Raw genomic sequence first — 115,343 nt, forward strand, 5'->3', positions numbered from 1 at the left:
AGGTGCTCTCCCAGCTGAGCTAATCACCCGATACTACGCTGGATACTACTTACTAACTGAGTTAGTGGTGGGTCGTGCAGGATTCGAACCTGCGACCAATTGATTAAAAGTCAACTGCTCTACCAACTGAGCTAACGACCCACTTTTTTCGCTGCTTTCAGGCTGTTTGATATCCCTTGGCAACGGCGGCATATATTACTGATTTCAGATTTTAGCGCAACAAAAATTTCGAGGTAAATAACTCAACTGCTTAGGAATCACACGACGCGACCAGAAATAACACGATTTCTGGTCGCATGGTGGTCATTACATCGCGTTAAGGCGTTTTTGCGCTTGTTTCGCGCCATCAGTGCCAGGATATTTAGTGATAACCTGCTGATAAACCGCTTTAGCTTTTGCTGTGTCGCCTTTGTCCTGCATGATGACGCCGACTTTATACATCGCGTCTGCAGCCTTAGGTGATTTCGGGAAGTTTTTAACTACCGAAGCGAAATAGAACGCGGCATCATCTTTTTTACCCTTGTTGTAATTCAACTGACCCAGCCAATAATTGGCATTTGGCAGGTAAGTAGAATCCGGGTACTTTTTGATGAAGTTCTGAAATGCGTCAATCGCGTCATCCTGACGGGATTTATCCTGTACCAGGGCGATTGCTGCATTGTAATCGGTATTCGCATCGCCAGTTTGTGCCGGAGCCCCTGACGTTGCCGCAGCTCCCGCATCAGGCGCAGGGGTCGCCGCCCCGCTCTGATCCCCACCCGCAGACTGCGCCGCAGGTGCGCCACCGCTGCCAAGATTATTCATCTGCAGCAATATCTGTTTCTGACGTTCAACAACCTGATTCAGTTGATACTGATTTTCCTGAATTTGACCACGCAGGGAATCAATATCGGACTGATTATCGGAGAGTTGTTGCTGGAGTTGGGTTAAAAGCTGACTGTGAGCGTTAGAAATACGCTCGAGTTGAGTGACACGGTCTTCGACCGAGCCTGAGCCGACACTACTGATTGGCGCCTGTGCAAAAGCGGCCCAGGGGGCCGCTATGCCAACCAGTAACGACAGACTCAACAGATGATGTCTGAAGTTACTGCTCATGCAATTCTCTTAGTAAACCAGTACGGCACGACGGTTTTTGGAGTAAGCCGCTTCGTCATGACCCAGTACTGCAGGTTTTTCTTTACCGTAAGAAACGATAGAGATCTGGTCAGCAGAAACGCCTTTACCCTGCAGGTACATCTTAACGGCGTTTGCACGACGTTCACCCAGGGAAATGTTGTACTCAGGAGTACCACGTTCGTCCGCATGACCTTCTACGGTGACTTTGTAAGACGGGTTGCTACGCAGGAAGTTAGCGTGCGCATCCAGCATTGCAGCGAAGTCAGAACGGATATCGTACTTGTCCAGATCGAAGTAAACGATGTTGTTCTGCTGCAGCTGCTGCATCTGAAGACGCGCTTGCTCTTCAGAAGACATGTTGCCGCTGCCGTTTGCATCCATACCAGTGCCGGCACCCAGCATGCCTTCGCTGCCGTCATTGCTGGCGTTCTTGTTAGAAGAACACGCCGCAATAGCCATAACAGGCAGAGCAATCATCAGCCCTTTCAGCACTTTGTTCAGTTGCATTTCAATGATTCCTTTATTAATCAATTATTTATTATCACAGATACGGCGACCAGGCAGGGAATTTAACCTGACCATCAGTTGCCGGAAGACGCGCTTTGAAACGCCCATCTGTAGAAACCAAATTCAGCACGGATCCCATCCCCTGAGAAGAGCTGTAGATTACCATAGTGCCGTTAGGTGCCAGACTTGGCGTTTCGTCCAGGAACGTTGACGACAGAACTTGTACGCCACCCGCTACCAGATCTTGTTTGGCAATGTGTTGCTGACCGTTAGCCGAGCTTACCATTACCATAAATTTACCGTCGCTGCTCACATCCGCATCCTGGTTTTGCGAACCTTCCCAGGTAATACGCTGCGGAGCACCGCCGTTGACATTAACTTTGTATACCTGCGGACGACCGGCCTGGTCAGACGTAAAGGCCAGATTCTGGCTGTCCGGGAACCAGGTTGGTTCCGTGTTGTTGCTGCGACCATCCGTCACCTGACGGATCTGACCGGAACCAATGTCCATGACGTACAGGTTCAGGCTACCGGTTTTAGACAGGGCAAACGCCAGTTTGCTGCCATCCGGAGAAAACGCCGGTGCCCCGTTGTGACGCGGGAAAGAAGCGACCTGACGAACAGCGCCGTTAGACAACGTCTGAATAACCAGCGCAGAACGGCCGCTTTCGAAGGTCACGTAAGCCAGTTTAGAACCGTCCGGTGACCACGCCGGAGACATCAGCGGCTGCGGAGAACGGTGAACCACGAACTGGTTGTAACCATCGTAGTCGGACACGCGTAATTCGTACGGGAACTGACCACCGTTGGTCTGAACAACATACGCGATACGGGTACGGAATGCGCCCTTAATACCGGTCAGTTTTTCAAATACTTCGTCACTGGCAGTATGGCCCGCGTAACGCAGCCATTGCTTGTTCACTTTATAGGTGTTCTGCGCCAGTACGGTACCCGGCGCGCCGCCGGTATCAACCAGCTGATAAGCCACGCTGTAGGAGCCATCCGGATTCGGCGTTACCTGCCCGACCACGACGGCATCAATACCCAGCGCAGACCATGCAGCAGGTTGAACTTCCGCCGCGGTACCCGGCTGCTGCGGCAGACGAGAACGATCTAATGGGTTAAATTTACCGCTGTTACGCAGGTCAGCACCTACGATACCACCGATATCTTCAGGTGCAGCACCCGGCCCTGCCCACTGGAATGGGACAACGCCAATCGGGCGTGCCGAGTCCACCCCCTGGGTGATCTCGATACGTACTTCTGCATGCAGCACTGCTGCCCACAGCATCAGAAAACCAAATGCTACTCGTAATGCCTGCTTCATCATATCTCCCTTATCTGGACGGAACGCCCACGATAATTTAGCAGAATGTTAACAAACTCAAATACACAAAACTACCAGAACTCTGTCTCAACCTTAGACTGTTTCCCCCGATTTCTCAGGGGTTGTTATTACAGTTTAAAGTCCAGTTTGGCATCTTTTACTTTTTCATAAACAGCCTGGCTAGGCGGTTTAGGAATTCTGGCTGTTTTCGCAGCCGTCAACGCGGCCTGGCACAATGCCGGATCGCCGCCCTCTTCGGTCACATCCAGTAACAGACCATCGGGTGCTAACTTAATATGTAGTACGCAAGATTTACCCGCGTACAAATCAGCACCATACAGACGGCTCTGGATCGCATTACGAATTTGAGAGGCGTAAGCACTGATATCAGCGCCAGATGCGCCGCCATTTGCACCACTTGTACCACTATCTTTCGCCGGTTGACCGCTTCCTTTCGCTCCACCACCTGATTTCGGCGCATTCTTACCGGAGCTTAAGTCACCCAACAAGTCGTCAACGCCAGAGGCCGCAGCGGCCTTCTCAGCAGCCGCTTTTTTCGCAGCAGCGGCTTTATCTGCCGCAGCTTTCTTGTCAGCAGCAGCTTTATCAGCGGCAGCTTTCTTGTCTGCAGCGGCTTTTTCCGCAGCGGCTTTCTTTTCAGCCGCCGCTTTTTCAGCGGCAGCAGCTTTTGCGGCAGCGGCTTTTTCTGCTTTTTCGGCGGCAGCTTTTTCTGCTGCAGCTTGCTTAGCAGCTTCAGCCTGGGCTTTCTTCGCGGCGTCTGCGGCAGCCTTAGCGGCTTGTGCTTCGGCAACTTTCTTCGCATCAGCGGCGGCTTTAGCGGCTTCAGCCTCAGCTTTTTTCTGTGCGTCCGCAGCGGCTTTCTTCGCGGCATCTGCCGCTTGTTTCGCCTGTGCATCCGCCTTGGCCTTCGCGTCTGCAGCAGCCTTCGCCGCAGCTTCTTCAGCCTGTTTCTGTTGCTCTTGCGCTTTCGCGGCGGCAGCTTCAGCCTGTTTCTGCTGTTCCGCCTGTTCGCGCACTTTTTCCTGCGCGGCTAAACGTTCTTTTTCCAGCTGCTTCAGTCGCTCTTGCTCAGCCGCCTGCTTCTCGCGAAGTTCCTCAGCTTGCTGCTGCGCCTGTTTTTCACGCTGCTCTTCTGCACGTTTCGCACTTGCCTGCTGTTGCTGCTGCCTGTCGTACTGTTGCACAACGGCACCAGGATCAACCATAACGGCGTCGATGGACGAACCGCCACCGCCGCCGGCTGAAGCATCAATATGCTCATCGAACGAACTCCAGATCAGCGCTGCAAATAAAATGACATGCAGCACCGCTGAAATAATTATCGCCCTTTTGAGCTTGTCGTTTTGTTCGGTTGCCTTTGACACTCTCGGTTCCCAAAAAACTGTTCGCCTGTTACGCGCTATCTTTCAAGCCAGCAATACGCAGACATCAGATTGGCTGCGTCATCAAGCCAACCGATTTTACGCCTGCACTGTGTAACAAGTTCAGCGCTTTAATTATTTCATCATAAGGCACGTCTTTCGCACCACCGATTAAAAAGACCGTTTTCGGATTGGTCTGCAGGCGGCTTTTCGCTTCCGCGATAACCTGCTCCGGCGGCAGTTGATCCATACGATCTTTTTCAACCACCACGCTGTATTGCCCAATGCCGGAAACTTCAATAATGACCGGAGGTTCGTCGTTACTGCTGACGGCTTGCGATTCGGTCGCATCCGGCAGATCGACTTCCACGCTCTGGGTGATGATCGGCGCGGTTGCCATAAAGATCAGCAGCAGCACCAGCAGTACGTCGAGCAGCGGTACAATATTGATTTCGGACTTAAGTTCGCGACGACCTCGTCCACGCGTTCTGGCCATGGCTTACCCCTTGTTGCTCTCGCTAACGGTAAACGCCTGGCGGTGCAGAATCGCGGTGAACTCTTCCATAAAGTTGTCGTAATTCAGTTCCAGCTTGTTCACGCGCTGATTCAGTCGGTTGTAAGCCATAACCGCAGGGATTGCCGCAAACAGACCGATAGCCGTTGCAATCAGCGCTTCCGCGATACCCGGTGCGACCATTTGCAGCGTTGCCTGTTTTACCGCGCCCAGCGCGATAAACGCGTGCATGATCCCCCAAACGGTTCCGAACAGACCGATATACGGACTGATGGAGCCGACGGTGCCGAGGAATGGAATATGCGTTTCCAGCGTTTCCAGTTCACGGTTCATCGAAATTCGCATCGCACGGGATGCCCCCTCAACGACCGCTTCCGGCGCGTGGCTATTTGCCCTGTGCAAACGCGCAAATTCTTTGAATCCGCTATAGAAAATTTGTTCCGATCCCGCCAAATTATCACGACGCCCCTGGCTTTCCTGATACAGGCGTGACAATTCAATACCAGACCAGAACTTGTCTTCAAATGCTTCTGCTTCACGTGAAGCGGCATTCAGAATACGGGTCCGCTGGATAATAATGGCCCAGGATGCGATTGAGAAACCAATCAAAATCAACATGATAAGTTTAACCAGAAGGCTTGCCTTCAGGAACAAATCAAGGATATTCATGTCAGTCACTGCTTAAACTCCGCGACAATAGACTTGGGAAGCGCACGAGGCTTCATTTTGAGTGGATCAACGCAAACAATCAGAACTTCGGCTTCATTCAGCACGGTGTTCTCTGCGTTGACAATGCGTTGCGTGAAAACCAATGAGGTGCCACGCATTGACGTAATTTCGGTTTGGACTTCGAGCATATCGTCGAGCCGCGCAGGCGCAAAATACTCAAGAGTCATCTTGCGTACCACAAAGGCTACGCGTTCTGCCAGCAGCACCTGCTGACTGAAGTGATGATGACGCAGCATCTCTGTGCGTGCCCTTTCATAAAAAGCGACGTAGCTGGCGTGGTAAACCACCCCACCGGCATCGGTGTCTTCATAGTAGACACGAACCGGCCATCGAAACATATACTTATTCATTCTTACTGCCTCTTTGTTGGCTTCGTCCACTCACACCCGTTGCTTACCCTGGTAAGCGCCTGGTGACTCGCGTTTTTGCCGCCGCGATGCATCAAGAATGTCGTTGTATATCGCGCTGTCTTCACTGTACATCCCGGTAATGCAACAAAAGGTTAGTGCTTTCAAACTTCGCTACTATACGCGCGGGAATGGTGCTTTGGAATGGGGGAAAGTAAACGGAGAGTAAAAAATTATGGGCTTATGCAAGCCCATAAATATTTAAGGATGTTTCTTATTCAAAAAAAGAAGAAAATCAGACCAACAATGAGGACGATATCCGCGATCAGCGGGCAGAAGATGCCCTGCCAGTGCACCGCGCGAGGACGAAAGCCAACGCCGTGAATGATGCCAGTACAGACAGCCCACATCAGCAGAAAACCATGCCAGATTTCAAGCTCACTGGTTTTGGCCGCGAAACGTGACGGGTCCCAGAATATGCAGCCAGCCAACACGATTGCCAGCACAAAGGAAAGCGCCCGCAAGGGGCGCTTGTCCATTACCGCATAAACCATCGCGATAAGGTTGATCATCAGCTTTCTTCTTGTCCGGCTTTGCCTGATTCAACGTGCTCAAGCGCCAGGGCTGTGATTATCCCAAATGCACAGGCAAGAAGCGTTCCCAGAATCCATGCGAAATACCACATATTTAGCTCCTTACTTAGTACAGAGAATGGGTGTTACGTTCAATATCTTCTTTGGTGATGCGACCAAACATTTTCCAGTAACACCAGGTGGTGTAGATGAGAATGATCGGTACAAACACCAGTGCCACATAGGTCATCACGTTCAGCGTCAGCTGACTGGAAGTCGCATCCCACATGGTCAGACTCGCGTTCATCATGGTGCTGGATGGCATCACAAACGGGAACATTGCGATACCGGCAGTCAGGATGATGCAGGCTAACGTCAGTGAGGAGAAGACGAACGCCCATGCCCCTTTCTCCATACGAGAAGTCAGGATGGTCAACAGCGGCAGAACCACGCCCAGTGCAGGAACCAGCCACAGGATAGGTGCATTATTAAAGTTCACCATCCATGCGCCAGCAACGCGCGCCACTTCTTTGGTCAGCGGGTTAGAGGCGGCATGATGATCCACTGCAGAGGTCACAACATAACCGTCAATACCGTAAATCACCCACACGCCGGCCAGCGCGAAGCAGACCAGAGTCACCAGCGCCGCTACCTGCGCGGTGGTACGCGTTCGCAGGTGCAGTTCACCAACCGTACGCATCTGCAGGTAGGTTGCGCCCTGGGTGATGATCATCCCAACGCTCACGATACCTGCCAGCAGACCAAACGGATTCAGCAACTGGAAGAAGTTACCGGTGTAGTACAGACGCAGGTACTCATCGATATGGAACGGTACGCCCTGCAACAGGTTACCGAACGCCACGCCAATTACCAGCGGCGGAACAAAGCTACCAATGAAAATGCCCCAGTCCCACATGTTACGCCAACGAGTGTCTTCAATCTTGGAACGGTAATCAAAACCGACCGGACGGAAGAATAATGACGCCAGTACCAGAACCATCGCCACATAGAAACCAGAGAACGCAGCGGCATACACCATCGGCCAGGCAGCGAACAGAGCGCCACCCGCGGTGATGAGCCAAACCTGGTTACCGTCCCAGTGCGGAGCGATGGAGTTAATCATAATTCGACGCTCGGTATCATTACGACCGAGGAAACGGGTGAGCATGCCCACCCCCATGTCGAAGCCATCAGTGACCGCAAAACCAATCAGCAGAATGCCGACCAACAGCCACCAGACAAAACGCAATACTTCATAATCGATCATTTGACGACTCCTGTCTTAGCGTGCCGGCTGAGAAGTCACATTGGACTGCTCAAAGTGATAGCGACCGGTTTTCAGGCTGCTCGGGCCGAGGCGCGCAAACTTGAACATTAAGAACAATTCTGCCACCAGGAACAGGGTATACAGGCCACAAATCAGGATCATGGAGAACAGCAGATCGCCTACTGTCAACGATGAGTTTGCCACCGCCGTTGGTAATACTTCGCCGATTGCCCATGGTTGTCGGCCATATTCGGCGACAAACCAACCTGCTTCTACAGCAATCCACGGCAGTGGAATACCGTACAGCGCGGCACGCAGCAGCCATTTTTTCTCACCGATGCGGTTACGAATGACGCTCCAGAAGGAAAGCGCAATAATGGCCAGCAGCAAGAAGCCACACGCCACCATGATACGGAAAGCGAAATACAGCGGCGCAACGCGAGGAATAGAATCTTTCGTTGCCTGTTGAATTTGCGCTTCGGTTGCGTCGGTGACGTTGTCCGTATAGCGTTTCAGCAGCAGACCATAACCCAGATCTTTCTTCATGCTGTTGAACTGGTCACGAACAGCCTGATCGGTTGACCCCGCACGCAATTCTTCCAGCAGCTGATACGCCTTCATCCCGTTACGGATACGCTCTTCATGCTGCGCCATCAGGTCTTTCAGCCCAATGACCGGTGTATCAACAGAGCGGGTGGCAATGATGCCCAGCGCATAAGGAATTTGAATCGCAAATTTGTTTTCTTGTTTATCCTGGTCGGGAATACCGAACAAGGTAAACGCAGCAGGAGCAGGTTGAGTTTCCCACTCAGCTTCAATAGCGGCGAGTTTAGTTTTCTGTACGTCGCCCATTTCGTAACCGGATTCATCACCCAGCACGATAACAGACAGCACAGCCGCCATACCAAAGCTGGCAGCAATCGCGAAGGAGCGTTTTGCGAACGCAAAGTCACGGCCTTTCAGCATGTAATAAGCACTGATGCCAAGAATGAACATCGCGCCAGTGACATACCCCGATGCCACCGTGTGAACAAATTTCACCTGGGCAACCGGGTTGAGCACCAGTTCGGAGAAGCTCAGCATCTCCATACGCATGGTTTCGAAGTTGAAATCCGCGGCGATTGGGTTTTGCATCCAGCCGTTCGCAACCAGAATCCACAGTGCGGACAGGTTAGAACCCAGTGCCACCAGCCAGGTGACGCACATATGCTGGACTTTACCCAAACGATCCCAACCGAAGAAGAACAGACCTACAAAGGTGGATTCGAGGAAGAAGGCCATCAAACCTTCGATAGCCAGCGGCGCACCGAAAATATCCCCTACATAGTGGGAATAGTAAGACCAGTTAGTCCCGAACTGGAACTCCATGGTCAGACCGGTAGCCACACCCAGAGCGAAGTTGATACCAAACAACTTGCCCCAGAACTTGGTCATATCTTTATAAATCTGTTTGCCGGAAAGGACGTAGACCGTTTCCATAATGGCCAGCAAGAACGCCATACCGAGCGTCAGTGGCACAAACAGGAAGTGGTACATCGCGGTCAAGGCAAACTGTAAGCGCGACAGTTCGACTATATCTAACATCATGACTCCTTGCTCATCGCATGAAGACTCCGAGAGTGAACCCCGTTAGAAAGGGTCACACGCATGCCCCAATACAAATTTATCTGCTTCCTTCCGCCGCTGTTCATTCTTCTCATTTGAAGAAACGACAATGATGAAAAGTTACAAACATGTTAATAAAACACTCAAATTGATCCCGCAATTATATTACGCCGTAAAATCCTTACAATAAACAGGTTTTTATCGAGGCAAATTTGCATTTTTCGATAGTGATCAATTTATAGCTAATTTATCACTCTCAGACCAATTTGATCTGCGGCAATTTAACCTCTTTTTGTGTTGTTTTCCAAGTTTTAAACTTTGATTTAAATCAATTTTCAAATTTATTGTTAATGGTGTTTAACACTACAGTGACTAGTGAACATCATGTTAACGACATGTTTTTCAATGAGTATTTGTCGTTACTACAAATGATAGAATATTTATTTAAATCTACACGGTCTTTTAACCGCTCAGGCAGACAAAATTGATAGCAGATAAAGAGTCACTATTGCTGGGTAGCTCACAGTTTTTTGTTTGGCAAGGCGTGGAATAGTTATTTCATACAATTTATTCATTTTATTTTTACTTATAATTAACACCAAGATGTAACTATCTCAACTGGAAGCGAAAACGCACCCCATTGACCAACGCATTGCATTAAACGTTCTGGCGCAGAAAGTCCGCCTGTCACTTTTATCATCACCGTAAGTTATCGTTCACGCTACTTCTTCGTTTCTGTGGCAAAGATTAAATATGACAAAAACAATTCATTATCATTTTTATCCTAAATTTAACAAAGAAATAGTTGTGACATATAAGATTAATAAATAAAAAACCGTTAGATGGTTCACAAGTTATTTAGTGAAGAGATTTTTTGAAATTATTAAAAGCGCGACCTGAATGGCATGCACAACAAAATAAGATTTTGATCACAAACATGGCAAGTCATTTATTACGCGACTTTCTAAAAAAATAAAAACCAACACAGAAAACACAATATAAGCACATGATTAAAAACACATTTTTCCAATAAAAAATATAACAATCATTTTTATCAGGATATTTTGAAAATAGATCAATTGCTTCCTTTTTCGCTTCCACAGAAACTCCAACCCTATTAAAAGGTTGTCACAATACAAGCTCTGAATATTAGAAAAGTATTTTCACTTATTGACCATCAGCCCTACAGAGGATTACCCATGAAAAAATCTACACTTGTTATTGGCGTCATCGGTGCTGACTGCCATGCAGTAGGCAATAAAGTTCTGGATCGCGTTTTTACTGCGCATGATTTTCACGTAATCAACCTCGGGGTGATGGTGAGCCAGGATGAATATATTGATGCCGCGATTGAAACAGGCGCCGATGCCATCGTGGTGTCCTCCATCTACGGTCATGGTGACATTGACTGCCTTGGGTTACGTGAACGCTGCATCGAACGCGGACTCGGTGACATTCTGCTGTACGTCGGCGGCAACCTGGTTGTAGGCAAACATGACTTCGCCGATGTGGAAGTGAAGTTTAAAGAGATGGGATTTAACCGCGTCTTCGCCCCCAGCCACGATCTGGAGGATGTCTGCGCGCTTATCGCCAATGATATTCACCAACACAATGGCCTCGAACAGCGTTGCCTGGAAGAGGCTATCTGATGCAAACAGTTTCTGTCGATATCGGCTCGACCTGGACCAAGGCAGCCCTCTTCGCCCATGAAGGCGAGGAGTTAACCCTGGTAAACCATGTCCTGACCCCAACCACCACACATCATCTGGCAGACGGTTTTTTTGCCAGCCTGAATCAGGTGCTGAATGTTGCCGATGCTCGCCCGTTACTGAAAAGTGGTGAAGTGCAGTTGAAGTACTCCTCCTCGGCCAAAGGTGGACTCGCCGTTGCAGCGATGGGGCTGGTGCCTTCCATTACGCTGGAATCAGCAAAAGTTACCGCCCATTCGGCAGGAGCGAAAATCGCGCAATATTATTCGTACAAGCTGAACCGTCATGACATACAGGAACTGGAATCATCACCACCGGACATCCTGTTATTTACCGGCGGTACAGACGGTGGAGAAGAAAGCTACGGTCTGGCGAATGCGCGTGCATTGGCAGACTCGAAGCTGGATTGCGCCATTATCTACGCAGGAAACCGGGACATTCAGGACGAAATACAAACGATTCTCGGGCACAAGGATCTGACCACGGTAGACAACATTCTGCCTGACCTCGATCACCCGAATCCGTTTGCCGCGCGCCAGGCGATTTGCGATGTGTTTTTGTCGCGCATTGTGAAAGGCAAAGGTCTGGACGTCATTGTCGGTGAAACAGGCGAAGAGCCAATGCCGACGCCATGGACGGTATATGAGTTAGTCAAAGCCATTAGCGATTACGACAGCGCATGGAAGGAATTCATGCTGATTGATATGGGCGGAGCCACCACGGATGTCTATTCGGCCAGCGCGAATACCCTCTCCCCCGATACCGTCCTGCATGGCGTTCCAGAGCCTTTCGTCAAACGTACCGTTGAAGGCGACCTGGGAATGCGCGTTTCCGCCGTCGTGGTGGGAGAAAGCACGCAGGATATGGTGAAAGTCATCTTCGCCCAACAGCCGCAGCGCGAGGAAGCATTTTACCGCTACCTGCGTCATTTGGTTGGGCAGCCGGATTACCTGCCACTCAGCGAGGAGGAGAAATATTTCGACACTCTGCTGGCAGGTTTATGCGTGGGCTATGCCGCTGAGCGCCACGCGGGCACTAAAAAGCAGGTTTGCACCTGCGTGGGTAACGTGGATTTACAGATGGGTCGCGATCTCACCACCGTACGCAAAGTCGTCGGTTCAGGTGGATGGCTCTCTCGCGCCAGCCAGTTCGATATCCATAACTGGCTCAAATACCGAGAGCTGGACGACCAGGGTAAAAGAATTCTGTTACCGAATCAGTTTGAGTATTACCGCGATTCAAATGGCCTGCTCCCTCTACTGGCAAACGTCGCCAGGCTGTACCCGCAAGCCGCTGCTCGCACCAGCATTCAGTGTTTAACCCTACAAAACTAAAGGCAGCTACGAATGGAACTTCGAAATAAAAAATTGACCCATGACGAATTCATGACCGAAAGGCATCAGGTGTTGCAAACCTGGGAAACCGGCAAAGACGTTGAGAACTTCGAAGATGGCGTGAAATACCAGCAATCAATTCCAGACAAGAAGCGCTTTTCCCTCGCTCTGCTGAAGGCCGATCAGGAAGGTAAAACCCTGAGTCAGCCGCGCGCAGGCGTGGCATTAATGGACGAGCATATTGCACTGCTCAAAACGTTGCAGGAAGAGTGCGATCTTCTGCCAAGTACTATTGATGCCTATACCCGTCTGAACCGCTATGAAGAAGCCGCTATCGGGATCCAGAAATCCATCGAAGCGGGAACTTCCAAGCTGAATGGTTTACCGGTCGTCAATCACGGGGTTGCTGCCTGCCGCCGTATGACTGAGTCGCTGGAAAAACCGATCCAGGTTCGCCACGGGACGCCGGATGCGCGTCTGCTGGCAGAAATCGCCATGGCCAGTGGCTTTACCAGCTACGAAGGCGGCGGTATCTCTTACAACATCCCTTACGCCAAACGCGTCACCCTGGAAAAATCCATCCGCGACTGGCAGTACTGCGATCGTCTGATGGGTCTGTACGAAGAGAACGGCATTCGCATCAACCGCGAACCGTTTGGTCCGCTGACCGGCACCCTGATCCCGCCGTTTATGTCCCACTCGGTGGCGATTATTGAAGGTCTGCTGGCGCTGGAACAGGGCGTGAAGTCAATCACCGTCGGCTACGGTCAGGTCGGTAGCCTGACGCAGGATATTGCCGCTATTCAGGCGCTGCGTGAGCTGTCCCACGAATATTTCCATAACCACGGCTTCGACGATTATGAACTGAGCACCGTTTTCCACCAGTGGATGGGCGGATTCCCGGAAGATGAAGCGAAAGCCTTCTCCGTTATCGCCTGGGGCGCAGCGGTTGCCGGTATGTCGGGCGCAACGAAAGTGATCACCAAAAGCCCTCACGAAGCGTTCGGTATCCCAACTGCGGCAGCGAACGCCCAAGGACTTAAAGCCTCACGCCAGATGCTCAACATGGTCAGTGACCAGAAATTCCCGCAGTGTGCTGCCGTGGAACAGGAAGTCGAACTGATCAAGAGCGAAGTCCGCGCGGTGCTGAAAAAAGTCTTTGAACTCGGCAATGGCGACATTGCGCGCGGTACGGTGCTGGCCTTTGAAGCAGGCGTGCTGGATGTGCCTTTCGCCCCTGCCGCCTGTAACGCCGGGAAGATCCTGCCGGTGCGCGATAACACAGGTGCCATCCGTATTCTCGAAGCCGGTGCCGTTCCGCTGCCGAAAGACGTTCTCGCCCTGCACCACGACTACGTCGCAGAGCGCGCGCATTTCGAAGGCCGTAAACCTTCTTTCCAGATGGTCATTGATGACATCAACGCCGTATCCCACAGTAAATTAATAGGAAGACCATAATGAAAATTAAACAGGCCCTTTTCACCGCTGGCTACTCCTCATTTTATTTTGACGATCAGCAGGCCATCAAAAACGGCGCCGGTCATGACGGGTTTATCTATACCGGCTCCCCGGTAACACCTGGCTTTACCTCTGTTCGCCAGGCGGGTGAATGCGTTTCTGTGCAGTTGGTTCTGGAAAACGGCGCAGTGGCGGTAGGTGATTGCGCAGCAGTGCAATATTCAGGCGCAGGCGGTCGCGACCCGCTGTTCCTGGCTGAAAACTTTATCCCTTTCCTCAACGATCACATCAAGCCGCTGCTGGAAGGCCGTGACGTGGATGCCTTCTTGCCAAATGCCCGCTTCTTTGATCAGTTGCGTATCGACGGTCATCTGCTGCATACCGCGGTCCGTTATGGTCTGTCTCAGGCACTGCTCGACGCGGCCGCACTGGCGACCGGCCGCCTGAAAACTGAAGTGGTGTGCGACGAGTGGCAACTGCCATGCGTCCCGGAAGCCATTCCGTTATTTGGTCAGAGCGGTGATGACCGTTATATCGCCGTCGACAAGATGATCCTCAAAGGCGTGGACGTTCTGCCGCACGCGTTGATCAACAACGTGGAAGAGAAGCTGGGCTTTAAAGGTGAAAAACTGCGTGAGTATGTGCGCTGGTTGTCTAATCGCATCTTAAGCCTGCGCACCAGCGAGCGTTATCACCCGACGCTGCATATTGATGTCTATGGCACTATCGGTCTGATCTTCGATATGGATCCGGTGCGCTGCGCTGAATATATCGCCAGCCTGGAAGCGGAAGCCCAGGGCCTGCCGCTGTACATTGAAGGTCCGGTGGATGCCGGTAACAAACCGGATCAGATCCGCATGTTAACCGCTATTACCAAAGAGCTGACCCGTCTGGGTTCCGGCGTGAAAATCGTTGCGGATGAGTGGTGTAACACCTATCAGGACATCGTGGACTTCACCGATGCGGGCAGTTGCCACATGGTGCAGATCAAAACCCCGGATCTGGGCGGTATTCATAACATCGTTGATGCGGTGCTGTATTGCAACAAACACGCAATGGAAGCCTATCAGGGCGGTACCTGTAACGAAACGGAAATCAGTGCTCGCACCTGCGTACACGTCGCGCTAGCCGCGCGTCCTATGCGCATGCTGGTCAAACCAGGTATGGGTTTCGATGAAGGTCTCAACATCGTGTTTAACGAAATGAACCGCACCATCGCGTTGTTGCAAACTAAGGATTAAGAGATGGCACGCACATTTAAGATCTTATCGCCTACGGCTATCCTGGGTTATGGCTTCCCGGAAGAAAGTTTTCGTAAAGCCATGGAAGAGTCACCGGATCTTATTGCTGTTGACGCAGGTTCCTCCGATCCAGGCCCCCACTACCTGGGGGCGGGTAAACCGTTTACCGACAGGGCCGGTGTGAAACGCGATCTGCGCTATATGATCGTGGCAGGCGTTAAGAACAACATCCCGGTAGTGATTGGCACGGCCGGTGGTTCAGGCGCCGCTCCGCATCTGGAGTGGTGTCGCCAGATAATCCATGAGATTGCTCAGGAAGAAAACCTGTCCTTCTCCATGGCGCTGATCCCGTCTGATGTCGACAAAGAGATCGTTCATCAGGCGCTGGATAACGGCAAAATCACCGCGCTCGATTTTGTGCCTGAACTGACTCACGAGGCAATTGAAGACAGCACCTACATTGTCGCGCAGATGGGCGTCGAGCCTTTCCAGCGTGCGCTGAAAGCCGGTGCGCAGGTGGTACTGGGCGGACGTGCTTACGATCCGGCCTGCTTCGCCGCGCTGCCGATTATGCAGGGCTTTGATGAAGGTCTGGCGCTTCATTGCGGTAAGATCCTTGAGTGTGCCGCCATTGCCGCCACCCCTGGCTCTGGCTCAGATTGTGCGATGGGGATCATTGACGACAACGGCTTTACGCTGAAAGCGTTCAATCCCAAGCGTAAGTTCACTGAAACTTCCGCGGCGGCGCACACCCTGTATGAGAAGTCCGATCCGTACTTCCTGCCGGGGCCAGGCGGCGTACTGAACCTGAAAGCGTGCACCTTCACTCAGGTTAACGAGGGCGAAGTGTATGTCAGCGGTTCACGTCATGAAGAAACGCCGTATGCGTTGAAACTGGAAGGCGCACGTCAGGTTGGCTTCCGCTGCCTGACTATCGCCGGAACGCGTGACCCGATCATGATTGCCGGAATTGACACCATTCTCGAAGAGGTACAGGCCAGCGTTAAGCGTAACCTCTCGCTGACTGACGACAGTATCCGTATGACCTTCCACCTGTACGGTAAGAACGGTGTGATGGGCAACCATGAACCGATGAAAACCGCCGGTCATGAGCTAGGGATTTTACTGGACGTCGTCGCACCGACGCAGGATATCGCCAACAGCGTTTGCTCGCTGGTGCGCTCTACCCTGCTGCACTACGGCTATGAAAATCGCATTGCGACCGCAGGTAACCTCGCCTTCCCGTTCTCGCCATCCGATATTCAGAGTGGTCCAGTGTATGAGTTCTCGATCTATCACCTGATTGAAGCGAGCGATGCGCTGCGTTTTGATTTCCACATTGAACAGGTGACGCCAGAAGGAGTTCAGGCATGAAACACTCAATTTGTTCACTGGCGCAAGTCATTCGTTCCAAAAACGCCGGACCGTACGAACTGGTTTTAGATATTTTATTTAAAACCCGTGAAGATTATCAGCGAGTGAAGCGTTCAGAACAATTAACGCCACAGCTTATTGCCGGTTTATATAACGTTGAGCCTGACTTTATTCATAATATTGTCTGGTTTGACCCGGCGAATGCCGTAAAAATTGTCATGCCGCGCGATATTATCTCCGGCAATGTTGGTGACAATGATGTTTATGGTGCGCAGCAACACGCGCCATTATTAAGTATTGAGTTCGACCTGTAGTAAAAAAACACAATAACAACCATTGGAGCACAGAATTCAGCTGTATCACAGTGCTTCGAATTATTCATGCGGTTGGTCACAACAGGCGTGCGTCTGAACTGCTGTCCGGGTTCAGGCGCGCGCCGCCCTACACAATTCCAATTACCAACCTTTATCCGATGGAGTACACATGAAGAAAATAAGTTTAACGAAGATGATCATATTAGGCCTGATACTCGGCATGATTGCCGGGGTGGCCATAAATAATATGGTCGCGGCTGAAACGGCAAAATCTTATGCAGCAGATATTTCCATTTTCACCACCATATTCTTACGCATGGTGAAAATGATTATCGCCCCATTGGTTATTTCAACTTTGGTTGTGGGTATTGCCAAAATGGGCGATGCCAAAACGCTGGGACGTATATTTTCGAAAACCTTCTTCCTGTTTATTTGCGCCTCACTGCTGTCAATCGCGCTGGGACTGGTTATCGTTAATATTTTCCAGCCAGGCGCTGGCATCAACTTTGTTCCACATGACGCCGGAGCCGTTGCCGCCGTTAAGTCTGAGCCGTTCACGCTGAAAGTATTCATCTCGCACGCAGTGCCAACCAGTATTGTTGATGCGATGGCACGTAACGAAATTCTGCAGATCGTCGTCTTCTCAATATTCCTCGGTTGCAGCCTTGCCGCAATTGGTGAGAAAGCCGAGCCTATCGTGAAGGTTCTGGATTCACTGGTACACGTGATGCTGAAGCTGACGGGTTACGTCATGCTGTTTGCGCCACTGACCGTTTTTGCCGCTATTTCGGGTCTGATTGCCGAACGTGGTCTGGGTGTGATGGTCAGCGCCGGGATCTTTATGGGTGAGTTCTACCTGACGCTGGGTATGCTGTGGGCGATCCTGATCGGCCTGTCCACCGTGATCGTCGGGCCGTGCATCGCGCGTTTAGCAAAATCCATCTTCGAACCTGCACTGTTGGCCTTCACCACCTCCAGCTCTGAAGCCGCTTTCCCAGGCACGCTGGATAAGCTGGAAAAATTCGGCGTTTCCTCAAAAATCGCCAGCTTTGTTCTGCCTATCGGTTACTCCTTTAACCTGGTCGGCTCGATGGCGTACTGCTCCTTTGCCACCGTATTTATTGCCCAGGCGTGCAACATTGAACTGAGCATGGGTGAGCAAATCACCATGCTACTGATCCTGATGCTGACCTCGAAAGGGATGGCAGGCGTACCGCGTGCGTCAATGGTGGTTATCGCCGCCACCCTAAACCAGTTCAACATTCCAGAAGCCGGTCTGATCCTGCTGATGGGTGTGGATCCATTCCTCGATATGGGGCGTTCTGCTACCAACGTCATGAGTAACGCCATGGGCGCTGCCATTGTGGGTCGTTGGGAAGGCGAACACTTCGGCCAGGGCTGTCGCGGAACTGCGCCAGTGAAAACTCCGGAACAGGAACGCCCGGTTACCGAAACAGAAGTCGCTTTGTCCTGATACTACGTTATTGCCGGATGGCGCTTGCGCTTATCCGGCCTACATAACGTTTAACTATCCGTAGGCCGGATAAGGCGGTACGCCGCCATCCGGCACCAAGATAAGCACACCAACAGGAATGCATAATGAATAAAACAATTCTCGGCGTGAGTCTCTTTTCTTTCAGCGTCTTGTTTAGCGCAACCACATTCGCGCAAACCACGCCCGACTACGCCAAGCTGATAGAACAGGCTCATCAGAAGTACAAAAGTAACAACGATGGAAAAGTCGCCGACTACATCCCTGCTCTGGCGACCTATAGCCCGAAAAATTTTGCCATCACCATTGCGACGGTGGACGGCAAGATCTATCAGGTTGGCGATGTTAACAAACCTTTCCCAATGGAATCCCTGAGTAAAGTGTTCACCATGGCGCTCGCCATGGAGCAGCACGGTCCTCAGGTAGTACTGGATAAACTTGGCGCCAATGCCACCGGTATGCCATTCAACTCAGGCTTAGCCGTTGAACTGACCAAAGGCGCGCCTGAAAACCCTCTGGTAAACGCCGGGGCCATGAGCACCGTTAGCCTGATCGAAGCCAAAGATAAAACCGATCGCTGGAACAAAATCCTCGACAACCTGAACGTCTGGGCCGATGCCACACTCACCGTGAACGAGCCTGTTTTCAAATCTGAGATGGAAACCAACCAGCACAACCAGGCATTGGCGAAGCTGATGGAATCCTATAACAGCTTCTATGGCAACACAGACGACGCTGTCGAAATTTATACCCGTCAGTGCTCAGTCGATATCACCGTTGAGCAACTGGCCAAAATGGGCGCGGTACTCGCCAACAAAGGCAAATCACCGTTTAACGGCAAGCAATTGCTGAATGAAAAGTATGTCCCGCAGGTACTGGCAGAAATGGCCATTGCCGGATTGTACGACGGTAGTGGTAAGTGGCTGTACACCGTAGGCATCCCGGCGAAAAGCGGCGTCGGCGGCGGGATGGTTGCCGTTGTGCCTGGCGAATATGCGATAGCCGTCTATTCCCCACCGCTGGATGAAGCCGGTAACAGCGTTCGTGCCCAGAAAACGATCGAATATGTCGCCGAAGCGACCGAAGCGAATGTCTTTTTAGCAAAATAACTCTATGCCGGATGGCGCTTCGCTTATCCGGCAAACAACACGAAGAGGTGAGAAGTAAACATGTCTAAACCATTTGTCTGGCAGGAACTCTTTGTTCAGGGTAAAGATAGTACCGAATATGAATTACTGAGTAATCAGCACGTTACAGTTTCGGAGTTAGACGGAGAGGAAGTGATTAAGGTTGCGCCAGAAGCGTTAACTTTATTAGCACAGCAGGCATTTTATGAGGCTTCATTCTTCCTGCGCGCCGGACATTTGAAACAGATCGCCAGCATTCTGCACGATCCACAGGCCAGCGGTAACGATAAGTATGTTGCATTGCAGCTACTGCGCAACGCTGAAGTTTCGGCCAAAGGCGTGCTGCCTAACTGTCAGGATACCGGAACGGCAACGATTGTGGCCTGCAAAGGTCAGCATGTCTGGACCGGCGGCGATGACGCAGAAGCGTTAAGCAAAGGCGTGTATACCACTTTCACCGAAAACAACCTGCGTTATTCGCAAAATGCCCCGCTGGACATGTACACGGAGGTCAATACTCAGACTAACCTGCCGGCACAAATCGATATCAGCGCCACGCCGGGTAATGAATACCGCTTCCTGTTCGTCAACAAAGGCGGCGGCTCGGCCAACAAAGCGGCGCTGTTCCAGGAAACAAAATCTATTCTGCAGCCGGAAAAGCTCACCGCCTTTCTGATCGAAAAAATGAAATCACTGGGCACAGCCGCCTGCCCGCCTTATCACATCGCTTTCGTCGTTGGAGGCTTGTCTGCCGACCAGGCGCTGAAAGTCGCCAAGCTGGCGTCAACCAAGTATTACGACAACCTGCCCACCAGCGGGAACGAACTGGGTCAGGCATTCCGTGATACGGCCCTGGAAGCCGAGTTACTCAGTGCCAGCCGCGAGTTTGGTATCGGCGCGCAGTTTGGCGGCAAGTACTTTGCCCACGATATCCGCGTGATTCGCCTGCCGCGTCACGGGGGGTCTTGTCCTATCGCCATGGCCCTCTCCTGCTCAGCCGACCGCAACATTAAGGCTAAAATTAACAAACACGGTATCTGGCTGGAGAAACTGGAGCATAACCCGGGCAAATTCATACCTGATTCTCAGCGGGTAGAAAATGGCGCCCAAACCGTACAGCTGGATCTCAACCGCCCGCTACGCGAGATTCTGCACGACCTGTCCGCTCTGCCTATCGGTACTCGTTTGTCGTTAAGTGGCCCAATTGTTGTCGCCCGTGATATTGCCCACGCTAACATCAAAGCGCGCCTGGATAACGGCGAACCGATGCCGGAATACATGAAAAAACATATCGTTTATTACGCGGGTCCCGCCAAAACGCCGGACAATCAGGCCTGTGGTTCAATGGGTCCCACCACCGGCGGGCGCATGGATGGGTATGTCGATGCTTTCCAGGCACAAGGCGGCAGTCTCATTATGCTCACCAAGGGTAACCGCAGCCAACAGGTCACTGATGCCTGCCATAAACACGGTGGATTTAGCCTCGGCAGCATCGGCGGCGCCGCGGCCCTGCTTGCACAACAGTACGTGAAAAGCCTGCACTGCCTGGAATATCCCGAACTGGGAATGGAAGCGGTCTGGATGATGGAAGTTAAAAATATGCCGGCCTTCGTGTTAGTCGACGACAAAGGTAATAACTTCTTTAGTCAGTTTGAGCAGCAGCATCGCTGCGCAACCTGTCCGGCAGGACATTAAGGAGCATCAATGGAAGCGCGAGCCAATAATGACAGACACCGCCAGCGTCAGCAGAAACTGAAAGAACAGGTTGATACCCGCGTGGCGGCGGCAACGGAGAAGAAAGGGATCCTGATTGTCTTCACCGGCAACGGTAAAGGGAAATCCACCGCAGCCTTTGGCACGGCAACGCGCGCGGTTGGTCACGGAAAAACCGTTGGCATCGCGCAGTTTATCAAAGGTCAGTGGGATAATGGCGAGTACAACACCCTGCAACCGCTCGGCGTTGAATTCCATATTATGGGCACCGGGTTTACCTGGGAAACCCAAAACCGGCAAGCGGATATCGAGGCGGCAACGGTTGTCTGGCAAGAAAGTAAGCGCATGCTGGCTGATGCGCATTACGATCTGGTGGTATTGGATGAACTGACTTACATGCTGGCTTACCACTATCTGGATACCCAGGAGGTTCTCAGCGCCATCGAAAATCGCCCTGTCGAACAAAGTGTTATCGTCACCGGACGCGGATGCCACGCACTGTTGCTGGAACTGGCCGATACGGTCAGCGAAATTCGCCCGGTCAAGCACGCGTTTGACAGCGGTATTCAGGCGCAGGTGGGAATCGACTGGTAACTATTCTTTTGCCGGATAACGACGCGCTGGCGTCTTATCCGGCCTACCGTTCTTTGCAGGCCTGACAAGGCACACGGTACTATCAGGCAGGCGATACCACAGATTTATTCAACAGCCAGTCCCGGAAGATCTGTAAATGCACAGATTCCGCTTTCTCTTCACGCCACGTCATGATGAAACGGTTCCCGGTGCGCATCGGGACATCGCAAGGAATGACCATATCACCGCTGTCCAGATCGTGCTGAATGGCAAAACGAGGAAGCAACGCCACGCCAAGATTAGAGCGAACCGCCGCAATCAGCATCGACAACAGATCAAATCTTGGACCTTTATTGACCAGTGGACTACTGATATCGGACAGCGCAAACCATTCCTGCCAACCCTTGATACGCGTGCTTTGGTGCAAAAGCGGGAATTCGTTCAGTAACTCCTCGACTGCCAGTTTCCGATCCGGTTCGGCCAGCAAGCAGCGGCTACATACCGGCAGGATTTCCTCTTCAAACAGGTACTCAACGCCCGACCATGGCGAGTAGAAATCTTCACGCATGATTGCCGCGTCATACTCCCGATTGAGAAAATCACCAATATTCGCCAGCGAATGGATATTGACGATAATATCAGGATTGAGTTTATTGAACTCGCGCAGGTTCGGAATCAGCCAATGCGTGCTGAAGGTCGGATTCACTGCCAGCTCAATAACCTGCACCGTCGGCTGCCAGGTCATTATCGTCGTCGTATCTCGCTCGAGTTTATTTAACGTTTCTTTAACGATACTTAAATAATGTTTGCCCGCCGCATTTAAAAAAATGCGTTTCTTGGCATGATTAAATAGCGAGGTATTCAGAAAATCCTCCAGTGCATTCACCTGGCGGAAAACAGCACTTTGTGTTAAAGCCAGCTCTTCAGCAGCCCGGGTATAACTTTCGTGACGCGCAACAACTTCAAAAGTTACCAGCAACTCCGTCTTCGGTATTTTTCCTCTCATAACCTCTTCCATATGCAGCGTACAAAAATAGTTTAATTTATAAAAAATAATTCAAGACACCAGATAAGCATCGAGAGTTATATTTTATTTCATCCATTGATGTCATTGATCCAATCCATGATTTACTCATACTGATGGCGGATAAATATTAACCAATAATACTCAAGCACAACAATAAACACAATTTAAATAAGGTTAAACCCATGCAAATAGTGCCAATAAGTTCTTAATAATTTTTCAAGTTAACTTGTTTATTGCAGAAAAAACTTTGCGAGATTAATCAATATTATCCATGCAATAATTTTAGATAATTTCACGTTATAACTTACGGGCAAACGACTGCTTTTAATCATTCCTTGATGTAGTTTCTGCCTTTTTTGTTAGACGTGATAAAGGACACAATGTGAAAACTTTCGGAAAGGTCTGGCTCGTTGGAGCAGGTCCCGGTGATATTTCATTGCTCACCCTCAAAGCGATGATGTGCATTAAACAGGCTGATGTCATTATTTACGATCGGCTGGTCAATCCTAAAATTTTGGAATGGGCATTACCTGATTGCCTGCTTATCAATGTCGGCAAAAATCCAGGCTATCATTGTGTTCCTCAGGATGAAATTAACGCATTACTGGTCCAGTATGCCCAAACACATAGCAACATCGTACGCCTGAAAGGGGGCGATCCTTATGTGTTTGGTCGTGGGGCCGAAGAAGTTGAGGATCTTGTTGAAACGGGTATCCCATTTGAAGTTGTGCCGGGTATCAGTTCTACCATCGGCGGCCTGACCTATGCCGGAATTCCGGTGACGCATCGCGATTTCGCCTCCGGTTTTCACGTGGTGACAGGCCATACGCGGGAAGGCAACCAGCAGCAGGACTGGCGTCAACTGGCGAAGCTAAATGGCACGCTGGTTATCGTCATGGGTATCGCCAATCTGGCGTTTATTTGCGAAGAGCTGTTGATGGGCGGTAAATCAGCAGATACACCCGCTGCGCTAATTATGTCCGCCACCCGGGAGAATCAACGCCGACTAACCTGTACGCTCGGTTCATTACTGAGCAAAGCGCAGGAGGCTAACATTGCTCCACCTGCGCTGATTGTTATTGGTGAGGTGGTGACCCTGAGCGATCGGCTCTCTTTTATACCCGACGCCATCACCTTGCCAGAAGATCTTTACTGCGAAAGCCTGGCATGACGAAAAGACTGGGGCGACGTTTGATGCGCCGCCCTGAAAACGCGGCAAAAGTAGCTGGTTTGCGCGTATTGAAGTTTCCTGGCAATACTGTCTATTGAATGCTCAGGGTCGTGCAACAACTCCCCCGCTTTCTGCATTTTTTTCTGACTCACCCAGGTTTTAAAATTAACGCCCAGCCGTTTCTTAAAAAATCGGCTGAAATAGTTCGCGCTTAAGCACACATGCGCCGCGACGGATTCCAGGGATAATTCACCATATAAATTCTCATCAATATAACGCAGCGCCGCCAGAAGTTTTTTCTCATGACGGGAAGGTTCAGTAACATAATGACGAATGTAACGGATCGGTGAAACTGAAACTTGAGCGGATTGTTGTTCTTCCGCATAATTATCAACAATAAAACTTAACAAATTAGCCGACGCTACCAGCGTATTATTATCCACTACCGCAACCTGACCCCATTCAGCTTTTATTTTTGGATCATCCATCCATGAGAATTTATTACCAATAACAATAGTTTTATATTCCTGATACTTTGGCCGGACCTGTCCGCAGACAATAAAACCACAAAGATGCCCTTCATCAATTAATGGCATCGAGAACAGACTTAACCCGGCATGACAGGTGAGTATTCTGGGCTTAAGCTGTTTCAACCCCTCAAAAGCACACTGCTTATCGCATTTTTGGCAGTCCACACGATAGCGCTCATCCGCCCGCATTAATCTGCAGAAAGAATTAAAATTATGACAATCTGAGAGTGGCTTACCATTAATATCAATAACAACCGTGGCTAACCCGGTCGCACGGGAGAATATTTCGGCTATCGAGAAAAAACCGTGTAAATAATCATTCTGAATTTTCAGCAGCACGTTCTCCTCCAGCACTCATAATATTAAAACCGATAATATGCAGAATTTAACCAAGAGAAAGAATGATGTTGACCGCAAAAAATAATCTCATTTGTGCAGATGATTATGATCAATTGGCAAGAAAAATATTTAAGGACAAAAAAAAGGCCATCATCAGATGGCCAACCATGTCGAAACGGGACCAGCCCTTGACCATGCAGAGAGTCAGGGCTGTTTTTTTACTTCTTACTTAATAACGGTTTTCAGCGCTTCACCGATATCGGCCAGGCTGCGCACGGTTTTAACGCCAGCAGCTTCCAGAGCCGCGAATTTCTCGTCTGCGGTACCTTTACCACCAGCGATGATCGCACCGGCGTGGCCCATACGTTTGCCTTTCGGCGCGGTGACGCCCGCGATGTAGCCAACTACCGGCTTGGTGACGTGATCTTTAATGTACGCCGCCGCTTCTTCTTCCGCGCTACCGCCGATCTCGCCGATCATCACGATCGCTTCGGTCTGCGGATCTTCCTGGAACAGCTTCAGAATGTCGATGAAGTTAGAGCCAGGAATCGGGTCGCCGCCAATACCTACACAGGTGGACTGGCCGAAACCGTAGTCGGTGGTCTGCTTAACCGCTTCATAGGTCAGCGTACCGGAACGGGAAACGATCCCCACTTTGCCCGGCTTGTGAATGTGACCCGGCATGATGCCGATTTTGCATTCGCCCGGGGTGATCACGCCTGGGCAGTTCGGGCCGATCATGCGTACGCCAGCTTCGTCCAGCTTCACCTTCACGGTCAGCATATCCAGCGTCGGGATACCTTCGGTGATGGTGATAATCAGTTTGATGCCTGCGTCGATCGCTTCCAGAATGGAGTCTTTGCAGAACGGCGCCGGAACGTAGATCACGGTGGCGGTAGCGCCGGTCGCTTCTACGGCTTCACGAACGGTGTTGAACACCGGCAGACCGAGGTGGGTGGTGCCGCCTTTGCCTGGCGTTACGCCGCCAACCATCTGCGTACCGTATGCAATCGCCTGTTCGGAGTGGAAAGTCCCCTGGCTACCGGTGAAGCCCTGACAGATAACCTTGGTATCTTTATTAATTAAAACTGACATTATTTCCCCTCCACTGCGGCAACAACCTGCTGAGCTGCATCCGTCAGACTTTTCGCTGCAATAATATTCAGGCCGCTATCAGCCAGTTTTTTCGCGCCGAGCTCGGCGTTGTTGCCTTCCAGACGAACGACAACCGGGACGTTAACGCCCACTTCGGCTACCGCGCCGATGATACCGTCAGCGATCAGGTCGCAACGTACGATACCGCCGAAGATGTTAACCAGAACGGCTTTTACATTGTCGTCGGAGAGGATGATTTTGAACGCTTCGGTTACGCGCTCTTTGGTTGCGCCGCCGCCCACGTCGAGGAAGTTAGCCGGTTCGCCGCCGTGCAGTTTAACGATGTCCATGGTGCCCATTGCCAGGCCCGCACCGTTAACCATACAACCGATGTTACCGTCCAGTGCGACGTAGTTCAGTTCCCACTGTGCAGCCTGCGCTTCACGAGGATCTTCCTGAGACTGGTCGCGCATTTCGCGCAGGTCAGCCTGGCGGAACAGTGCGTTACCGTCAGCGCCCAGTTTGCCATCGAGGCAGATCAGATCGCCCTGTTTGGTTACTACCAGCGGGTTGATTTCGATCAGCGCCAGGTCGCGCTCCAGGAAAATGGTCGCCAGCCCCATGAAGATTTTGGTGAATTGCTGAACCTGTTTACCTTCCAGACCCAGTTTGAACGCCAGCTCACGCCCCTGGTAAGGCATCGGTCCTGCCAGCGGATCCAGCGCCACTTTGTGGATCAGGTGCGGGGTTTCTTCCGCTACTTTTTCGATTTCCACGCCGCCTTCAGTCGAAGCCATAAAGACCACGCGACGGGAACTACGGTCAACCACTGCGCCGAGGTAAAGTTCTTTACCGATATCGGTCGCCGCTTCAACCAGAATCTGATTTACCGGTTGGCCATTAGCGTCTGTCTGGTAAGTCACCAGACGTTTCCCCAGCCAGTGCTCAGCAAAAGCGCGAATGTCTTCTTTGCTGTTAACAACCTTCACACCGCCCGCTTTACCACGGCCACCAGCGTGAACCTGACATTTCACTACCCACGGGCCTGCGCCGATTTTAGATGCGGCTTCTTCAGCTTCACGCGGAGTATTACAGGCATAACCCACCGGTGCCGGTAAGCCATAGCGGGCAAAAAGTTGTTTTGCCTGATATTCATGTAAGTTCATGTGTTCTGTCCATCCTTCAGGTAATCGTTATCTTTTACCCGTAGGTCTGATAAGGCGTCCAGACCTACGGGGCAGGTGATACTCTTTTTCGTTACACGTCCAGCAGCAGACGCGTTGGATCTTCCAGCAACTCTTTAATGGTTACCAGGAAGCCTACTGACTCACGACCATCGATCAGACGGTGGTCATAAGACAGCGCCAGATACATCATCGGCAGAATTTCAACCTTGCCGTCTACCGCCATCGGACGATCTTTGATGGCATGCATACCCAGGATGGCGCTCTGCGGTGGGTTGATGATCGGCGTAGACATCAGGGAACCGAACACACCGCCGTTAGTGATGGTGAAATTACCGCCCGTCAGATCTTCAACCGTCAACTTGCCGTCGCGACCTTTTACTGCCAGTTCTTTAATGTTCTTCTCAATGTCAGCCATACCCAGCAGATCCACATCACGCAGGACCGGCGTTACCAGGCCGCGCGGCGTGGAGACCGCCATGCTGACATCAAAGTAGTTGTGGTACACCACGTCATCGCCATCGATAGAGGCGTTGACTTCTGGATAGCGTTTCAGCGCTTCAACCACCGCTTTCACGTAGAAAGACATAAAGCCCAGACGGATACCGTGACGTTTTTCGAACGCATCACCGTATTGCTTACGCAGGTCCATAATCGGCTTCATGTTGACTTCGTTGAACGTCGTCAGCATGGCGGTGGAGTTTTTCGCTTCCAGCAGACGCTCGGCTACGCGTTTGCGCAGACGGGTCATTGGCACACGTTTTTCGCCACGCGCACCCAGTTGAGGCTGAGGCGCAGGCGCGGCTGCTGGCGCTTTGGCTTCGTCTTTTGCTGCCGGCGCTTTGGCCAGATGCTTTTCCACATCTTCGCGGGTGATGCGGCCACCAACGCCAGTGCCTTTGATGGCGCTGGCTTCGAGGTTATGTTCACCGAGCAGGCGACGGATCGCCGGGCTCAGGGCATCGTTGTTCTGCTCTGCAAGCGACGCCTGCTGGCGCTGTGCCGGAGTAGAATCTTTCTCTTCAGACTTGGCGCTGGTTTCTTTACCAGTGCTGTTGCCTTCACGCAAGCGACCGAGGATCTGGCGGGAGGTGACGGTTGTCCCTTCATCTTCCAGAACCGCATCAAGGATACCGTCCGCTGATGCCGGTACTTCCAGTACCACTTTGTCAGTTTCGATTTCTACCAGTACTTCATCACGACGTACTGCATCGCCCGGTTTTTTGTGCCAGGTTGCAACCGTTGCATCCGCTACGGATTCAGGCAGGTCGGGAACAAGAATATCTACGCTACTCATTATTTATCCTTTATTTAATCGACGTTCAGCGCGTCATTAACCAGATCTTGTTGCTGTTTCTGGTGAACGGACATATACCCTACTGCCGGAGAGGCAGAGGCCGGGCGACCTGCATAACGCAGAGCGGACCCAAATGGAATCACTTCACGGAAATGATGCTGACTGCAATACCATGCGCCCTGGTTGAGCGGCTCTTCCTGGCACCAGACAAAATCATGTACGTGAGCAAACGGTTTCAGCGCTTCCTGCACCGCTTTATGCGGGAACGGATAGAGCTGTTCGATGCGCACAATGGCAACATCTTTTTGGTCATTCTTGCGGCGTTGCTCCAGCAGGTCGTAATAAACCTTACCAGAACACATCACAACACGCTTCACGCCTTTCGGATCAAGTTCATCGACTTCGCCAATAGCCGGCAGGAAGGTGCCATTTGCCAGTTCGTCCAGCGTAGACACCGCCAGCGGGTGACGCAGCAGCGACTTCGGTGACATCACCACCAGCGGACGACGCATACCGCGCAGCGCCTGACGACGCAGCATGTGGTACACCTGTGCCGGGGTGGACGGGACGCAAACCTGCATGTTTTGCTCAGCGCAAAGTTGCAGATAACGTTCCAGACGCGCGGAGGAGTGCTCCGGGCCCTGACCTTCGTAGCCGTGCGGCAGCAGCATAACCAGACCGCACATACGACCCCATTTCTGTTCGCCGGAAGAGATGAACTGGTCGATAACGACCTGAGCACCGTTGGCGAAGTCACCGAACTGGGCTTCCCAGATAGTCAGAGTGCGCGGTTCTGCCGTGGCGTAACCGTATTCAAACGCCAGCACCGCTTCTTCAGACAGTACGGAGTCCCATACGCGGAACGTGCCCTGGCCGTTATGCACATGCTGCAGCGGGGTGTAGGTTGAACCGTTCGCCTGGTTATGAATGACCGCGTGACGGTGGAAGAAGGTTCCGCGACCGGAGTCCTCGCCCGACAGACGAACCGGGATGCCTTCGTCAACCAGCGTGGCGTAAGCCAGATTCTCTGCGCCACCCCAGTCGAACAGCTTCTCGCCTGCGGCCATGGCCTGACGATCGCCGTAAATTTTGGCAACGCGCGACTGCATTTCAACCGCTTCAGGTACAGTGCTGATGCGTTTAGCCAGCTCCTGCAGACGCTTCATCTCAACTTTGTTCGGGTAGCTTTCGTCCCATTCGTGGTTGAGATATGGCGACCAGGTGAAGGAGTGCATGTTCATTGGACGCCACTCTTTCACTACACACTCGCCAGCATCCAGCGCATCGCGATACAGGTTGACCATTTCGGTCGCATCTTCCAGCGTGGCGACTTTATCCGCTTCCAGCTTGTCAGCGTAGATTTTGCGCGGGGTCGGATGCTTTTTGATTTTCTGATACATCAGCGGCTGGGTTGCGCTCGGCTCGTCGGCTTCGTTGTGACCGTGACGGCGGTAGCACACCAGATCGATGAAGACATCGCGTTTGAAGGTATTACGGAAGTCCAGCGCCAGACGCGTCACGAAAGCGACCGCTTCCGGGTCATCCGCATTGACGTGGAAAATCGGCGCCTGAACCATCTTACCGATGTCGGTGCAATATGGGGTAGAACGCGCATCCAACGGGTTAGAGGTAGTGAAACCCACCTGGTTGTTAATAACGATGCGAACGGTACCGCCCACTTCGTAACCACGCGCTTTCGACATGTTCAGGGTTTCCTGCACCACGCCCTGCCCGGTCACCGCCGCATCACCATGAATGGTGATAGGCAGGACTTTATTGCTGCTCGGCTCATCCAGACGATCCAGACGCGCACGGACGGAACCGATTACCACCGGGCTAACAATTTCCAGGTGTGACGGGTTAAACGCCAGCGCCAGGTGTACCAGACCGCCTTCGGTTTCGATATCTGACGAGAAGCCCATGTGGTACTTCACGTCGCCAGTGCCGAGATGTTCTTTATGTTTGCCCGCGAATTCGTCGAACAGATCCTGCGGCTTTTTACCCAGCACGTTGACCAGTACGTTCAGACGACCACGGTGCGCCATGCCCAGCACCACTTCACGCGTACCACTGTTACCCGCGTGGCGGATCATCTCTTTCAGCATCGGAATTAACGCATCACCGCCTTCCAGCGAGAAGCGTTTCGCGCCCGGGAACTTCGCGCCCAGGTAACGTTCCAGACCTTCCGCTGCGGTCAGTTCGCTGAGGAAGCGTTTTTTCTCTTCACTACTAAACGCGGCGCGGCCAGACTCGATGCGCTGCTGAAGCCAGCGTTTTTCTTCGGTGCTGGTGATGTGCATATACTCGGCGCCAATCGGGCCGCAGTAGGTTTGTTTCAGCGCAACAACCAGGTCGCTCAGCTTCATGGTGTCTTTACCGCCGGCAAAAGAGCCTACGTTAAAGCTTTCCTGGAAATCCGCATCGGTCAGATCGTGGAAAGACGGATCCAGATCGGCCACTTTCTCTTGCTGCCACAGTCCCAGCGGATCAAGATTCGCATGTTGATGACCGCGGAAACGGTAGGCGTTAATGAGCTGCAGGACTTTAACCTGCTTCACATTGGCATCAGGGTCGGAAATAGAAGAAGAGTAACGTGGGGTAATCAACGCCTGCCGACGGAAATAATCACGTGTTTTTGAGTGGAGTTGATCCGGTTTGACTCCGGTGCCAGGTAACTGCTGGAACGTCGAACGCCAGTTAGCATCTACCGAGTCAGGGTCGGTTAAGAAGTCTTCATAGAGCTGTTCTATCCAGCTCTGGTTCGAGCCAGAGAGGTAAGAAGAGTCCAACCAGGCTTTCAAAGCGCTGTTCTGCATCGTGATCCCTTAAGCATTTGTATGCTTACTTCGCCGTGGATACTACCACGCACACCGATGTGCGTGCCGGGGTTCACTTGCGAGCTCTTTTTGTTTGGCTCGCGAAGGAACCTTTAAAAACTGTCTAATCATGTGGCAGTTTTTAGAGGTTTCCTACATTAACAATTTGCCTGATGGCGCTTCACTTATCAGGCCTACGGGATTGTACCTGTAGGCCGGATAAGACGTTTACGTCGCCATCCGGCAACCACTACAACAACTTATGCACTACGCTTGAGCAGCATCGACTTAATATGGCCGATGGCGCGCGTCGGGTTCAGCCCCTTAGGACATACGCTGACGCAGTTCATGATGCTGTGACAGCGGAATACGCTGAAAGCGTCACTTAAACCTTCCAGGCGGCTGTCGGTCTCGGTATCGCGGCTGTCAATCAGGAAGCGATACGCAGCCAGCAGACCAGCCGGACCGATGAATTTGTCCGGATTCCACCAGAATGATGGGCAGGACGTTGAGCAGCATGCACACAAAATACATTCATACAGCCCATCGAGCTTCTCACGCTGCTCTGGCATTTGTAAATGCTCGCGAGCCGGTGGATTTTTCCCATTATTCAACAAGTAAGGCTTAATCTTCTCATACTGTGCGTAGAATTGTCCCATGTCTACCACCAAATCGCGCACAACCGGTAAACCCGGCAGCGGGCGAATGACAATTTTCTTGCCCGGCTGATTCAGCGCAGAAACAGGTGTGATACAGGCCAATCCATTTTTGCCGTTCATGTTCAGACCGTCAGAGCCGCAGACCCCTTCACGGCAGGAGCGACGAAACGATAGCGACGGATCTTTTTCTTTCAGCTGCATCAATGCATCCAGCAGCATCATGTCGCGCCCTTCTTCCGCTTCCAGGGTGTAATCCTGCATGCGCGGAGCATCGTCAACGTCCGGGTTATAGCGATAAACTGAAAACTCGAGTTTCATTGTCCTGTCTCCGCATTAATAAGTACGAATCTTCGGCGGGAATGCCGGGCGCAGCTTCGGTTCCATATTGACTTGACGTCGCGTCATGGTTTCCGACTCTGGCAGGTACAGGGAATGGCACAGCCAGTTTTCATCATCACGTTCCGGGAAGTCGAAGCGGCTATGCGCGCCACGGCTTTCGGTACGGAAGTTTGCAGAGACTGCGGTGGCGTAAGCGGTTTCCATCAGGTTATCCAGCTCCAGACACTCAACGCGCTGGGTGTTAAATTCACTGGAGGTATCATCCAGACGGGCGTTTTTCAGACGCTCGCGAATCGCTTTCAGCTCTTCCAGTCCTTTCGCCATCGCATCGCCTTCGCGGAATACCGAGAAGTTATGCTGCATACATTCCTGCAGCGCTTTGCGAATGGCGACCGGATCTTCGCCGTTACGGTTGCTGTTCCAGCGATTCAGACGAGCCAGAGAAGCATCGATCTCGTCTTCCGTCGCATCCAGCAGGTCGCCCTGTTCCGCGATAGATTCCTGCAGATGCAGACCCACCGCACGACCAAAGACCACCAGATCCAGCAGCGAGTTGCCGCCCAGACGGTTGGCGCCGTGAACCGATACGCAGGCGATTTCGCCTACCGCAAACAGCCCCGGAATCACCACATCTTCGCCCTGCTCGTTCACGGTCAACGCCTGGCCGGTTACTTTGGTCGGGATACCGCCCATCATATAGTGACAGGTAGGAATTACCGGGATCGGCTCTTTCACCGGGTCAACGTGGGCAAAGGTACGAGACAGTTCGAGAATACCCGGCAGCCGGGACTCCAGCACTTCTTTACCCAGATGATCGAGTTTCAGCTTGGCGTGCGGACCCCATGGGCCGTCGCAGCCGCGGCCTTCACGGATTTCGATCATGATGGAACGCGCCACCACGTCACGACCCGCCAGGTCTTTCGCGTTCGGGGCATAACGCTCCATAAAGCGCTCGCCGTGTTTGTTCAGCAGGTAGCCGCCTTCACCACGACAACCTTCTGTGACCAGCACGCCCGCGCCAGCGATACCGGTCGGGTGGAACTGCCACATTTCCATATCCTGCACCGGCACGCCAGCGCGGATAGCCATACCTACACCGTCACCGGTGTTGATGTGGGCGTTAGTGGTTGATTGATAAATACGACCTGCGCCACCCGTCGCCAGTACGGTGGCACGAGCTTTAAAGTAAACGACTTCACCGGTTTCAATACACAGTGCGGTACAACCGACAATCGCGCCATCAGCATTCTTCACCAGGTCCAGTGCATACCACTCAGAGAAGATGGTGGTGTGGTTTTTCAGGTTCTGCTGATACAGGGTGTGCAGGAGCGCGTGGCCGGTACGGTCTGCCGCTGCTGCGGTACGTGCCGCCTGCTCGCCGCCGAAGTTCTTCGACTGACCGCCAAACGGACGTTGATAAATGGTGCCATTATCGAGACGAGAGAACGGCAGGCCCATATGGTCCAGCTCCAGAATCGCTTCCGGGCCAGTTTTACACATATATTCAATTGCGTCCTGGTCACCAATGTAGTCCGACCCTTTGACGGTGTCGTACATGTGCCATTCCCAGTTATCTTCATGAGTATTACCGAGCGCCACGGTGATGCCACCCTGCGCAGATACGGTATGGGAACGGGTTGGAAAAACTTTGGAGAGCAGCGCACAGGTCTGTCCGCTCTGGGAAATTTGCAGCGCCGCGCGCATACCTGCGCCACCGGCACCAATCACAACAGCATCAAATTCTCTGACTGGCAGTTTCATTACACACCCCACACCACAACAAATCCATAAATGACGTAAACCACCAGCGCAACGACGATAGCCAGTTGCAGAATCAGGCGTACAGCCAGAGGTTTAACGTAGTCGGTCAACACCTGCCACATGCCAATCCAGGCATGAATCAAGATGGAAAAAAGTGCCAGCAGAGTGAAGACTTTGGTGAATGCCGATGAGAAAAAACCGGTCCAGACTTCAAAGGTCAACTCACCGCTGGTGGCGAAGAAGCCGACCATATAGATGATGTATAACGTCAGAACGATAGCGGTAGCACGGACCAGAATGAAGTCATGTACGCCGTTGCGTCCTAATGCGGAGGCGTTGCTTACCATACGAGGACTCCTGCGAGAAGTGAAAGCACGACAATGATAACGAAACAAATTTTGGCGGAGCGTGTCCCTGCTTCGAGGGTTTCTTCGATATAGCCAAAATCCATCAACAGATGGCGAATGCCCATTACGGCGTGATAGGCCAGCGCAATCAGGATCCCCCACATGATTAACTCCACGAAGAAGTTATTCATAATGGATGACGCCGTGAGGAAACCTTCAGGGGAGGAAAGGCTGGTACCCAATAACCACAACAGAATCCCGACCGCCACGAAGGTGATCACTCCGGATACGCGATGGAGAATGGACGCTATCGCCGTGATTGGGAACCGGATCGTTTGCAGATCCAGATTGACAGGTCTTTGTTTTTTCACATTTCTTATCATGAATAACGCCCACATGCTGTTCTTATTATTCCCTTTGGACTTCGGGCACAGAAGATGAAGACTTCTGTAGTCTGAAAGACGCCGGGATTTCCTTCCTCCGGTCTGCTTGCGGGTCAGACAGCGTCCTTACTATAACTACGCGTCATATAAAACACTGCTTCCAGTTGCTAAAACGACACGTTACAACGCTGGTTGGCTCGGGATTGCAGGGTATTCCGGAGACCTGGCGGCAGTATAGGACGTTCACAAAATCATTACAATTAACCTACATATAGTTTGTCGGGTTTTATCCCGAACAGTGACATAGGTCACGATAACAACATTATTTTAATTTTTAATCATCTGATTTGACAATCATTAAACAAAGTTGTTACAAACGACACCAGAAAAAGCATATAATGCGTAAAAGTTATGGGGTCACTCTTTCACCGGAGATTTAGTTATGTAACAGTGTGGAAGTATTGACCAATACCTTCAGGACAGTTATTAGTGATAGACAGGTTAAATAATTCGGATTGCTAAGTTGTTGATTTGTTACTATTTCACCATGAGTTAACTGATTTACCTGCAAGCGCCCATTGCTCTGTACCCTGGTTTTCGCCTCTATCGCAGAGCGGCGAGCCGAATAAAAAACTGGTAACGGTTGATTGATGTATCGAAAACAAGTCTGACTTCCGCAGTCTTAAGTAATAAGGCGCTAAGGAGACCGTAAATGGCTGATACTAAAGCAAAAATCACTCTAAATGGTGACGCTGCTATTGAACTGGATGTGCTGAAAGGTACGCTCGGTCAAGATGTTATTGATATTCGTAGCCTTGGCTCAAAGGGGATGTTTACTTTTGACCCAGGTTTCACCTCTACCGCATCCTGCGAATCCAAAATTACGTTCATCGATGGTGATGAAGGCATTTTGCTGCATCGCGGCTTCCCGATTGACCAGTTGGCGACCGAGTCCAACTATCTGGAAGTGTGTTATATCCTGCTGTACGGCGAAAAACCGACGCAGGAGGAGTACGACGAGTTCAAAACCACGGTCACTCGCCATACCATGATTCACGAGCAGATCACGCGTCTGTTCCACGGTTTCCGCCGCGACTCCCACCCGATGGCCGTTATGTGCGGTGTCACCGGGGCGCTGGCTGCGTTCTATCACGATTCTCTGGACGTAAATAATGCGCGTCACCGTGAAATCGCCGCCTTCCGTCTGCTGTCCAAAATGCCGACCATGGCAGCGATGTGCTACAAATACTCCATCGGACAACCGTTCGTGTACCCGCGTAATGACCTCTCCTACGCCGGTAACTTCCTGAACATGATGTTCTCCACGCCGTGCGAAAAATACGAAGTCAATCCAATCCTGGAACGCGCCATGGACCGTATCCTGATCCTGCACGCTGACCACGAACAGAACGCCTCAACCTCTACCGTGCGTACCGCAGGCTCTTCAGGGGCTAACCCGTTTGCCTGCATCGCGGCTGGTATTGCTTCCCTGTGGGGACCGGCACATGGCGGCGCCAACGAAGCTGCGCTGAAAATGCTGGAAGAAATCAGCTCGGTTAAACACATTCCGGAATTTGTTCGCCGCGCGAAAGACAAGAATGATTCTTTCCGCCTGATGGGCTTTGGTCACCGTGTTTACAAAAACTATGACCCGCGCGCCACCGTGATGCGTGAAACCTGCCATGAAGTGCTGAAAGAGCTGGGCACCAAAGATGATTTGCTGGAAGTGGCAATGGAGCTTGAGCACATTGCGCTCAACGACCCGTACTTCATCGAGAAGAAACTCTACCCGAACGTAGACTTCTACTCTGGTATCATTCTGAAAGCGATGGGCATTCCGTCCTCCATGTTCACCGTGATCTTCGCCATGGCGCGTACCGTTGGCTGGATTGCACACTGGAATGAAATGCACACTGACGGCATGAAAATCGCCCGTCCTCGTCAGCTGTATACCGGCTACGACAAGCGCGATTTTAAGTCTGATATTAAGCGTTAATTGTCTGCCGGATAGCGCTCTCGCCTGTCCGGCCTACTACCTTGAATCTTCCAGGCCGGACATGGGGTTAATACCTCTGTCCGGCCTGTTTTTTCTTGACCCACATTATTTTATTCTCATCACGTTTTCTCTATGATTTACTGAGATCTTCCTCATTTCACTCAGGAGCATGGGATGCCTGTATTGCAGTGGAGCCTGCTATTTCTGCTATCACTCCTTCTTTCCCTGTTCTTTCTGTTGATACATCTTCCAGGCGCATTGCTGCTCGGCTCGATGATCGTCGGTATCATTTTCAGTATGCGCGGGATCTCCCTGCACCCTCCCCGCTGCACATTTCTTGCCGCTCAGGCCATTCTCGGCTGCATGATTGCGCAAAACCTCACCGGTTCCATTTTAACGACACTTGCGGCACACTGGCCGATGGTGATTGTCATCCTGCTGGCAACACTTATTAGCAGCGCGGTAATCGGCTGGCTGCTGGTTCGCTACAGCAATCTACCGGGGAACACCGGCGCGTGGGGGTCATCACCTGGCGGGGCAGCCGCGATGGTTGCGATGGCGCAGGATTATGGCGCTGACATCCGCCTGGTGGCGTTTATGCAGTATTTGCGCGTACTGTTGGTGGTCGGCGCTGCCGCGCTGGTCACCCGATTTGTCATGGGCGAACAGGCACAAACGGTCGGCCAGCAAATCGTCTGGTTTCCACCGCTGAGTCTTAATCTGTTAAGTACCATACTGCTGGCCGCAGTTGCCGGTGTAACCGGGCGCTTACTGCGTATCCCCTCTGGCGTGATGTTATTGCCCATGCTGGCGGGCGCATTGCTGAACGCAGGCGGTGTGATGGTCATTGAACTGCCGGAATGGCTACTGGCGATAGCCTATATGGCGATTGGCTGGCAAATCGGCCTCGGCTTTGACAAACAGATCTTTTTTATGGCGCTGCGCCCCCTGCCGCAAATATTGTTGTCCATTTTTTCACTGATGGCGATTTGTGCCGCTATGGCCTGGGGTCTGGCGCATTACATGCAAATCGACTTTCTCACCGCCTATCTGGCGACCAGCCCTGGCGGAGTGGATTCCGTCGCGGTAATTGCCGCAGGCAGCCACGCCGATATGGCGCTGATCATGGCGATGCAAACCCTGCGGCTGTTCAGTATTTTATTGACCGGTCCGGCGGTGGCGCGTTTTATTTCAGCGCATGCGCCAAAAAACTCATCATCGTAAGCCGGGATTAGTTTAAATTATATTTAAACCCTACCCTTATTTGATATTCATTTTTTGTATCATCACCATCTTGATATTTATCAAGATAACCTAATTCAAAAAATGGATAAAACCGCGGCGTAGTATGAAAGTTAAAGACAAAGTTATGCTGAAGGGTATGATTCTTGCCATTGGCATATTCAAACTTGTCGCCATGCGTTTTGCTATAATACGTTGGATTATATTGAACCCAGAAGTTTGGCGTAAAATACTTGGTTAAATAAATATCGACGCGGTGTTCTGAAGAGTCATCCCAGTCACCTTGCAGTGTTTCGCTGTCATGATTTTGATGGTTATAACGGTAGCGTAATACGGCGCCCAGCGTTGGGTCAAAATGATAGCCAATGCCTATATAAGGATCGACGCGTGAGCCCGCGGACTCCCAGTGAAAGACTACGCCGGGTTCAAGCCAGAAGTCACTATCACCCAATACAAAAGGCTTGTTAAATTCAGCTTCCTGATAGCTACTTTTCCACTGATCCATATTTTTACCAAGATCGGCATCAGTTTCAAAACTCCAGTACATACTTTTAAAAATACTGTCTGAATCCTGTACTACACCGGTTAACATCAATCGCTGTAAAAAGCCTTTGCTGGCAGTTCGATACTGCGTACGTGGCGCAAAATATATAGTAGTAAATGGCGTTGATTTTACCAGAGAGACAGGAGTTGCATTATTTTCCGCGGCCATAACGCCAGTTGCAGGCATGACCAGTGTAGCCATTAATATGGCTGTATTAATATTATTACTTTTCATTATATTTTCCTCGCCGTACAGAGATAAAATCTCCCCCTGCTAAATCAATAGCCTGATTATTTAACTGGGGGAGCAGAATATTACCAGTAACTATTCCAGCAGGATATTGCACGGGTCATCGCTTCCATCAGGAAATAATCCCCCCACGTGCAGCACTCATCCACACCGACGTTACCTTTAAAATAATAAACAGAGTGTTTTAATAATCCTTCGCCGGCTTTATGCGACGTATTCAGATAATCATCAAGCATTCGCGCAATCATCCGTAATGCCAGCGCTTCATAGCTTTCACGATCCGGGTGGGTTGCCGGTAACTGTTTTACCAGCTCCAGCAACGCGCAGGCGAGAATCGCGCTAGCGGAACTATCCCTTTTACTATTCGGATCGGTAAGCGCAAGATCCCAATAGCAGACAAGATCTTCTGGCAGACGATTAATAAAGTAATTTGCCAGCGTCTGGCTCAGTTCCAGAAGCCGCTCATCTCCGGTATAGAGATAATTCAGCAGAAAGCCATAAACACCCCATGCCTGCCCGCGCGACCAGCAGGAGTCATCGGAAAAACCCTGATGCGTATTGCCAAACCTCGGTTCACCGGTGTGAACATCCATATAATATGTATGGAACGTCGAACCGTCCTCGCGCACAATATAACGTCGCGCCTGCTCAATATGATTTTTCGCCGCCTCTGCATAACGAGGATCGCCAGTGCCGGCGCTTGCCTGATACAACAATGGCAGATTCATATTGCAGTCTATAATCATCCTGCCCTGCTGCTCCGGATTATCCAGTTCGCCCCACGCCTGAATAATGCCGCATTTCTCGTGATAGCGTTCCATCAGCACTTCTGCCGCCTGCTGCGCGATATAAATCGCCTCGCGATTGCCGGTCAGTTTATTAGCCGCTATACAGGATAGGCTGTACAGAAAACCCAGATCGTGGTGATTGGTATGGTCCCGTCGGGCAATACGTTCACCAAAAGAACGGACATGTTGTTCGGCCAACGTGCGATACGCGTCATTACGCGTCCATTCCCATGCCAGCCACAGCTGACCAGTCCAGAAACTGGTAGTCCATTCCTGATTATCAATAATTGGGTAGCGACCGTTTTCACATGCCGCATCGGGATAACGCAGGCCAAAATAATCACGGTTACGATCGACAGCAGATAAAATTACCGGTAAAGCGCGGCGAATCTTCTGCGCAATAGCAGCGCGTTCGCCGCTTCGCAGTACAACAGGAACGATCGGTTCTTTACGGATAGTTACAGACATAATTCTCTCGTTTTCTTCATTTTAATGGGTGGCTTCTTGCCCATGGACAGGGGCTGTAATGGTTTTTTTGTGTTGATAGCAAGTAGAAAGCGTGATGGCGGAGATCCCGGTAAATACCAGAGCTATCACGCCCATAATCAGATAGGTATGCTCAAAACCAATTTTTTGGTAGGCGTAGCCGGCAGGTGGTGCCACGACAATAGAACCGACATAAATCATGGCCTGATAGCCCAGTAGGTACATCGTGGCGTTAACGCGTTTGTCGAAATGCTCGGCAATGTATTTGAAGACCGACACCAGAATCAGGGCGATTTCAATCCCATACAACGGCTTCACCAGACAGATAATCAACGGATCGTTAGTTAATCCGGAGATAATCAAACGCAGGCTAATCACAAGACCGGTCAGGATCATCCCCTGCTTAGCGCCAATGCGGTTAATAATGGTGGGTACCAGCATCATGCCGAAAAACTCTGCGGCTGACTGCGCGGTACTCATGTAGCCAAACATGGCGTTGCCTTCTTCTTTCGTGCTAAAGAAGGTGACGAAATAGCGAGAGAACTGCTGTTCGGCAATAAACATCATCCATGCCACTCCGGCGATATACAGCGCAAAGGTCCAGAATTTTTTATTGCGCAGCAGCTCGAAAACATCGCCAATGACAATCTTCTCTTTCGACAGGACGTCATTCTCTTCCTGGCCAAAGTGATCAACTTTCAGCGTCAGCAGAACCGCAAACATGCACAGCGCGGAAACGCTACTGATAACAAAGTTGATTTTGGGCGAGATATTGTAGAGATACCCAGAGAATGAAGACGCCGTTGCCCACCCCAGCGCCGCCCACATGCGGATCCGGCCAAATTCCATCGCGTACAGACGACTGAAACGGTCAACATAGGACTCTTCCGCCGCCACGCCCGCATACCAGCCAAGGCTGAAAAATAGCGCACCGACGATCATCCCGCTGATAAAATGCGTTTGTAATAGCGGCAAATAGCACCAGATAAAAAATGGCGCCATCAGGGCCGAAACAAGACAGACAAAATAGAGCAGATGTTTTTTCATGCCCATTTTATCCATGATGTAACCGTAAACAGGTTTGATAACTACCGCAAAAACACCGTTTACGGCAAACACCGTGCCGATCTCCACACCATCCAACCCGGCTTTATCTCCCAGCCAGATAGCGTACAGGCCAAAACTGGCCGCCCAGGTAAAGGTAAACAGGAATACGAACAGGCTCAGTTTGATGTAAGCCGAGCGCGTCGACTGAACAGGGTTAGTCATTATTTTTCTCCGCACATGCGTCAGTTATATGATTTCCAGCGTTTTCACACCCAGCGTCAGCACCTGATTTTCACGGTCGAACGCCATTGCCGCCGCAAACGGCAGCGATAAAAGCGATGTGGCGTTGACAGCGCAGGCCAGCCAGTGTGTACCCGGCGTAAGCGTGCTACGAAGACAGGGGATCTCCCCCGGTGAGGCATACAGAATGTTGCTGTTGGGTGGCGTTGTGACGACCTCCGGTTGACGCTCTGCCAACAGATCGGTTATCTGGCATATGCCGGAGCTGGCACGAAGCGTGACCCCATGCGATGCAGTTTGGGTATCGATGAGTTGATGGCGGTTAAGCGCGAATCCCCCCTCGACACAGTCAAGCAGGCGCGTGGTTTCAACGCGATGGATGCGAATATGTCCCTGTTGAAACGGGACGAGCCAGGTCGTGACGACGACGTTTGACCACGGGAGCCATCGGCTTCGGATCAACGCATCCGTCATTTCAACAGAATCGCACTCACGGCGTCCACGCCAGTAGTTATCCTGTTCGCTGAACATCAGCATCGAATCACAGGCAGCATGGTTCAGACCATAATGACCGCGCTCCAGGGTAAAACCAAAGTGGCTGGAGTAAGCAAATTTGCCGTATTTGGCATCGAAATTGACAAAGTTATTGCGGTCATACTGGCCCGACATCAGCATCCAGGCGTGTCGGTTTTCATCATCATGAACGATAAATTGTCCCGCTTCCTTTATCGGATGAATCGGCTCAAGTTCAGGCAACGGGGCCGACTCGGCCTGCCAGAACGCGCTCTGTTCCGGCAGTGCTAAAATCAGCAACGCCTTACATGCCCACCAGGGCGAACATGGACTGTTGTAATCTTCGGTCATCACCAGGTTCGGGTAGGTATATCCCAGCGTAAATAAACCATCCGGGCCAATGAAAGGCTGCGCGAACCACCAGTCGAGGTGGCGCAAAATCACGCCTTTGACGATAGGGATCGTAAAAACATCCAGTTCCGTCCAGACGACGGCGCTCCAGAACGCAACCTGAACAAAGCGATAGGTCAGACTGCGGCCAAACGGAATCGCATCGCCCTCACAGGTAAAGTAGTAGATGTAATCTTTGGCAAACTGACGCGCCCGCTGACGGTAGCGCAGGCACCGTTCAGGGTCGGCGTCCTGCATAAGATGGCTATACAGCAAACTATAAAAATGAAACCCGCTGGAGATATAGTAATCGCGCGGTTTGCCTGCACCATCTGAGTACCAGCCATTACCCAACCAGAAAGGTTCAATCGCATTCAGATGCTTATCAATAACCATCATGTCGTAGTGGCGTCCGACACATTTAAGACCGACCTGCACCAATACCGGGAAGAAGTGCCAGTTATTATCCGGGATTTGGATATCAGCACTTTGCCGTAACCAGCGCTCCAGATTGTCCTGCTCATCGGTTGTTAAGGCGTCCCATAACCCGGTATTCGGCAGAGCCAATGCAACGCCGAAGGCGGCCATTTCCACGCAGCGCTGATCGTTATCAACCAGATTGCCCCAATAATTTGGATGTTCGGGGTCACAGCCATGACGAATACCGCAAATAAAAGCCTCACGATACTCACTCGCATCTCCCCCACTTAACAACGGTGAAAGGATCCACAATAGACGCGCAAACCCCTCCATGCCGGCAATATCCATTGGATATTGTGCAGACGTTTCGCCCACGTCCAAACGCGTGTTATCACGGTAGAGATGAGGAATGGCTGATGCCAACCATTGCCGCGCCTTTTCTGCATACTCTTGCCTTGCTCGCATAATGAAACCTCGTTTCATTTGATGAAGTATTGGGCGCATAATAAGGATTTGGGCTGACATACAAATGTGATAATTGTCGTATTTCCACACAACGCTAGTGATGAAGAACAACATTCACCTGCATTTTGCGGAGAAAATTCGATTACAGTGATAAAAACTTAAGTTTATTCACATTACCAGGCGAGACATAAATGCAGCGGACTGAAGACAGTAGCTATCTTGAGCACATAAGCCTCAACGACAAGTCGATTTACTTTAATCGGATGAAGGATATGCCAGCCAACTACTATCACTGGCACCAGTGCGTGGAGATATTATCGGTTTCTCAGGGAGTAGGCATCGCGCTTATGGAGCACCAACAATACACCGTCAAACCCGGGCGTATTTTTATTTTCCCGCCGGGTAAGCTGCATAAAGTGTTTGTCGAACAGGATGATCGTAATATTTATCATCGTACTACGCTGCACTTTAACGGCCCACAGATTGAGCAGTACCTGCGGGATTTTCCTCGCCAGCAGATGCTGCTGCGCCAACTGTGCGGCAGGGGAGAGAAAGCGCGAGTATTTGACGTAGGCGATGTTCAGCCAGTCATTGAAACCTTGCTGAGCCGTTTTGAAGAGCAAATCAAAGACCAGACTTTTAGCATCAGTGACAGCGCATTTCTGGTGATGCAGCTCATTAGCCTGCTGCCACATCAGGCGCAGGCCACGGGACAAAATACATTTTCGGTCAGCATTATCCGCTGGATTGAAACTCACTTTCACCAGCGCTGCTCGCTGGAAGATATCGCCAGCGAGATGGGTTGCTCGCGGGGTCACGCCTCCCGCCGTTTTCACGAAGAGACCGGCGGTACCATTCAGGAATACCTGATGATGCGCCGTATCCGTCAGGCCTGCGAACTGCTGTTACATACCAACGGCTCGGTACGCGATATTGCCGCACAGGTTGGTTTCTCCGAATATGCCTGGTTTATTACCTGCTTTCGCAAAAACATGGGCAAAACGCCGCTGCAATATCGTAAAACATATGCTTCGGTATAGATCTACGTCTGACATCCGGGACACCAGTAAAAGGGTCTCGAGGAAAGTGTCGTTTTCTCGATGATGCCGCCACAGCGCTCACAGGCTTCGCCGTCCCGGTGAAAGACCTTAAAGCGAAACAGCGCGCCGTGGTGCTTATTGTCATCGACCTGGCCGCGAGTGTTATACGACAGACGTGGAATATCAAGCAGCGCTTGCGCCAGCGCATCCAACTGCTCATCGCTAAGCTGTGACGCTTTATGCTGCCCGGTCAACCCCACCTGCCAGAGAATTTCTACCCGCAGATAGTTACCTAATCCCGCCAAAAACGCTTGATCTAACAACAGACCGGAAAACTGGCGATTGCGAAAACGGGGTGACAGCAGACGCGTTTTTACCTCTGCGGGCGTTAAACGCAAATCCAGCACGTCCGGTCCAACCCGTTGCAGAAATGGATGGGTGGTGAGCTGCTCTGGTGTCAGCATTTCGATGTCAGACGCGCTATACAGCAGGATAGTTTTATCCTCGGTTTGCAGCCTGACGCGCAGCACCCGCGTGGTTTGCGGCATGTTGCCGGTATCGACCACTCGCCATACGCCGTAAAGCTGATTGTGACTATACAGCGTCAGACCATTGGTAAAATGGGTCAGCAAGGCTTTACCCCGCGTTTCAAGCTGGGTAACACTCTGCCCGATGAGTTGGGATTGATACGGTTTTAACTGCTCAAAGGCAAACCAGACATCCGTCAGAGGTTTGCCTTTGACTGCCGTCTCCAGGGTATCCGCCGCACGGCGGATCTCCGGGCCTTCAGGCATAATACTGTCCTTTGTTAATGTGTTGCACCGCCCGTCATGGCGATATCGCTATCCACCTGCAATGCGGTGGCAATCGCGACCTCCAGCGCCCGACGTACTGTCTCCGCCGCCATACTTGGCGCTCCGGGGTGCTGCGCGGCCTGTTGTGGCAGATAAGGAATATGAATAAAACCGCCCTTCACTGCCGGCACGTCGCGTAATTTATGCAGCAGGCCATACATCACGTGGTTACACACGAAGGTGCCCGCCGTCTGAGAAACCGAGGCCGGAATTCCCGCGTTGCGCATGGAGACAACCATCGCCTTGATCGGCAATGTGCTAAACCACGCCGCAGGGCCATCGGCCACAATCGGTACATCAATCGGTTGTTGCCCCTGATTATCTGCAATACGCGCATCGTCAACGTTGATCGCCACGCGTTCCACGGTGATATCCGATCGACCACCCGCTTGTCCTACTGACAGCACCAGCGATGGCGACAATGCGTCAATCGCGGCATTGAGTACGGCGAGAGACTCGCCAAAGACGCACGGCAACTGGCGGGCAACGACGCGGCATCCGCCGATGATAGCATTATCGAGACCCGAGACCACTTCCCAGGAAGGGTTAACTGACTCGCCGCCAAAGGGTTCAAATCCCGTGATGAGTACTGTTTTCATCCTTCCTCCTTACAGGAACATCAGGAAATACATCAGAAAAACGTTAACCAACAGCAGCAGTATGCCGGTTGGCACCTGTGCTTTAATCACCGCGTTTTTGTCTGGTAGCTCCAGCAGCGCCGCAGGCACAATATTGAAGTTCGCCGCCATTGGCGTCATCAACGTTCCGCAATACCCCGAGAACATACCAATCGCCGCCATCACCGCTGGGTTACCACCGTGTTGCAATACGAGGATCGGAATACCAATCCCAGCGGTCACAATCGGGAAAGCGGCAAACGCATTGCCCATCACCATCGTCAACAAGGCCATACCAATGGTGTACACCGCCACCGCGATAAAGCGGCTATCCACCGCCAGGTATTCTTGCGTCAGCCAGGATATACCGCTGCCGACACCCGCCGCAGTGAACAACAGTCCAAGAGTAGCCAGAATCTGCGGCAGGATGAATGCCCACCCGATGGAGTCCAGCAGTCGGCGTGCTTCCTGAATCGGCTGATGCACCCGCTCATGGGTCATTTTTATCGCCATCGCCAGACCAATCAACGAGCCTGCGGTCATAGAGAAAAGCGTCACCAATGTGGCGTGATTACCCGGTCCAAACAGCGCATCCTGTAAGCCCGGAATATGGTTGAACATGAGTACACCGATAACGGTCACCACCGGGATCGCCAGCGCCGGGAAAAACAAGCGGTTACCCAACCTACTGGCGCTTTCTTCACGCTGTTGCGGCGTTCGCTGATGGTAGCTTCCCAGCTTTACGCCGCCGAAACCGGCGATCAGGGCCAGTATGACCACCGCGACGCCGACGGCAATATGCACCGCGCGTTTATCGCCAAACAGCGAGTATGTCCAGTCGCCAAGCAGAAAGAGAACGCCGTACAGGCCCCAAAACAGACCGGTGGTTAAGCGACGCGGGTTAGCTTTATCCCGCCAGGACATCAGCGCCACAATCAGTAAAACCGCACCTGCCAGCCAGTAGAGATAGCTTTGCTGAAAATTCATTTTGCTTCTCCCTGTGCTGCGGCATTCGCTTTCGCCACTTCACGCTGCAAATAGCTGTCCAGCCGCCACAGACGCGTGCCGTGGATCAGGAAGGCGCATATTGCCGTCGGGATCCCCCACAGGGCGATATGCAGCGGTTCGGTCTGGATCCCGCCAGACTCCAGCATAAAGTTGTGCATGAATATGATCGCACCGAAGGCAACAAAGATATCTTCACCGAAAAACAGCCCAACGTTATCGGTCGCGGCAGACATGGCGCGCAGACGATAACGAACCGCCCCCGGTATCTCACCGTGGTTTTTCTCGGCGGCCCCTTCTGCCATTGGCGCCAGCAGCGGACGCACCATCTGCGGATGTCCCCCCAGGCTGGTCAGCCCTAAGGCCGCGGTAGCCTCACGAATAAACAGATAGACAATAAGCAGACGGCCGCTGGTGGCACTGCGGATTTTGGCAATCCACGCCTGAGCGCGCTCTTTGAGTCCGTGACGCTCCAGCAGGCCAATAACCGCCAGTGGGATCAGCAGGATAAACGGCAGATTGCGGGTGTTGAGAAATCCCTCACCCAGCTTTTCCAGAATGGTAGCGATTGGCATATGCGCCGCCAGTCCGGTGACGATCCCGGCAATAATGACCACCAATACCGGGTTAAAACGTAAAAGAAATCCGACCACAATGACGGCGATCCCCGTCAATGGCCAGAGAGAAACAGCCTCTCCCATAATTCAGTCCCTTATGTTGTTGTGTGATATATTATTGTTTTGTATGAAAAAATTTATGCGCCAATTTGAATATTGCATGCATCGAATGCGCTGCGCAAGCGACGGGCAAAAGCGAGTGCGTGCTCGCCATCCCCATGAATGCATACCGTCTGGGCCGTCACGTTCGCCCATGTTCCGCTCTGACTTTTTACTCTACCGGATTGCACCATTTCTAGCGTTTGCGCCAGCGCCTGCTCTTCATCCTCTATCAATGCGCCAGGCTGGCTACGCGGAACCAGACTGCCGTCAGCCTGATAACCCCGATCGGCAAAAACCTCCTGACGCGTCACCAGGCCATAATGTTCCCCGGCGCGAATCAGTTCGCTTCCCGCCAGCCCCACCAGAACCAGCGAGGGATCGCAGGCATGCACCGCTTTCGCAATCGCATCCGCCAACTGTGGATCTTTTGCCGCCTGGTTATAAAGCATGCCGTGGGGTTTCACATGGCGCATCACGCCACCCTGCGCATGCGTAATGGCTGCCAGCGCGCCAATTTGATACAGCGTTTGCGCATACACCGTTTCCACTGGCAGAGTCATGGCGCTACGGCCAAAATTCTCCCGATCCGGAAAGCTCGGATGTGCACCTACCGCCACACCATTTTTTAGCGCTTCACGCACGCTTGAAAGCATGGTTTGCGCATCACCAGCATGAAACCCACAGGCGATATTCGCTGACGAAACCAGTTGCAGCAGCGCTGCATCGTTAGCACAGCCCTCGCCGAGGTCTGCGTTGAGATCAATTTTCATTGTTAAGTCGCCATGTTAACTGTTGCAGATAACGCTGCTGATCGTGGCGCGCCTTAAGCGCTTCCTCCAGCGAACACTGCACAAAATGAATCGGCTGACCGAGCGGGATCTGCGCCAGATGATACATATCCGCCTCGATGATGCAGGCGATGCGCGGATAGCCGCCCGTCGTCTGGGCATCATTCATCAGCACGATCGGTTGACCATTATGCGGAACCTGCACCACGCCGGGGAGTAAGCCATGCGACAGCAACTCGCGATCGGTCATACGCGTCAACGGCTGCCCCTGCAGGCGATACCCCATCCGGTTACTTTGCGGACTAAGTTGCCACGGAGAACGCCAGAAAGACGCCTGCGAGACCTCGTCAAATTCCTGATACTCAGGCCCGGGTAGCGCACGAATGTGGTTTCCCCACATCAGCTGTTTTACCCCCTGCGGCCCACTAAATTGCCGGGTAGATGCTCCAATCGCCAGCCGATCGCCATCGCGCAGCAGACGCCCTTCCAGCCCGCCAATGCCAACTTTAAGATCGGTGCTACGCGACCCCATCACTTCAGGTACATCAAATCCGCCCGCTACAGCCAGATAACTCCGCATACCATGATGTGGACGTTTTAGCGTCAAGCGCTGTCCCGCTTTCACCGGCAGCCGCCACCCGCTCCACACGGGAGCACGATCCAGATGCGCTTCGCATCCAGCGCCGGTCAGCGCAAACCAACCATCGGCTTCAAATTCCACGACCAGTTGCCCCAGCGTGATTTCCAGCGCAGCGGCATTCGCATCATTTCCCACCAGCAGGTTAGCAACGTTCAGCGCTGGTTTATCCAGCGCACCGCAGTGGCTGATGCCGGATTGACGAAAATTGTGGCGTCCGCCGTCCTGGACCGAGGTGTACATGCCCGCGCGAATGATGTTTAACATACCCCCTCCTTCTGCGGAACAAAACGCACGGTATCCCCAGCGCGTAACAGGATCGGCTCTTCTCGTTTTGGATCAAATAGCGACACAGAGGTACGCCCAATCAATTGCCATCCGCCGGGCGTGGCAAGCGGATAGACCCCCGTTTGCGATCCACCAATACCTACAGAACCTGCCGGAACAAGCAGACGCGGCTCTGCCCGTCTTGGGGTATGCAGTTGTTCAGGTAAGCTCCCGAGATAGGGGAACCCTGGCTGAAAACCAATAAACCACACCACATAGTCGACTGACGCATGAAGTTCGACGACCTGCTTGTCGCTTAATCCACTGTGCCGGGCGACCGCTGCCAGATCCGGACCAAACTCACCGCCATAAGCGACGGGGATTTCAATAAAACGCGAATCCGGTTCCAGCGCTTCGCTCTCTTCCCACCAGCGCTGCAGGCGTTCAATCGCATCCAGCGCCAGCGTTTGCGGGTCGCGCAAGGTCACCGTGATATTGTTCATTCCCGGAATAGCTTCACGCACATTCGGGGCATCAGCCAGACGCTGGGCCAGACGCCAGATACGTTTCTGAGACGCCAGCGTAATGGGCGGCTCCAGTTCAAGCACTACCGCAGTCTCACCTAACAGATAACAACGCGCTCGCTGCACTTTCGTCCCTCTTTATTAATTACGCTGGGTTAGGAATATCGATAAACGTGACATCCAGATCGGTGTTTTCATTCAGCCATTCACTTAATGCGCGAATCCCACCGCGTTCGGTTGCATGGTGACCAGCAGCATAAAAATGCAGCCCCTGTTCGCGGGCTGAGTGAATGGTTTGCTCTGAGACTTCCCCGGTGATAAAGGCATCGACGCCAAACCGGGCTGCGCTATCAATGAAGCTTTGACCGCCCCCCGTACACCACGCGACGCGTTGCACCTTTTCCGGCCCGGTATCACCGCACCATAACGGTTTACGGCCCAGACGCGCTTCAATCCACGACGCCAGCTCCAGCCCCGGAACCGGCATAGAGAGTTCACCCCACGGCACCAGCGGCTCAATTTCCCCCATCACGGTAATACCCAACAGCGCGGCAAGCTGCGCGTTATTACCTAGTTCCGGGTGGGCATCCAGCGGCAGATGCCAGCCATACAGGTTGATATCATTTTCCAACAGCGTTTTCAGACGATGGCGCTTCATGCCGCGAATCACCGGAGATTCGCCTTTCCAGAAATAACCGTGATGAACGATGACCGCATCCGCCTGCAGGCGCACCGCCTCGTCCAGCAGCGCCTGGCTTGCGGTCACGCCTGTCACGATTTTATGCACCGTCTCTTTGCCCTCAACCTGCAAACCGTTCGGCGCATAGTCGCTAATGGCGGCGCTGTTCAGTTTGTCATTGATCAGTTGTTCCAGTTCGGTGTTTTTCATCATCGTCCTCGTTGTCATAAATTCTGCCTGCCCAATCAGCAACACAGCTTAGGTTAAAATAGCGTCCTCGCCTGCGTTCGTCGATAGTCATTTCACTGACACATTAAGAAACAATCACACCGCTGTAGAACGCAATTTGCATACCACCACGCGATCTAATTCATGTATATTTATGCAATCAGACAGCATATTGCAAAAATAATCAGATCTGTATCAAAGTTACAACTTTAAGGAAACACGCTCGCACAGCACATCCAGCCTGTTGTGAGACATTTACTTCGAGAAAACAATGAATAAACAAGCATCTCAACCGCGGGCGATTTATTACGTTGTCGCGCTACAAATTTGGGAATATTTCAGTTTTTACGGTATGCGTGCGCTGCTGATTCTGTATCTCACTAACCAGCTTAAGTACGACGATAATCACGCCTATGAACTGTTCAGCGCCTACTGCTCGCTAGTCTATGTCACCCCCATTCTCGGTGGGTATCTGGCGGATAAAGTGCTCGGCAACCGGATGGCGGTGATGATCGGCGCATTTTTGATGGCGGTGGGGCATCTGGTGTTGGGCGCCAGCGAAATGGCCCCCGCATTCCTTTATTTATCGCTGGCGATTATCGTCTGTGGCTACGGTCTGTTTAAATCCAACGTCAGTTGTCTGCTGGGTGAGCTGTACCAGCCTGAAGATCCGCGTCGCGACGGTGGGTTCTCTCTGCTCTACGCTGCCGGAAATATTGGTTCAATCATTGCCCCGATAGCCTGCGGCTACGTGCAAGAAGAGTACAGCTGGGCTATGGGCTTTGCGCTGGCCGCTATCGGCATGCTGGCGGGGCTGGTGATTTTCTTATGTGGCAATCGCCATTTCGCCCATACCACCGGCGTCAACAAGGCCGTCCTGTGTGCGAAAAAATATATGCTGCCAAACTGGGCCTGGCTGTTAGTCCTGCTGGTTGCCGCCCCACTGCTGATTACTGTCTTGTTCTGGAAAGAGTGGTCCGTGTACGCCCTGATCGTTGCCACTGTCATTGGTCTGGCGGTTCTGGCGAAGATTTATCGCCAGGCGCAAACGCAGAAACAGCGCAAAGAACTGGGGCTTATCGTCACGCTGACCTTCTTTAGCATGCTGTTCTGGGCCTTTGCTCAACAGGGCGGCAGCTCAATCAGCCTGTATATCGACCGCTTTGTTAATCGCGACATTCTGGGGTATTCCGTACCCACCGCGATGTTCCAGTCGGTTAACGCCTTTGCGGTTATGCTGTGCGGTATCGTGCTGGCCTGGGTGGTCAAAGAGAGCGTAAGCGGTAATCGCACCGTACGCATCTGGGGTAAATTCGCCCTTGGTCTCGGTTTAATGAGCGCCGGTTTTTGTATTCTGACCTTAAGCGCCCGCTGGTCCGCCGCTTACGGCCACTCTTCCATGCCGCTGATGGTATTGGGGCTGGCAGTCATGGGCTTTGCCGAACTGTTTATCGACCCGGTGGCAATGTCACAAATTACGCGCATCGAGATCCCCGGTGTAACCGGTGTATTAACCGGCATTTATATGCTGCTTTCCGGCGCAATCGCCAACTACCTGGCTGGGGTGATCGCCGACCAGACGTCGCAAGGGTCGTTTGACGCTGCCGGAGCCATCAACTATTCCATCAATGCCTACATCGACGTCTTTAGCGAAATTACCTGGGGCGCACTGGCCTGTGTGGTACTGGTGCTGCTGATTTGGCTGTACCAGTCGCTGAAATTCAGAAACCGTGCGTTAGCGGTAGAGTCCTGAGTGTACAGGCCCGATGATGTAATATGATTCGGGCCTGTTTTTTCAGGTAATTATGCATGAATTGCTGCGAGTTCCTCTTCAGTAAGACCTGTAACCAGTAGCACCATTGTGCGATCTATACCTTGTTCCAGCATGGTTTGCGCTATACGTAATGCGGCTTCTTGTTTACCCTGCTGTAATCCCTGCTGTAACCCTTCCTGTAATCCATCTAACCGTAACCGCTCTGCAATAGTCATCAGCCTCTCCTTATGTTGGGGGATCCGTTGCGCTATCTCCTGCATAAATTCATTAAAACGAGATTCGTCGCCAGATTGTAGGATGTAATTAAACATCGCCTGTAATTGCGTGTCATTAGCACATCCAGTAAGTAGCAGCGTGGCCAGTTGCTCTACCAGCCCCAGCAAATCCCGCTGACGGATATGTTTGTGCATTAATTCCAGCAGCGCCATTCGTCTGTGAGCCATGATCTCATCATCGGGTACCACCGTTATGTCTACCAACGGAAATGCGCTGGAATAAAGCTGTCTTGCCGCCACGGGGTCGGCAAAGGCATCCAGCCAGCACAATGAGTACGGATAGGGGCTTCGGCAGCCATGATAAAAGAGCATCGGTATCACTAGTGGCAGTTCCTTATGCCCTGCGTCCAGATGGCGCTGCATCGCCGCCATCGCATAACGCAACAGACGAAAAGCCATATGCGGCTCGGCTGAACTTTGATGCTCTATCACCACATAGACATAACCGTCACCGTTGCGTGTGTGCAAAGACCAGAGCACGTCGGAGTAGCGCGAACGTAAATCCGCTTCAATAAAGCTTTCTGACTCCAGCTTCAGCGAATTCAAATCGCAAAGCGTCCGCAGTTCAGCTGGCAGGTGAATGTCGAGAAAATCCCGCGCGGTTTCGGGATGATGTAAAAACGTTTTAAACACCGCATCGTGCGGTGTGGAGGTTGTTGGCATTGTCATCAAGTTCCATCACCTGAATGAAGATGACGGAACTTTACTGCCAGATAAAAGCATCTGCATCAGGGCATTAACAACCTTGCGCGCACGCTTCAGCGCTAAAAGCCCCAGACCGCAACACTTTCATTCTGCTGGAAGGCATTACGCAAAATCCACCATGCCTTTACTCTTTACGCGCCGCCTCATATGCCGCCAGCGTCGCCAGTCTTGCCTGCTTATGATCGACAATCGGGCGAGGATAGTTGAGCGTCACCTGCGCTTTTTCCGCCCACGACCACGGGTCATGAATCGCTTTACCCGGCACATCGCGCAGTTCCGGCAGCCACTGGCGGATAAACTCACCGTCACGGTCAAATTTTTCGCCCTGCGTCGTGGGGTTAAATATGCGGAAATACGGTGCGGCATCGGTTCCGGTAGACGCGGCCCACTGCCAGCCGCCGTTATTGGCCGCCAGGTCGCCATCGATCAGTTGCGACATGAAATACTGCTCGCCTTTGCGCCAGTCGATCAGCAGGTCTTTCACTAAAAAACTGGCCGTAATCATGCGTAAACGATTATGCATCCAGCCCGTGGCGTTGAGCTGACACATCGCCGCGTCTACAATCGGGTAACCCGTTTGCCCCATTTGCCAGGCCTGCAAATGCGCCGGGTTATTCTGCCATTGCACGCGATCGGTCCAGCGGATAAAGGGGTGATACCGACACAGCGCCGGATGATACGTCATCAGGTGGCGATAAAACTCACGCCAGATAAGCTCGTTCAGCCAGACGCTACCTGATCCGCCCTCAAGCGCCTGCGGATGCTCCGCGAGCAGTCGATTCAGGCATTGGCGCGGCGATAACCCGCCTGTCGCCAGACTTGCGGATAATCGACTGGTCCCGTCAATCGCTGGAAAATCACGCTGCTGTTCGTATTCTCCCGCAGCCTGCTGGCAAAACTGGCGTAATTGCGCGATGGCCAATTTTTCATCTACCACAAACCTCTGCGCATCAAAATCTTGCTGTGGATAGCTCAGCGTAATTGGTGTTAACGGTGCGTCAAGAGCGCCACTTTCTCTCACTTTCGGCGCGCTCACACATTCTGGAATACCGTCTTTAATCCGCTTCAGCCAGGCATTTTTAAACGGCGTGAACACTTTATACATCTCATGATTGCCGGTCATCACCGCCCCCGGAGGCAGGATCACGCTGTCATCAAACCCTTCGCACACCACCTGGGGTAATGATTTTTCTACGTTTGCATCACGCTGCCGTTCGTTTATTTCATATTGATAGTTATAAAATAATCGACTGACGTCATGCTGCAGACAAACACTTATGACGATGTCCACGCTGGCCGCAAAATCAGCCACTTCGTGAAACAATAGAGGAATACCTTTTTCTGCCAGCGCCGTTTGTAACGCATTCAACTGTGCGCAGGTAAATGCCGCCTGGCGCGGGGCCATATCGTGGGCCTTCCACTGCTCGGGGGTAGCGATATATAACGCCAGTACCTGCGCGGAACGATCCCGACAAGCCGCCGCCAGTGCGAGGTTGTCGTGCAAGCGTAAATCACGCCGAAACCAGACCAAATGGGTGGTCATAACACTCCTGAAGAAAAAACTTAACGCCCGTAGCGCAAACGCAGAGCCTCTGGCCAGGGATTGAAATAGCGCTGCCCGGAGAGATAAGCATCCGGGTATTCCGCCATATAGTGTTTGAGTAATGTTATTGGCGCAAGCAGCGGTTGAGTCGCACGTCGATAACCGTCAATGAGAGAGGCCAGCTCCTGCCGCTGACGAGAATTTAATTGCGTACGGAAATAGCCCTGGACATGCATCAGCACGTTGGTATGGTTGCGCCGGGAGGGAAGATGAGCCAGCAAACTCATCAGCCTTAAGCGATACTCGACAAAATAAGCCTGCAGATCTTGCCATTCGCCAATCGCCGCGACAAAACGCCCGAGGTCGCGATAGTCCGGCTGGGAATGGGCCAACAGTAATAGCTTGTAACGACTATGATAATCGATTAATGCGCCGCGCGTTAACCCTTGCTGTCGGATAGTATTGAGCTCGTGCAAAGCATAAATGCGCTCAACAAAATTTTCCCGAATCTGCGGGTCGTGTAAACGCCCATCCTCTTCCACGGGAAGCCAGGGTAACGTCGACATCAGCACAGACGTAAAGATCCCTCGTCCGGCTTTACGGTTGTTTTTGCCTTCCGCGTCGTAGACTCGCACCCGTTCCATACCGCAACTGGGTGATTTCGCACAGACAATATAGCCGCACAAATGCGCCAGACGATCGCTTTGTCGCTGACTAAAAGCCGTCATTGCGTCTGTCAAATCCCCCTCGCGCTTATCACTAAAACGCAGGGAGACAGCCTCGCCCTCTTTGACCAGATGCAGCGCAGGTCGCGGGACCGGTAACCCGATCCCCATTTCAGGGCAAACAGGTTCGAACGCGACCCACGGCGACAGTTCTTCCACAGCAAAGGCCAGGCGCTTATGCCCACCATCATAGCGAACCGCCTCCCCCAACAGACAGGCACTGATACCAACAGGGATTTTCTCGCTCATGATCGCTCCTTTTTCATTCCTGAAATAAGTGTAGCTATCATGAGCAAAAAAGCCGCTGATATCAGCGGCTTTTGGGGATTTATTAGCTATCAGTAGAAATCGCAGGTGGCTTTTTCCGCCTGCTCCATCCACACCGGCTTATCACTGGTTTTAGACCAGACGCGATGCAGATAGCTATAAAAACGGGCGCGGTCTTTCCAGAACAGCATGACCGGCAGAGCCAGTACGCCCGCCACTACGGCAAAGGTACGGCGTAAGAAAACAATGTGTGCTGGATATTCTTTATAAAAGTCCATAATCCTCTCCCATATAACTGTTCGGTGAATCGCACCGGAAAAATAAAGTTGGTTAACTGATGAAAATAATACCGCCTTGTGTGTAATTTTACTACTCATCCGACCACTTATTTTTATCTATTTATGCCCCGTTTAGCTTAAAAACGTAATTAAGTTACATAAAAGTTAAATTAATACTAATCATTAGTTAAATAATGGTCTTTGCCATTTTTATACTTTTTTTACACCTCGCCCGCCGATTTTTGCGAAATCTTTGCAAGCAAAAACCTACGCTCTGGTTATCACATTTATGCCACTGGAGGTGCACTGTGAGTGCAGGCGTGATAACCGGCATTGGGCTGGTCTTTTTATTATTAGGTTACCTTGTGTATGCCCTGATTAATGCGGAGGCGTTCTGATGGCGGCTCAAGGATTTTTACTCATTGCCAGTTTCTTGCTGGTGCTGTTTGTCATCGCCAGACCGCTGGGGTTTGGGCTGGCCCGACTCATCAATAATATGTCTCTGCCGGGCCTTGCTGGCGTGGAAAGTGTGCTCTGGCGTGGTCTGGGTATTTCGCAGCAGGAGATGAACTGGCGGCAGTATCTGCTGGCAATCCTCGCGCTCAATGTGCTGGGCCTGCTGGTCCTGTTTTCGATGCTGATGGCGCAAAATCTGCTGCCGCTGAATCCTCAGCAGCTACCAGGACTTTCATGGCATCTGGCGCTCAACACGGCGGTGAGTTTTGTCACCAATACCAACTGGCAATCCTATGCGGGTGAAACCACTTTAAGCTACTTCAGCCAGATGGCTGGGTTGACCGTGCAGAACTTCCTGTCCGCGGCGACCGGAATTGCGGTGATTTTTGCCCTGACGCGTGCCTTTACGCGCCAGAGTATGGATACGCTGGGTAATGCCTGGGTCGATCTGATTCGTATTACGCTGTGGATCCTCGTGCCGATCGCGCTGCTCATCGCCCTGTTTTTTATTCAACAAGGCGTGCTGCAAAACGTCTTGCCCTATCAGCCCATCACGACGCTTGAAGGGGTGAAACAGTTGCTGCCGATGGGACCTGTCGCTTCGCAGGAAGCGATTAAGATGCTCGGCACCAACGGAGGCGGTTTCTTTAACGCTAACTCAGCACATCCGTTTGAAAACCCAACCGCGCTGACCAACCTGGTCCAGATGCTGGCGATCTTTTTGATCCCTACCGCGCTGTGTTTTGCCTTTGGCGATGTGGTGGGCGATCGTCGTCAGGGACGGACCTTGTTATGGGCCATGTCGCTCATTTTTGTCATCTGCGTAGCCGTCGTGATGTGGGCCGAAGTTCAGGGCAACCCGCATCTGATGCAGTTAGGTGCAAACAGCAATATCAACATGGAGGGCAAAGAGAGCCGCTTTGGTGTACTGGTCAGCAGTCTGTTTGCGGTCGTCACAACGGCGGCATCCTGTGGCGCAGTGATTGCGATGCATGACTCTTTTACCGCACTCGGCGGAATGGTGCCGATGTGGCTGATGCAAATTGGCGAAGTGGTCTTCGGCGGTGTGGGTTCAGGCCTGTACGGTATGCTGCTGTTCGTACTGCTGGCTGTGTTCATCGCCGGGCTGATGATTGGCCGAACACCGGAATACCTGGGTAAGAAAATCGACGTGCGCGAAATGAAAATGACCGCGCTGGCGATTCTGGTCACCCCTGCGCTGGTCCTGCTCGGCACAGCAATAGCAATGATGACCGATGCCGGGCGTAGCGCCATGCTCAACCCGGGTCCACATGGGTTTAGTGAAGTGCTGTATGCCGTGTCATCTGCCGCGAATAACAACGGTAGCGCCTTTGCCGGATTAAGCGCCAATAGCCCGTTCTGGAACTGCCTGCTGGCGTTGTGCATGTTCTTTGGTCGCTTCGGCGTGATCGTTCCCGTGATGGCTATTGCCGGGTCGCTGGTCAGTAAAAAGATCCAGCCAGCAAGCCCGGGCACGCTACCCACCCACGGCGCGCTGTTTGTCGGGTTGTTAATCGGTACGGTGTTACTGGTTGGCGCTCTTACCTTTGTTCCTGCCCTGGCCCTTGGCCCGGTCGCAGAATACCTGTCATTACACTGAGTGATGCGGAGCACATTACTATGAGTCGCAAGCAACTGGCGCTGTTCGAACCTTCTCTGGTCGCACAGGCGCTGATGGATGCCGTGAAAAAATTAAGCCCACATACCCAATGGCGTAATCCGGTGATGTTTCTCGTCTGGCTGGGTAGTCTGCTGACCACGTTGTTAACGCTGGCGATGGCAACAGGTTATATGCCAGGCAATCCGTGGTTTACCGGCGCGATAAGTCTATGGCTGTGGATCACCGTCCTGTTCGCCAACTTTGCAGAAGCGCTGGCTGAGGGGCGCAGTAAAGCACAGGCGAACAGCCTGAAAGGGGTGAAAAAAACCGCTTTTGCCCGCAAACTTCGCGAACCCAAATACGGCTCGGCCATGGATCACGTCCCTGCCGATGATTTACGTAAAGGCGATATTGTGCTGGTGGAAGCTGGCGATATTATCCCGTGTGACGGTGAGGTGATCGAAGGTGGCGCATCGGTGGACGAAAGCGCGATTACCGGTGAGTCTGCGCCGGTCATTCGTGAATCCGGTGGCGATTTTGCATCGGTCACCGGCGGGACTCGCATTCTCTCCGACTGGCTGGTGATCGAATGCAGCGTAAATCCCGGTGAAACGTTCCTCGACCGGATGATCGCCATGGTCGAAGGCGCGCAGCGGCGTAAAACCCCCAACGAAATCGCCCTGACGATCCTGCTGATTGCCCTGACCATCGTTTTTCTGTTGACGACCGCCACGCTGTGGCCATTTTCCGCCTGGGGCGTCAGCGCGGTCAGCGTCACGGTACTGGTTGCCCTGCTCGTTTGTCTGATCCCCACCACCATCGGCGGTCTGCTTTCTGCCATTGGCGTGGCCGGGATGAGCCGTATGCTGGGCGCGAACGTCATTGCCACCAGCGGACGCGCGGTCGAAGCCGCGGGTGACGTGGACGTCCTGCTGCTGGATAAAACCGGCACCATTACGCTGGGTAACCGCCAGGCTTCAGATTTTCTGCCCGCCCAGGGGGTGGACGAAAAAACGCTGGCCGACGCCGCACAGCTTTCATCGCTGGCCGATGAAACGCCGGAAGGCCGCAGCATCGTAATTCTGGCAAAACAGCGCTTTAATCTGCGTATTCGCGACGTGCAATCGCTGCACGCTACCTTTGTGCCATTTACCGCGCAAAGTCGTATGAGCGGTATCAACATCGACAACCGTATGATCCGCAAAGGTTCGGTCGATGCCATTCGTCGTCACGTTGAAGCCAACGGCGGTCACTTCCCCGCCGATGTAGAGCAGAAGGTCGACAACGTCGCTCGCCTTGGCGCTACGCCGCTGGTGGTAGCCGAAGGCTCCCGCGTACTGGGCGTGATTGCCCTGAAAGATATTGTGAAAGGCGGGATCAAAGAACGTTTTGCCCAACTGCGCAAAATGGGCATCAAAACGGTGATGATCACCGGCGATAACCGTCTGACCGCAGCCGCGATCGCCGCTGAAGCCGGGGTGGATGATTTCTTAGCGGAGGCCACGCCGGAAGCCAAGCTGGCGCTGATTCGTCAGTATCAGGCGGAAGGCCGTCTGGTGGCGATGACCGGCGACGGAACCAACGACGCCCCGGCACTGGCGCAGGCGGATGTCGCGGTCGCCATGAACTCCGGGACCCAGGCGGCGAAGGAAGCTGGCAACATGGTGGATCTTGATTCCAACCCCACCAAACTGATTGAAGTGGTGCACATTGGTAAACAGATGCTGATGACGCGCGGCTCGCTGACCACCTTCAGTATCGCCAATGACGTGGCAAAGTATTTCGCCATTATCCCGGCCGCGTTCGCCGCCACCTATCCGCAGCTCAATGCACTTAACGTAATGGGACTGCATTCGCCGGACTCAGCGATCCTCAGCGCGGTTATCTTTAATGCGCTGATAATCATTTTTCTGATCCCACTGGCGCTTAAAGGCGTGAGCTACAAGCCGTTATCCGCATCTGCAATGTTGCGCCGTAATTTGTGGATCTACGGCCTGGGCGGTCTGGTGGTGCCATTTATTGGCATTAAAGCGATTGATGTACTGCTGACCCTGCTGGGTCTGGTGTGAGGTTTCAGATGAGTGGATTACGTCCTGCATTATCAACATTGATTTTCCTGATGCTTATAACCGGCGGGGCTTACCCGCTGCTGACCACCGCGCTGGGGCAGTGGTGGTTTCCCCACCAGGCTAACGGCTCCTTGATCCGCGAAGATCAGGTTGTTCGCGGCTCTGAACTTATTGGGCAACATTTTACCGCCGCCGGTTATTTTCAGGGGCGTCCGTCTGCGACGGCGGAAATGCCCTATAATCCCATGGCTTCTGGCGGCAGTAACCTGGCCGTCAGCAACCCGGAACTGGATAAACAGTTGCAAAGCCGGATTGCCGCGCTGCGTGCTGCCAATCCACAGGCTAATCCTGCCGTTCCGCTAGAGCTGGTAACCGCGTCGGCCAGCGGGCTGGATAACAACCTGACGCCCGACGCGGTGGCCTGGCAAATTCCCCGCGTGGCGCAGGCCCGCAACCTCAGCGTTGAAGAGGTGTCGCGCCTGGTTGCACAATACACGCAAAAGCCGTTGGTCAGTTTTATCGGTCAGCCGGTGGTGAACCTGGTGGAACTTAATTTAGCGCTGGATAAGCACTGAGAAAAAGGACATGCATAGCGAACCCTTACGTCCCGACCCCGATCGTCTGCTGGAGCAGACCACTGCCCCGCACCGCGGAAAACTAAAAATATTCTTCGGTGCCTGCGCGGGCGTCGGCAAAACCTGGGCCATGCTAACGGAAGCCCAGCGGCTGCGGGCGCAGGGGTTAGATGTGCTGATTGGCGTGGTGGAAACCCACGGACGCAAAGAGACCGCCGCGCTGCTGGACGGTCTCAGCATCCTGCCGCTAAAGCGACACGCGCGTCATGGTCGTCACATCAGCGAGTTCGATCTCGATGCCGCCCTGGCCCGCCGTCCGGCGCTCATTTTAATGGATGAACTGGCGCACAGTAATGCGCCAGGTTCACGCCATCCTAAGCGCTGGCAAGATATTGAAGAGCTGCTGGAAGCCGGTATCAACGTCTTTACCACCGTTAACGTACAGCATCTGGAAAGTCTCAATGATGTGGTCAGCGGCGTCACCGGTATTCAGGTTCGCGAAACCGTCCCCGATCCTTTTTTCGATGCCGCTGACGATGTGGTGCTGGTCGATCTTCCCCCCGATGATTTGCGGCAGCGCCTGAATGAAGGCAAGGTCTATATCGCCGGTCAGGCGGAAAGAGCCATCGAGCATTTCTTCCGCAAAGGTAATTTGATCGCGCTGCGCGAGCTGGCCCTGCGCCGCACGGCCGATCGGGTGGACGATCAAATGCGTGCCTGGCGCGGACGTCCAGGGGAAGAGAAAGTATGGCATACCCGCGACGCCGTTTTGCTGTGCATTGGGCACAACACTGGCAGCGAAAAACTGGTACGCGCCGCCGCGCGACTGGCGGCGCGTCTCGGCAGCGTCTGGCACGCAGTGTATGTCGAAACTCCAGCGCTGCACCGACTCCCCGAAAAACAGCGCCGCGCGATCTTAAGCGCCCTGCGATTAGCCCAGGAGCTGGGCGCGGAAACCGCCACACTTTCCGATCCCGCTGAAGATAAAGCGGTAATCCGCTATGCCCGCGAGCATAATCTGGGAAAAATTGTGCTCGGGCGTCCGACAACGCGTCGCTGGTGGCGCAGCGATTCCTTTGCCGACAAACTGGCCCATCGCGCACCGGATCTCGATCTGATGATTGTCGCGCTGGACGAACCGCCTTCACGCCCGACGCTACCCACTACGGATAGCCGCACCTTTAAAGATAAATGGCGGGTACAAATTCAGGGTTGTGTGGTTGCCGTCGCGCTGTGCGCCATCATTACGCTGATCGCGATGCAGTGGCTGATGGCCTTTGATGCCGCTAACCTGGTAATGCTCTATTTGCTGGGTGTGGTGGTTATCGCCCTGTTCTACGGACGCTGGCCATCCGTGCTGGCAACCTTTATTAACGTCGCCAGCTTCGATCTCTTCTTTATTGCCCCGCGTGGGACGCTGGCCGTTTCCGACGTCCAGTACCTACTCACTTTTACCGTGATGCTAACGGTAGGGCTGGTTATCGGTAATCTGACCGCCGGAGTCAGGTATCAGGCGCGGGTGGCACGCTATCGGGAACAACGTACGCGTCATCTGTATGAGATGTCGAAAGCGTTAGCCGTTGGACGGAGTCAGCAGGATATCGCCGCTACCAGCGAACAGTTTATCGCCTCAACGTTTCAGGCCCGTAGTCAGGTTTTATTACCTGATGAACACGGTAAGCTGGCGCCCCTCACCCATCAACAGGGCATGACGCCATGGGACGATGCCATTGCCCAATGGAGTTTTGACAAAGGGCAGCCAGCTGGCGCGGGCACGGATACCTTACCGGGCGTACCGTACCAAATCTTACCGCTAAAAAGCGCCGATAAAACGCATGGGCTACTGGTAGTGGAACCGGGAAATTTACGCCAGCTGATGATCCCCGAACAGCAACGCCTGCTGGAAACTTTCACTTTACTGGTCGCCAGTGCGCTGGAACGTCTGACGCTGACCGCCAGCGAAGAGCAGGCCAGATTTGCCAGTGAGCGTGAAAGTATTCGCAATGCGCTGCTTGCCGCCCTGTCCCACGATTTGCGCACGCCGCTGACGGTACTGTTCGGTCAGGCTGAAATTTTAACGCTGGATCTGGCCAGTGAAGGTTCGCCGCATGCGCGCCAGGCCAGTGAGATTCGCCAGCACGTGCTGAATACCACCCGACTGGTTAATAATCTGTTGGATATGGCGCGAATTCAGTCTGGCGGCTTTAATCTTAAGAAGGAGTGGTTAACGCTGGAAGAGGTGGTGGGCAGCGCCCTGCAGATGCTGGAGCCGGGACTCTCAGCCCCGATTAATCTGTCGTTACCCGAACCGTTGACGCTGATCCATGTCGATGGCCCGCTTTTTGAACGAGTGTTGATTAATCTGCTGGAGAACGCCGTTAAGTACGCGGGTCCGCAGGCACAAATCGGCATTGATGCCAGCGTCAACGGTGAGCACCTGCAACTGGACGTCTGGGATAATGGACCGGGTATTCCATCGGGTATGGAACAGCGTGTTTTTGACAAATTTTCCAGAGGAAACAAAGAGTCATCGGTACCCGGCGTGGGATTGGGGCTGGCCATTTGTCAGGCGATTGTGGACGTGCACGGCGGTACCATTTCCGCCCATAATCGTGCCCAGGGAGGAGCCTGTTTCCGTGTTACACTGCCCCAGGAAATCCCCCCTGAACTTGAAGATTTTCATGAGGATATGTGACAAACGTTCTGATTGTTGAAGATGAACAGGCCATTCGCCGCTTTCTGCGCACCGCGCTGGAAGCCGATGGCCTGCGTGTATATGAAGCGGAAACGCTGCAACGTGGTCTGCTGGAAGCCGCCACGCGAAAACCCGATCTCATCATTCTCGATCTCGGCCTGCCAGACGGCGACGGCATTGATTTTATTCGCGACCTGCGACAGTGGAGCGCAATTCCAGTAATCGTGCTTTCAGCCCGTAGCGAAGAGAGCGATAAAATCGCCGCGCTGGATGCCGGTGCCGATGACTATCTCAGTAAACCCTTTGGTATTGGCGAGCTACAGGCGCGATTGCGCGTGGCATTGCGGCGCCACGCCAGCGGCGCGTCCCCCGAACCGGTGGTGCATTTTTCCAACGTAAAAGTGGATCTCGCCGCCCGCCTCGTACACCATGGCGACGAGGAAATCCATCTGACGCCAATTGAGTTTCGCCTGTTAGCGGTACTGCTGAATAATGCCGGGAAGGTACTGACGCAACGCCAGCTGTTAAATCAGGTTTGGGGGCCAAACTCCGTTGAGCACAGTCACTATCTGCGAATCTATATGGGACACCTACGCCAGAAACTGGAGCTGGACCCGGCTCGTCCACGTCATTTTCTAACCGAAACTGGGATTGGCTATCGGTTTATGCCGTAAGTCTTCGTCAAAAAAAAGCCGGATCAGCATACATGCTATCCGGCTTTTTTATTCATGCCGGATAGTGACGCTAGCGTCTTATCCGGCCAGGGGTTTACGCGTTTTTCAACACTTCGCTGACAATTTCAACCGCTTCTTTTTCGATCTGTTTGCGGTGTTCTTCTCCGAGGAAGCTTTCGCAGTAGATCTTGTAAGCGTCTTCCGTGCCTGACGGACGCGCGGCAAACCAGCCGTTGTCAGTCATCACTTTCAGACCGCCAATGGAAGCCCCATTGCCAGGCGCCGCGGTCAGACGTGCGGTGATCGGATCGCCCGCCAGCGTGCTGGCGCTTACCATTTCCGGAGACAGCTTAGACAGCGCCGCTTTTTGCGCGGAGGTCGCGCTCGCCTGCAAACGGTTGTAGCTCGGCGCGCCGAAGCGAGCAGCCAGTTCGTTGTAGTGTTCTTGCGGGTTCTTACCGGTCACAGCGGTGATTTCTGCCGCCAGCAGACACATGATGATGCCGTCTTTGTCGGTCGACCACGGTGTACCGTCGAAACGCAGGAAAGATGCGCCCGCACTCTCTTCACCACCAAAGCCAAAGCTGCCGTCGAACAGACCGTCAACAAACCATTTAAAACCGACCGGCACTTCCACCAGCTTACGGCCCAGATCGTTGACCACGCGGTCAATCATCGCCGAGGAAACCAGCGTCTTACCGACGGCAACATCTTTGCCCCATTGCGGACGATGCTGGAACAGATAGTTGATCGCCACCGCCAGGTAGTGGTTCGGGTTCATCAGCCCCGCCGGAGTGACGATACCGTGACGGTCATAGTCCGGATCGTTGGCAAAGGCCAGATCGAACTTGTCACGCAGCGCCAGCAGACCCGCCATCGCGCATTCGGAGGAGCAGTCCATACGGATTGCGCCGTCTTTATCGAGATGCATAAAGCGGAAAGTCTGATCAACGTGATCGTTAACGATAGTCAGGTTCAGGTTGTAGTGTTTGGCAATACGCTTCCAGTATTCGATACCGGAACCGCCCAACGGATCGACACCCAGCGTCAGACCCGCTTTCTGGATCGCCGCCATGTCGACGATATCTGCCAGCCCTTCAACAAACGGCTGAACCAGGTCCTGCTCTTTCACATGACCCGATGCCAGCGCGGCGTCCAGCGACATACGCTTCACGCCTTGCAGACCGTCAGCCAGCAACGCGTTAGCCCTGTCTTCCACCACTTTGGTGACGTTGGTATCTGCCGGACCACCGTTTGGCGGGTTGTATTTAATGCCGCCGTCTTCCGGCGGGTTGTGGGACGGCGTGATCACAATGCCGTCAGCCAGCGGGCCGCCTTTTTTGTTGTGGACCAGGATGGCATTCGACACGGCAGGGGTTGGCGTAAAGCCGTTGTTTTCCTGCACGATGACGTCAACACCATTCGCCGCCAGCACTTCCAGCACAGAGATAAAAGCCGGTTCAGACAGCGCGTGGGTATCCTTGCCCACATAGCACGGGCCAGTAATCCCGTTTTTCGCACGTTCTTCAGCTATCGCCTGGGCTATAGCCAGAATATGCGGCTCGTTAAAACTATGACGACCTGCGCTGCCGCGATGCCCGGACGTACCGAACTTGACGGCGTGCTCAGCGTTCCCTGCCGTTGGTTTCAGTACATAGTACTGTGCCGTCAGTTGGGCGACGTTAATCAAATCACTCTGTTGCGCAGGTTGACCTGCACGGTTGTGGATTGCCATTGCCTGGTCCTTCTAATGCAAGGATTAAATTGTTCCGCAAACCTTTTCAATCAATTCCGCAGGGAATTGCATTGACTGCATGATGTGCTCCACCATGCTGCATTTACGGCCGGTGTTGGTATTGGTGATCACCCAGTACGGCGTGCCTGGCACGTGTTTCGGTTTGGTTTGATTACCATTTTTCAGCAGCGTCTGTTCATCTGCTGCAAAATAAACGCGCGTCCGGCCATGCAACGAATCCGTTGCTTCGGCGAACGCGTTTTGATCCAGAGAATAGAGTGTAGACAGCACCAGCATAAAGCGATTTACTGCTTTCTTCTGTTCCGCATATTCATCGGACAACAGCAGTTCACGCATCGCGCGCACTTTATCTTTTACGGGGTTAACCGGCTTGGCTTCCACGACAGGTTGCACAGCGCGGACTTCTTTTACTACCGGAGTGACAGGCTGTGATGCGGCGGAAAATTTCAACATACGCCGTAAAATGTCGGATGCGCTCTCGCCGATATGCTTGGTGTGGCTGGCAATATAGCTATAGAGTTCATCATCAACTTCAATCGTTTTCATCTTAATCCAGTGCAGTGTTTAGCTGAATACAAGTTGTTGGGTTAACACGCGTAGTGTAAAGGCAAATCCCAACAGCGGATAGCGTCAAGCCTGGTGGCTGATAAAACTCGGAGTAACCGTAGTTGTTGCAGCCCTGTGGCAGAATGGTCAACATGATACCCTAACCCGTGAGTGTGAAAAAAAGAACTTTGCCATGAAATTGAATATCCGAGCGCAATCTGCGCAAAACCTGCACAATAATTCTCCCATCGTCCTGGTTCACGGCCTGTTTGGTAGTCTGGATAACCTGGGGATCCTGGCGCGCGATCTGGTGGCCGATCACGATATCATCCAGGTTGATATGCGAAATCATGGCCTCTCGCCCCGATCGCCTGAGATGAATTATGCGGCCATGGCGCAAGACCTGGTGGATACGCTGGACGATCGACAGATCGAAAAAGCGATCTTTATTGGTCACTCGATGGGGGGAAAAGCCGTCATGGCGTTAACCGCGTTGGCCCCTGATCGTATCGATCGGCTGGTGGCTATTGATATTGCGCCGGTTGACTATCATGTACGCCGTCATGATGAGATTTTTGCGGCAATCAATGCCGTAACCGATGCACAAGCGTCCTCACGCCAGCAGGCGGCAAGCGTCATGCGCCAGCATCTGCAAGAGGAAGGTGTTATCCAGTTTCTGCTGAAATCCTTTGTTGACGGCGAGTGGCGCTTTAACGTTCCCGTATTGTGGGATCAATATCCCCATATCGTTGGTTGGGAAACCGTCCCGGCGTGGGAGCACCCGGCATTGTTTATCCCAGGCGGTAACTCCCCTTATGTCACCGAAGCGTATCGCGGACAGCTGCTGGCACAATTCCCGCAGGCTCGGGCGCACGTAATTGCGGGCGCGGGGCATTGGGTACATGCGGAAAAACCTGAAGCAGTGCTGCGGGCCATTCGTCGTTATCTGAACGAGCAGGCTAACTGATTAAAAACTCAGCGTCCGTGCGCGATTACGCGCGTGGGCGTTGGCGTGCCTCCCCTGCTGATGTATTATGGCGCGCTATCCATCCGGGCAGACGCCTGGCTGATTGTTTCCCCGAAGTCACCAAGATCATGGCCAAAGAACAAACGGACCGTACGACATTAGATCTGTTCGCGCAGGAGCGTCGCCCGGGACGACCCAAAACTAATCCGCTCTCGCGTGATGAACAGTTACGTATAAATAAACGTAATCAGCTTAAACGTGACAAAGTTCGCGGGCTTAAGCGTGTCGAACTGAAACTGAACGCTGATGCCGTTGACGCGTTAAACGAGCTGGCCGAGGCGCGTAACATGAGTCGCAGTGAACTCATCGAAGAGATGCTGATGACCCAACTCACCGCATTGCGCGGTCAGGCATAGTCTGAATTTCTGCTCTAAATCATAAATCGTGTAGCACAGAGTGCAGTCCCGCGTGTTTGCTGTTTCCGCATGCCTGACTGTTCTGCTATGATTGCCCTTATCCGTGGGCAATGCGCCACCACCATTTCAATAAGTTTCAAGAGGTTATTTTACTCATGGCAATCACTGGCATCTTTTTCGGCAGCGACACCGGTAATACCGAAAACATCGCAAAAATGATTCAAAAACAGCTTGGTAAAGACGTTGCCGATGTACATGACATTGCAAAAAGCAGCAAAGAAGACCTGGAAGGGTATGACATTCTGCTGCTCGGCATTCCAACCTGGTACTACGGTGAAGCGCAGTGTGACTGGGACGATTTCTTCCCTACCCTCGAAGACATTGATTTTAACGGCAAACTGGTCGCACTGTTTGGCTGTGGCGACCAGGAAGATTACGCAGAATACTTCTGCGATGCGTTAGGCACCATTCGCGACATCATTGAGCCACGCGGCGCCACCATCGTCGGTCACTGGCCAACGGCGGGTTATCACTTTGAAGCGTCCAAAGGTCTGGCTGATGACAACCACTTTGTTGGTCTGGCTATTGATGAGGATCGCCAGCCGGAGCTGACCGCAGAACGCGTAGAAAAATGGGTTAAGCAGATCTCAGAAGAACTGCACCTCGACGAAATCATCAATGCCTGATATCACGCGGCGTAGATCATCATCTGCGCCGCATCAATAGATAAAACCAATCAAAATAATTGCTACAAATTTGTAACTTTTTCGTCTGACCCTGTACAATGGCTGGATGCCAATCGGGTGTTGCACAGTGTGTTTGTCGGCGATACCACGTTTTGATTAACAATATATGCCAGAGACTTGCAGTTTTCATTTAACCATGGCAGTTCTATAATGATATGCAATTTCTCAAGTGCAATTTCTGTCACTTCTGTTAATGAAGTGAATCGTTTAGCTACAGGACAGATTCCGCATGACTGACAACAATACCGCATTAAAGAAGGCTGGCCTGAAAGTAACGCTTCCTCGTTTAAAAATTCTGGAAGTTCTTCAGGAACCGGATAACCATCACGTCAGTGCGGAAGACTTATACAAGCGCCTGATCGATATGGGTGAAGAAATTGGTCTGGCGACCGTGTATCGTGTGCTGAACCAGTTTGATGATGCCGGTATCGTGACCCGCCATAATTTTGAAGGTGGTAAATCCGTCTTCGAACTGACTCAACAGCATCACCACGATCACCTCATTTGCCTCGACTGCGGCAAAGTGGTCGAGTTCAGCGATGATTCCATTGAAGCGCGCCAGCGTGAGATTGCGGCTAAACATGGTATTCGCTTAACCAACCATAGCCTCTATCTTTACGGCCACTGCGCCGAAGGCGATTGCCGCGAAGATGAGCATGCGCACGACGGCAAATAATGTGACGCTTTCTGAAAAGCCAACCTTCCGGTTGGCTTTTTTTATGGGCTGAATTTGACCAGCACCCTCTTCCTTCTCCGTCAATGTTGCTTTAATGTAAAAATCAATTGCCCTTCCGGAGAGTTGAAATGGAACTTCGCCAGCTACGCTATTTTGTTCGCATTGTAGAAACCGGCAGCATGGGTAGCGCAGCGCTCGATCTTAATATCGGCGTTTCGGCGCTCAGTCAGCAAATGACGCGGCTGGAAAACGAACTTGCTATTCGCCTGTTACAACGCACCTCGCGCGGTGTGACACCCACCAGCGCCGGACTGGCTTTTTACTCCCAGGCGCAGCTGGCGCTCCGGCATGCAGACGATGCAACCCTCGCCGCCCGCGAGGCCCGACTTTCCGGGCATGTCAGCGTCGGTATGGCTCCCAGTACCGCTTCCGTTCTCGGCATGCCTTTTATTCACGCCATGCGGGAAAGCTATGCTGATGTTCGCCTGCATGTGGTGGAAAGTCTCTCTGGCAACCTGGAACGAATGATTAATACCCGCCAGATTGATCTGGCTATCGTGTTTCAAAAAGAAAAGATCCTGCGCTGGAGCGCCAGACCGATTCTTGAAGAACGGCTGTTTTTAATTGGGACCCATGCCCTACTGGCTGATATTGTCGATGACAATATTGCTCCTGCCCAACTGGCCAATATTCCATTGATCATGCCAAGCCCGGGACACGGTCTGCGCGGCAGGCTGGATGCCATCTGTCAGGAACACGCGCTGAACATTGAGATCGCTACTGAAATTGATGGTCTGGCGTTACTGATGCGCGCCGTGCGCAGTGGCATTGGTGCCACTCTTCAGCCAGGCGCGGCGATCTCCCATCTCGATAAAGAAACTCTAAGAGTGATCGGCGTCCATAATCCGGTACTTAGCCGCCCTAACTTTCTGGTCAGCCTCTCTGACGATGAACTTACCCCGGCAGGCCTCGCCGCCCGTGTGGTGCTGACAAAAGTTATGCATCAACTGGTGGAAGCCGGAAGCTGGCCTGGCGCTACGCTTTACAATAACTAAAGCACTGTTTAGCGTCACGTCATAGCGCCCACACAGCCTGTACGTATACATTTCAATTACAAATTTAACAAATAGTTAAATGGTAATGGAGTATACGATGGTTGATGTTCTGGTGATTGGCGGTGGCAATGCCGCGTTGTGTGCTGCCTTGACCGCCCGGGAGCAAGGAGCTTCGGTACTCCTGCTCGAAGCGGCTCCCCGTGAATGGCGCGGAGGAAACTCCCAACACACACGTAATTTACGTTGTATGCATGACGCGCCGCAGGATGTGCTGGTGGAAAGCTATCCTGAAGAAGAATTCTGGCAGGATCTGTGGCGCGTCACGGAAGGGAATACCAACGAAGCGCTGGCGCGTCTGGTGATCCGTACCTCTTCACAATGCCGTGACTGGATGCGTCAGCACGGCGTTAACTTTCAACCTCCTCTCTCCGGCGCTTTACACGTGGCGCGAACCAATGCCTTTTTTATGGGCGGTGGAAAGGCCCTGGTGAATGCCTATTATCGCAGCGCAGAAAAGCTGGGCGTTCAAATTCGCTATAACACCCCCGTTCAGGCACTTGAACTGCGTAATGGCGAGTTCGTGGCGGCGCTGGCAGGCGAAGAGCGCATCACCGCTAAGTCCTGCGTGCTTGCCGCTGGCGGGTTTGAGTCCAACCGTGAATGGCTACGAGAAGCGTGGGGAGAGAACGAGCGCGGCGAGTGGCCTGCGGATAACTTCCTGATTCGCGGCACGCGCTTTAACCAGGGCGTACTGCTCAAATTTATGATGGATGCCGGAGCCGACATTATCGGCGATCCCTCCCAGTCACACTGCGTGGCTATTGATGCCAGAGCACCATTATATGATGGCGGAATTTGCACCCGCGTGGACTGCGTCTCGCTGGGCATAATGGTAAACCGTGACGCAGATCGTTTTTATGATGAAGGTGAAGATTTTTGGCCGAAACGCTACGCCATCTGGGGACGTCTGGTCGCTCAACAGCCAGGGCAGATTGGTTACTCCATCATCGACAGTAAAGCTATCGGCCACTTTATGCCTCCGGTCTTTCCCGGCGCGCAGGCCAATACGTTGGCAGAACTGGCCCTTCAGTTAGGACTGGATGCCGAACGCTTTACCCACACCGTGACGGAGTACAACAACGCCTGCCAGCCCGGCCAGTTCGACCATACCGTTCTGGATAACTGCACCACCAAAGATTTGCTACCCGCGAAAACGCACTGGGCGCGACCGCTGGACCAGCCGCCATACTACGGCTATGCCCTGCGGCCAGGGATCACCTTCACTTATCTTGGGTTAAAAGTGAACGAACGCGCCGCTGTGCATTTTGCCGGGCTTCCAAGCCGCAACCTGTTCGTCGCCGGAGAGATGATGGCGGGCAACGTTTTGGGCAAGGGCTACACCGCAGGCGTGGGGATGTCGATCGGCACCACCTTTGGCCGCATTGCCGGAAAAGAAGCCGCGCTGGCCGCACGTAAGGAGACACGTCATGAAGCAGCTTGAGAAACTGATCATCGAAGCACAAATTATCACCGAACCGGAAGCGGAAGTTGAACGTGTAATGCAGGTGTGCAATGCCTGTCGCTATTGTGAAGGCTTTTGCGCCGTGTTCCCGGCCATGACGCAGCGTCTGGAATTCGGTAAAGCGGATATCAATTATCTGGCAAACTTGTGCCATAACTGCGGCGCTTGCCTGCACGCGTGTCAGTATGCCCCGCCTCATGAGTTTGCCATCAACGTGCCGAAAGCGATGGCGGAAGTCCGGCTCGAAACCTATCAGCATTACGCGCAGCCCGCCGCCTTTGGCACGCTTTATCGTCGCGCAGGCGTAACCGTGACGCTGGCGCTGGTTTTCGGTCTGATCCTGTTTTTACTCCTCGCTATAGGTTTGAAAGGTTCATTATTCCATCCTCCACTGGCCGGGGATTTCTATCAAATTTTCCCGCATAACCTGCTGGCCTGGATGTTTGGTTCGGTGTTTATTCTGGCGATCGGTTTGCTGATGGCGGGCGTAATCCGCTTCTGGCGCGAGATCTCTCCGGGTATGCCGCGTTCCGCCGAGATTGCTGAAGCCTCACACGATGTGCTGACGCTGAAATATCTCGATGGTGGCCACGGCAAAGGTTGTAACGAAGCGGATGATGCTTTCACCCTGATGCGCCGCCGTTTCCACCACTTTACCTTCTACGGTTTTATGCTCTGCTTTGCCGCCACCGTGGTGGCAACGGGCTATCACTACTTTGCAGGTATAGAAGCGCCCTACCCGTTCTTCAGCGTGCCGGTGATGCTGGGCACGTTGGGTGGCATTGGTCTGGTTGTCGGCCCGGCGGGCTTGCTATGGCTGAATCTTAAGCGTTCACCGCTGCATGGCGACGCCCGGCAAAAACCGATGGATCGCGGTTTTATTTTGCTGCTGCTGCTGACCAGTTTGACTGGTCTGGCGCTGCTGGCGGGAAGGGACACTTCATGGATGGCTATTTTACTGGCCATTCATCTCGGCGTGGTCATGGCGCTTTTTCTGACCATTCCTTACGGAAAATTTGCCCACGGATTTTACCGCTGCGCAGCCTTACTCAAGTGGGCGATTGAGAAACGGCGCGGCAAACAGGCGGGGGTCACAGGCGACTAACCCGCAAACTCTTACCTCTATAAATATTATGATAAGACAGTGGAGCAAACCCAATGACACAACAACCATCGCGCGCCGGAACTTTCGGCGCAATACTGCGGGTAACCAGCGGTAATTTTCTCGAACAGTTCGACTTTTTCTGTTCGGGTTTTACGCCACCTATATTGCAAAGACGTTTTTCCCCGCGGAGAGTGAGTTTGCCGGGCTCATGTTGACCTTTGCGGCTTTCGGTTCGGTTTTTTTAATGCAGCCCGTTGGCGCAATCGTGCTGGGTGCTTATATCGACAGAATTGGTCGTCGTCCGGTATTGATGGGGATTACCGTACTCGCACTACTCACCACCTGGCCGGTAATGCACTGGCTCACCGCCGCGCCAGACTTCACGCGCATGACGCTGGTCCTGCTTTGGTTCTCGTACAAGCAAACGGGCGGAAAATTCTCCGCCCGTAGCATTTTTCGAATTACTGCGCAGCGTTCTTGCTACGAATTTCCTGCCAGACCTTGTCACAATCAGCATTAACGGACTGATCGTTACCCGTGCGCGTGGCCTGGATACACTGCTGATAATCCAGTACGCGTACGCTTTCTTCATTAGCAAACTGCTGGTGCTGCTTTTCTTTCTTCAACACATTCAGCACGCTTTGGCAGGCTTCAATTTTCTCCGGCGATCCTTGCGCGGTGTTAATACACGCGCTGTAGGCTTCTTTCAGGCGACTGTCTTCTTTCGGCGAAGGGGATTGCGCACAAGCCACCAGCCCTGATGCCATAATGGCGATGAGTATCAGTTTTTTCATAGCACTTTCCTCAACGGAGCGGCAGACGTCTGGTCTGCCGCTGTTGGCATTAGAAGATGGTGAACGGAGCAATAACGATGAACTTCACGTCGCGTTCATCCTGGAAGATGTTGCCGTAACCACCGCCCCAGCTCGGAATGTCTGAATGGTTGTCGTACTGGGTGAAGTGCAGTTTAAACATGGTGCCCTTTGCACGACCATCCTGCAGGGTATAGACCGCATCCAGGCTGTAAGAAGACTCTTCGATAGTCCGGTTTTTGTCGTAGTACGCATCCGGATTGAGCTGCCAGGTAGATGGCTTGGCATCCCAGGCGTAAACGTAGGACGCACCGACTGCCCAACCCGGCAGGTTCCAGTTCTTCAGGTCATACATTGCACCGAAGAAGACGGCCTTTTCGCCGTTGGCGTTGAAGTCAGAACGGTTGTCCCACCAGATATCCAGACGACCGTTTGATGAGGCGTAGGTCGGGGTCATACGCTGCAGGAAGTAACCCTGCTGCCCGTCTGCTTTAACCCAGGTCCCTTCCAGGCGCAGGTCAACCACCTCCGCCACTTTGTAGCCGAAGGTTAACGCCTGCAACCAAGCCGTGCCATCATAAATATCGTTTACTGTGCGATCATCAACTTTGTCGCGCGCGCCATAGAACTGATAGCTGGTGGTAAACGGGTTACCGCCTAAATCGAATTTGTAGCTGGCTTTCGCGAAGTATTGATCGACGTAGCCTTCGGACTGACCAAATGCCGCTTCCAGCAACAGGTTATTTTTGAAGTCATATTTCGCGCCGATTGAGTGCAGGTAATCTACGCTGGTCTTTTTATCGGCCTGATAAAATTTATCGACTTCGGTGTGCCACGGCGCTTTATATTCATTGGCCCACATATAGGAGAAGCTCAGTGCGCCGGCATCACCATAGTCGAAGTTGGCACCGGCTTCGGCACCCTGATAAGTACCAGGCATAAAGCTCCAGTGCGGAGCCAATAGCGTCTGCCCGGTTGGTTGAATGTAACCGGCGCGCGCCCAGGTTGGGCCATATTTAAATTTGGCTGCTGCTTTATACAGGCTAATTCCGCTCTTGTCGCCGGAGTAATCTTCGTCGTAGCCTTTATTTTTTGAAGAGAATGCGATTTCGTTTGGATGGCCGCTTTCGCTACTTTCGTTCATTTCAATCGCGGTGAATGCTGCGATATCAATACCAAACATATCGGCCGCATAACCGGACTGGAAGTCGAGGTTAGCGTTCCAGGTCGAGTGAGAAAGGTTGGTTTTGTATTTGTCATGATCGGTGACATCTTTACGGTCACGTTCACGCTGCCAGTAATAGATGCCGCCGGTTAAAGTGGAGTCATCAATGAAACCTTCGGCGTGAGCCTGGGGAGCGACAACGAAACCCGACATTGCTGTGATACCGGCGATAGCCAGCGCCAGCGTACTACGTTTGCCACTAAACGTACGCATATGTTAATCCTCTTTGACATAAAAATGCTGCCGATAAAAGCGGTCAGCGAAAAAACAAAAATTAAAAAAGTAGCGCCAAGAAAACCTCAGTGACTACAATGAATAGACTATTTTTCGCGACGCGAATTATCAATCTCTTTCTGTAACGAGTATGTAATAGTATGAGCAACCGCACATATTTCATTGCTTTCTGTTACATTTTCATCGAGAGATAAAAAAGCGTTGAAAAAATGAAAAAATCGCTTGTTTTCCATGAGGATGAAATCGGTTTCAGCCAATCTCATATTGAGGTAAGTTATTTAAACGTAAAAGCATTCAGCCATTTTATTATTACAGACATGTAATTAATTCGCTCCGCAAACGGAGCCTGCCACACGTTTTTTTGGCATAAAAAAACGCCGCATGATGCGGCGTTTAGACAAGATGTGTTGTGGCTTATTCGCCCGCTTTAGCCCACGTATCACGCAGACCAACGGTGCGGTTAAACACCAGCTTATCAGCCGTAGCGTAACGGCTGTCGAGGCAGAAATAGCCTTCGCGTTCAAACTGGAACGCTTTGCCTGCAACCGCGGCCTGCAGTGATGGCTCGCCATAGCCGTGTTTAATCACCAGTGATTCCGGGTTAATCACGGACAGGAAGTCCTCTGCCGCACCAGGGTTCGGTACGCTAAACAGACGATCGTACAGGCGGATTTCAATCGGCAACGCATGAGCCGCGCTGACCCAGTGAATAACACCTTTTACTTTACGACCATCGGCCGGATCTTTGCTCAGGGTGTCGGCATCGTAGGTGCAGAAAATGGTGGTGATATTCCCTTGCGCATCTTTCTCTACACGCTCGGCCTTGATCACGTAAGCATTACGCAGACGTACTTCTTTACCCATCACCAGACGCTTGTACTGCTTGTTCGCTTCTTCGCGGAAATCAGCGCGATCGATCCAGATTTCACCGCTAAACGGCACTTCACGGCTGCCCATTTCCGGTTTATTCGGATGGTTAGGCATGGTAACCAGTTCGCTCTCGCCCTGCGGGTAGTTTTCGATAACCAGTTTCACCGGATCGATAACCGCCATCGCGCGCGGCGCGTTTTCATTCAGATCTTCACGAATGCAGGATTCCAGCGAGGCGATCTCAATGGTGTTGTCCTGCTTGGTCACGCCAATGCGTTTGCAGAATTCACGGATAGCAGCAGCGGTATAACCGCGACGACGCAGACCAGAAATCGTTGGCATACGCGGATCGTCCCAGCCCTCAACGTGCTTGTCGGTAACCAGCAGGTTCAGCTTGCGCTTGGACATCACGGTATATTCCAGATTCAGGCGCGAGAATTCGTACTGGCGCGGGTGAACCGGGATGGTGATGTTGTCCAGCACCCAGTCGTACAGACGGCGGTTATCCTGGAACTCCAGCGTACACAGTGAATGCGTGATGCCTTCCAGCGCATCGCTGATGCAGTGGGTAAAGTCGTACATCGGGTAGATGCACCACTTGTTGCCGGTCTGGTGGTGTTCAGCGAACTTAATACGGTACAGCACCGGATCGCGCATCACGATAAACGGCGATGCCATGTCGATTTTCGCGCGCAGGCAGGCTTTACCTTCTTCAAAGCCTCCGGTACGCATTTTTTCGAACAACGCGAGGTTCTCTTCGACGCTGCGATCGCGGAATGGGCTGTTTTTACCCGGCTGAGTCAGCGTACCGCGGTATTCGCGGATTTCGTCTGCTGACAGTTCGTCAACGTACGCCAGACCTTTATTGATAAGTTCTACCGCATAGGCGTGAAGCTGATCGAAGTAGTCCGACGAGTAGCGAATGTCGCCAGTCCAGTGGAAACCTAACCATTCAACGTCGTTTTTAATCGACTCAACGTACTCGATATCTTCTTTAACCGGGTTCGTATCATCAAAACGCAGGTTGCACTGGCCCTGGTAATCTTGCGCAATGCCAAAGTTCAGACAAATGGATTTCGCGTGGCCAATGTGCAGATAGCCATTTGGCTCCGGCGGAAAACGGGTATGGATCGTGGTGTGCTTACCACTGGCCAGATCTTCATCGATGATCTGACGAATAAAGTTACTCGGGCGGGCTTCAGCCTCACTCATCGTGGATTCCTCAAAGCGTAAACAACGTATAACGGAACATGATCTTATAAGCGACGTCAGGAGACAACTATTAGTTGCACAAAAAAGGTGTTTCAACAGGATATATGAGGGTATTTGCTGCAAAAAAAAGCGGCGGAGGAATATCCCCCGCCGCTTAAGGCATTTAACTCACTTTACTCAGGAGCAGTTACTTACCTTTAATCTCATACAGTGGTGTCTGACCGGCAACCACATGACCTTCGGCTTTAATGACCAAAGCGCCGAAGTCATCGCTGTTGCTGCACACAACCGGGCTAATCATGGAACGTGCATTGGCGTTCAGGAAATCCAGATCCATTTCCAGAATCGGTTGACCTGCAGTCACTTCCGCACCTTCTTCAACCAGGCGCTTAAAGCCTTTACCTTCCAGCGCTACGGTATCGATACCCATATGGACGACGATTTCCGCACCTTTAACAGTTTCCAGACAGAACGCATGGTTGGTGTTGAAGATTTTCACGATGGTGCCCGCAGCCGGAGCAACCACGATTTTATCCGTTGGTTTCACCGCCACGCCGTCGCCTACAGCTTTGCTGGCGAAGGCTTCATCAGGAACCTGCTCCAGCGCAACGACGTCACCGGTAATCGGAGAAACCAGCGCTTCAACGGTGACTGCGTTCGCGACAGCCTGCGGTTTTGCAACCGGGGCCGCTGCTACTGGCGCGCTTTCAGCAGACGCTGCCGCAACCGGGCCACGCGCCACAACTTTCTTCATTTCGTCGCCAATGGATTCCGCTTTCGCACCTACGATGACCTGGATGGTTTGCTTATTCAGCTTAACGACACCAGATGCACCTAAACGTTTACACATCGCATCGTTTACGCGACCAGAGTCGGCCACGGTCAGACGCAGACGGGTGATACAGGCGTCAATCGCTTTCAGGTTATCGGTACCGCCAACCGCAGCAATGTAGTTGGTTGCCAGTTGAGTCAGACCTTCTTCAGTGTTGCTGTTCGCTTCTTCTGTAACGATATCGTCTTCTTTATCTTCGCGGCCCGGCGTTTTCAGGTTAAACATACGAATAACCGCGCTGAACAACACAAAGTAGATAACGAAGAAGACCAGACCCATCGCAACCAGCATCCAGACGTTCTTACTTGCTGCCGGCAGGTTGTACATCAACACGTAGTCGATAGCACCTGCGGAGAAGGAGAAGCCCGCGTGGATCCCCAGCAGCGTCGCAACGAACAGGCTGATGCCGGTTAACAGTGCGTGCAGGAGATACAGCAGTGGTGCCAGGAACATGAACAGGAATTCCAGCGGCTCAGTAACACCGGTCAGGAACGCGGTGATCGCAACGGACAGCAGCATGCCGCCAACCATCGGACGACGCGCTTTCGGAGCCGCGAAGTACATCGCCAGCGCCGCACCCGGCAGACCAAACATCATGATCGGGAAGAAACCAGACATGAACATACCCGCAGTGCCGTCACCCGCGTAGAAGCGGTTGATGTCACCGTGGAAAACGGTACCTGCGGCGTTAGTAAATTCGCCAATCTGGAACCAGGCGATGGTGTTCAGAACCTGATGCAGACCGGTTGGGATCAGCAGACGGTTGATGAAACCAAAGATACCGGAACCCAGCGCGCCAGCGCCTACGATCCACTCACCACCTGCATGGATGGCGTTTTGCACCGGCGGCCACACGTAGCCGAAGATAGCAGCCAGCACCAGACAGAAGAAGCCAGTGGCGATCGGCACGAAGCGTTTGCCGCCAAAGAAGCTCAGGAAATCAGGCAGTTTGATACCAGACCAACGGTTATACACCGCACCGCCGACCAGACCGGTGATGATACCCGCCAGCACACCCATGTTGATGGCCGGGTTAATGGTAACCATTGCTTTGGTCAATATAAAATAACCGACCGCACCCGCCAGCGCTGCCGCACCCGCGCTGTCTTTTGACCAGCTGGAAGCCACACCGATAGCGAAAATCAGCGCCAGGTTATCGAAGATAGCCCCGCCCGCTTGCGCGATGAAAGGTACGTTTAGTAAATCTGGTTGGCCGAATCGCAGCAACAGTGCCGCGACTGGCAGCACAGCGATGGGGAGCTGTAACGCCCTACCCAGCCGCTGGAAAAAACCTAAAATATTCATTTTATTCCCCCTACGAGACCCCGATTAGGCTTCTTTGAAGCCATATTTTTATTGTGCGACCATTCCTGACAGCAAGATTCTGGATCAACGATATTAACCATTCATCTACATTCAGAGTGTGTGAAAATTTAATTCGTATCGCAAATTAAACGCGTGTTTTTTGTGATTCCAGTCACCAAATATCGTTATTAACCCTCCCTTCCACTGGCTAACTACGAAAACTTATTTTATCATTCAAAAAATCGAAACGGATTGATCCTTACCGATGCAAAACCAGGTTACGCTTAATACTGCACAGAGACTCAATCCGCCAATTGCTTACATTTACTTTTGAGGTGAAGAATGAGACTGATCCCCCTGAATACCGCTGAACAAGTCGGCAAATGGGCTGCTCGCCATATCGTTAACCGTATTAACGCGTTCAAACCAACGGCAGATCGCCCGTTCGTTCTGGGCCTGCCGACGGGCGGTACTCCGCTGACAGCTTATAAAGCATTGGTAGAAATGCACAAAGCGGGCCAGGTGAGCTTCAAACATGTTGTTACTTTCAATATGGACGAATATGTTGGCCTGCCGAAAGAGCATCCGGAAAGCTATCACAGCTTCATGCATCGCAACTTCTTTGATCACGTTGATATTCCAGCAGAAAACATCAACCTCCTCAATGGTAACGCGCCGGATATTGATGCAGAATGCCGTCAGTATGAAGAAAAAATCCGTTCTTACGGTAAAATCCACCTGTTTATGGGCGGTGTAGGCAACGATGGTCACATCGCGTTCAACGAGCCAGCCTCTTCTTTGGCTTCCCGTACCCGCATCAAAACGCTGACTCACGACACGCGTGTTGCTAACTCACGCTTCTTTGACGGCGACGTAAGCCAGGTGCCTAAATATGCCCTGACCGTGGGCGTGGGCACCCTGTTGGATGCCGAAGAGGTGATGATCCTGGTACTGGGTCATCAGAAAGCGCAGGCGCTGCAAGCCGCCGTTGAAGGGAACGTTAACCACATGTGGACCATCAGCTGTCTGCAGCTGCATCCAAAAGCCGTTGTGGTATGCGATGAGCCTTCCACCATGGAACTGAAAGTGAAAACGCTGAAATACTTTAACGAGTTAGAAGCGGAAAATATTAAAGGTCTGTAATTGATGTCTCCGCCCTGTCGATAAGTTGCAGGGCGGCATTTTTTGAAATCGGGGGTCGGAATGTATGCTTTAACCCAGGGCCGGATTTTTACCGGTCACGAAATTCTTGATGACCATGCGATTGTTGTCGCCAATGGCCTGATTGACAGCGTTTGCCCACTGGCTGAGTTACCGTCAGGAATTGAACAGCGCTCACTGAATGGGGCCATTATTTCCCCCGGTTTTATCGATGTACAGCTAAACGGCTGCGGCGGCGTACAGTTTAACGATACGGCAGAAGCCGTGACCGTTGAAACGCTGGAAATCATGCAGAAAGCCAATGAAAAATCAGGCTGCACCAACTATCTGCCTACGCTTATCACCACCAGCGACGACCTGATGAAACAAGGCGTTCGCGTCATGCGTGAATACCTGGCGAAGCACCCGAATCAGGCATTAGGGCTTCATCTGGAAGGTCCGTGGCTGAATCTGGTGAAAAAAGGCACCCATAATCCGGGATTTGTCCGTCAACCGGACGCTGCGTTGGTTGATTTCCTGTGCGATAATGCTGACGTGATAACCAAAGTCACGCTGGCACCAGAAATGGTCCCTGTAGAGGTCATCACCAAACTGGTAAATGCAGGTATTGTGGTTTCCGCCGGTCACTCAAATGCGACGGTAAAAGAGGCCAAAATCGGCTTCCGCGCAGGAATTAGCTTCGCAACGCATCTGTTTAACGCCATGCCTTATATAACGGGCCGTGAACCTGGCCTGGCGGGCGCTATTCTTGATGAAGCCGATATTTATTGCGGTATCATCGCTGATGGTCTGCATGTTGACTACGTCAATATCCGTAATGCCAAGCGCCTGAAAGGCGACAAGCTGTGCCTGGTTACCGACGCGACCGCGCCGGCAGGTGCAAATATTGAACAGTTCATTTTCGCTGGTAAAACAATATACTACCGGAATGGATTATGCGTTGATGAGAACGGGACATTGAGCGGTTCATCATTAACCATGATTGAAGGCGTACGCAATCTGGTCGAACATGCGAATATCGCGCTCGACGAAGTGTTACGCATGGCAACGCTCTACCCTGCTCGCGCCATTGGCGTCGACAAACGACTCGGCAGCATCGCGCCAGGCAAAGTAGCCAACCTGACTGCGTTCACGCACGACTTTAAAATCATCAAGACCATCGTTAATGGCAACGAGGTCGTTACTGAGTAAGAGAAAGAATGACACCAGGCGGACAAGCTCAAATAGGTAATGTTGATCTCGTAAAACAGCTTAACAGCGCGGCGGTTTATCGCCTGATTGACCAGCATGGGCCAATCTCGCGCATTCAGATTGCCGAGCAAAGCCAGCTTGCCCCCGCCAGCGTAACCAAAATTACGCGTCAGTTGATCGAACGCGGGCTGATCAAAGAAGTCGATCAGCAGGCCTCCACCGGGGGCCGCCGCGCTATCTCAATCGTCACCGAAACTCGCAATTTCCACGCCATTGGCGTACGTCTGGGCCGTCACGACACAACGCTCACGCTCTATGATATGAGCAGTAAAGTGGTCGCCGAAGAGCATTACCCTCTCCCGGAGCGCACCCAGGAAACGCTGGAGTATGCGCTGCTCAACACCATTGCCACTTTTATTGACAGCTGCCAGCGGAAAATCCGCGAGCTGATTGCGATTTCCGTCATCCTGCCCGGTCTGGTTGATCCTGAAAGCGGCGTCATTCGCTATATGCCACACATTCAGGTCGAAAACTGGGGGCTGGTCGAAGCGCTCAAAAAACGCTTCAAGGTGACCTGCTTTGTCGGTCACGATATCCGCAGCCTGGCGCTGGCTGAGCACTATTTTGGGGCAAGCCAGGATTGCGAAGACTCCATTTTAGTGCGTGTTCACCGCGGAACCGGGGCGGGAATTATTTCCAATGGCCGAATTTTTATCGGTCGCAATGGCAACGTGGGCGAGATTGGTCACATTCAGGTAGAGCCACTGGGTGAGCGCTGTCACTGCGGTAACTTCGGCTGTCTGGAAACCATTGCCGCCAATGCGTCTATCGAACACCGCGTGCAAAACTTACTGAAACAGGGTTATCCCAGCCGACTCATGCTGGATGATTGCAGCATTAAAGCTATCTGTAAGGCGGCGAATAAGGGCGATAACCTGGCGGCAGAAGTTATTGAACATGTTGGTCGCCACTTGGGTAAAACCATTGCCATCGCCATCAACCTGTTTAACCCGCAAAAAATCGTCATTGCAGGCGAAATTACTGAGGCGGATAAAGTGCTGTTGCCTGCAATAGAAAGCTGTATCAACACGCAGGCGTTGAAAGCGTTTCGCCACAATTTACCGGTGGTGCGTTCCACGCTGGATCACCGTTCCGCCATTGGCGCCTTTGCGCTGGTGAAGCGTGCGATGCTCAACGGTACACTGCTCCAACGTTTGCTGGAAAACTAATGCTCTCATATAGTAGTGGATTACTATAAGACTCATAACTAATTCCCTGGGTTGTTCATGACCATTAAGAATGTAATTTGTGATATCGACGGCGTGCTGATGCACGACAATGTTGCCGTACCGGGTGCGGCAGAATTTCTGACCGGGATCCTGGAAAAAGGCCTGCCGTTAGTTCTGCTGACTAACTATCCTTCACAGACCGGGCAAGATCTGGCAAACCGCTTCGCCACCGCGGGTGTGAATGTCCCCGATAGCGTCTTTTATACTTCCGCCATGGCTACCGCTGATTTTCTTCGTCGCCAGGAAGGGAAAAAGGCCTACGTGGTAGGTGAAGGCGCATTAATTCATGAGCTATATAAAGCCGGATTTACCATTACCGACGTGAACCCCGATTTTGTGATTGTTGGCGAAACGCGCTCCTACAACTGGGACATGATGCATAAAGCAGCATATTTTGTCGCTAACGGCGCGCGTTTCATCGCCACAAACCCGGATACTCACGGCCGCGGCTTTTATCCAGCCTGCGGGGCGCTCTGCGCCGGTATCGAGAAAATCTCTGGTCGTAAGCCGTTTTATGTCGGCAAACCCAGCCCGTGGATTATTCGCGCGGCGCTCAACAAAATGCAGGCGCACTCAGAAGAGACCGTTATCGTTGGCGATAACCTGCGTACCGATATTCTGGCAGGATTCCAGGCCGGTCTGGAAACCATTCTGGTATTGTCTGGCGTCTCAACGCTTGACGACATCGACAGCATGCCGTTCAGACCGAGCTGGATTTACCCGTCCGTTGCTGAAATAGACGTCATTTAATCTCTTTAGCCGGATAACAACATCTGCAAGTTATCCGGCCTGAAAAATACATCCATTCAATAAAATCACCACTTCACTGTTGATTCATTAATAATAGCGCTCATTACATAATCTTTTTTCATCAATCAGCAATGACCATTGCGTTTTTTATTTTCCGCACCGTAATTCGCTTGCGCCCTCTCCCGCTTTGCGGCATTTTCTTTATCAAGCAAACATAAAAAGCATTACGCAACAGGTTAACGGAGAAGGTTATGTGTTCTATTTTTGGCGTATTCGATATTAAAACTGACGCAGTTGAACTGCGTAAAAAAGCCCTGGAATTGTCTCGTCTGATGCGCCATCGCGGCCCGGATTGGTCAGGTATTTACGCCAGTGATAACGCCATTCTGGCGCACGAACGTCTGTCCATCGTCGACGTCAATGCCGGCGCTCAGCCGCTGTATAACGTGAAAAAAACGCATATCCTGGCTGTTAACGGTGAAATTTATAACCATCAGGCGCTGCGAGCGGAATATGGCGATCGCTATCAGTTCCAGACGGGTTCAGACTGCGAAGTTATCCTCGCGCTGTATCAGGAAAAAGGCCCAGAGTTCCTGGATGACCTGCAAGGCATGTTTGCTTTTGCCCTGTACGACAGCGAACAGGACGCTTACCTGATTGGTCGCGATCATATCGGGATCATCCCACTGTATATGGGTTACGACGAACACGGTAACTTCTACGTCGCGTCTGAAATGAAAGCCCTGGTTCCGGTATGCCGCACGATCAAAGAATTCCCGGCCGGTAGCTATTTGTGGAGTAAGGACGGCGAAATTCGTCAGTACTATCAGCGCGACTGGTTTGAATACGATGCGGTCAAAGACAACGTGACCGATAAAAACGAGCTGCGTCAGGCGCTGGAAGATGCAGTGAAAAGCCACCTGATGTCAGATGTTCCTTATGGTGTGCTGCTGTCCGGTGGTCTGGATTCCTCCGTCATTTCCGCGATTACGAAAAAATACGCGGCGCGCCGTGTTGAAGATCAGGAACGTAGCGAAGCCTGGTGGCCACAGTTACACTCCTTCGCCGTCGGGCTGGAAGGCGCACCGGATCTGAAAGCCGCGCAAGAGGTAGCGAACCATCTGGGGACCGTGCACCATGAGATCCACTTCACCGTGCAGGAAGGTCTGGATGCTATCCGCGACGTGATTTATCACATCGAAACTTACGATGTCACAACGATCCGCGCATCGACGCCAATGTACTTAATGTCGCGTAAAATTAAAGCGATGGGCATTAAAATGGTGCTGTCGGGTGAAGGCTCTGACGAAGTATTCGGCGGCTATCTCTATTTCCACAAAGCGCCAGACGCGAAAGAGCTGCATGAAGAAACCGTGCGTAAGCTGCAGGCGCTGCATATGTTCGACTGCGCCCGCGCCAACAAAGCGATGTCTGCCTGGGGTGTGGAAGCTCGCGTGCCCTTCCTGGATAAGAAATTCCTTGATGTGGCAATGCGCATCAACCCGCAGGATAAAATGTGCGGCAACGGCAAAATGGAAAAACATGTGCTGCGCGAATGTTTTGAATCTTACCTGCCTGCCAGCGTCGCATGGCGTCAGAAAGAGCAGTTCTCTGATGGTGTCGGTTACAGCTGGATTGATACCTTGAAAGAAGTGGCTGCTGAGCAAGTTTCTGACCAGCAACTGGAAACCGCCAGCTTCCGTTTCCCTTACAACACGCCATCGTCTAAAGAAGCGTATTTGTACCGTGAGATTTTTGAAGAATTGTTCCCGGTTGCCAGCGCGGCGGAATGCGTGCCTGGCGGACCATCAGTAGCCTGTTCTTCCGCCAAAGCGATTGAATGGGATGAAGCGTTTAAAACCATGAACGATCCCTCTGGTCGTGCGGTTGGCGTACATCAGTCCGCTTATAAATAAGTTAATCCTTAGAAAAGGGCCCTGCGGGGCTCTTTTTTTATGTCTGTTTTCTGTGCAAAAAAACAATTAATAACTAATAATTGCCGAATATTGCGCCATGCTGTTCGCAACCTAACCAAACAGTCACATTCCAGCTATTTTCAATGAAAAAGGGGTTGACGCTTCAAGGCTCAATACGCATAATGCGCCCCGCAACGCCGATAAGGTTACGCGAAAAAAAGATGGCTACGTAGCTCAGCTGGTTAGAGCACATCACTCATAATGATGGGGTCACAGGTTCGAATCCCGTCGTAGCCACCATCTTTTTTGCGGGAGTGGCGAAATTGGTAGACGCACCAGATTTAGGTTCTGGCGCCGCAAGGTGTGCGAGTTCAAGTCTCGCCTCCCGCACCATTCACCCGTAAGCGTTGCACGGATGGGGTATCGCCAAGCGGTAAGGCACCGGTTTTTGATACCGGCATTCCCTGGTTCGAATCCAGGTACCCCAGCCATTTTTTCTTCGATATAGCGGTTCACCGCAACGGTCATTGGGGTATCGCCAAGCGGTAAGGCACCGGTTTTTGATACCGGCATTCCCTGGTTCGAATCCAGGTACCCCAGCCATCGAAGAATATAATAGTATCAGGCTACGTAGCTCAGCTGGTTAGAGCACATCACTCATAATGATGGGGTCACAGGTTCGAATCCCGTCGTAGCCACCATATTAAGAACGTATCGACTCGTTCGGTAACGCCAAAATATTGTTGGGGTATCGCCAAGCGGTAAGGCTCTGGTTTCTGATACCAGCATTCCGAGGTTCGAATCCTCGTACCCCAGCCAATTTCAAAAGTCGTCCACATTGTGGGTGCGCCCGTTGGGGTATCGCCAAGCGGTAAGGCTCTGGTTTCTGATACCAGCATTCCGAGGTTCGAATCCTCGTACCCCAGCCAATTTCAAAAGTCGTCCACATTGTGGGTGCGCCCGTTGGGGTATCGCCAAGCGGTAAGGCTCTGGTTTCTGATACCAGCATTCCGAGGTTCGAATCCTCGTACCCCAGCCAATTTCAAAAGTCGTCCACATTGTGATTAAGGACGTATCGACTCGTTCGGTAAAGCCAAAATATTGTTGGGGTATCGCCAAGCGGTAAGGCACCGGATTCTGATTCCGGCATTCCGAGGTTCGAATCCTCGTACCCCAGCCAATTTCAAAAGTCGTCCACATTGTGGGTGCGCCCGTTGGGGTATCGCCAAGCGGTAAGGCTCTGGTTTCTGATACCAGCATTCCGAGGTTCGAATCCTCGTACCCCAGCCATATTAAAAAAGCTCGCTTCGGCGAGCTTTTTGCTTTTCTGCGTTTATCGCCTGATGGCGCTCCGCTTATCAGGCCTACGTATTTCCCCCGTAGGCCTGCCTGAATTACAATCCTAACGCATACTTCAAGGCCTGACGTTTCAGTACGCCTGCGCGCTCTGCGGCCATTAACCCGAGATTACGCATGATACGCAGCGGCTGCAGGTTGTTGCTGAATCCGGCGTAGAACAGATCCATCCCACTCTGCATAATGAAATTATCAGTCATACGACGATTCTGATAACGCTTCAGCACCGGCTGACTGGCCCAGGATTCACCGTAGCTGCGCGCATTAACCAGCACGTCAATCAGCGCATCCACATCACGGAACCCCAGATTAACGCCCTGCCCCGCCAGCGGGTGAATGGTATGCGCGGCATCGCCTACCAGCGCAAGGCCTGGCTGCACATATTGCAACGCGTGACGACGCGTAAGCGGGAATGCCCCCGCCGCCACAGGCGTAACGTTGCCGAGTCGTGACGGGAAGTGTTTGGCGATCTCCGCCTGCAATTGCGACATAGTCAGGCCTTGCAACTGGCGGATACGCGCTGGTGAGTCATACCACACCAGCGAGGCCCAGTTATCAAACAGCGGTAAAAACGCGCGTGGGCCGTCAGGTGTAAATTGTTGCCAGGTGCTGTCGCCGGGTGCGTTCTCGCATTGTACGGTGATCAACATACAGGACTGCGCGTATTGCCAGGCATGAATACCAATCCCGGCCATTTTCCGCACCTGAGAATTTGCGCCATCCGCGCCGATCACCAGCTTCGCGCTGATTTTCTCACCGCCAGCCAGTTCAAGCTCATGCCGATCGTTATGTTGATGCAGAGAGATCAATGACGCCGGTACGCGCAGCGTGACTTTCGGGTGAGCTTCCAGCGCCTGCCAGAGCGCCTGTTGCAGAACCGTGTTTTCCACCATATAGCCCAGCAAAGGTAACTTAAGCTCGGCGGCATCAAACATGACATGGGCATTTTCCCATTCCCACGTTTCCAGACGACGGTAAGGATGACTGCGCATACCCTGAACCGTATCCCAGACCCCCAGTCCTTTCAACAACGACACCGAGGCGGAGCTAATGGCGGAAATTCTGACATCGGGCTGTCCATCAGCCACAAACGGCGCGGGAACGGCGTGTTCAATGACCGTTACCGTAAATCCATGCTGCGCCAGTCCAAGCGCCAGCGCGCCGCCGACCATCCCCCCGCCGACAATGGCAATTTCCGTTGGTTGATTTGTCATGTGGTCAATCATCCTGTTACATGTATTGTGTAAGTTTACAGGATTTTTTACCCCTTGAGGCTGACATCCGTCATACTGGTCACAACCGCGCCAAAGCAGTACACTATGCGCCCTGCATTTCAGCCACAATTTCGCAAGAGCAAGTCGATGACCAAAAAACTCCATATTAAAACCTGGGGCTGTCAGATGAACGAATACGATTCATCGAAGATGGCCGATCTGCTGGATGCCACTCATGGGTATCAACTGACCGACGTGGCGGAAGAAGCGGATGTGCTGCTGCTGAATACCTGCTCAATCCGTGAGAAGGCTCAGGAAAAAGTTTTCCATCAGTTGGGCCGCTGGAAGCTGTTAAAAGAGAAAAACCCCAATCTCATCATCGGTGTCGGTGGCTGTGTCGCGTCACAAGAAGGCGACCATATTCGCCAGCGCGCCCACTACGTCGATATTATTTTTGGGCCGCAGACTCTGCATCGCCTGCCGGAAATGATCAACAAAGTACGTGGAAGCACTAGCCGTAGCCCGGTAGTTGATATCAGTTTCCCGGAGATAGAAAAGTTTGACCGCCTGCCGGAACCGCGTGCTGAAGGTCCAAGCGCGTTTGTGTCCATCATGGAAGGCTGTAATAAATATTGTACCTACTGCGTGGTGCCCTACACCCGCGGTGAGGAAGTCAGCCGCCCGGCGGATGACATCCTGTTCGAAATCGCTCAGCTTGCGGCGCAAGGCGTGCGTGAAGTGAACCTGCTGGGGCAAAACGTCAACGCCTGGCGCGGTGAGAACTATGACGGCACAACAGGATCCTTTGCTGACCTGCTGCGTCTGGTGGCGGCGATCGACGGCATTGACCGCATCCGCTTCACCACCAGCCATCCGATCGAATTCACCGATGATATCGTTGAAGTTTATCGCGACACGCCGGAGCTGGTGAGCTTCCTGCACCTGCCGGTACAGAGCGGTTCAGATCGCGTACTGAATCTGATGGGGCGCACCCATACCGCGCTGGAATACAAAGCGATTATCCGCAAACTGCGCGCAGCGCGTCCGGACATTCAGATTAGCTCGGATTTCATCGTTGGCTTCCCAGGCGAAACCACACAGGATTTCGAGCAGACCATGAAGCTGATTGCAGACGTGAATTTTGACATGAGCTACAGCTTTATCTTCTCTGCGCGTCCTGGCACCCCGGCCGCCGATATGGTTGACGACGTACCGGAAGAAGAGAAAAAACAGCGTCTGTATATCCTGCAGGAGCGTATCAACCAGCAGGCCATGGCCTGGAGCCGTCGTATGGTCGGCACAATCCAGCGCATTTTGGTTGAAGGTACGTCGCGCAAAAGCATCATGGAGTTGTCAGGACGTACCGAAAACAACCGTGTCGTGAACTTTGAAGGCACACCGGAAATGGTCGGTAAGTTTGTGGATGTTGAAATTACCGATGTCTGGACAAACTCCCTGCGCGGTAAAGTGGTTCGCACCGAAGACGAAATGGGTCTGCGCATCGCAGAATCCCCTGAGTCGGTCATTGCGCGTACCCGCAAAGAAAACGATCTGGGTGTAGGTATTTACCAGCCTTAATCTTCTGGCCCGTCAGCTCTGGCGGGCCTTGTATTTCCTCCTGCAATCCCCATATTTATTGCAATGCTTGCGCCTTTTCCCTATGGCGTGAATAATTTCCTTAGATGCCGGTAAATGTTCAGCGTCCGGCGAGACATGCTAAAGAGGAACAGTTTGAACATAGACACTCGCGAAATCACCCTTGAACCCGCAGACAACGCCCGCCTGTTGAGCCTTTGCGGTCCATTTGATGACAACATCAAACAGTTGGAACGTCGTCTCGGCATCGAAATTAACCGTCGGGATAACCACTTTAAGCTGACCGGTCGCCCAATTTGCGTCACCGCTGCGGCTGATATTTTACGCAGCCTGTATGTCGATACCGCCCCAATGCGCGGTCAGACCCAGGACATTGAACCTGAGCAAATTCATCTGGCGATTAAAGAAGCGCGAGTGCTTGAGCAAAGCGCGGACAGCGTGCCGGAATTTGGCAAAGCGGTGAATATCAAAACCAAACGCGGAGTGATTAAACCGCGTACGCCAAACCAGGCACAGTATATCGCCAACATTCTCGATCACGACATCACCTTCGGCGTTGGCCCTGCGGGTACGGGTAAAACGTATCTTGCGGTTGCCGCCGCGGTCGATGCACTTGAGCGCCAGGAGGTCCGTCGAATTCTGCTGACCCGTCCGGCAGTGGAAGCGGGTGAAAAACTGGGCTTCCTGCCGGGAGATCTCAGCCAGAAAGTCGATCCGTATTTACGTCCGCTGTATGACGCGCTATTCGAAATGCTCGGTTTTGAGAAGGTCGAAAAACTGATCGAGCGTAACGTCATTGAGGTGGCGCCGTTGGCCTATATGCGCGGTCGTACCTTGAACGATGCGTTCATCATTCTTGATGAAAGCCAGAACACCACCATCGAACAGATGAAAATGTTCCTGACCCGTATCGGCTTTAACTCCAAAGCGGTCATCACCGGCGATATCACTCAGATTGACCTGCCGCGTAGCACCAAGTCAGGTCTGCGTCATGCCATTGAGGTGCTGGCCGAAGTCGACGAGATTAGTTTTAATTTCTTCCACAGCGAAGACGTGGTTCGCCACCCGGTAGTCGCCCGTATCGTCACGGCGTATGAAGCCTGGGAAGAAGCAGAACAGAAACGTAAAGCCGAGCTGGCAGCGGAACGCAAGCGCGAAGCTCAGGAGCAGGAGCAAAAATGAGTCAGGTTATTCTCGATTTACAGCTGGCATGTGAAGACGAAACCGGTTTACCCACAGAAAGTCAGTTTCAGGGCTGGCTGAATGCGGTAATCCCGCAGTTTCAGGAAGAGTCTGAAGTGACGATTCGCCTGGTCGATGACGCGGAAAGCCACGAGCTGAACCTGACCTATCGCGGAAAAGATAAATCAACCAACGTGCTCTCTTTCCCGTTTGAAGCTCCGCCGGGCATTGAGATGCCGCTGCTGGGCGATCTGATCATCTGCCGTCAGGTGGTTGAGAAAGAAGCTCAGGAGCAAGGTAAGCCGCTTGAAGCCCACTGGGCGCACATGGTGGTGCACGGTAGCCTGCATTTACTCGGCTACGACCATATCGAAGATGATGAAGCGGAAGAAATGGAATCCCTCGAAACAGAGATTATGCTTGCTCTGGGCTATGAGGATCCGTACATTGCCGAGAAGGAATAAGCCGTCGGGCATCTGCCCGGGCTTCCCATGAAGCCATGCGCTGAGTTTACGCGCATTGAGCGATCTATTAACTAACATGAGAACCCATACGACGCCATGAGCGACGACAATTCACACAGTAGTGACACGTTAACCAGCAAAAAGGGATTCTTTTCCCTGTTACTGAGCCAACTTTTCCACGGTGAACCCAAAAACCGCGACGAACTGTTGGAGCTGATCCGTGATTCCGGGCAGAACGACCTTATCGATGAAGATACGCGTGATATGCTCGAAGGGGTGATGGACATTGCGGACCAGCGTGTTCGCGACATCATGATCCCCCGCTCGCAAATGATTACCCTGAAACGCAACCAGACCCTGGATGAATGCCTCGATGTCATTATCGAGTCAGCCCACTCGCGTTTCCCGGTGATCAGCGAAGACAAAGATCACATTGAAGGGATTCTGATGGCCAAAGATCTGCTGCCGTTTATGCGCAGCGATGCCGAAGCTTTCAGCATGGAGAAAGTGTTACGCCAGGCGGTTGTCGTACCGGAAAGCAAGCGCGTTGACCGCATGCTGAAAGAGTTCCGCTCCCAGCGTTATCATATGGCTATCGTCATCGACGAGTTCGGCGGTGTCTCTGGTCTGGTGACCATTGAGGACATCCTTGAACTGATTGTTGGTGAAATCGAAGATGAGTACGACGAAGAAGATGATATCGACTTCCGTCAGCTCAGTCGCCACACCTGGACCATTCGCGCGCTGGCGCCAATTGAGGACTTCAACGAAGCCTTTGGCACCCACTTTAGCGACGAAGAAGTCGATACCATTGGCGGTTTGGTCATGCAGGCCTTTGGTCATCTGCCCGCTCGTGGGGAGACTATCGACATTGATGGTTACCAGTTCAAAGTGGCAATGGCCGACAGCCGTCGTATTATTCAGGTTCATGTCAGAATTCCGGACGACTCACCCCAGCCCAAACTGGACGAATAAACCCGAAACTGGATCTAAGACTACATGGCATTTGCCTCACTAATTGAACGCCAGCGCATTCGCCTGCTGCTGGCGTTATTATTCGGTGCCTGCGGGACGCTGGCTTTCTCTCCGTATGACATCTGGCCTGCGGCGATCGTATCGCTGATGGGCCTGCAGGCTCTCACCCTCAACCGCCGTCCACTTCAGTCAGCCGCTATCGGCTACTTCTGGGGCCTGGGGTTGTTTGGTTCCGGCATTAACTGGGTCTACGTCAGCATCGCGCAGTTTGGCGGTATGCCAGGTCCGGTTAACGTTTTCCTTGTGGTACTGCTTGCCGCCTACCTTTCACTCTATACCGGTCTGTTTGCTGGCGTGTTGTCACGCCTGTGGCCGAAAACAACCTGGCTACGCGTCGCCATTGCCGCGCCGGTTGTCTGGCAGATAACCGAGTTCCTGCGGGGCTGGGTGCTGACCGGCTTTCCGTGGCTGCAGTTCGGCTACAGCCAGATTGACGGCCCGCTAAAAGGGCTGGCGCCGGTGATGGGCGTTGAAGCGATAAACTTCCTGCTGATGATGGTCAGCGGCCTGCTGGCGCTGGCTATCGTACAGCGTAACTGGCAATCGCTGATTGCTGGCATGGTGCTTTTCGCTCTGCCCTTCCCGCTGCGCTATATCCAGTGGTATACGCTTGAGCCGGAAAAAACGACTCAGGTTTCGATGGTCCAGGGTGACATTCCACAATCACTCAAATGGGATGAGGGTCAGCTACTTAACACGCTGAAAATTTATCTCGACGCCACCCAGCCCGAAATGGGCAAATCACAGCTGATCATCTGGCCGGAGTCCGCTATCCCGGACCTGGAAATTAACCAGCAGCGTTTTTTGAGCATGATGGATGACCTGCTGAAATCGAAAAACAGCACGTTGATTACCGGTATCGTAGACGCGCGGCTGAATAAGCAGAACCGTTACGACACCTACAACACCATCATCACGTTGGGTAAAGACAGTCCGTACAGCTACGACTCCAGCAACCGCTACAACAAAAACCATCTGGTACCGTTTGGCGAGTTTGTCCCGCTGGAATCGATCCTGCGCCCGTTAGCGCCGTTCTTTGACCTGCCTATGTCGTCGTTCAGCCGCGGACCGTATGTGCAGCCACAGCTGCATGCGCATGGCTTTAAGCTGACCGCAGCTATCTGCTACGAAATCATTCTTGGCGAACAGGTTCGTGATAACTTCCGCCCGGATACGGACTATCTGCTCACCATCTCTAACGATGCGTGGTTTGGTAAGTCTATCGGCCCGTGGCAGCACTTCCAGATGGCGCGTATGCGTTCCCTGGAACTGGCGCGCCCGCTGCTGCGTAGCACCAACAACGGTATTACGGCGGTGATTGGTCCACAGGGTGAAATTCAGGCGATGATCCCGCAGTTTACCCGTCAGGTGCTGACCACCAGCGTGACGCCAACCACGGGCTTAACCCCGTATGCCCGGACCGGTAACTGGCCGCTATGGCTGCTTACCGCGCTGTTTGGCTTTGGCGCGCTGGTAATGAGCCTGCGCCAGCGTCGTAAATAACCTTCCTTCCCCAAGCCGGATAACGATTTGTTTATCCGGCCGACAAACTCCCTACCCTGCCCATTATGGCACGCCTATTGCTTTGTTATACAAGGCAAACGCCGTTTTGGCTGAATGTGCAACCTGGTCGCACCAAAGTTGAGCTTTGGTAGCACCTGAAAAGTGCAACAAGATATTTTTGCCCCCAAATGGTGCGGCGCACTTCGCAAAAATAAACAATAACACAGCAAATTCTTTACATTCATCCAAACTAAATGTTAACAAACATATACAAGACTGCACGTTTAAGTAGCAAACAATAACAACATCACAATGGGTATCAATGCGTCCCTGGCGCAGACGATAAAGGAGTTGGATATGCAATTACGTAAGCTCGCCACTGCCATGCTGGTCATGGGAATGTCCGCCGGTCTGGCGCACGCAGAAGACGCAGCACCAGCGGCAGGCAGCACGCTGGACAAGATCGCCAAAAATGGCGTTATCGTTGTCGGCCACCGTGAATCATCGGTACCGTTTTCTTACTACGATAATCAGCAAAAAGTGGTCGGTTATTCACAGGATTACTCCAACGCCATCGTTGAAGCCGTGAAGAAAAAACTCAACAAGCCTGACCTACAGGTAAAACTGATCCCGATCACCTCACAGAACCGTATCCCGCTGCTGCAAAACGGTACCTTCGACTTTGAATGTGGCTCCACCACCAATAACGTCGAGCGTCAAAAACAAGCGGCATTCTCTGACACTATTTTCGTTGTTGGCACCCGTCTGCTGGCGAAAAAAGGCGGTGATGTTAAAGATTTCGCTGACCTGAAAGGCAAGGCCGTGGTCGTGACTTCGGGTACCACCTCGGAAGTGCTGCTGCACAAGCTGAACGAAGAACAAAAAATGGATATGCGCATCATCAGCGCGAAGGACCATGGTGACTCTTTCCGTACTCTGGAAAGCGGCCGCGCCGTTGCCTTTATGATGGATGACGCCCTGCTGGCTGGCGAACGCGCGAAGGCGAAGAAACCAGACAACTGGGAGATCGTCGGCAAGCCACAGTCTCAGGAAGCCTACGGCTGCATGCTGCGCAAAGATGACCCTGAGTTCAAAAAGCTGATGGACGACACTATCGCCAAGGCGCAGACCTCAGGCGAAGCGGAAAAATGGTTTGATAAGTGGTTTAAAAACCCAATTCCACCGAAGAACCTGAACATGAATTTCGAACTGTCAGACGAGATGAAAGCCCTGTTCAAAGAACCGAATGATAAAGCGCTTAACTAACTAAAATAAATGGGAGGCTTCCCCTCCCTCTCGATTGCTACTCGGCACGGACAGACTATAAGCCTGATGGTCGTTCCCCATCAGGCCTGAAAACCGCAAAACGCCGAATAACAATCTTCGAGGGTAGCGCTGCTACCCTTTTTTTTCTGGAGTAGATTTATGTCTATAGACTGGAACTGGGGTATTTTTTTACAACAAGCCCCGTTCGGCAACACCACCTATCTCGGCTGGCTTTGGAGTGGCTTCCAGGTCACGGTCGCGTTATCCATCACCGCCTGGATTATCGCTTTCCTCATAGGCTCATTATTCGGCATCTTACGTACCGTTCCAAATCGTTTTCTTTCCGGGATCGGCACGCTATACGTTGAGCTTTTTCGTAACGTTCCGCTCATCGTCCAGTTTTTCACCTGGTATCTGGTTATTCCTGAACTGCTTCCGGAAAACATTGGGATGTGGTTCAAGGCTGAGTTGGATCCCAACATCCAGTTCTTCCTCTCATCGATGCTTTGTCTGGGTCTGTTTACCGCCGCGCGCGTCTGCGAACAGGTTCGTGCCGCTATTCAGTCTCTGCCTCGTGGGCAGAAAAACGCCGCACTGGCGATGGGGCTGACGTTACCTCAGGCCTACCGCTATGTTCTGTTGCCAAACGCATACCGCGTGATTGTTCCGCCAATGACCTCAGAGATGATGAACCTGGTGAAGAACTCCGCGATCGCCTCCACCATCGGCCTGGTCGATATGGCTGCTCAGGCAGGTAAGCTGCTGGATTACTCCGCCCACGCTTGGGAATCGTTTACGGCTATTACCCTGGCCTACGTGCTGATTAACGCAGTCATCATGCTGGTGATGAATCTCGTCGAACGCAAGATCCGCCTGCCGGGCAATATGGGAGGCAAATAATGTACGAATTTGACTGGAGTTCTATTGTCCCTTCCCTGCCGTACCTGCTGGACGGGCTGATCATCACGCTGAAAATCACCGTCACGGCGGTCGTCATTGGTATCGTATGGGGAACTATCCTGGCCGTCATGCGTCTGTCCAGCTTCGCGCCGATAGCCTGGTTTGCGAAAGGCTACGTCAACGTATTCCGTTCTATTCCACTGGTGATGGTACTGCTGTGGTTCTACCTGATTGTGCCTGGCTTCCTGCAAAACGTATTGGGTCTGTCGCCAAAAACCGATATTCGCCTGATCTCGGCGATGGTCGCGTTTTCGATGTTTGAAGCCGCGTACTATTCAGAGATTATCCGGGCTGGGATCCAGAGTATTTCTCGTGGACAGTCCAGCGCCGCGCTGGCGCTGGGGATGACCCACTGGCAGTCGATGAAGCTCATTATTCTGCCGCAGGCCTTCCGCGCGATGGTGCCGCTGCTGCTTACCCAGGGTATCGTACTCTTCCAGGATACCTCGCTGGTCTATGTATTAAGTCTGGCAGATTTCTTCCGTACCGCCTCCACCATTGGCGAGCGTGACGGCACGCAGGTTGAAATGATCCTGTTTGCTGGCGCCGTTTATTTTGTATTCAGTCTGAGCGCATCGTTGTTGGTCAGCTATTTGAAGAAAAGGACAGTTTAATGATTACCCTGAAAAATGTTTCTAAATGGTATGGTCACTTTCAGGTGCTGACCGACTGCTCCACGGAAGTGAAAAAAGGCGAAGTAGTCGTGGTTTGCGGTCCTTCAGGTTCCGGTAAATCCACGCTGATCAAAACGGTGAACGGTCTGGAGCCGGTACAACAGGGCGTCATCACGGTTGATGGCACCGTGGTGAACGACAAAAAAACCGATCTGGCCAAACTGCGCTCCCGTGTGGGTATGGTGTTCCAGCACTTTGAACTGTTCCCGCATCTGTCGATTATTGAAAACCTGACGCTGGCGCAGGTAAAAGTGCTTAAACGCGACAAAAAACCAGCCCGCGACAAAGCGCAAAAGTTACTGGAACGTGTCGGTCTGTCTGCGCATGCCGAGAAGTTTCCGGCTCAGCTCTCCGGGGGCCAGCAACAGCGTGTCGCCATCGCCCGGGCGCTGTGCATGGATCCTATCGCCATGCTGTTTGACGAACCAACGTCGGCGCTTGATCCTGAAATGATCAACGAAGTGCTGGACGTTATGGTTGAACTGGCCAACGAAGGGATGACCATGATGGTGGTGACCCACGAAATGGGCTTTGCGCGGAAAGTAGCGAACCGGGTAATCTTCATGGATGAAGGGAAAATTGTTGAAGACTCACCGAAAGAAGAGTTCTTCGCCAATCCGAAGTCGGACCGCGCCAAAGACTTCCTCGCCAAAATCCTGCACTAATCTTGCTGGCGCGCACCGCTATGTGCGCGCCACCTCACGCTTTATCTCTTCACTTCTCGAAACAGGTACAGCCCAGCGTTACCCTTGTCACAAAGTCCCACTTACAAGGAGCAACAATGGCACTTCCTATTCTGTTTGATTGCGATCCAGGTCATGACGACGCTATCGCAATTGTTCTCGCCCTCGCCTCACCTGAACTGAATGTGAAAGCAATCACCTCTTCTGCCGGCAACCAGACGCCCGACAAAACGCTGCGTAACGTATTACGCATGTTAACGTTACTCAACCGTACGGATATCCCCGTAGCCGGCGGAGCCGTAAAACCGCTGATGCGCGATCTGATTATTGCCGATAACGTCCACGGTGAGAGTGGGCTGGATGGCCCGGCATTGCCGGAACCCGCTTTCGCTCCTCTGGACTGTACCGCCGTGGAACTGATGGCTAAAGTGCTGCGCGAAAGTCCGGAACCAGTCACGATTGTCTCCACCGGGCCGCAAACTAACGTCGCATTGCTTTTGAACAGCCACCCGGAATTGCACGCCAAAATCGCCCGTATCGTGATTATGGGTGGTGCGATGGGCCTCGGGAACTGGACGCCCGCGGCGGAATTCAATATCTATGTTGATCCTGAAGCCGCTGAGATCGTATTCCAGTCGGGTATCCCAGTGGTAATGGCCGGGCTGGACGTCACGCATAAAGCGCAAATACATCGTGAAGATACCGAGCGATTCCGCGCTATCGGCAACCCTGTTTCGACGATCGTGGCAGAACTACTCGACTTTTTCTTTGAATATCATAAAGACGAAAAATGGGGATTCATCGGCGCGCCGCTGCACGACCCATGTACCATTGCCTGGCTGCTGAAACCTGAACTGTTTACCACCGTCGAGCGCTGGGTCGGCGTGGAAACCCAGGGCAAATACACCCAGGGGATGACTGTGGTGGATTATTACTTCCTGAGCGGCAATAAGCCAAACGCCACCGTGATGGTGGACGTGGATCGCCAGGGGTTTGTCGATCTGCTGGCAGAACGTTTAAGATATTACGCGTAAAAATGTAGGCCGGATAAGGCGCTTGCGCCACCATCCGGCATATTGCCTGATGGCGATGCTGACACATCTTATCAGGCCTACAAATGACGTTTGGCACGTCTAATCATTAAGGCTCAAACGGCCTGCGCTGGAACTGATCGTGCCCGCATTTCGGGCACAGCGGCAGTACATCCGGGGTGTATACCGCTAAATGGAAGTGGCACTTCTCGCAGACCAGATTGCCCAGGCCAACCACCTCGCCGCTGTGATAAACCCCATGATGGCTGAGATCCTGAAAGACTTCGCGCCATTCGAGCTGCGTTTTATCGGTAATATCGGCCAGTTCTTGCCAGATACTCTCTTTGATAACCCGCATAAAGACGCTGTCCGTCTCCTCATCGAGACTCTCTTCATAACTCAACGCAAACTCTTCTAAGTCGCGTCTAACGGCCCGAATGACCTCTTCCACCTCGGTTCGCGTTAACTCCCCGGTCTGCATAACTCGCTGACGCGCCTGCTCCACCAGCGCATCAATATCGCGTTCGCCGTTACGCAGGCGTTCGCTCAGTGAAGCCACCAGTTCACGGTAATATTGAGCAACCTTGTTCATCACTTCACCTCCTGGGTCGTTAACTGTCTATAATAATAGACGTTATTTACGCTACGCTTTGCAAGACTGTCCACAGAGTGTGTAAATTCGTGCAAGAATTATCCTTGCGGGAATTCAACGCTGAATGCGCGAAAGGCTGTTTTGGCGCGGGCGTTTGGGCTATGCTATGCGGATCTGAAACACCACATCTAGAGCTACGTTTGTAGCTGTATTGAAAACAGGACCACTGGCTGCCATGCAAGAGCAATACCGCCCGGAAGAGATAGAATCCAAAGTACAGCTTCACTGGGATGAGAAGCGCACATTTGAAGTGACCGAAGACGAGAGCAAAGAGAAGTATTACTGCCTGTCTATGCTTCCCTATCCTTCTGGTCGACTACACATGGGCCACGTACGTAACTACACCATCGGTGACGTAATCGCCCGCTACCAGCGTATGCTTGGCAAAAACGTACTGCAGCCCATTGGCTGGGATGCGTTCGGTCTGCCTGCGGAAGGCGCTGCGGTGAAAAACAACACCGCTCCGGCACCGTGGACGTACGACAACATCGCCTACATGAAAAACCAGCTCAAAATGCTGGGCTTTGGTTATGACTGGAGCCGCGAGCTGGCGACCTGCACCCCGGAGTACTACCGTTGGGAACAGAAGTTCTTCACCGAGCTGTACAAAAAAGGCCTGGTGTATAAGAAAACCTCTGCGGTCAACTGGTGCCCGAACGATCAGACCGTTCTCGCCAACGAGCAGGTTATCGACGGCTGCTGCTGGCGTTGCGATACCAAAGTTGAGCGTAAAGAGATCCCGCAGTGGTTTATTAAAATCACCGCTTACGCTGACGAACTGCTGCGCGATCTGGATAACCTGGATCACTGGCCAGACACCGTTAAGACTATGCAGCGCAACTGGATCGGCCGTTCTGAAGGTGTGGAAATCACCTTCGACGTGAACGGTTACGACAACACGCTGACCGTCTATACCACCCGCCCGGACACCTTTATGGGGGCGACCTACCTGGCCGTTGCCGCAGGTCATCCGCTGGCGCAGAAAGCTGCCGCGAACAACCCTGAACTGGCCGCCTTCATTGACGAATGCCGTAACACCAAGGTTGCTGAAGCCGAAATGGCGACCATGGAGAAGAAAGGCGTCGACACTGGCTTTAAAGCGGTTCACCCGCTGACTGGCGAAGAAATCCCGGTTTGGGCGGCAAACTTTGTCCTGATGGAATACGGCACAGGCGCAGTGATGGCCGTTCCGGGTCACGATCAGCGCGACTACGAATTTGCCACCAAATATGGCCTGACCATCAAGCCGGTCATTCTGACCGCCGAAGGCGCAGAGCCGGATCTGTCGGAACAAGCTCTGACCGAAAAAGGCGTGCTGTTTAACTCCGGTGAGTTCGATGGCCTCGACTTCGAAGCTGCCTTCAACGCCATTGCTGACAAGCTGGTCGCAAAAGGCGTGGGTGAGCGTAAAGTTAACTATCGTCTGCGCGACTGGGGCGTTTCCCGTCAGCGTTACTGGGGCGCGCCGATTCCGATGGTGACGCTGGAAGACGGTACTGTACTGCCAACGCCTGAAGATCAGCTGCCGGTTATTCTGCCGGAAGATGTGGTCATGGATGGCATCACCAGCCCGATCAAAGCCGATCCTGAGTGGGCGAAAACCACCATTAACGGCATGCCTGCGCTGCGTGAAACCGACACCTTCGATACCTTTATGGAATCCTCCTGGTACTACGCGCGTTATACCTGCCCGCAGTACAACGAAGGCATGTTGGATCCAGAAGCCGCTAACTACTGGCTGCCAGTTGATATCTACATTGGCGGTATCGAACACGCCATCATGCACCTGCTCTACTTCCGCTTCTTCCATAAGCTGATGCGCGACGCGGGCATGGTGAACTCTGACGAACCGGCTAAACAGCTGCTGTGTCAAGGCATGGTGCTGGCAGATGCGTTCTATTACGTGGGTGCCAACGGCGAGCGTAACTGGGTTTCTCCGGTTGATGCCATCGTTGAACGCGACGAAAAAGGTCGTATCGTGAAGGCGAAGGACGCCGAAGGTCATGAACTGGTGTATACCGGCATGAGCAAGATGTCCAAGTCCAAAAACAACGGCATCGACCCGCAGGTGATGGTTGAACGTTACGGTGCGGACACCGTGCGTCTGTTTATGATGTTCGCCTCTCCGGCTGACATGACCCTGGAATGGCAGGAATCCGGCGTTGAAGGAGCTAACCGCTTCCTGAAACGTGTCTGGAAACTGGTTTACGAACATACTTCCAAAGGTGATGTTGCTGCCCTGAACGTTGATGCTCTGAGCGAAGATCAAAAAGCGCTGCGCCGCGACGTGCACAAAACTATCGCTAAAGTCACCGATGATATCGGTCGTCGTCAGACCTTCAACACCGCAATTGCGGCGATTATGGAGCTGATGAACAAGCTGGCGAAAGCGCCGCAGGAAGACGAGCAGGACCGTGCCCTGATGCAGGAAGCGTTGCTGGCCGTTGTGCGTATGCTTAACCCGTTCACCCCACACGTTTGCTTCACCCTGTGGCAGGCGCTGAAAGGCGAAGGCGATATCGATAACGCACCGTGGCCGGTAGCTGACGAAAGCGCTATGGTTGAAGACTCAACGCTGGTTGTCGTTCAGGTTAACGGTAAAGTACGTGGCAAAATCACCGTTCCGGTAAACGCCACCGAAGAACAGGTTCGTGAACGTGCTGGCCAGGAGCATCTGGTAGCAAAATATCTTGATGGCGTTACCGTACGTAAAGTGATTTATGTACCGGGTAAACTCCTCAATCTGGTCGTTGGCTAAGCGCGGGAGGAAGCGTGCGACTTCTGACAACATTGTTGTTATCTCTGGCGGTGCTGGTCACCGCCGGGTGTGGTTGGCACCTGCGTAGTACTACGCAGGTTCCACCCTCAATGCAAACCATGATCCTGAACTCTGGCGATCCGAATGGCCCGTTAAGCCGCGCGGTGCGTAATCAACTGCGTCTGAACGGCGTTACGCTGCTTGAAGATGGTTCAATGCGTAAAGATGTGACGTCCTTACGGCTGGGAGGAGTGAGTCTCTCAAAGGATACGGCGTCGGTATTCCAGAACGGTCAAACGGCTGAATACCAGATGATAATGTCCGTAAGAGCTACCGTGCTGATTCCAGGACACGATATCTACCCCATCAGCGCCAAAGTTTATCGTTCGTTCTTTGATAACTCTCAGGCTGCACTGGCGAAGGATAACGAGCAGGACATGATCATCAAAGAGATGTACGACAAAGCGGCGGAACAGTTGATTCGTAAGCTGCCAAGCGTTCATCTGGCCGATACTCGGTCATCCAGTGCCGATGCTGAGCAAGCAGCGACGCCAGCCGCAGCGCCAGCGTCATCTCCGGCGCGTGTTTCCACCACGCTGGGTAACTGATGCTCAAGCTGTACCCTGAACAACTCCGCGCACAGCTCAATGAAGGGCTGCGCGCGGCGTATTTACTACTGGGCAACGATCCCCTCTTATTGCAGGAAAGCCAGGATGCCATCCGTCTGGCTGCCGCAACGCAAGGATTCGAAGAACACCACGCTTTTACTCTGGACACCAGCACCGACTGGGGAGAAATATTTTCACTCTGCCAGGCGATGAGCTTGTTTGCCAGTCGTCAAACTCTGCTTTTGCAGTTGCCTGAAAATGGCCCCAATGCCGCCATTAACGAACAACTCACGTCGCTCGTCACTCTGCTGCATGACGATTTGCTGCTGATTGTTCGCGGCAACAAACTGACTAAGGCGCAGGAAAACGGCGCATGGTATACCGGGCTGGCAAATAACGCGGTTCAGGTTAGCTGCCAGACACCGGAACAAGCACAGCTTCCACGCTGGGTTGCCGCGAGAGCGAAAATTAACAACCTGCAACTGGATGACGCCGCCAATCAGCTATTGTGCTATTGCTATGAAGGTAACCTGTTAGCTCTGGCGCAAGCACTTGAGCGGCTAGCATTACTGTGGCCTGATGGCAAACTCACGCTGCCTCGCGTGGAGAAAGCCGTTAACGATGCCGCGCACTTTACGCCATTCCACTGGGTGGATGCGTTGCTGATGGGCAAAAGCAAACGCGCGCTGCACATCCTGCAACAGTTACGCCTTGAAGGCAGCGAGCCGGTTATTTTACTGCGTACGATACAGCGCGAATTGCTGCTACTGGTCAATCTGAAACGGCAATCGGCCCATACGCCCTTGCGCACGTTGTTTGATAAACATCGTGTGTGGCAAAATCGCCGTGGCATGATGGGCGATGCGCTTAACCGGCTACATCCGGAACAGCTGCGTCAGGCGGTGACGCTGTTAACACGTACGGAAATTACGCTTAAACAAGACTATGGTCAGTCAGTGTGGGCGGAACTTGAGGGACTTTCCCTTTTGCTCTGCCATAAATCGCTGGCCGATGTTTTTATTGATGGTTGATATGAAATCATTGCAGGCTCTGTTCGGCGGCACCTTTGATCCGGTGCATTATGGTCATCTTAAACCGGTTGAAATTCTGGCGAATCTGATTGGCCTTTCCCGGGTCATCATCATGCCCAATAACGTGCCGCCACATCGCGCGCAACCCGAAGCATCCGGCGAACAACGTAAGCGCATGGTTGAGCTGGCCATTGCCGATAAGCCGCTGTTTTCTCTGGATGAACGCGAACTCAAACGCGATACAGCTTCCTACACCGCGCAAACGCTACAAGAATGGCGCGAAGAGCAAGGTCCGGAAGTGCCGTTAGCGTTTATTATTGGTCAGGACTCGCTGCTTACCTTTCCGTCCTGGCATGACTACCACACGATTCTGGGTAACACGCATCTCATTGTGTGCCGACGTCCAGGCTATCCCCTCGAAATGGCGCAGGAAAAGCACCAGCAGTGGCTGGAGGATCATCTGACCCATTCGCCGGAAGACCTGCACAACCTGCCCTGCGGGAAAATTTACCTGGCCGAAACGCCGTGGTTTAACATTTCCGCCACGCTGATCCGCGAGCGCCTGGAAAAAGGCGAGCCGTGCGACGACTTACTACCAGGCGCAGTGCTTGACTATATCAATCAACAAGGGCTGTATCGCTAAGCGCCTTACGTAATGCCGCCAGCAGTCGGTTATTCTCTTCCATGCTGCGAACGGCTACCCGATAATAGCGCGTATCCAGCCCCGGATAGTTGGCGCAACTGCGGATCAAAACATGTTGTTCGAGCATGGCGCGTTGCAGATCAACATCCGCCCGATCGCAGCGTAATAAACGATAATTAGCCCGGCCGGGATACACCGTCAGGCCGGACAGTGCTTGCAACTGTTGATCAAACCGCGCGCCCTCTTGCTCCAGCCATTTCCACGTCGCCTGCTGATAGGCGCTATCGCGTAAAATAATCTCGCCTGCAAGGGCAGCAAACGCATTAATTGACCACGGCATTTGTTGTCTACGCATCTGTGCAACGGCGTGCTGGTTACTGTTGACCAGATACCCCAGACGCAATCCCGGTATCGCATAGAATTTCGTCAGCGAGCGCAGCACCCAAATATGTGGATTCCCGTGCAGCAGCGGGATAAACCCCGGCTCACCGGCAATAAAATCAATAAATGCCTCATCAAGGATCAACGCAATCCCAAGCCGCTCACAACGGGCGGCGATCTCGTGCAACAGGCGGTTATCGGGCAGTAGCCCGGTGGGATTGTTGGGCGTACAGAGAAACAGGCAGTCCAGTTCTGGGGTTAACGCATCGAGGATGGCCTCGGTAAGCTGCCAGCCATCCTCTTCACGCAGCGCAAATTCATGAATCGTGCAGTCCCCCCATTGCAACGCCCGACGATATTCCGCAAATCCGGGCGTGACAATCATCGCATGGCGTGGCTTAAGGCCATGCACCAGGGTAAAAATAGACTCGGTCTCACCGTTTCCGGCCAGGATCCACGAGGCCGGAATCTGATGATGATCCGCCAGCGCCGTATGCAACTGAGCGTAATCGACATCCGGGTAACGCTCCGCGCAGTCCAGATTGTCGATAATCGCGCGTTTTAAACTTGCTGGCATACCCAGCGGGTTAATATTCGCGCTAAAATCCAGCAATTGTTCAGGCGAGATACCCAACAATTCGGCGGCTTCTCGGATATTACCACCATGCGCGCTCTTCAATAAAGACATCGTGCCGCTCCACGTAAAAAAGGGTATTTTAGTGAAAAAACTCTGCGCAATCAGGGCAAACATCATATTTTGTGCGAATAGCTTCACGAGGAAAACATGAGACTCTGGTTAGTACGGCATGGCGAAACCGACGCCAATGTCGCCGGATTATACAGCGGCCACGCTCCCACTGCGCTAACGGAGCGGGGGATCGCACAGGCGCAAACAGTGGGCAAGTTGTTACATAATCTTCCCGTTGACAACGTGCTTTGCAGCGAACTCGAACGCGCCCGCCATACAACCCGGTTGATCTTAGGCGATCGCGACCTCCCGGTACGTATTATGCCTGAGCTGAATGAGATGTTTTTTGGTGACTGGGAAATGCGCCACCATCGCGATTTAGCACGTGAAGACGCTGAAAATTACGCCTTATGGTGTAACGACTGGCAGAACGCAACGCCAACAAATGGCGAAGGCTTTCAGGCATTTTCTCAGCGGGTTGAACGCTTCATTGCCCAGCTTGCCGATTATAAAGCGAGTCAAAACCTGCTGGTGGTGAGTCATCAGGGCGTGCTGAGCGTGTTGATTGCCCGCCTGCTGTCCATGCCGGCTGCGGCAATGTGGCATTTCCGCGTCGAACAAGGCTGCTGGAGCGCGATAGATTTATGTGACGATTTCGCGGTACTGAAAGTGCTTAACAGCCGGGCCGTATGGCATGACGGGGAGTGAATGCGCGGTTTTTTCTGCCGAAGGGCCTCTCTCCCATTGACACCCCCTGACAGGCTGTTATCCTCCGCAACCTGACTTTTCCCGCCTTTCAGAGCTTTGCAGAAATTGTTTTACAAAAATGGCGATGCATTCTGTGGCGTGGGGTGGGATGATAGCGCACTTCAAAAGCGCTTTCGGAGACATTTGTCCCGATATCGCCTCTGGTTCAGGTATACTAACAGACGTTTTTAACTCTTTTCACCCAGGGGGAACACTTGCAGGGTAAAGCACTCCAGGATTTTGTAATCGACAAAATTGATGACCTGAAAGGTCAAGACATCATCGCCTTAGACGTTCAGGGCAAATCCAGCATCACTGATTGCATGATTATCTGCACTGGCACGTCCAGCCGTCACGTTATGTCCATCGCAGATCACGTTGTTCAGGAGTCCCGCACTGCCGGCCTGCTGCCGCTCGGCGTGGAAGGCGAGAACGTCGCTGACTGGATCGTCGTTGACCTCGGCGATGTGATTGTCCACGTGATGCAGGAAGAAAGCCGTCGCCTGTACGAACTGGAAAAACTCTGGAGTTAATGCGTGAAGCTGCAACTTGTCGCTGTGGGTACGAAAATGCCTGACTGGGTACAAACCGGATTTACCGAGTATCTGCGTCGGTTTCCGAAAGATATGCCCTTTGAGCTGATCGAAATCCCGGCAGGAAAACGCGGCAAGAACGCGGACATTAAACGCATTCTCGACAAAGAGGGTGAGCAGATGCTGGCCGCCGCAGGCAAGAACCGCATCGTCACCCTTGATATTCCGGGCAAACCCTGGGACACGCCGCAGCTGGCGACCGAACTGGAGCGCTGGAAACTGGACGGCCGCGACGTCAGTCTGCTGATCGGCGGGCCGGAAGGTCTTTCTCCCACTTGTAAAGCAGCGGCGGAACAAAGCTGGTCACTCTCTGCGTTAACCCTTCCTCACCCTCTTGTTCGGGTTCTGGTAGCGGAGAGTCTGTACAGGGCGTGGAGCATTACCACCAACCATCCTTATCACCGTGAGTGATCATTGATTCTTGAGTAGATTAAGCAGCGGATGAAACTACAGAATTCTTTTCGCGACTATTCGGCTGAGTCCGCGCTGTTTGTGCGCCGGGCGCTGGTCGCTTTTTTGGGGATTTTGCTGCTGACCGGCGTGCTGATCGCCAACCTGTATAATCTGCAAATCGTTCGTTTTACTGATTATCAGACACGTTCGAACGAGAACCGCATTAAACTGGTACCTATTCCTCCCAGTCGCGGCATTATCTATGACCGCAACGGAATTCCGCTTGCCCTTAACCGCACCATTTATCAGATTGAAATGATGCCGGAGAAGGTAGACAACATTCAGGATACGCTCGACGCGCTGCGCAACGTCGTAGATCTGACGGACGACGATATTGCCGCGTTTAAAAAAGAGCGCGCCCGTTCACACCGCTTCACCTCTATTCCGGTAAAAACCAACCTGACGGAAGTTCAGGTCGCACGGTTTGCCGTTAATCAATATCGCTTTCCTGGCGTTGAAGTCAAAGGCTATAAACGCCGCTACTACCCTTACGGTTCCGCCCTGACCCACGTGATTGGCTACGTATCGAAGATCAACGATAAAGACGTGGACCGCCTGGACAAAGACGGCAAACTGGCTAACTACGCGGCGACGCACGATATCGGTAAGCTCGGTATTGAACGCTATTATGAAGACGTGCTGCATGGACAGACCGGCTATGAAGAAGTTGAAGTCAACAACCGCGGTCGTGTCATTCGTCAGCTTAAAGAGGTCGCGCCGCAGGCCGGGCATGATATTTATCTCACGCTGGATTTGAAGCTCCAGCAGTATATTGAAACGCTGTTGGCGGGGAGCCGCGCCGCCGTGGTGGTCACCGACCCGCGTACCGGTGGCGTTCTGGCGCTGGTCTCCATGCCAAGCTACGACCCCAACCTGTTTGTGGATGGCATCTCTAGTAAAGATTATTCCGGGTTGCTCAATGACCCGAATACCCCATTGGTTAACCGCGCCACGCAAGGCGTTTATCCTCCAGCGTCGACGGTTAAGCCTTACGTTGCGGTTTCTGCGTTAAGCGCAGGCGTCATCACTCGCAATACCGGTCTGTTCGATCCGGGCTGGTGGCAGTTACCCGGCTCTGAGAAACGTTACCGCGACTGGAAAAAGTGGGGTCACGGCCACCTGAACATCACCCGCTCTCTGGAAGAGTCCGCGGATACGTTTTTCTATCAAATCGCCTATGATATGGGGATAGACCGGCTTTCCGAGTGGATGAGCAAGTTTGGCTACGGTCAATATACGGGCATCGATCTTGCCGAAGAACGTTCCGGAAACATGCCAACCCGAGAATGGAAGCAAAAACGGTTTAAAAAGCCATGGTACCAGGGTGATACCATTCCGGTCGGCATCGGTCAGGGTTACTGGACGGCAACCCCTATCCAGATGAGTAAAGCGCTGATGATCCTTATCAACGACGGTTTGGTAAAAGTCCCGCATCTGCTGATGAGCACGGCAGAAAACGGCAAGCAAGTCCCATGGGTGCAGCCGCACGAACCGCCCGTTGGCGATATTCATTCCGGTTACTGGGAAATCGCCAAAGACGGTATGTACGGCGTCGCTAACCGCCCTAACGGGACTGCACATAAATATTTCGCTGGCGCGCCATACAAAATTGCGGCGAAATCCGGTACCGCACAGGTCTTTGGCCTGAAAGCTAATGAAACCTATAACGCGCATAAAATCGCCGAACGTTTACGTGACCACAAGTTAATGACGGCCTTCGCACCTTACGATAAACCCCAGGTCGCTGTCGCCATGATCCTTGAAAACGGCGGTGCGGGTCCGGCTGTAGGGACGATTATGCGCCAGATCCTTGACCACATTATGTTGGGCGACAACAACACCAATCTGCCTGCGGAAAACCCAGCGGTTGCAGCAGCTGAGGACCAATAATCGTGACGGATAATCCGAACAAAAAAACATTTTGGGACAAAATCCACATCGATCCCACCATGTTGCTTATTTTGCTGGCTCTGCTGGTCTACAGCTCGCTGGTCATCTGGAGCGCCAGCGGCCAGGATATTGGCATGATGGAGCGTAAGGTCGGCCAGATCGCGATGGGTCTGGTCATCATGGTGGTGATGGCGCAAATTCCGCCCAGGGTTTATGAAGGTTGGGCGCCCTATCTCTATATCTTCTGCATCATTCTGTTGGTGGCAGTTGATGCCTTCGGCGCTATTTCCAAAGGCGCCCAGCGCTGGTTGGATTTGGGGATCGTGCGCTTTCAGCCTTCTGAAATCGCCAAGATTGCCGTGCCGCTGATGGTCGCACGCTTCATCAACCGCGACGTCTGCCCGCCATCGCTAAAAAATACCGCGATTGCGCTGGTGCTGATTTTTATGCCCACGCTGCTGGTTGCCGCTCAGCCTGACCTCGGCACCTCAATTCTGGTTGCCCTTTCTGGCCTGTTTGTCCTGTTCCTTTCTGGTTTGAGCTGGCGCTTAATCGGTGTGGCAGTCGTTTTGGTCGCCGCGTTTATTCCGATACTGTGGTTCTTCCTGATGCATGACTACCAGCGTCAGCGCGTCATGATGTTACTCGACCCTGAAACCGATCCGCTGGGCGCGGGCTATCACATTATTCAGTCTAAAATTGCTATTGGTTCCGGCGGATTACGCGGTAAAGGCTGGCTGCACGGTACGCAGTCGCAACTTGAGTTTTTACCCGAACGCCACACTGACTTTATCTTCGCCGTCTTAGCGGAAGAACTGGGTCTGGTGGGAATCTTGATTTTGCTGACGCTGTACATTTTGCTGATTATGCGCGGGTTGTGGATCGCGGCTCGCGCACAAACCACCTTTGGCCGCGTCATGGCGGGTGGTTTAATGTTGATATTATTCGTTTATGTCTTCGTAAATATTGGTATGGTGAGCGGTATTCTCCCTGTGGTTGGGGTTCCACTCCCACTGGTCAGTTACGGAGGCTCAGCACTGATCGTGCTGATGGCCGGGTTCGGGATTGTTATGTCGATCCACACCCATAGAAAAATGTTGTCGAAAAGCGTGTAAGGGGTACGCAATGCGTAAGCAGTGGCTTGGTATCTGCATCGCAGCAGGAATGCTCGCGGCGTGTTCGAATGATGATGGTCAGCAACAGGTTGCTGTCGCGCCGCAGCCTGCGGTGTGTAATGGTCCGATTGTTGAAATCAGCGGGGCCGATCCGCGCTTTGAACCCCTGAACCCAACGGCGAATCAGGACTACCAGCGTGATGGTAAGAGCTACAAAATAGTCCAGGATCCCTCCCGCTTTAGTCAGGCCGGGCTTGCCGCTATTTATGATGCGGAGCCTGGAAGCAATTTAACCGCGTCTGGTGAAGCGTTTGATCCAATGCAGTTGACCGCTGCGCACCCGACGCTGCCGATCCCAAGCTATGCCAGAATCACCAACCTGGCAAACGGCAGGATGATCGTCGTGCGCATTAACGATCGCGGCCCTTATGGCAACGATCGCGTAATTTCACTTTCACGTGCCGCCGCCGATCGACTGAACACGTCTAACAACACCAAAGTGCGTATCGACCCGATCATCGTCGCTCAGGATGGTTCATTATCTGGACCGGGTATGGCCTGTACGACCGTGGCGAAACAAACCTATGCCCTGCCCGCTCGCCCTGATTTAAGCGGTGGTGGCACTATGTCTTCCGCACCGGATGCGGGCCAGCCGCAAAATGACATCCGCCCTATCAGCAATTCCACGCTGAAAAGCGAAGATGCCAGCGGTGCGCCGGTCAACAGCAGTGGTTTCCTCGGCGCACCGACAACGCTTGCTGCTGGTGTGCTTGAAGGCAGTGAACCCGCGCCTGCGCCACAGCCTGTAACCGCCGCACCCGCAGCATCAACTGCCCCGGTATCAGCGCCAGCGACCGTTGCCGCGCCAACCGCTGCGACCAACGGACGCTATGTCGTTCAGGTCGGTGCCGTTAGCGATCAAACCCGAGCGCAGCAGTATCAAAAGCGCTTAAGTCAGCAGTTTGGCGTCCCAGGACGGGTAGTGCAAAACGGCGCGGTATGGCGTATTCAGATGGGGCCATTCGCCAGCAAAACTGAAGCCTCCTCATTGCAGCAGCGTCTTCAATCCGAGGCGCAATTACAGTCCTTCATCACCGGCATGTAATAACGTAAACCGGGTATCTGAATTGTCAATTTCCGTAAATGACATTAACAAAGTCACGCGGAAAGTCAGATGCCTGCCCGTTATGCATTTGCTATAGTAGGGCACTTTTTTTAATTTCATCACGGACGTCGTAGTTCAGACCATGAAGACCACTTTTTCCGCTCGTTTCGTGCAGCGTATGGCGCTCACCGCGGCTCTCTGCGCAGCTACTCTCTCTGCTGCCCATGCCGATGACCTGAATATTAAAACCATGATCCCCGGCGTTCCGCAGATCGATGCGGAGTCGTATATCCTGATTGATTACAACTCAGGTAAAGTTCTGGCAGAACAGAATGCTGACACTCGCCGCGACCCCGCCAGCCTGACCAAAATGATGACCAGCTACGTCATCGGCCAGGCGATGAAAGCCGGGAAGTTCAAAGAAACCGATCTGGTCACCGTCGGCAATGACGCATGGGCTACGGGTAACCCGGTCTTTAAAGGTTCATCGCTGATGTTCCTCAAGCCAGGCATGCAGGTTCCTGTCTCTCAGTTGATCCGTGGTATTAACCTGCAGTCCGGGAACGACGCATGTGTGGCGATGGCTGACTTCGCTGCCGGTAGCCAGGATGCTTTCGTCGGCCTGATGAACAGCTATGTGAACGCGCTGGGTCTGAAAAACACCCACTTCCAGACCGTTCATGGTCTTGATGCTGACGGTCAGTACAGTTCAGCCCGCGATATGGCGATGATTGGTCAGGCGCTGATTCGCGATGTGCCTAATGAATACTCTATCTATAAAGAAAAAGAGTTCACCTTTAACGGCATTCGTCAGTTAAACCGTAACGGTCTGCTGTGGGATAACAGCCTGAATGTTGACGGTATCAAAACCGGTCACACCGATAAAGCTGGCTATAACCTTGTTGCATCCGCAACCGAAGGCCAGATGCGTCTGATCTCCGCCGTAATGGGTGGCCGCACCTATAAAGGTCGCGAAACCGAAAGCAAAAAACTGCTGACCTGGGGCTTCCGTTTCTTCGAAACCGTCAACCCGCTGAAAGTGGGTAAAGAATTTGCCTCAGAACCCGCCTGGTTTGGTAACACCGATCGCGCATCGTTAGGTGTCGATAAGGATGTCTACCTGACCATTCCGCGCGGCCGTATGAAAGATCTGAAAGCAAGTTATGTGCTGAACACCACTGAACTGCACGCGCCGCTGCAGAAAAATCAGGTTGTCGGTACCATCAACTTCCAGCTTGATGGCAAAACCATCGAGCAGCGCCCACTGGTCGTGCTGCAGGAAATCCCGGAAGGCAACTTCTTTGGGAAAATCATTGATTACATTAAATTAATGTTCCACCACTGGTTTGGCTAAAAATCGAACACTTGAAAGTGTGATTTACGTCCCCATATACTAGGTATCCAGATAACTCCCACGCGCTGTGGGAGTTATTATTTTTTGATGTAACGCCGGAGCTGACATGAAAACCAAACTTAACGAACTGCTTGAATTCCCTACTCCATTTACTTACAAAGTAATGGGGCAGGCGTTGCCTGAGCTGGTTGATCAGGTGGTTGAAGTGGTACAGCGCCATGCGCCAGGTGATTACTCTCCGACGGTAAAACCGAGCAGCAAAGGCAACTACCACTCGGTCTCTATCACCATCACTGCTACGCACATTGAGCAGGTTGAAACGCTGTACGAAGAATTAGGTAATATCGATATCGTACGCATGGTGCTGTAAAACCTGTCGGTTACCCGCTGCATCCCCGCTCGGGTAACCTCTTCCTCCTGTGATATACTTTTCCCCTCTTTAACATTCTCTACTCTGTGTGAGTATCTACGGAGATGCCGTTTTGTATCAGGATAAAATTCTGGTCCGCCAGCTCGGTCTTCAACCTTACGAGCCAGTCTCTCTGGCCATGCACGAATTTACCGATACCCGCGATGAAAACAGTCATGATGAAATCTGGCTGGTAGAGCATTATCCTGTCTTTACTCAGGGTCAGGCCGGTAAAGCCGAGCACGTACTGATGCCGGGAGATATTCCGGTGATTCAGAGCGATCGTGGTGGTCAGGTGACCTACCACGGACCGGGCCAACAGGTCATGTATGTGCTGTTGAACCTGAAACGCCGCAAACTGGGTGTTCGCGAGCTGGTTACGCTGCTGGAGCAAACTGTCGTCAATACCCTTGCGGAAATTGGCATCGACGCCCACCCGCGAGCCGACGCGCCTGGCGTTTATGTCGGTGAGAAGAAAATCTGCTCATTAGGGTTACGTATTCGTAAGGGATGTTCATTTCACGGCTTAGCGCTCAACGTGGATATGGACCTGTCGCCTTTCCTGCGTATCAACCCTTGCGGTTATGCCGGAATGGAGATGGCAAAAGTATCGCAATGGGATAGCGCGGCCACCACTGAGAGCATTCGCCCACGCCTGCTGGCCAACATTCTGGCGTTGTTGGGTAACCCACCGCACGAATACGTTGCGGACTAAAAATGCGGTCATACTTTGCCACGGCATATGTTGTGGCAAATGGCACAAAACAACAACTATTTTACATTTTGCCAGCCTGTCAGGCTGCTTTCTGGCCCGTTTCAATGATATACTGCGTATCACTAATTCAAAAATAGTTGATAAATGCAACATTCCCTTGAATTGAAACGCTTTCCTTCGTAATTCGCAACTGGAACACGCAAGCTATGAGTAAACCCATTGTGATGGAACGCGGTGTTAAATACCGCGATGCCGATAAGATGGCTCTTATCCCGGTTAAAAATGTGGCAACAGAGCGTGAAGCCCTGCTGCGTAAACCGGAATGGATGAAAATAAAACTGCCAGCGGACTCCACTCGCATCCAGGGCATCAAAGCGGCAATGCGCAAAAACGGCCTGCACTCTGTCTGCGAAGAAGCTTCCTGCCCTAACCTGGCTGAATGTTTCAATCACGGAACCGCAACCTTTATGATCCTCGGCGCAATCTGTACTCGCCGTTGCCCATTCTGTGACGTTGCCCATGGCCGTCCGGTTGCGCCTGATGCCAACGAGCCGTTGAAACTGGCTCAGACCATTGCGGACATGGCGCTGCGCTATGTCGTCATTACCTCCGTTGACCGTGACGATCTACGTGACGGCGGTGCTCAGCACTTTGCTGACTGTATCACTGCTATTCGCGAGAAAAGTCCGTCGATTAAGATCGAAACTCTGGTGCCTGACTTCCGTGGTCGTATGGATCGCGCGCTGGATATTCTCACGGCCACACCGCCGGACGTATTTAACCACAACCTCGAAAACGTACCGCGTATTTACCGTAACGTACGTCCGGGAGCTGACTACAACTGGTCGCTGAAGCTTCTGGCGCGTTTCAAAGAAGCGCACCCGGAGATCCCGACTAAATCGGGTCTGATGGTAGGTCTGGGTGAAACCAATGCCGAAATCATTGAAGTCATGCGCGATCTGCGCAGCCATGGCGTGACCATGCTGACGCTGGGGCAGTATTTACAGCCGAGCCGCCATCACCTGCCAGTGCAACGCTACGTCAGCCCGGATGAGTTCGACGAGATGAAAGCCGAAGCCATGGCGATGGGATTTACCCATGCAGCCTGCGGCCCATTCGTTCGTTCTTCATACCACGCTGACATGCAGGCTAAAGGGCTGGAAGTGAAGTAATCGTGTAATACTCACTTACATTTCAGCAATAAAAAAACCGGCAAATTGCCGGTTTTTTTCATACAGAGCACACAGTAAGAGCATCATGCTCCTGACATTACTCTTTATGAGAGAGCTTTTCCGCCTGAACGCTACCATCAGCCTCTTTTCTGGCATCGGCATTATCGTCGTTCATCGCTTTCTTAAAGCCCTTAATTGCCGTTCCCAGGTCTCCACCCAGTGTACGTAACTTCTTGGTACCAAACAGCAGAACGACCAGTGCGGCAACCACCAGCAGTTTGGTAATACTAATCTCACCCATAGATACCTTCTTAACTTAAACCAGGCTGCATAAAGCGCCATATTAACCTGAGAATATTAACGGCCTTTCGACGCGCGCACACAATAGCAATCTGTAACAAGGTGAATCAAGCCTTGTTTAAAAAAACGTCATAA

Annotated in this window: 106 protein-coding genes, 11 tRNA genes and 2 pseudogenes (1 of these 119 running past the window's edge); 70 read left to right on the forward strand and 49 right to left on the reverse strand. The window is 52.6% G+C overall.

Features of this window, described 5'->3' with window-relative positions:
• Positions 1 to 65: 65 nt before the first annotated feature.
• The 12 genes from FDX04_RS09640 to cydA form a co-directional block, all read right to left on the reverse strand.
• Positions 66 to 141 (reverse strand) — tRNA-Lys (locus FDX04_RS09640).
• Positions 142 to 306: 165 nt separating this feature from the next.
• The gene (cpoB, locus tag FDX04_RS09645) at positions 307 to 1,095 is read right to left on the reverse strand and encodes a cell division protein CpoB (protein ID WP_061381936.1); all 789 of its coding nucleotides are present in this window, start codon (positions 1,093 to 1,095) and stop codon (positions 307 to 309) included.
• Positions 1,096 to 1,104: 9 nt separating this feature from the next.
• On the reverse strand, positions 1,105 to 1,623 hold the full coding sequence (pal, locus tag FDX04_RS09650; protein ID WP_006685431.1) for a peptidoglycan-associated lipoprotein Pal: 519 nt from the start codon (positions 1,621 to 1,623) through the stop codon (positions 1,105 to 1,107).
• A 34-nt stretch (positions 1,624 to 1,657) separates the two neighbouring features.
• Positions 1,658 to 2,950, reverse strand: coding sequence for a Tol-Pal system beta propeller repeat protein TolB (gene tolB, locus FDX04_RS09655; protein WP_038638949.1), 1,293 nt, complete (start codon positions 2,948 to 2,950; stop codon positions 1,658 to 1,660).
• A gap of 128 nt (positions 2,951 to 3,078) precedes the next feature.
• Entirely contained in the window at positions 3,079 to 4,335 is a 1,257-nt protein-coding gene (tolA, locus tag FDX04_RS09660; RefSeq protein WP_042309680.1) for a cell envelope integrity protein TolA, read from the reverse strand.
• A gap of 64 nt (positions 4,336 to 4,399) precedes the next feature.
• Positions 4,400 to 4,828: a colicin uptake protein TolR gene (tolR, locus tag FDX04_RS09665; RefSeq protein ID WP_003022978.1), complete on the reverse strand. Its 429-nt coding sequence runs from the start codon at positions 4,826 to 4,828 to the stop codon at positions 4,400 to 4,402.
• A gap of 3 nt (positions 4,829 to 4,831) precedes the next feature.
• Entirely contained in the window at positions 4,832 to 5,524 is a 693-nt protein-coding gene (gene tolQ, locus FDX04_RS09670; RefSeq protein ID WP_003022976.1) for a Tol-Pal system protein TolQ, read from the reverse strand.
• A complete protein-coding gene (gene ybgC, locus FDX04_RS09675) occupies positions 5,521 to 5,925 on the reverse strand; it encodes a tol-pal system-associated acyl-CoA thioesterase (protein WP_003831439.1) in 405 nt (134 codons plus the stop codon). Before ybgC ends, tolQ begins: the two co-directional genes overlap by 4 nt.
• Positions 5,926 to 6,200: 275 nt before the next feature.
• The gene (gene ybgE, locus FDX04_RS09680) at positions 6,201 to 6,494 is read right to left on the reverse strand and encodes a cyd operon protein YbgE (RefSeq protein ID WP_042309684.1); all 294 of its coding nucleotides are present in this window, start codon (positions 6,492 to 6,494) and stop codon (positions 6,201 to 6,203) included.
• The gene (gene cydX, locus FDX04_RS09685; protein WP_061381940.1) at positions 6,494 to 6,607 is read right to left on the reverse strand and encodes a cytochrome bd-I oxidase subunit CydX; all 114 of its coding nucleotides are present in this window, start codon (positions 6,605 to 6,607) and stop codon (positions 6,494 to 6,496) included. The genes ybgE and cydX overlap by 1 nt, the downstream gene beginning before the upstream one ends.
• Positions 6,608 to 6,621: 14 nt before the next feature.
• Positions 6,622 to 7,761 (reverse strand): cytochrome d ubiquinol oxidase subunit II, encoded by a 1,140-nt coding sequence (gene cydB / locus FDX04_RS09690; RefSeq protein WP_038638939.1) that lies wholly within the window; start codon positions 7,759 to 7,761, stop codon positions 6,622 to 6,624.
• A gap of 15 nt (positions 7,762 to 7,776) precedes the next feature.
• Positions 7,777 to 9,345, reverse strand: a complete 1,569-nt coding sequence (cydA, locus tag FDX04_RS09695; protein ID WP_038638936.1) for a cytochrome ubiquinol oxidase subunit I — start codon at positions 9,343 to 9,345, stop codon at positions 7,777 to 7,779.
• A gap of 1,220 nt (positions 9,346 to 10,565) precedes the next feature.
• Here cydA and glmS point away from each other — a divergent pair.
• From glmS to cobO, 10 genes are all read left to right on the forward strand, one after another.
• Positions 10,566 to 11,015: a methylaspartate mutase subunit S gene (gene glmS, locus FDX04_RS09700; RefSeq protein WP_038638933.1), complete on the forward strand. Its 450-nt coding sequence runs from the start codon at positions 10,566 to 10,568 to the stop codon at positions 11,013 to 11,015.
• Positions 11,015 to 12,409: a methylaspartate mutase accessory protein GlmL gene (glmL, locus tag FDX04_RS09705; protein WP_042309686.1), complete on the forward strand. Its 1,395-nt coding sequence runs from the start codon at positions 11,015 to 11,017 to the stop codon at positions 12,407 to 12,409. The genes glmS and glmL overlap by 1 nt, the downstream gene beginning before the upstream one ends.
• A 12-nt stretch (positions 12,410 to 12,421) precedes the next feature.
• Complete coding sequence (locus FDX04_RS09710) at positions 12,422 to 13,867, forward strand: methylaspartate mutase subunit E (RefSeq protein ID WP_137360532.1); 1,446 nt, start codon at positions 12,422 to 12,424, stop codon at positions 13,865 to 13,867.
• Complete coding sequence (locus FDX04_RS09715) at positions 13,867 to 15,108, forward strand: methylaspartate ammonia-lyase (protein ID WP_042309690.1); 1,242 nt, start codon at positions 13,867 to 13,869, stop codon at positions 15,106 to 15,108. Before FDX04_RS09710 ends, FDX04_RS09715 begins: the two co-directional genes overlap by 1 nt.
• A 3-nt stretch (positions 15,109 to 15,111) precedes the next feature.
• A complete protein-coding gene (locus FDX04_RS09720; protein WP_042309692.1) occupies positions 15,112 to 16,482 on the forward strand; it encodes an acyclic terpene utilization AtuA family protein in 1,371 nt (456 codons plus the stop codon).
• On the forward strand, positions 16,479 to 16,796 hold the full coding sequence (locus tag FDX04_RS09725; RefSeq protein WP_048212245.1) for a DUF4387 domain-containing protein: 318 nt from the start codon (positions 16,479 to 16,481) through the stop codon (positions 16,794 to 16,796). The genes FDX04_RS09720 and FDX04_RS09725 overlap by 4 nt, the downstream gene beginning before the upstream one ends.
• A gap of 169 nt (positions 16,797 to 16,965) precedes the next feature.
• Positions 16,966 to 18,270, forward strand: a complete 1,305-nt coding sequence (locus FDX04_RS09730) for a dicarboxylate/amino acid:cation symporter (protein ID WP_137370858.1) — start codon at positions 16,966 to 16,968, stop codon at positions 18,268 to 18,270.
• Positions 18,271 to 18,395: 125 nt separating this feature from the next.
• Positions 18,396 to 19,397 carry a glutaminase A gene (gene glsA, locus FDX04_RS09735; RefSeq protein ID WP_137370859.1) on the forward strand — a complete coding sequence of 334 codons (1,002 nt, stop codon included), beginning with the start codon at positions 18,396 to 18,398 and terminating at the stop codon, positions 19,395 to 19,397.
• A gap of 60 nt (positions 19,398 to 19,457) precedes the next feature.
• Positions 19,458 to 21,110, forward strand: coding sequence for a class I fumarate hydratase (locus FDX04_RS09740; RefSeq protein ID WP_137370860.1), 1,653 nt, complete (start codon positions 19,458 to 19,460; stop codon positions 21,108 to 21,110).
• A gap of 9 nt (positions 21,111 to 21,119) precedes the next feature.
• A complete protein-coding gene (gene cobO, locus FDX04_RS09745) occupies positions 21,120 to 21,722 on the forward strand; it encodes a cob(I)yrinic acid a,c-diamide adenosyltransferase (RefSeq protein ID WP_137370861.1) in 603 nt (200 codons plus the stop codon).
• An 82-nt stretch (positions 21,723 to 21,804) separates the two neighbouring features.
• On the opposite strand, the gene FDX04_RS09750 is transcribed toward cobO, so the two are convergent.
• On the reverse strand, positions 21,805 to 22,707 hold the full coding sequence (locus tag FDX04_RS09750; protein ID WP_137360528.1) for a LysR family transcriptional regulator: 903 nt from the start codon (positions 22,705 to 22,707) through the stop codon (positions 21,805 to 21,807).
• A gap of 403 nt (positions 22,708 to 23,110) precedes the next feature.
• On the opposite strand from FDX04_RS09750, the gene cobA reads away from it, so the two are divergent.
• Entirely contained in the window at positions 23,111 to 23,899 is a 789-nt protein-coding gene (gene cobA, locus FDX04_RS09755) for a uroporphyrinogen-III C-methyltransferase (RefSeq protein WP_042309705.1), read from the forward strand.
• Here cobA and FDX04_RS09760 read toward each other — a convergent pair.
• The 9 genes from FDX04_RS09760 to sdhC form a co-directional block, all read right to left on the reverse strand.
• On the reverse strand, positions 23,878 to 24,768 hold the full coding sequence (locus tag FDX04_RS09760; protein WP_137360527.1) for a PocR ligand-binding domain-containing protein: 891 nt from the start codon (positions 24,766 to 24,768) through the stop codon (positions 23,878 to 23,880). The genes cobA and FDX04_RS09760 overlap by 22 nt on opposite strands.
• A gap of 225 nt (positions 24,769 to 24,993) precedes the next feature.
• The gene (sucD, locus tag FDX04_RS09765) at positions 24,994 to 25,863 is read right to left on the reverse strand and encodes a succinate--CoA ligase subunit alpha (RefSeq protein WP_003022929.1); all 870 of its coding nucleotides are present in this window, start codon (positions 25,861 to 25,863) and stop codon (positions 24,994 to 24,996) included.
• Positions 25,863 to 27,029 carry an ADP-forming succinate--CoA ligase subunit beta gene (gene sucC, locus FDX04_RS09770; RefSeq protein WP_038638897.1) on the reverse strand — a complete coding sequence of 389 codons (1,167 nt, stop codon included), beginning with the start codon at positions 27,027 to 27,029 and terminating at the stop codon, positions 25,863 to 25,865. Before sucC ends, sucD begins: the two co-directional genes overlap by 1 nt.
• 91 nt (positions 27,030 to 27,120) lie before the next feature.
• Positions 27,121 to 28,344: a 2-oxoglutarate dehydrogenase complex dihydrolipoyllysine-residue succinyltransferase gene (odhB, locus tag FDX04_RS09775; RefSeq protein WP_137349216.1), complete on the reverse strand. Its 1,224-nt coding sequence runs from the start codon at positions 28,342 to 28,344 to the stop codon at positions 27,121 to 27,123.
• A gap of 14 nt (positions 28,345 to 28,358) precedes the next feature.
• Positions 28,359 to 31,160, reverse strand: a complete 2,802-nt coding sequence (gene sucA, locus FDX04_RS09780) for a 2-oxoglutarate dehydrogenase E1 component (protein ID WP_038638891.1) — start codon at positions 31,158 to 31,160, stop codon at positions 28,359 to 28,361.
• A 260-nt stretch (positions 31,161 to 31,420) separates the two neighbouring features.
• On the reverse strand, positions 31,421 to 32,137 hold the full coding sequence (sdhB, locus tag FDX04_RS09785; RefSeq protein WP_038638888.1) for a succinate dehydrogenase iron-sulfur subunit SdhB: 717 nt from the start codon (positions 32,135 to 32,137) through the stop codon (positions 31,421 to 31,423).
• A gap of 15 nt (positions 32,138 to 32,152) precedes the next feature.
• Positions 32,153 to 33,919 (reverse strand): succinate dehydrogenase flavoprotein subunit, encoded by a 1,767-nt coding sequence (sdhA, locus tag FDX04_RS09790; RefSeq protein ID WP_137370862.1) that lies wholly within the window; start codon positions 33,917 to 33,919, stop codon positions 32,153 to 32,155.
• The gene (gene sdhD, locus FDX04_RS09795; protein WP_005122550.1) at positions 33,919 to 34,266 is read right to left on the reverse strand and encodes a succinate dehydrogenase membrane anchor subunit; all 348 of its coding nucleotides are present in this window, start codon (positions 34,264 to 34,266) and stop codon (positions 33,919 to 33,921) included. Before sdhD ends, sdhA begins: the two co-directional genes overlap by 1 nt.
• Positions 34,260 to 34,664: a succinate dehydrogenase cytochrome b556 subunit gene (sdhC, locus tag FDX04_RS09800; RefSeq protein WP_042309715.1), complete on the reverse strand. Its 405-nt coding sequence runs from the start codon at positions 34,662 to 34,664 to the stop codon at positions 34,260 to 34,262. The genes sdhD and sdhC overlap by 7 nt, the downstream gene beginning before the upstream one ends.
• Positions 34,665 to 35,047: 383 nt before the next feature.
• On the opposite strand from sdhC, the pseudogene FDX04_RS24315 reads away from it, so the two are divergent.
• The 3 genes and pseudogenes from FDX04_RS24315 (at position 35,048) to FDX04_RS09810 (ending at position 37,869) form a co-directional block, all read left to right on the forward strand.
• Positions 35,048 to 35,158, forward strand: a pseudogene (locus tag FDX04_RS24315) (hypothetical protein).
• A gap of 203 nt (positions 35,159 to 35,361) precedes the next feature.
• Positions 35,362 to 36,645 (forward strand): citrate synthase, encoded by a 1,284-nt coding sequence (locus tag FDX04_RS09805; protein ID WP_006685463.1) that lies wholly within the window; start codon positions 35,362 to 35,364, stop codon positions 36,643 to 36,645.
• 174 nt (positions 36,646 to 36,819) lie between these two features.
• Positions 36,820 to 37,869, forward strand: coding sequence for an AbrB family transcriptional regulator (locus FDX04_RS09810; protein WP_137370863.1), 1,050 nt, complete (start codon positions 36,820 to 36,822; stop codon positions 37,867 to 37,869).
• 7 nt (positions 37,870 to 37,876) lie between these two features.
• On the opposite strand, the gene FDX04_RS09815 is transcribed toward FDX04_RS09810, so the two are convergent.
• From FDX04_RS09815 to FDX04_RS09830, 4 genes are all read right to left on the reverse strand, one after another.
• Positions 37,877 to 38,665 (reverse strand): oligogalacturonate-specific porin KdgM family protein, encoded by a 789-nt coding sequence (locus FDX04_RS09815; protein ID WP_137370864.1) that lies wholly within the window; start codon positions 38,663 to 38,665, stop codon positions 37,877 to 37,879.
• An 80-nt stretch (positions 38,666 to 38,745) separates the two neighbouring features.
• A complete protein-coding gene (locus FDX04_RS09820; RefSeq protein WP_137370865.1) occupies positions 38,746 to 39,936 on the reverse strand; it encodes a glycoside hydrolase family 88 protein in 1,191 nt (396 codons plus the stop codon).
• A gap of 21 nt (positions 39,937 to 39,957) precedes the next feature.
• Positions 39,958 to 41,223, reverse strand: a complete 1,266-nt coding sequence (locus FDX04_RS09825; RefSeq protein WP_137370866.1) for an oligosaccharide MFS transporter — start codon at positions 41,221 to 41,223, stop codon at positions 39,958 to 39,960.
• Between the two features lie 24 nt (positions 41,224 to 41,247).
• The gene (locus FDX04_RS09830; RefSeq protein ID WP_167371255.1) at positions 41,248 to 43,029 is read right to left on the reverse strand and encodes a DUF2264 domain-containing protein; all 1,782 of its coding nucleotides are present in this window, start codon (positions 43,027 to 43,029) and stop codon (positions 41,248 to 41,250) included.
• A gap of 191 nt (positions 43,030 to 43,220) precedes the next feature.
• On the opposite strand from FDX04_RS09830, the gene FDX04_RS09835 reads away from it, so the two are divergent.
• Positions 43,221 to 44,069 carry an AraC family transcriptional regulator gene (locus tag FDX04_RS09835; protein WP_137360522.1) on the forward strand — a complete coding sequence of 283 codons (849 nt, stop codon included), beginning with the start codon at positions 43,221 to 43,223 and terminating at the stop codon, positions 44,067 to 44,069.
• A 2-nt stretch (positions 44,070 to 44,071) separates the two neighbouring features.
• Here FDX04_RS09835 and nei read toward each other — a convergent pair whose 3' ends face one another.
• Genes nei through ybgI form a run of 8 tightly spaced genes read right to left on the reverse strand, consistent with a single transcriptional unit; the run spans position 44,072 to position 50,369 of the window.
• Positions 44,072 to 44,863 carry an endonuclease VIII gene (nei, locus tag FDX04_RS09840; protein ID WP_137360521.1) on the reverse strand — a complete coding sequence of 264 codons (792 nt, stop codon included), beginning with the start codon at positions 44,861 to 44,863 and terminating at the stop codon, positions 44,072 to 44,074.
• Positions 44,864 to 44,877: 14 nt separating this feature from the next.
• Positions 44,878 to 45,522: a pyroglutamyl-peptidase I gene (gene pcp, locus FDX04_RS09845; protein WP_137360520.1), complete on the reverse strand. Its 645-nt coding sequence runs from the start codon at positions 45,520 to 45,522 to the stop codon at positions 44,878 to 44,880.
• 9 nt (positions 45,523 to 45,531) lie between these two features.
• Positions 45,532 to 46,527 (reverse strand): DUF979 domain-containing protein, encoded by a 996-nt coding sequence (locus FDX04_RS09850; RefSeq protein WP_042309733.1) that lies wholly within the window; start codon positions 46,525 to 46,527, stop codon positions 45,532 to 45,534.
• On the reverse strand, positions 46,524 to 47,246 hold the full coding sequence (locus tag FDX04_RS09855; RefSeq protein ID WP_061381677.1) for a DUF969 domain-containing protein: 723 nt from the start codon (positions 47,244 to 47,246) through the stop codon (positions 46,524 to 46,526). The genes FDX04_RS09850 and FDX04_RS09855 overlap by 4 nt, the downstream gene beginning before the upstream one ends.
• 53 nt (positions 47,247 to 47,299) lie before the next feature.
• Positions 47,300 to 48,034 carry a 5-oxoprolinase subunit PxpA gene (gene pxpA, locus FDX04_RS09860; protein WP_137370867.1) on the reverse strand — a complete coding sequence of 245 codons (735 nt, stop codon included), beginning with the start codon at positions 48,032 to 48,034 and terminating at the stop codon, positions 47,300 to 47,302.
• Entirely contained in the window at positions 48,024 to 48,956 is a 933-nt protein-coding gene (pxpC, locus tag FDX04_RS09865; protein WP_038638865.1) for a 5-oxoprolinase subunit PxpC, read from the reverse strand. The genes pxpA and pxpC overlap by 11 nt, the downstream gene beginning before the upstream one ends.
• A complete protein-coding gene (gene pxpB, locus FDX04_RS09870; RefSeq protein WP_137370868.1) occupies positions 48,950 to 49,606 on the reverse strand; it encodes a 5-oxoprolinase subunit PxpB in 657 nt (218 codons plus the stop codon). Before pxpB ends, pxpC begins: the two co-directional genes overlap by 7 nt.
• Positions 49,607 to 49,625: 19 nt before the next feature.
• Positions 49,626 to 50,369: a radiation resistance protein YbgI gene (gene ybgI, locus FDX04_RS09875; protein WP_016152273.1), complete on the reverse strand. Its 744-nt coding sequence runs from the start codon at positions 50,367 to 50,369 to the stop codon at positions 49,626 to 49,628.
• Between the two features lie 289 nt (positions 50,370 to 50,658).
• Between ybgI and dtpD the strand changes: the two genes are divergently transcribed.
• Positions 50,659 to 52,140: a dipeptide permease DtpD gene (gene dtpD, locus FDX04_RS09880; protein ID WP_042309740.1), complete on the forward strand. Its 1,482-nt coding sequence runs from the start codon at positions 50,659 to 50,661 to the stop codon at positions 52,138 to 52,140.
• Between the two features lie 50 nt (positions 52,141 to 52,190).
• On the opposite strand, the gene FDX04_RS09885 is transcribed toward dtpD, so the two are convergent.
• The 4 genes from FDX04_RS09885 to FDX04_RS09900 all read right to left on the reverse strand — a co-directional run bounded on the left by FDX04_RS09885 (position 52,191) and on the right by FDX04_RS09900 (position 55,954).
• Positions 52,191 to 53,105: an Rpn family recombination-promoting nuclease/putative transposase gene (locus FDX04_RS09885; protein ID WP_137370869.1), complete on the reverse strand. Its 915-nt coding sequence runs from the start codon at positions 53,103 to 53,105 to the stop codon at positions 52,191 to 52,193.
• A gap of 160 nt (positions 53,106 to 53,265) precedes the next feature.
• A complete protein-coding gene (phrB, locus tag FDX04_RS09890) occupies positions 53,266 to 54,684 on the reverse strand; it encodes a deoxyribodipyrimidine photo-lyase (protein WP_137370870.1) in 1,419 nt (472 codons plus the stop codon).
• Positions 54,685 to 54,704: 20 nt separating this feature from the next.
• A complete protein-coding gene (locus FDX04_RS09895; protein ID WP_061381671.1) occupies positions 54,705 to 55,658 on the reverse strand; it encodes a DUF523 and DUF1722 domain-containing protein in 954 nt (317 codons plus the stop codon).
• An 89-nt stretch (positions 55,659 to 55,747) separates the two neighbouring features.
• Positions 55,748 to 55,954 carry a YbfA family protein gene (locus tag FDX04_RS09900; RefSeq protein ID WP_003022870.1) on the reverse strand — a complete coding sequence of 69 codons (207 nt, stop codon included), beginning with the start codon at positions 55,952 to 55,954 and terminating at the stop codon, positions 55,748 to 55,750.
• Between the two features lie 308 nt (positions 55,955 to 56,262).
• On the opposite strand from FDX04_RS09900, the gene kdpF reads away from it, so the two are divergent.
• The 6 genes from kdpF to kdpE are packed head-to-tail and all read left to right on the forward strand — an operon-like array spanning position 56,263 to position 64,044.
• Positions 56,263 to 56,352 (forward strand): K(+)-transporting ATPase subunit F, encoded by a 90-nt coding sequence (gene kdpF, locus FDX04_RS09905; RefSeq protein WP_077949339.1) that lies wholly within the window; start codon positions 56,263 to 56,265, stop codon positions 56,350 to 56,352.
• Positions 56,352 to 58,031 carry a potassium-transporting ATPase subunit KdpA gene (kdpA, locus tag FDX04_RS09910; protein ID WP_137370871.1) on the forward strand — a complete coding sequence of 560 codons (1,680 nt, stop codon included), beginning with the start codon at positions 56,352 to 56,354 and terminating at the stop codon, positions 58,029 to 58,031. Before kdpF ends, kdpA begins: the two co-directional genes overlap by 1 nt.
• 20 nt (positions 58,032 to 58,051) lie before the next feature.
• Complete coding sequence (gene kdpB / locus FDX04_RS09915; protein WP_137370872.1) at positions 58,052 to 60,100, forward strand: potassium-transporting ATPase subunit KdpB; 2,049 nt, start codon at positions 58,052 to 58,054, stop codon at positions 60,098 to 60,100.
• Between the two features lie 8 nt (positions 60,101 to 60,108).
• A complete protein-coding gene (kdpC, locus tag FDX04_RS09920) occupies positions 60,109 to 60,675 on the forward strand; it encodes a potassium-transporting ATPase subunit KdpC (RefSeq protein WP_137349228.1) in 567 nt (188 codons plus the stop codon).
• 10 nt (positions 60,676 to 60,685) lie between these two features.
• Entirely contained in the window at positions 60,686 to 63,370 is a 2,685-nt protein-coding gene (gene kdpD / locus FDX04_RS09925) for a two-component system sensor histidine kinase KdpD (RefSeq protein ID WP_137370873.1), read from the forward strand.
• Positions 63,367 to 64,044 (forward strand): two-component system response regulator KdpE, encoded by a 678-nt coding sequence (kdpE, locus tag FDX04_RS09930; RefSeq protein ID WP_137360514.1) that lies wholly within the window; start codon positions 63,367 to 63,369, stop codon positions 64,042 to 64,044. The genes kdpD and kdpE overlap by 4 nt, the downstream gene beginning before the upstream one ends.
• Before the next feature lie 94 nt (positions 64,045 to 64,138).
• On the opposite strand, the gene pgm is transcribed toward kdpE, so the two are convergent.
• Together pgm and seqA are read right to left on the reverse strand one after the other, a co-directional pair.
• Positions 64,139 to 65,779: a phosphoglucomutase (alpha-D-glucose-1,6-bisphosphate-dependent) gene (gene pgm / locus FDX04_RS09935; RefSeq protein WP_016152262.1), complete on the reverse strand. Its 1,641-nt coding sequence runs from the start codon at positions 65,777 to 65,779 to the stop codon at positions 64,139 to 64,141.
• 24 nt (positions 65,780 to 65,803) lie between these two features.
• A complete protein-coding gene (seqA, locus tag FDX04_RS09940) occupies positions 65,804 to 66,346 on the reverse strand; it encodes a replication initiation negative regulator SeqA (RefSeq protein WP_042309768.1) in 543 nt (180 codons plus the stop codon).
• Positions 66,347 to 66,539: 193 nt separating this feature from the next.
• On the opposite strand from seqA, the gene ybfF reads away from it, so the two are divergent.
• The 9 genes and pseudogenes from ybfF to FDX04_RS09985 form a co-directional block, all read left to right on the forward strand.
• The gene (ybfF, locus tag FDX04_RS09945; RefSeq protein ID WP_137360513.1) at positions 66,540 to 67,313 is read left to right on the forward strand and encodes an esterase; all 774 of its coding nucleotides are present in this window, start codon (positions 66,540 to 66,542) and stop codon (positions 67,311 to 67,313) included.
• Between the two features lie 128 nt (positions 67,314 to 67,441).
• Entirely contained in the window at positions 67,442 to 67,729 is a 288-nt protein-coding gene (gene ybfE / locus FDX04_RS09950) for a LexA regulated protein (RefSeq protein ID WP_042310165.1), read from the forward strand.
• Positions 67,730 to 67,884: 155 nt separating this feature from the next.
• Entirely contained in the window at positions 67,885 to 68,415 is a 531-nt protein-coding gene (gene fldA, locus FDX04_RS09955; protein WP_054176141.1) for a flavodoxin FldA, read from the forward strand.
• A 210-nt stretch (positions 68,416 to 68,625) separates the two neighbouring features.
• Positions 68,626 to 68,712, forward strand: coding sequence for a ryhB-regulated fur leader peptide (locus tag FDX04_RS24665; protein WP_137349021.1), 87 nt, complete (start codon positions 68,626 to 68,628; stop codon positions 68,710 to 68,712).
• Positions 68,705 to 69,151, forward strand: coding sequence for a ferric iron uptake transcriptional regulator (gene fur / locus FDX04_RS09965; RefSeq protein WP_003022836.1), 447 nt, complete (start codon positions 68,705 to 68,707; stop codon positions 69,149 to 69,151). The genes FDX04_RS24665 and fur overlap by 8 nt, the downstream gene beginning before the upstream one ends.
• Before the next feature lie 128 nt (positions 69,152 to 69,279).
• Entirely contained in the window at positions 69,280 to 70,206 is a 927-nt protein-coding gene (gene tcuR / locus FDX04_RS09970; protein ID WP_137370874.1) for a tricarballylate utilization LysR family transcriptional regulator TcuR, read from the forward strand.
• 97 nt (positions 70,207 to 70,303) lie between these two features.
• Complete coding sequence (gene tcuA / locus FDX04_RS09975) at positions 70,304 to 71,707, forward strand: FAD-dependent tricarballylate dehydrogenase TcuA (protein WP_042309774.1); 1,404 nt, start codon at positions 70,304 to 70,306, stop codon at positions 71,705 to 71,707.
• Positions 71,694 to 72,833, forward strand: coding sequence for a tricarballylate utilization 4Fe-4S protein TcuB (gene tcuB, locus FDX04_RS09980; protein ID WP_137360511.1), 1,140 nt, complete (start codon positions 71,694 to 71,696; stop codon positions 72,831 to 72,833). The genes tcuA and tcuB overlap by 14 nt, the downstream gene beginning before the upstream one ends.
• Before the next feature lie 53 nt (positions 72,834 to 72,886).
• Positions 72,887 to 73,146, forward strand: a pseudogene (locus FDX04_RS09985) (hypothetical protein); the annotation flags it as partial.
• Between the two features lie 148 nt (positions 73,147 to 73,294).
• Here FDX04_RS09985 and chiQ read toward each other — a convergent pair.
• The 4 genes from chiQ to nagE all read right to left on the reverse strand — a co-directional run bounded on the left by chiQ (position 73,295) and on the right by nagE (position 79,323).
• Positions 73,295 to 73,627, reverse strand: a complete 333-nt coding sequence (gene chiQ, locus FDX04_RS09990; RefSeq protein ID WP_038638809.1) for a ChiQ/YbfN family lipoprotein — start codon at positions 73,625 to 73,627, stop codon at positions 73,295 to 73,297.
• A gap of 49 nt (positions 73,628 to 73,676) precedes the next feature.
• Positions 73,677 to 75,083, reverse strand: a complete 1,407-nt coding sequence (gene chiP / locus FDX04_RS09995) for a chitoporin (RefSeq protein WP_038638807.1) — start codon at positions 75,081 to 75,083, stop codon at positions 73,677 to 73,679.
• Positions 75,084 to 75,518: 435 nt separating this feature from the next.
• Positions 75,519 to 77,186, reverse strand: a complete 1,668-nt coding sequence (glnS, locus tag FDX04_RS10005; RefSeq protein ID WP_137360510.1) for a glutamine--tRNA ligase — start codon at positions 77,184 to 77,186, stop codon at positions 75,519 to 75,521.
• Positions 77,187 to 77,373: 187 nt separating this feature from the next.
• Positions 77,374 to 79,323 (reverse strand): PTS N-acetyl glucosamine transporter subunit IIABC, encoded by a 1,950-nt coding sequence (gene nagE / locus FDX04_RS10010; RefSeq protein WP_137370875.1) that lies wholly within the window; start codon positions 79,321 to 79,323, stop codon positions 77,374 to 77,376.
• Positions 79,324 to 79,665: 342 nt separating this feature from the next.
• On the opposite strand from nagE, the gene nagB reads away from it, so the two are divergent.
• The 15 genes from nagB (at position 79,666) to FDX04_RS10085 (ending at position 86,920) form a co-directional block, all read left to right on the forward strand.
• Positions 79,666 to 80,466 carry a glucosamine-6-phosphate deaminase gene (gene nagB, locus FDX04_RS10015; RefSeq protein ID WP_003022803.1) on the forward strand — a complete coding sequence of 267 codons (801 nt, stop codon included), beginning with the start codon at positions 79,666 to 79,668 and terminating at the stop codon, positions 80,464 to 80,466.
• A 60-nt stretch (positions 80,467 to 80,526) separates the two neighbouring features.
• A complete protein-coding gene (gene nagA / locus FDX04_RS10020; RefSeq protein ID WP_042309784.1) occupies positions 80,527 to 81,675 on the forward strand; it encodes an N-acetylglucosamine-6-phosphate deacetylase in 1,149 nt (382 codons plus the stop codon).
• A gap of 8 nt (positions 81,676 to 81,683) precedes the next feature.
• On the forward strand, positions 81,684 to 82,904 hold the full coding sequence (locus tag FDX04_RS10025; protein WP_137370876.1) for an N-acetylglucosamine repressor: 1,221 nt from the start codon (positions 81,684 to 81,686) through the stop codon (positions 82,902 to 82,904).
• A 57-nt stretch (positions 82,905 to 82,961) separates the two neighbouring features.
• Positions 82,962 to 83,714: a ribonucleotide monophosphatase NagD gene (nagD, locus tag FDX04_RS10030; RefSeq protein ID WP_038638796.1), complete on the forward strand. Its 753-nt coding sequence runs from the start codon at positions 82,962 to 82,964 to the stop codon at positions 83,712 to 83,714.
• Between the two features lie 251 nt (positions 83,715 to 83,965).
• Complete coding sequence (asnB, locus tag FDX04_RS10035; protein ID WP_003835552.1) at positions 83,966 to 85,630, forward strand: asparagine synthase B; 1,665 nt, start codon at positions 83,966 to 83,968, stop codon at positions 85,628 to 85,630.
• A 223-nt stretch (positions 85,631 to 85,853) separates the two neighbouring features.
• Positions 85,854 to 85,930 (forward strand) — tRNA-Met (locus FDX04_RS10040).
• Between the two features lie 8 nt (positions 85,931 to 85,938).
• A tRNA-Leu gene (locus FDX04_RS10045) sits at positions 85,939 to 86,023 on the forward strand.
• 23 nt (positions 86,024 to 86,046) lie between these two features.
• Positions 86,047 to 86,121: transfer RNA gene (locus FDX04_RS10050), tRNA-Gln, on the forward strand.
• Between the two features lie 37 nt (positions 86,122 to 86,158).
• A tRNA-Gln gene (locus tag FDX04_RS10055) sits at positions 86,159 to 86,233 on the forward strand.
• 21 nt (positions 86,234 to 86,254) lie between these two features.
• A tRNA-Met gene (locus FDX04_RS10060) sits at positions 86,255 to 86,331 on the forward strand.
• Between the two features lie 43 nt (positions 86,332 to 86,374).
• Positions 86,375 to 86,449 (forward strand) — tRNA-Gln (locus FDX04_RS10065).
• Positions 86,450 to 86,484: 35 nt separating this feature from the next.
• Positions 86,485 to 86,559, forward strand: a tRNA-Gln gene (locus FDX04_RS10070).
• Positions 86,560 to 86,594: 35 nt separating this feature from the next.
• Positions 86,595 to 86,669 (forward strand) — tRNA-Gln (locus tag FDX04_RS10075).
• Between the two features lie 66 nt (positions 86,670 to 86,735).
• Positions 86,736 to 86,810: transfer RNA gene (locus tag FDX04_RS10080), tRNA-Gln, on the forward strand.
• A 35-nt stretch (positions 86,811 to 86,845) separates the two neighbouring features.
• Positions 86,846 to 86,920 (forward strand) — tRNA-Gln (locus FDX04_RS10085).
• A 104-nt stretch (positions 86,921 to 87,024) separates the two neighbouring features.
• Here the strand turns inward: FDX04_RS10085 and ubiF are convergent.
• Positions 87,025 to 88,200, reverse strand: coding sequence for a 3-demethoxyubiquinol 3-hydroxylase (gene ubiF, locus FDX04_RS10090; RefSeq protein WP_137370877.1), 1,176 nt, complete (start codon positions 88,198 to 88,200; stop codon positions 87,025 to 87,027).
• A 147-nt stretch (positions 88,201 to 88,347) separates the two neighbouring features.
• Between ubiF and miaB the strand changes: the two genes are divergently transcribed.
• From miaB to rihA, 10 genes are all read left to right on the forward strand, one after another.
• Positions 88,348 to 89,778, forward strand: coding sequence for a tRNA (N6-isopentenyl adenosine(37)-C2)-methylthiotransferase MiaB (gene miaB / locus FDX04_RS10095; protein WP_042309792.1), 1,431 nt, complete (start codon positions 88,348 to 88,350; stop codon positions 89,776 to 89,778).
• Between the two features lie 153 nt (positions 89,779 to 89,931).
• Positions 89,932 to 90,978 carry a PhoH family protein gene (locus FDX04_RS10100; protein ID WP_042309794.1) on the forward strand — a complete coding sequence of 349 codons (1,047 nt, stop codon included), beginning with the start codon at positions 89,932 to 89,934 and terminating at the stop codon, positions 90,976 to 90,978.
• Positions 90,975 to 91,442: an rRNA maturation RNase YbeY gene (gene ybeY / locus FDX04_RS10105; protein ID WP_137370878.1), complete on the forward strand. Its 468-nt coding sequence runs from the start codon at positions 90,975 to 90,977 to the stop codon at positions 91,440 to 91,442. The genes FDX04_RS10100 and ybeY overlap by 4 nt, the downstream gene beginning before the upstream one ends.
• A gap of 96 nt (positions 91,443 to 91,538) precedes the next feature.
• Positions 91,539 to 92,417 carry a CNNM family magnesium/cobalt transport protein CorC gene (gene corC / locus FDX04_RS10110; protein ID WP_038638785.1) on the forward strand — a complete coding sequence of 293 codons (879 nt, stop codon included), beginning with the start codon at positions 91,539 to 91,541 and terminating at the stop codon, positions 92,415 to 92,417.
• A gap of 24 nt (positions 92,418 to 92,441) precedes the next feature.
• Positions 92,442 to 93,980, forward strand: a complete 1,539-nt coding sequence (lnt, locus tag FDX04_RS10115) for an apolipoprotein N-acyltransferase (RefSeq protein WP_137370879.1) — start codon at positions 92,442 to 92,444, stop codon at positions 93,978 to 93,980.
• Between the two features lie 357 nt (positions 93,981 to 94,337).
• Entirely contained in the window at positions 94,338 to 95,246 is a 909-nt protein-coding gene (gltI, locus tag FDX04_RS10120) for a glutamate/aspartate ABC transporter substrate-binding protein GltI (protein WP_003022762.1), read from the forward strand.
• A 159-nt stretch (positions 95,247 to 95,405) separates the two neighbouring features.
• Positions 95,406 to 96,146: a glutamate/aspartate ABC transporter permease GltJ gene (gene gltJ, locus FDX04_RS10125; RefSeq protein ID WP_137370880.1), complete on the forward strand. Its 741-nt coding sequence runs from the start codon at positions 95,406 to 95,408 to the stop codon at positions 96,144 to 96,146.
• Positions 96,146 to 96,820, forward strand: coding sequence for a glutamate/aspartate ABC transporter permease GltK (gene gltK, locus FDX04_RS10130; protein WP_003022757.1), 675 nt, complete (start codon positions 96,146 to 96,148; stop codon positions 96,818 to 96,820). The genes gltJ and gltK overlap by 1 nt, the downstream gene beginning before the upstream one ends.
• Positions 96,820 to 97,545, forward strand: a complete 726-nt coding sequence (gltL, locus tag FDX04_RS10135; protein WP_003022754.1) for a glutamate/aspartate ABC transporter ATP-binding protein GltL — start codon at positions 96,820 to 96,822, stop codon at positions 97,543 to 97,545. Before gltK ends, gltL begins: the two co-directional genes overlap by 1 nt.
• A 116-nt stretch (positions 97,546 to 97,661) precedes the next feature.
• Positions 97,662 to 98,597 carry a pyrimidine-specific ribonucleoside hydrolase RihA gene (gene rihA, locus FDX04_RS10140; protein ID WP_137370881.1) on the forward strand — a complete coding sequence of 312 codons (936 nt, stop codon included), beginning with the start codon at positions 97,662 to 97,664 and terminating at the stop codon, positions 98,595 to 98,597.
• Positions 98,598 to 98,703: 106 nt separating this feature from the next.
• Here rihA and FDX04_RS10145 read toward each other — a convergent pair whose 3' ends face one another.
• Positions 98,704 to 99,186, reverse strand: a complete 483-nt coding sequence (locus FDX04_RS10145) for a zinc ribbon-containing protein (protein ID WP_137360502.1) — start codon at positions 99,184 to 99,186, stop codon at positions 98,704 to 98,706.
• A 235-nt stretch (positions 99,187 to 99,421) separates the two neighbouring features.
• Between FDX04_RS10145 and leuS the strand changes: the two genes are divergently transcribed.
• Genes leuS through nadD form a run of 4 tightly spaced genes read left to right on the forward strand, consistent with a single transcriptional unit; the run spans position 99,422 to position 104,286 of the window.
• The gene (leuS, locus tag FDX04_RS10150; RefSeq protein ID WP_094301018.1) at positions 99,422 to 102,004 is read left to right on the forward strand and encodes a leucine--tRNA ligase; all 2,583 of its coding nucleotides are present in this window, start codon (positions 99,422 to 99,424) and stop codon (positions 102,002 to 102,004) included.
• 14 nt (positions 102,005 to 102,018) lie between these two features.
• A complete protein-coding gene (gene lptE / locus FDX04_RS10155) occupies positions 102,019 to 102,612 on the forward strand; it encodes an LPS assembly lipoprotein LptE (RefSeq protein WP_137360501.1) in 594 nt (197 codons plus the stop codon).
• Entirely contained in the window at positions 102,612 to 103,643 is a 1,032-nt protein-coding gene (holA, locus tag FDX04_RS10160; RefSeq protein ID WP_137360500.1) for a DNA polymerase III subunit delta, read from the forward strand. The genes lptE and holA overlap by 1 nt, the downstream gene beginning before the upstream one ends.
• 1 nt (position 103,644) lies before the next feature.
• Positions 103,645 to 104,286 (forward strand): nicotinate-nucleotide adenylyltransferase, encoded by a 642-nt coding sequence (nadD, locus tag FDX04_RS10165; RefSeq protein ID WP_137360499.1) that lies wholly within the window; start codon positions 103,645 to 103,647, stop codon positions 104,284 to 104,286.
• Here nadD and cobD read toward each other — a convergent pair.
• Positions 104,261 to 105,355, reverse strand: coding sequence for a threonine-phosphate decarboxylase CobD (cobD, locus tag FDX04_RS10170; RefSeq protein ID WP_137360498.1), 1,095 nt, complete (start codon positions 105,353 to 105,355; stop codon positions 104,261 to 104,263). The genes nadD and cobD overlap by 26 nt on opposite strands.
• A gap of 96 nt (positions 105,356 to 105,451) precedes the next feature.
• On the opposite strand from cobD, the gene FDX04_RS10175 reads away from it, so the two are divergent.
• From FDX04_RS10175 to lipA, 10 genes are all read left to right on the forward strand, one after another.
• Positions 105,452 to 106,063, forward strand: coding sequence for an adenosylcobalamin/alpha-ribazole phosphatase (locus FDX04_RS10175; RefSeq protein ID WP_042309809.1), 612 nt, complete (start codon positions 105,452 to 105,454; stop codon positions 106,061 to 106,063).
• Between the two features lie 254 nt (positions 106,064 to 106,317).
• Entirely contained in the window at positions 106,318 to 106,635 is a 318-nt protein-coding gene (rsfS, locus tag FDX04_RS10180) for a ribosome silencing factor (protein ID WP_003022728.1), read from the forward strand.
• A gap of 3 nt (positions 106,636 to 106,638) precedes the next feature.
• Positions 106,639 to 107,106 carry a 23S rRNA (pseudouridine(1915)-N(3))-methyltransferase RlmH gene (gene rlmH, locus FDX04_RS10185; protein ID WP_115614971.1) on the forward strand — a complete coding sequence of 156 codons (468 nt, stop codon included), beginning with the start codon at positions 106,639 to 106,641 and terminating at the stop codon, positions 107,104 to 107,106.
• 30 nt (positions 107,107 to 107,136) lie between these two features.
• A complete protein-coding gene (mrdA, locus tag FDX04_RS10190) occupies positions 107,137 to 109,038 on the forward strand; it encodes a peptidoglycan DD-transpeptidase MrdA (RefSeq protein WP_006685528.1) in 1,902 nt (633 codons plus the stop codon).
• Between the two features lie 2 nt (positions 109,039 to 109,040).
• Entirely contained in the window at positions 109,041 to 110,153 is a 1,113-nt protein-coding gene (mrdB, locus tag FDX04_RS10195; RefSeq protein ID WP_006685529.1) for a peptidoglycan glycosyltransferase MrdB, read from the forward strand.
• Positions 110,154 to 110,163: 10 nt separating this feature from the next.
• Complete coding sequence (gene rlpA, locus FDX04_RS10200; protein ID WP_137360497.1) at positions 110,164 to 111,258, forward strand: endolytic peptidoglycan transglycosylase RlpA; 1,095 nt, start codon at positions 110,164 to 110,166, stop codon at positions 111,256 to 111,258.
• Between the two features lie 142 nt (positions 111,259 to 111,400).
• Complete coding sequence (gene dacA / locus FDX04_RS10205) at positions 111,401 to 112,612, forward strand: D-alanyl-D-alanine carboxypeptidase DacA (protein ID WP_038638745.1); 1,212 nt, start codon at positions 111,401 to 111,403, stop codon at positions 112,610 to 112,612.
• Between the two features lie 106 nt (positions 112,613 to 112,718).
• Positions 112,719 to 112,982 carry a DUF493 family protein YbeD gene (ybeD, locus tag FDX04_RS10210; protein WP_003022706.1) on the forward strand — a complete coding sequence of 88 codons (264 nt, stop codon included), beginning with the start codon at positions 112,719 to 112,721 and terminating at the stop codon, positions 112,980 to 112,982.
• A gap of 112 nt (positions 112,983 to 113,094) precedes the next feature.
• The gene (gene lipB / locus FDX04_RS10215) at positions 113,095 to 113,736 is read left to right on the forward strand and encodes a lipoyl(octanoyl) transferase LipB (protein ID WP_042309816.1); all 642 of its coding nucleotides are present in this window, start codon (positions 113,095 to 113,097) and stop codon (positions 113,734 to 113,736) included.
• Positions 113,737 to 113,942: 206 nt separating this feature from the next.
• Positions 113,943 to 114,908, forward strand: a complete 966-nt coding sequence (lipA, locus tag FDX04_RS10220; RefSeq protein WP_042309819.1) for a lipoyl synthase — start codon at positions 113,943 to 113,945, stop codon at positions 114,906 to 114,908.
• 97 nt (positions 114,909 to 115,005) lie between these two features.
• Here the strand turns inward: lipA and tatE are convergent, their stop codons facing one another.
• Positions 115,006 to 115,209 (reverse strand): twin-arginine translocase subunit TatE, encoded by a 204-nt coding sequence (gene tatE, locus FDX04_RS10225; protein ID WP_042309820.1) that lies wholly within the window; start codon positions 115,207 to 115,209, stop codon positions 115,006 to 115,008.
• 128 nt (positions 115,210 to 115,337) lie between these two features.
• Positions 115,338 to 115,343: the 3' portion of a deaminated glutathione amidase gene (locus tag FDX04_RS10230; RefSeq protein ID WP_042309822.1), read on the reverse strand. The gene runs 783 nt beyond the window's last position; 6 of the gene's 789 nt are visible here — the last part of the coding sequence; its start codon lies off the right edge, out of view — the gene reads right to left on this strand; its stop codon occupies positions 115,338 to 115,340.

The sequence above is a fragment of the Citrobacter sp. wls615 genome, from assembly GCF_005281355.1.
GTDB lineage: Bacteria > Pseudomonadota > Gammaproteobacteria > Enterobacterales > Enterobacteriaceae > Citrobacter > Citrobacter werkmanii.

Coding starts and splice junctions, on each gene's coding strand:
- ybfF (WP_137360513.1), top strand. CDS start 66,540: ATGAAATTGAATATCCGAGCGCAATCTGCGCAAAACCTGCACAATAAT.
- lipA (WP_042309819.1), top strand. CDS start 113,943: ATGAGTAAACCCATTGTGATGGAACGCGGTGTTAAATACCGCGATGCC.
- seqA (WP_042309768.1), bottom strand. CDS start 66,346: ATGAAAACGATTGAAGTTGATGATGAACTCTATAGCTATATTGCCAGC.
- glmS (WP_038638933.1), top strand. CDS start 10,566: ATGAAAAAATCTACACTTGTTATTGGCGTCATCGGTGCTGACTGCCAT.
- tolB (WP_038638949.1), bottom strand. CDS start 2,950: ATGAAGCAGGCATTACGAGTAGCATTTGGTTTTCTGATGCTGTGGGCA.
- mrdA (WP_006685528.1), top strand. CDS start 107,137: ATGAAACTACAGAATTCTTTTCGCGACTATTCGGCTGAGTCCGCGCTG.
- FDX04_RS09750 (WP_137360528.1), bottom strand. CDS start 22,707: ATGAGAGGAAAAATACCGAAGACGGAGTTGCTGGTAACTTTTGAAGTT.
- cobD (WP_137360498.1), bottom strand. CDS start 105,355: ATGTCTTTATTGAAGAGCGCGCATGGTGGTAATATCCGAGAAGCCGCC.
- phrB (WP_137370870.1), bottom strand. CDS start 54,684: ATGACCACCCATTTGGTCTGGTTTCGGCGTGATTTACGCTTGCACGAC.
- glmL (WP_042309686.1), top strand. CDS start 11,015: ATGCAAACAGTTTCTGTCGATATCGGCTCGACCTGGACCAAGGCAGCC.
- tolR (WP_003022978.1), bottom strand. CDS start 4,828: ATGGCCAGAACGCGTGGACGAGGTCGTCGCGAACTTAAGTCCGAAATC.
- cydB (WP_038638939.1), bottom strand. CDS start 7,761: ATGATCGATTATGAAGTATTGCGTTTTGTCTGGTGGCTGTTGGTCGGC.
- FDX04_RS09810 (WP_137370863.1), top strand. CDS start 36,820: ATGCCTGTATTGCAGTGGAGCCTGCTATTTCTGCTATCACTCCTTCTT.
- FDX04_RS09835 (WP_137360522.1), top strand. CDS start 43,221: ATGCAGCGGACTGAAGACAGTAGCTATCTTGAGCACATAAGCCTCAAC.
- tcuA (WP_042309774.1), top strand. CDS start 70,304: ATGGTTGATGTTCTGGTGATTGGCGGTGGCAATGCCGCGTTGTGTGCT.
- FDX04_RS09825 (WP_137370866.1), bottom strand. CDS start 41,223: ATGACTAACCCTGTTCAGTCGACGCGCTCGGCTTACATCAAACTGAGC.
- nagE (WP_137370875.1), bottom strand. CDS start 79,323: ATGAATATTTTAGGTTTTTTCCAGCGGCTGGGTAGGGCGTTACAGCTC.
- FDX04_RS10145 (WP_137360502.1), bottom strand. CDS start 99,186: ATGAACAAGGTTGCTCAATATTACCGTGAACTGGTGGCTTCACTGAGC.
- rlpA (WP_137360497.1), top strand. CDS start 110,164: ATGCGTAAGCAGTGGCTTGGTATCTGCATCGCAGCAGGAATGCTCGCG.
- fur (WP_003022836.1), top strand. CDS start 68,705: ATGACTGACAACAATACCGCATTAAAGAAGGCTGGCCTGAAAGTAACG.
- sdhB (WP_038638888.1), bottom strand. CDS start 32,137: ATGAAACTCGAGTTTTCAGTTTATCGCTATAACCCGGACGTTGACGAT.
- FDX04_RS24665 (WP_137349021.1), top strand. CDS start 68,626: ATGATATGCAATTTCTCAAGTGCAATTTCTGTCACTTCTGTTAATGAA.
- chiQ (WP_038638809.1), bottom strand. CDS start 73,627: ATGAAAAAACTGATACTCATCGCCATTATGGCATCAGGGCTGGTGGCT.
- odhB (WP_137349216.1), bottom strand. CDS start 28,344: ATGAGTAGCGTAGATATTCTTGTTCCCGACCTGCCTGAATCCGTAGCG.
- nagB (WP_003022803.1), top strand. CDS start 79,666: ATGAGACTGATCCCCCTGAATACCGCTGAACAAGTCGGCAAATGGGCT.
- nadD (WP_137360499.1), top strand. CDS start 103,645: ATGAAATCATTGCAGGCTCTGTTCGGCGGCACCTTTGATCCGGTGCAT.
- ybfE (WP_042310165.1), top strand. CDS start 67,442: ATGGCCAAAGAACAAACGGACCGTACGACATTAGATCTGTTCGCGCAG.
- dtpD (WP_042309740.1), top strand. CDS start 50,659: ATGAATAAACAAGCATCTCAACCGCGGGCGATTTATTACGTTGTCGCG.
- corC (WP_038638785.1), top strand. CDS start 91,539: ATGAGCGACGACAATTCACACAGTAGTGACACGTTAACCAGCAAAAAG.
- FDX04_RS09885 (WP_137370869.1), bottom strand. CDS start 53,105: ATGACAATGCCAACAACCTCCACACCGCACGATGCGGTGTTTAAAACG.
- sucA (WP_038638891.1), bottom strand. CDS start 31,160: ATGCAGAACAGCGCTTTGAAAGCCTGGTTGGACTCTTCTTACCTCTCT.
- FDX04_RS09710 (WP_137360532.1), top strand. CDS start 12,422: ATGGAACTTCGAAATAAAAAATTGACCCATGACGAATTCATGACCGAA.
- FDX04_RS10025 (WP_137370876.1), top strand. CDS start 81,684: ATGACACCAGGCGGACAAGCTCAAATAGGTAATGTTGATCTCGTAAAA.
- FDX04_RS09855 (WP_061381677.1), bottom strand. CDS start 47,246: ATGGGAGAGGCTGTTTCTCTCTGGCCATTGACGGGGATCGCCGTCATT.
- sdhC (WP_042309715.1), bottom strand. CDS start 34,664: ATGTGGGCGTTATTCATGATAAGAAATGTGAAAAAACAAAGACCTGTC.
- cydA (WP_038638936.1), bottom strand. CDS start 9,345: ATGTTAGATATAGTCGAACTGTCGCGCTTACAGTTTGCCTTGACCGCG.
- ubiF (WP_137370877.1), bottom strand. CDS start 88,200: ATGACAAATCAACCAACGGAAATTGCCATTGTCGGCGGGGGGATGGTC.
- tcuR (WP_137370874.1), top strand. CDS start 69,280: ATGGAACTTCGCCAGCTACGCTATTTTGTTCGCATTGTAGAAACCGGC.
- FDX04_RS09895 (WP_061381671.1), bottom strand. CDS start 55,658: ATGAGCGAGAAAATCCCTGTTGGTATCAGTGCCTGTCTGTTGGGGGAG.
- FDX04_RS09815 (WP_137370864.1), bottom strand. CDS start 38,665: ATGAAAAGTAATAATATTAATACAGCCATATTAATGGCTACACTGGTC.
- sucC (WP_038638897.1), bottom strand. CDS start 27,029: ATGAACTTACATGAATATCAGGCAAAACAACTTTTTGCCCGCTATGGC.
- FDX04_RS09740 (WP_137370860.1), top strand. CDS start 19,458: ATGTCTAAACCATTTGTCTGGCAGGAACTCTTTGTTCAGGGTAAAGAT.
- tcuB (WP_137360511.1), top strand. CDS start 71,694: ATGAAGCAGCTTGAGAAACTGATCATCGAAGCACAAATTATCACCGAA.
- cobO (WP_137370861.1), top strand. CDS start 21,120: ATGGAAGCGCGAGCCAATAATGACAGACACCGCCAGCGTCAGCAGAAA.
- ybgE (WP_042309684.1), bottom strand. CDS start 6,494: ATGATCAACCTTATCGCGATGGTTTATGCGGTAATGGACAAGCGCCCC.
- ybeD (WP_003022706.1), top strand. CDS start 112,719: ATGAAAACCAAACTTAACGAACTGCTTGAATTCCCTACTCCATTTACT.
- kdpC (WP_137349228.1), top strand. CDS start 60,109: ATGAGTGGATTACGTCCTGCATTATCAACATTGATTTTCCTGATGCTT.
- miaB (WP_042309792.1), top strand. CDS start 88,348: ATGACCAAAAAACTCCATATTAAAACCTGGGGCTGTCAGATGAACGAA.
- FDX04_RS09820 (WP_137370865.1), bottom strand. CDS start 39,936: ATGTCTGTAACTATCCGTAAAGAACCGATCGTTCCTGTTGTACTGCGA.
- kdpA (WP_137370871.1), top strand. CDS start 56,352: ATGGCGGCTCAAGGATTTTTACTCATTGCCAGTTTCTTGCTGGTGCTG.
- FDX04_RS09900 (WP_003022870.1), bottom strand. CDS start 55,954: ATGGACTTTTATAAAGAATATCCAGCACACATTGTTTTCTTACGCCGT.
- dacA (WP_038638745.1), top strand. CDS start 111,401: ATGAAGACCACTTTTTCCGCTCGTTTCGTGCAGCGTATGGCGCTCACC.
- ybgC (WP_003831439.1), bottom strand. CDS start 5,925: ATGAATAAGTATATGTTTCGATGGCCGGTTCGTGTCTACTATGAAGAC.
- tatE (WP_042309820.1), bottom strand. CDS start 115,209: ATGGGTGAGATTAGTATTACCAAACTGCTGGTGGTTGCCGCACTGGTC.
- kdpB (WP_137370872.1), top strand. CDS start 58,052: ATGAGTCGCAAGCAACTGGCGCTGTTCGAACCTTCTCTGGTCGCACAG.
- nagA (WP_042309784.1), top strand. CDS start 80,527: ATGTATGCTTTAACCCAGGGCCGGATTTTTACCGGTCACGAAATTCTT.
- asnB (WP_003835552.1), top strand. CDS start 83,966: ATGTGTTCTATTTTTGGCGTATTCGATATTAAAACTGACGCAGTTGAA.
- pgm (WP_016152262.1), bottom strand. CDS start 65,779: ATGGCAATCCACAACCGTGCAGGTCAACCTGCGCAACAGAGTGATTTG.
- ybeY (WP_137370878.1), top strand. CDS start 90,975: ATGAGTCAGGTTATTCTCGATTTACAGCTGGCATGTGAAGACGAAACC.
- sdhD (WP_005122550.1), bottom strand. CDS start 34,266: ATGGTAAGCAACGCCTCCGCATTAGGACGCAACGGCGTACATGACTTC.
- FDX04_RS09850 (WP_042309733.1), bottom strand. CDS start 46,527: ATGAATTTTCAGCAAAGCTATCTCTACTGGCTGGCAGGTGCGGTTTTA.
- kdpD (WP_137370873.1), top strand. CDS start 60,686: ATGCATAGCGAACCCTTACGTCCCGACCCCGATCGTCTGCTGGAGCAG.
- FDX04_RS09730 (WP_137370858.1), top strand. CDS start 16,966: ATGAAGAAAATAAGTTTAACGAAGATGATCATATTAGGCCTGATACTC.
- sucD (WP_003022929.1), bottom strand. CDS start 25,863: ATGTCAGTTTTAATTAATAAAGATACCAAGGTTATCTGTCAGGGCTTC.
- gltI (WP_003022762.1), top strand. CDS start 94,338: ATGCAATTACGTAAGCTCGCCACTGCCATGCTGGTCATGGGAATGTCC.
- rihA (WP_137370881.1), top strand. CDS start 97,662: ATGGCACTTCCTATTCTGTTTGATTGCGATCCAGGTCATGACGACGCT.
- chiP (WP_038638807.1), bottom strand. CDS start 75,083: ATGCGTACGTTTAGTGGCAAACGTAGTACGCTGGCGCTGGCTATCGCC.
- FDX04_RS09830 (WP_167371255.1), bottom strand. CDS start 43,029: ATGCGAGCAAGGCAAGAGTATGCAGAAAAGGCGCGGCAATGGTTGGCA.
- nagD (WP_038638796.1), top strand. CDS start 82,962: ATGACCATTAAGAATGTAATTTGTGATATCGACGGCGTGCTGATGCAC.
- FDX04_RS09725 (WP_048212245.1), top strand. CDS start 16,479: ATGAAACACTCAATTTGTTCACTGGCGCAAGTCATTCGTTCCAAAAAC.
- cpoB (WP_061381936.1), bottom strand. CDS start 1,095: ATGAGCAGTAACTTCAGACATCATCTGTTGAGTCTGTCGTTACTGGTT.
- gltJ (WP_137370880.1), top strand. CDS start 95,406: ATGTCTATAGACTGGAACTGGGGTATTTTTTTACAACAAGCCCCGTTC.
- ybgI (WP_016152273.1), bottom strand. CDS start 50,369: ATGAAAAACACCGAACTGGAACAACTGATCAATGACAAACTGAACAGC.
- pxpC (WP_038638865.1), bottom strand. CDS start 48,956: ATGTTAAACATCATTCGCGCGGGCATGTACACCTCGGTCCAGGACGGC.
- glnS (WP_137360510.1), bottom strand. CDS start 77,186: ATGAGTGAGGCTGAAGCCCGCCCGAGTAACTTTATTCGTCAGATCATC.
- pcp (WP_137360520.1), bottom strand. CDS start 45,522: ATGAAAACAGTACTCATCACGGGATTTGAACCCTTTGGCGGCGAGTCA.
- cydX (WP_061381940.1), bottom strand. CDS start 6,607: ATGTGGTATTTCGCATGGATTCTGGGAACGCTTCTTGCCTGTGCATTT.
- FDX04_RS10175 (WP_042309809.1), top strand. CDS start 105,452: ATGAGACTCTGGTTAGTACGGCATGGCGAAACCGACGCCAATGTCGCC.
- holA (WP_137360500.1), top strand. CDS start 102,612: ATGCTCAAGCTGTACCCTGAACAACTCCGCGCACAGCTCAATGAAGGG.
- nei (WP_137360521.1), bottom strand. CDS start 44,863: ATGCCTGAAGGCCCGGAGATCCGCCGTGCGGCGGATACCCTGGAGACG.
- FDX04_RS09715 (WP_042309690.1), top strand. CDS start 13,867: ATGAAAATTAAACAGGCCCTTTTCACCGCTGGCTACTCCTCATTTTAT.
- pal (WP_006685431.1), bottom strand. CDS start 1,623: ATGCAACTGAACAAAGTGCTGAAAGGGCTGATGATTGCTCTGCCTGTT.
- leuS (WP_094301018.1), top strand. CDS start 99,422: ATGCAAGAGCAATACCGCCCGGAAGAGATAGAATCCAAAGTACAGCTT.
- gltL (WP_003022754.1), top strand. CDS start 96,820: ATGATTACCCTGAAAAATGTTTCTAAATGGTATGGTCACTTTCAGGTG.
- lnt (WP_137370879.1), top strand. CDS start 92,442: ATGGCATTTGCCTCACTAATTGAACGCCAGCGCATTCGCCTGCTGCTG.
- glsA (WP_137370859.1), top strand. CDS start 18,396: ATGAATAAAACAATTCTCGGCGTGAGTCTCTTTTCTTTCAGCGTCTTG.
- pxpA (WP_137370867.1), bottom strand. CDS start 48,034: ATGAAAATTGATCTCAACGCAGACCTCGGCGAGGGCTGTGCTAACGAT.
- sdhA (WP_137370862.1), bottom strand. CDS start 33,919: ATGAAACTGCCAGTCAGAGAATTTGATGCTGTTGTGATTGGTGCCGGT.
- FDX04_RS09805 (WP_006685463.1), top strand. CDS start 35,362: ATGGCTGATACTAAAGCAAAAATCACTCTAAATGGTGACGCTGCTATT.
- gltK (WP_003022757.1), top strand. CDS start 96,146: ATGTACGAATTTGACTGGAGTTCTATTGTCCCTTCCCTGCCGTACCTG.
- FDX04_RS09720 (WP_042309692.1), top strand. CDS start 15,112: ATGGCACGCACATTTAAGATCTTATCGCCTACGGCTATCCTGGGTTAT.
- fldA (WP_054176141.1), top strand. CDS start 67,885: ATGGCAATCACTGGCATCTTTTTCGGCAGCGACACCGGTAATACCGAA.